At 72.5% G+C, this 110,098-nt stretch carries 109 protein-coding genes (2 of these 109 running past the window's edge); 61 read left to right on the plus strand and 48 right to left on the minus strand.

The window, feature by feature from the left end; translation table 11 throughout:
* Both ACPYO4_RS00815 and ACPYO4_RS00820 read right to left on the minus strand, forming a co-directional pair.
* Positions 1–1,035 carry the 5' portion of a Mu transposase C-terminal domain-containing protein gene (locus ACPYO4_RS00815; protein WP_095797975.1) on the minus strand. It extends 363 nt beyond the left edge of the window, so only the first 1,035 of its 1,398 coding nucleotides appear in the window; the start codon lies at positions 1,033–1,035; its stop codon lies beyond the left edge, outside the window.
* Positions 1,036–1,042: 7 nt separating this feature from the next.
* A complete protein-coding gene (locus ACPYO4_RS00820) occupies positions 1,043–1,639 on the minus strand; it encodes a recombinase family protein (RefSeq protein WP_006590953.1) in 597 nt (198 codons plus the stop codon).
* Positions 1,640–1,832: 193 nt separating this feature from the next.
* Here ACPYO4_RS00820 and cmtR point away from each other — a divergent pair, with 193 nt between their 5' ends.
* Together cmtR and ACPYO4_RS00830 are read left to right on the plus strand one after the other, a co-directional pair.
* Positions 1,833–2,192, plus strand: a complete 360-nt coding sequence (gene cmtR, locus ACPYO4_RS00825) for a Cd(II)/Pb(II)-sensing metalloregulatory transcriptional regulator CmtR (RefSeq protein WP_082157299.1) — start codon at positions 1,833–1,835, stop codon at positions 2,190–2,192.
* Positions 2,189–2,791: a cadmium resistance transporter gene (locus ACPYO4_RS00830; protein WP_038992391.1), complete on the plus strand. Its 603-nt coding sequence runs from the start codon at positions 2,189–2,191 to the stop codon at positions 2,789–2,791. Before cmtR ends, ACPYO4_RS00830 begins: the two co-directional genes overlap by 4 nt.
* A gap of 166 nt (positions 2,792–2,957) precedes the next feature.
* Here ACPYO4_RS00830 and ACPYO4_RS00835 read toward each other — a convergent pair whose 3' ends face one another.
* Positions 2,958–3,821 (minus strand): GNAT family N-acetyltransferase, encoded by an 864-nt coding sequence (locus tag ACPYO4_RS00835; RefSeq protein WP_425707300.1) that lies wholly within the window; start codon positions 3,819–3,821, stop codon positions 2,958–2,960.
* 429 nt (positions 3,822–4,250) lie between these two features.
* On the opposite strand from ACPYO4_RS00835, the gene ACPYO4_RS00840 reads away from it, so the two are divergent.
* Both ACPYO4_RS00840 and ACPYO4_RS00845 read left to right on the plus strand, forming a co-directional pair.
* Entirely contained in the window at positions 4,251–4,532 is a 282-nt protein-coding gene (locus tag ACPYO4_RS00840) for a ribbon-helix-helix protein, CopG family (RefSeq protein WP_425707301.1), read from the plus strand.
* Positions 4,529–4,906, plus strand: a complete 378-nt coding sequence (locus tag ACPYO4_RS00845) for a type II toxin-antitoxin system death-on-curing family toxin (protein WP_425707302.1) — start codon at positions 4,529–4,531, stop codon at positions 4,904–4,906. Before ACPYO4_RS00840 ends, ACPYO4_RS00845 begins: the two co-directional genes overlap by 4 nt.
* 228 nt (positions 4,907–5,134) lie before the next feature.
* Here ACPYO4_RS00845 and ACPYO4_RS00850 read toward each other — a convergent pair whose 3' ends face one another.
* Both ACPYO4_RS00850 and ACPYO4_RS00855 read right to left on the minus strand, forming a co-directional pair.
* Complete coding sequence (locus ACPYO4_RS00850; RefSeq protein WP_425707303.1) at positions 5,135–6,259, minus strand: sigma-70 family RNA polymerase sigma factor; 1,125 nt, start codon at positions 6,257–6,259, stop codon at positions 5,135–5,137.
* Between the two features lie 10 nt (positions 6,260–6,269).
* A complete protein-coding gene (locus ACPYO4_RS00855; protein ID WP_425707304.1) occupies positions 6,270–6,863 on the minus strand; it encodes a maleylpyruvate isomerase family mycothiol-dependent enzyme in 594 nt (197 codons plus the stop codon).
* A gap of 190 nt (positions 6,864–7,053) precedes the next feature.
* Here ACPYO4_RS00855 and ACPYO4_RS00860 point away from each other — a divergent pair, with 190 nt between their 5' ends.
* Positions 7,054–8,061: an MsnO8 family LLM class oxidoreductase gene (locus ACPYO4_RS00860; RefSeq protein WP_425707305.1), complete on the plus strand. Its 1,008-nt coding sequence runs from the start codon at positions 7,054–7,056 to the stop codon at positions 8,059–8,061.
* A gap of 97 nt (positions 8,062–8,158) precedes the next feature.
* Here ACPYO4_RS00860 and ACPYO4_RS00865 read toward each other — a convergent pair whose 3' ends face one another.
* Genes ACPYO4_RS00865 through ACPYO4_RS00875 form a run of 3 tightly spaced genes read right to left on the minus strand, consistent with a single transcriptional unit; the run spans position 8,159 to position 10,976 of the window.
* Positions 8,159–9,115 carry an ABC transporter permease gene (locus ACPYO4_RS00865; protein WP_425707306.1) on the minus strand — a complete coding sequence of 319 codons (957 nt, stop codon included), beginning with the start codon at positions 9,113–9,115 and terminating at the stop codon, positions 8,159–8,161.
* Positions 9,112–10,092, minus strand: a complete 981-nt coding sequence (locus ACPYO4_RS00870; RefSeq protein ID WP_425707307.1) for an ABC transporter ATP-binding protein — start codon at positions 10,090–10,092, stop codon at positions 9,112–9,114. The genes ACPYO4_RS00865 and ACPYO4_RS00870 overlap by 4 nt, the downstream gene beginning before the upstream one ends.
* Positions 10,089–10,976: an alpha/beta hydrolase gene (locus ACPYO4_RS00875; protein WP_425707308.1), complete on the minus strand. Its 888-nt coding sequence runs from the start codon at positions 10,974–10,976 to the stop codon at positions 10,089–10,091. The genes ACPYO4_RS00870 and ACPYO4_RS00875 overlap by 4 nt, the downstream gene beginning before the upstream one ends.
* A gap of 261 nt (positions 10,977–11,237) precedes the next feature.
* On the opposite strand from ACPYO4_RS00875, the gene ACPYO4_RS00880 reads away from it, so the two are divergent.
* From ACPYO4_RS00880 to ACPYO4_RS00890, 3 genes are all read left to right on the plus strand, one after another.
* Positions 11,238–12,779 (plus strand): serine hydrolase, encoded by a 1,542-nt coding sequence (locus tag ACPYO4_RS00880; RefSeq protein ID WP_425707309.1) that lies wholly within the window; start codon positions 11,238–11,240, stop codon positions 12,777–12,779.
* Between the two features lie 66 nt (positions 12,780–12,845).
* A complete protein-coding gene (locus ACPYO4_RS00885) occupies positions 12,846–13,121 on the plus strand; it encodes a type II toxin-antitoxin system VapB family antitoxin (protein ID WP_425707310.1) in 276 nt (91 codons plus the stop codon).
* On the plus strand, positions 13,118–13,504 hold the full coding sequence (locus tag ACPYO4_RS00890; protein ID WP_425707311.1) for a type II toxin-antitoxin system VapC family toxin: 387 nt from the start codon (positions 13,118–13,120) through the stop codon (positions 13,502–13,504). The genes ACPYO4_RS00885 and ACPYO4_RS00890 overlap by 4 nt, the downstream gene beginning before the upstream one ends.
* A gap of 44 nt (positions 13,505–13,548) precedes the next feature.
* Here ACPYO4_RS00890 and ACPYO4_RS00895 read toward each other — a convergent pair whose 3' ends face one another.
* On the minus strand, positions 13,549–14,730 hold the full coding sequence (locus ACPYO4_RS00895) for a serine hydrolase domain-containing protein (RefSeq protein ID WP_425707312.1): 1,182 nt from the start codon (positions 14,728–14,730) through the stop codon (positions 13,549–13,551).
* 756 nt (positions 14,731–15,486) lie between these two features.
* Between ACPYO4_RS00895 and ACPYO4_RS00900 the strand changes: the two genes are divergently transcribed.
* From ACPYO4_RS00900 to ACPYO4_RS00920, 5 genes are all read left to right on the plus strand, one after another.
* Positions 15,487–16,332: an FUSC family protein gene (locus tag ACPYO4_RS00900; RefSeq protein ID WP_425707313.1), complete on the plus strand. Its 846-nt coding sequence runs from the start codon at positions 15,487–15,489 to the stop codon at positions 16,330–16,332.
* A 96-nt stretch (positions 16,333–16,428) separates the two neighbouring features.
* Positions 16,429–16,773, plus strand: a complete 345-nt coding sequence (locus ACPYO4_RS00905) for an ArsR/SmtB family transcription factor (RefSeq protein WP_425707624.1) — start codon at positions 16,429–16,431, stop codon at positions 16,771–16,773.
* A 1-nt stretch (position 16,774) separates the two neighbouring features.
* Positions 16,775–17,263: an SRPBCC family protein gene (locus ACPYO4_RS00910; protein ID WP_425707314.1), complete on the plus strand. Its 489-nt coding sequence runs from the start codon at positions 16,775–16,777 to the stop codon at positions 17,261–17,263.
* Positions 17,264–17,373: 110 nt separating this feature from the next.
* Positions 17,374–17,973: a hypothetical protein gene (locus tag ACPYO4_RS00915; protein ID WP_425707315.1), complete on the plus strand. Its 600-nt coding sequence runs from the start codon at positions 17,374–17,376 to the stop codon at positions 17,971–17,973.
* A 44-nt stretch (positions 17,974–18,017) separates the two neighbouring features.
* Complete coding sequence (locus tag ACPYO4_RS00920) at positions 18,018–18,602, plus strand: dihydrofolate reductase family protein (protein ID WP_425707316.1); 585 nt, start codon at positions 18,018–18,020, stop codon at positions 18,600–18,602.
* Positions 18,603–18,667: 65 nt separating this feature from the next.
* On the opposite strand, the gene ACPYO4_RS00925 is transcribed toward ACPYO4_RS00920, so the two are convergent.
* The gene (locus ACPYO4_RS00925; protein WP_425707317.1) at positions 18,668–19,198 is read right to left on the minus strand and encodes a MarR family winged helix-turn-helix transcriptional regulator; all 531 of its coding nucleotides are present in this window, start codon (positions 19,196–19,198) and stop codon (positions 18,668–18,670) included.
* A 225-nt stretch (positions 19,199–19,423) separates the two neighbouring features.
* On the opposite strand from ACPYO4_RS00925, the gene ACPYO4_RS00930 reads away from it, so the two are divergent.
* The 3 genes from ACPYO4_RS00930 (at position 19,424) to ACPYO4_RS00940 (ending at position 20,752) form a co-directional block, all read left to right on the plus strand.
* Positions 19,424–19,762, plus strand: coding sequence for a hypothetical protein (locus ACPYO4_RS00930; RefSeq protein ID WP_425707318.1), 339 nt, complete (start codon positions 19,424–19,426; stop codon positions 19,760–19,762).
* 118 nt (positions 19,763–19,880) lie between these two features.
* Positions 19,881–20,576: a DsbA family oxidoreductase gene (locus ACPYO4_RS00935; protein WP_425707319.1), complete on the plus strand. Its 696-nt coding sequence runs from the start codon at positions 19,881–19,883 to the stop codon at positions 20,574–20,576.
* The gene (locus ACPYO4_RS00940) at positions 20,573–20,752 is read left to right on the plus strand and encodes a hypothetical protein (RefSeq protein ID WP_425707320.1); all 180 of its coding nucleotides are present in this window, start codon (positions 20,573–20,575) and stop codon (positions 20,750–20,752) included. Before ACPYO4_RS00935 ends, ACPYO4_RS00940 begins: the two co-directional genes overlap by 4 nt.
* A gap of 3 nt (positions 20,753–20,755) precedes the next feature.
* On the opposite strand, the gene ACPYO4_RS00945 is transcribed toward ACPYO4_RS00940, so the two are convergent.
* From ACPYO4_RS00945 to ACPYO4_RS00955, 3 genes are read right to left on the minus strand one after another with little or no spacing between them, the layout of a single operon-like run.
* Positions 20,756–21,484, minus strand: a complete 729-nt coding sequence (locus ACPYO4_RS00945) for a hypothetical protein (RefSeq protein WP_425707321.1) — start codon at positions 21,482–21,484, stop codon at positions 20,756–20,758.
* Positions 21,485–21,540: 56 nt separating this feature from the next.
* The gene (locus ACPYO4_RS00950) at positions 21,541–22,614 is read right to left on the minus strand and encodes a hypothetical protein (protein ID WP_425707322.1); all 1,074 of its coding nucleotides are present in this window, start codon (positions 22,612–22,614) and stop codon (positions 21,541–21,543) included.
* Positions 22,611–23,234, minus strand: coding sequence for a CDP-alcohol phosphatidyltransferase family protein (locus ACPYO4_RS00955; RefSeq protein ID WP_425707323.1), 624 nt, complete (start codon positions 23,232–23,234; stop codon positions 22,611–22,613). Before ACPYO4_RS00955 ends, ACPYO4_RS00950 begins: the two co-directional genes overlap by 4 nt.
* Before the next feature lie 74 nt (positions 23,235–23,308).
* Between ACPYO4_RS00955 and ACPYO4_RS00960 the strand changes: the two genes are divergently transcribed.
* A complete protein-coding gene (locus ACPYO4_RS00960) occupies positions 23,309–23,986 on the plus strand; it encodes a GNAT family N-acetyltransferase (protein ID WP_425707324.1) in 678 nt (225 codons plus the stop codon).
* A 58-nt stretch (positions 23,987–24,044) separates the two neighbouring features.
* On the opposite strand, the gene ACPYO4_RS00965 is transcribed toward ACPYO4_RS00960, so the two are convergent.
* On the minus strand, positions 24,045–25,580 hold the full coding sequence (locus ACPYO4_RS00965) for a DHA2 family efflux MFS transporter permease subunit (protein ID WP_425707325.1): 1,536 nt from the start codon (positions 25,578–25,580) through the stop codon (positions 24,045–24,047).
* Positions 25,581–25,700: 120 nt separating this feature from the next.
* On the opposite strand from ACPYO4_RS00965, the gene ACPYO4_RS00970 reads away from it, so the two are divergent.
* The 4 genes from ACPYO4_RS00970 to ACPYO4_RS00985 all read left to right on the plus strand — a co-directional run bounded on the left by ACPYO4_RS00970 (position 25,701) and on the right by ACPYO4_RS00985 (position 28,077).
* Positions 25,701–26,750 (plus strand): pirin family protein, encoded by a 1,050-nt coding sequence (locus tag ACPYO4_RS00970; RefSeq protein ID WP_425707326.1) that lies wholly within the window; start codon positions 25,701–25,703, stop codon positions 26,748–26,750.
* Positions 26,747–27,292 carry a carboxymuconolactone decarboxylase family protein gene (locus ACPYO4_RS00975; RefSeq protein WP_425707327.1) on the plus strand — a complete coding sequence of 182 codons (546 nt, stop codon included), beginning with the start codon at positions 26,747–26,749 and terminating at the stop codon, positions 27,290–27,292. The genes ACPYO4_RS00970 and ACPYO4_RS00975 overlap by 4 nt, the downstream gene beginning before the upstream one ends.
* Positions 27,289–27,627 (plus strand): GNAT family N-acetyltransferase, encoded by a 339-nt coding sequence (locus ACPYO4_RS00980; protein ID WP_425707328.1) that lies wholly within the window; start codon positions 27,289–27,291, stop codon positions 27,625–27,627. The genes ACPYO4_RS00975 and ACPYO4_RS00980 overlap by 4 nt, the downstream gene beginning before the upstream one ends.
* Before the next feature lie 90 nt (positions 27,628–27,717).
* Positions 27,718–28,077, plus strand: a complete 360-nt coding sequence (locus ACPYO4_RS00985) for a GNAT family N-acetyltransferase (protein WP_425707329.1) — start codon at positions 27,718–27,720, stop codon at positions 28,075–28,077.
* A 37-nt stretch (positions 28,078–28,114) separates the two neighbouring features.
* Here ACPYO4_RS00985 and ACPYO4_RS00990 read toward each other — a convergent pair whose 3' ends face one another.
* From ACPYO4_RS00990 to ectA, 4 genes are all read right to left on the minus strand, one after another.
* Positions 28,115–28,909: a methyltransferase domain-containing protein gene (locus ACPYO4_RS00990; protein ID WP_425707330.1), complete on the minus strand. Its 795-nt coding sequence runs from the start codon at positions 28,907–28,909 to the stop codon at positions 28,115–28,117.
* A 170-nt stretch (positions 28,910–29,079) separates the two neighbouring features.
* The gene (locus ACPYO4_RS00995; protein ID WP_425707331.1) at positions 29,080–29,475 is read right to left on the minus strand and encodes an ectoine synthase; all 396 of its coding nucleotides are present in this window, start codon (positions 29,473–29,475) and stop codon (positions 29,080–29,082) included.
* Positions 29,476–29,529: 54 nt separating this feature from the next.
* The gene (gene ectB / locus ACPYO4_RS01000; protein ID WP_425707332.1) at positions 29,530–30,786 is read right to left on the minus strand and encodes a diaminobutyrate--2-oxoglutarate transaminase; all 1,257 of its coding nucleotides are present in this window, start codon (positions 30,784–30,786) and stop codon (positions 29,530–29,532) included.
* A gap of 152 nt (positions 30,787–30,938) precedes the next feature.
* The gene (gene ectA / locus ACPYO4_RS01005) at positions 30,939–31,466 is read right to left on the minus strand and encodes a diaminobutyrate acetyltransferase (RefSeq protein ID WP_425707333.1); all 528 of its coding nucleotides are present in this window, start codon (positions 31,464–31,466) and stop codon (positions 30,939–30,941) included.
* 126 nt (positions 31,467–31,592) lie between these two features.
* Between ectA and ACPYO4_RS01010 the strand changes: the two genes are divergently transcribed.
* Positions 31,593–32,081 (plus strand): DUF2975 domain-containing protein, encoded by a 489-nt coding sequence (locus tag ACPYO4_RS01010; protein ID WP_425707334.1) that lies wholly within the window; start codon positions 31,593–31,595, stop codon positions 32,079–32,081.
* Entirely contained in the window at positions 32,081–32,332 is a 252-nt protein-coding gene (locus ACPYO4_RS01015) for a helix-turn-helix domain-containing protein (protein WP_425707335.1), read from the plus strand. Before ACPYO4_RS01010 ends, ACPYO4_RS01015 begins: the two co-directional genes overlap by 1 nt.
* A 12-nt stretch (positions 32,333–32,344) precedes the next feature.
* On the opposite strand, the gene ACPYO4_RS01020 is transcribed toward ACPYO4_RS01015, so the two are convergent.
* A complete protein-coding gene (locus ACPYO4_RS01020; protein ID WP_425707336.1) occupies positions 32,345–33,352 on the minus strand; it encodes an aldo/keto reductase family protein in 1,008 nt (335 codons plus the stop codon).
* Between the two features lie 59 nt (positions 33,353–33,411).
* On the opposite strand from ACPYO4_RS01020, the gene ACPYO4_RS01025 reads away from it, so the two are divergent.
* On the plus strand, positions 33,412–34,107 hold the full coding sequence (locus ACPYO4_RS01025; RefSeq protein WP_425707337.1) for a hypothetical protein: 696 nt from the start codon (positions 33,412–33,414) through the stop codon (positions 34,105–34,107).
* A 55-nt stretch (positions 34,108–34,162) separates the two neighbouring features.
* Here ACPYO4_RS01025 and ACPYO4_RS01030 read toward each other — a convergent pair whose 3' ends face one another.
* The 6 genes from ACPYO4_RS01030 to ACPYO4_RS01055 all read right to left on the minus strand — a co-directional run bounded on the left by ACPYO4_RS01030 (position 34,163) and on the right by ACPYO4_RS01055 (position 38,162).
* The gene (locus ACPYO4_RS01030) at positions 34,163–34,681 is read right to left on the minus strand and encodes a ferritin (protein ID WP_425707338.1); all 519 of its coding nucleotides are present in this window, start codon (positions 34,679–34,681) and stop codon (positions 34,163–34,165) included.
* Between the two features lie 60 nt (positions 34,682–34,741).
* Positions 34,742–35,278 carry a DUF6328 family protein gene (locus ACPYO4_RS01035; protein WP_425707339.1) on the minus strand — a complete coding sequence of 179 codons (537 nt, stop codon included), beginning with the start codon at positions 35,276–35,278 and terminating at the stop codon, positions 34,742–34,744.
* Positions 35,279–35,339: 61 nt separating this feature from the next.
* The gene (locus ACPYO4_RS01040; RefSeq protein ID WP_425707340.1) at positions 35,340–36,242 is read right to left on the minus strand and encodes an HAD-IIA family hydrolase; all 903 of its coding nucleotides are present in this window, start codon (positions 36,240–36,242) and stop codon (positions 35,340–35,342) included.
* A gap of 103 nt (positions 36,243–36,345) precedes the next feature.
* Complete coding sequence (locus ACPYO4_RS01045; protein ID WP_425707341.1) at positions 36,346–36,750, minus strand: thiol-disulfide oxidoreductase DCC family protein; 405 nt, start codon at positions 36,748–36,750, stop codon at positions 36,346–36,348.
* Between the two features lie 121 nt (positions 36,751–36,871).
* Entirely contained in the window at positions 36,872–37,660 is a 789-nt protein-coding gene (locus tag ACPYO4_RS01050) for a cyclase family protein (protein ID WP_425707342.1), read from the minus strand.
* Between the two features lie 103 nt (positions 37,661–37,763).
* Positions 37,764–38,162, minus strand: coding sequence for a RidA family protein (locus ACPYO4_RS01055; RefSeq protein ID WP_425707343.1), 399 nt, complete (start codon positions 38,160–38,162; stop codon positions 37,764–37,766).
* Positions 38,163–38,334: 172 nt separating this feature from the next.
* Between ACPYO4_RS01055 and ACPYO4_RS01060 the strand changes: the two genes are divergently transcribed.
* Entirely contained in the window at positions 38,335–40,110 is a 1,776-nt protein-coding gene (locus ACPYO4_RS01060) for a thiamine pyrophosphate-binding protein (protein ID WP_425707344.1), read from the plus strand.
* A gap of 39 nt (positions 40,111–40,149) precedes the next feature.
* Complete coding sequence (locus ACPYO4_RS01065; protein WP_425707345.1) at positions 40,150–40,953, plus strand: sulfite exporter TauE/SafE family protein; 804 nt, start codon at positions 40,150–40,152, stop codon at positions 40,951–40,953.
* Positions 40,954–41,123: 170 nt separating this feature from the next.
* Here ACPYO4_RS01065 and ACPYO4_RS01070 read toward each other — a convergent pair whose 3' ends face one another.
* The 4 genes from ACPYO4_RS01070 to ACPYO4_RS01085 all read right to left on the minus strand — a co-directional run bounded on the left by ACPYO4_RS01070 (position 41,124) and on the right by ACPYO4_RS01085 (position 46,290).
* Positions 41,124–42,956 carry a BCCT family transporter gene (locus ACPYO4_RS01070; RefSeq protein WP_425707346.1) on the minus strand — a complete coding sequence of 611 codons (1,833 nt, stop codon included), beginning with the start codon at positions 42,954–42,956 and terminating at the stop codon, positions 41,124–41,126.
* Between the two features lie 231 nt (positions 42,957–43,187).
* Complete coding sequence (locus tag ACPYO4_RS01075) at positions 43,188–44,033, minus strand: IclR family transcriptional regulator domain-containing protein (protein WP_425707347.1); 846 nt, start codon at positions 44,031–44,033, stop codon at positions 43,188–43,190.
* A 113-nt stretch (positions 44,034–44,146) separates the two neighbouring features.
* Positions 44,147–45,100 carry an ABC transporter substrate-binding protein gene (locus ACPYO4_RS01080; protein WP_425707348.1) on the minus strand — a complete coding sequence of 318 codons (954 nt, stop codon included), beginning with the start codon at positions 45,098–45,100 and terminating at the stop codon, positions 44,147–44,149.
* Positions 45,097–46,290, minus strand: a complete 1,194-nt coding sequence (locus ACPYO4_RS01085; protein WP_425707349.1) for an FAD-dependent monooxygenase — start codon at positions 46,288–46,290, stop codon at positions 45,097–45,099. Before ACPYO4_RS01085 ends, ACPYO4_RS01080 begins: the two co-directional genes overlap by 4 nt.
* 120 nt (positions 46,291–46,410) lie before the next feature.
* Here ACPYO4_RS01085 and ACPYO4_RS01090 point away from each other — a divergent pair, with 120 nt between their 5' ends.
* From ACPYO4_RS01090 to ACPYO4_RS01110, 5 genes are all read left to right on the plus strand, one after another.
* On the plus strand, positions 46,411–47,298 hold the full coding sequence (locus tag ACPYO4_RS01090; RefSeq protein WP_425707350.1) for an IclR family transcriptional regulator: 888 nt from the start codon (positions 46,411–46,413) through the stop codon (positions 47,296–47,298).
* A 108-nt stretch (positions 47,299–47,406) separates the two neighbouring features.
* Positions 47,407–48,621 carry a 4-hydroxybenzoate 3-monooxygenase gene (locus ACPYO4_RS01095; RefSeq protein ID WP_425707351.1) on the plus strand — a complete coding sequence of 405 codons (1,215 nt, stop codon included), beginning with the start codon at positions 47,407–47,409 and terminating at the stop codon, positions 48,619–48,621.
* 53 nt (positions 48,622–48,674) lie between these two features.
* Positions 48,675–49,505: a protocatechuate 3,4-dioxygenase subunit beta gene (gene pcaH / locus ACPYO4_RS01100; RefSeq protein ID WP_425707352.1), complete on the plus strand. Its 831-nt coding sequence runs from the start codon at positions 48,675–48,677 to the stop codon at positions 49,503–49,505.
* Positions 49,495–50,151, plus strand: a complete 657-nt coding sequence (gene pcaG, locus ACPYO4_RS01105; protein ID WP_425707353.1) for a protocatechuate 3,4-dioxygenase subunit alpha — start codon at positions 49,495–49,497, stop codon at positions 50,149–50,151. The genes pcaH and pcaG overlap by 11 nt, the downstream gene beginning before the upstream one ends.
* Positions 50,148–50,954: an alpha/beta fold hydrolase gene (locus tag ACPYO4_RS01110; RefSeq protein ID WP_425707354.1), complete on the plus strand. Its 807-nt coding sequence runs from the start codon at positions 50,148–50,150 to the stop codon at positions 50,952–50,954. The genes pcaG and ACPYO4_RS01110 overlap by 4 nt, the downstream gene beginning before the upstream one ends.
* An 86-nt stretch (positions 50,955–51,040) precedes the next feature.
* Here the strand turns inward: ACPYO4_RS01110 and ACPYO4_RS01115 are convergent, their stop codons facing one another.
* Positions 51,041–52,255 carry an FAD-dependent monooxygenase gene (locus ACPYO4_RS01115; protein WP_425707355.1) on the minus strand — a complete coding sequence of 405 codons (1,215 nt, stop codon included), beginning with the start codon at positions 52,253–52,255 and terminating at the stop codon, positions 51,041–51,043.
* Positions 52,256–52,398: 143 nt separating this feature from the next.
* Between ACPYO4_RS01115 and ACPYO4_RS01120 the strand changes: the two genes are divergently transcribed.
* The 3 genes from ACPYO4_RS01120 (at position 52,399) to ACPYO4_RS01130 (ending at position 55,402) form a co-directional block, all read left to right on the plus strand.
* Positions 52,399–53,178, plus strand: a complete 780-nt coding sequence (locus ACPYO4_RS01120; RefSeq protein ID WP_425707356.1) for an IclR family transcriptional regulator — start codon at positions 52,399–52,401, stop codon at positions 53,176–53,178.
* A gap of 195 nt (positions 53,179–53,373) precedes the next feature.
* The gene (locus ACPYO4_RS01125; RefSeq protein WP_425707357.1) at positions 53,374–54,966 is read left to right on the plus strand and encodes an FAD-dependent monooxygenase; all 1,593 of its coding nucleotides are present in this window, start codon (positions 53,374–53,376) and stop codon (positions 54,964–54,966) included.
* A 34-nt stretch (positions 54,967–55,000) separates the two neighbouring features.
* Entirely contained in the window at positions 55,001–55,402 is a 402-nt protein-coding gene (locus ACPYO4_RS01130) for an acyl-CoA thioesterase (protein WP_425707358.1), read from the plus strand.
* Between the two features lie 66 nt (positions 55,403–55,468).
* Here the strand turns inward: ACPYO4_RS01130 and ACPYO4_RS01135 are convergent, their stop codons facing one another.
* From ACPYO4_RS01135 to ACPYO4_RS01150, 4 genes are all read right to left on the minus strand, one after another.
* The gene (locus ACPYO4_RS01135) at positions 55,469–56,698 is read right to left on the minus strand and encodes an acetyl-CoA C-acyltransferase (RefSeq protein WP_425707359.1); all 1,230 of its coding nucleotides are present in this window, start codon (positions 56,696–56,698) and stop codon (positions 55,469–55,471) included.
* Positions 56,695–57,351 carry a 3-oxoacid CoA-transferase subunit B gene (locus tag ACPYO4_RS01140; protein WP_425707360.1) on the minus strand — a complete coding sequence of 219 codons (657 nt, stop codon included), beginning with the start codon at positions 57,349–57,351 and terminating at the stop codon, positions 56,695–56,697. Before ACPYO4_RS01140 ends, ACPYO4_RS01135 begins: the two co-directional genes overlap by 4 nt.
* A 5-nt stretch (positions 57,352–57,356) precedes the next feature.
* A complete protein-coding gene (locus ACPYO4_RS01145) occupies positions 57,357–58,172 on the minus strand; it encodes a CoA transferase subunit A (RefSeq protein ID WP_425707361.1) in 816 nt (271 codons plus the stop codon).
* Positions 58,173–58,351: 179 nt separating this feature from the next.
* Positions 58,352–59,344, minus strand: a complete 993-nt coding sequence (locus ACPYO4_RS01150) for an ABC transporter substrate-binding protein (RefSeq protein ID WP_425707362.1) — start codon at positions 59,342–59,344, stop codon at positions 58,352–58,354.
* 345 nt (positions 59,345–59,689) lie between these two features.
* On the opposite strand from ACPYO4_RS01150, the gene ACPYO4_RS01155 reads away from it, so the two are divergent.
* From ACPYO4_RS01155 to ACPYO4_RS01195, 9 genes are all read left to right on the plus strand, one after another.
* Positions 59,690–60,625: a 3-keto-5-aminohexanoate cleavage protein gene (locus ACPYO4_RS01155; RefSeq protein ID WP_425707363.1), complete on the plus strand. Its 936-nt coding sequence runs from the start codon at positions 59,690–59,692 to the stop codon at positions 60,623–60,625.
* Positions 60,622–61,167, plus strand: coding sequence for a cupin domain-containing protein (locus ACPYO4_RS01160; protein ID WP_425707364.1), 546 nt, complete (start codon positions 60,622–60,624; stop codon positions 61,165–61,167). The genes ACPYO4_RS01155 and ACPYO4_RS01160 overlap by 4 nt, the downstream gene beginning before the upstream one ends.
* 130 nt (positions 61,168–61,297) lie before the next feature.
* Positions 61,298–62,158, plus strand: coding sequence for a PaaX family transcriptional regulator C-terminal domain-containing protein (locus ACPYO4_RS01165; protein WP_425707365.1), 861 nt, complete (start codon positions 61,298–61,300; stop codon positions 62,156–62,158).
* Between the two features lie 826 nt (positions 62,159–62,984).
* A complete protein-coding gene (locus tag ACPYO4_RS01170; RefSeq protein ID WP_425707366.1) occupies positions 62,985–63,965 on the plus strand; it encodes an ABC transporter substrate-binding protein in 981 nt (326 codons plus the stop codon).
* 3 nt (positions 63,966–63,968) lie between these two features.
* Positions 63,969–65,930 (plus strand): flavin-containing monooxygenase, encoded by a 1,962-nt coding sequence (locus ACPYO4_RS01175; RefSeq protein WP_425707367.1) that lies wholly within the window; start codon positions 63,969–63,971, stop codon positions 65,928–65,930.
* Positions 65,931–65,998: 68 nt separating this feature from the next.
* The gene (locus tag ACPYO4_RS01180; protein WP_425707368.1) at positions 65,999–67,663 is read left to right on the plus strand and encodes an FAD-dependent monooxygenase; all 1,665 of its coding nucleotides are present in this window, start codon (positions 65,999–66,001) and stop codon (positions 67,661–67,663) included.
* Positions 67,663–69,465: an FAD-dependent monooxygenase gene (locus tag ACPYO4_RS01185; protein ID WP_425707369.1), complete on the plus strand. Its 1,803-nt coding sequence runs from the start codon at positions 67,663–67,665 to the stop codon at positions 69,463–69,465. The genes ACPYO4_RS01180 and ACPYO4_RS01185 overlap by 1 nt, the downstream gene beginning before the upstream one ends.
* A complete protein-coding gene (locus ACPYO4_RS01190) occupies positions 69,462–70,367 on the plus strand; it encodes an alpha/beta fold hydrolase (RefSeq protein WP_425707370.1) in 906 nt (301 codons plus the stop codon). Before ACPYO4_RS01185 ends, ACPYO4_RS01190 begins: the two co-directional genes overlap by 4 nt.
* 56 nt (positions 70,368–70,423) lie before the next feature.
* Entirely contained in the window at positions 70,424–71,521 is a 1,098-nt protein-coding gene (locus ACPYO4_RS01195) for an LLM class flavin-dependent oxidoreductase (RefSeq protein ID WP_425707371.1), read from the plus strand.
* Positions 71,522–71,625: 104 nt separating this feature from the next.
* Here ACPYO4_RS01195 and ACPYO4_RS01200 read toward each other — a convergent pair whose 3' ends face one another.
* Positions 71,626–72,339: an IclR family transcriptional regulator gene (locus ACPYO4_RS01200; protein ID WP_425707372.1), complete on the minus strand. Its 714-nt coding sequence runs from the start codon at positions 72,337–72,339 to the stop codon at positions 71,626–71,628.
* A 138-nt stretch (positions 72,340–72,477) separates the two neighbouring features.
* Positions 72,478–73,521 (minus strand): 2-hydroxyacid dehydrogenase, encoded by a 1,044-nt coding sequence (locus ACPYO4_RS01205; RefSeq protein WP_425707373.1) that lies wholly within the window; start codon positions 73,519–73,521, stop codon positions 72,478–72,480.
* Between the two features lie 215 nt (positions 73,522–73,736).
* Here ACPYO4_RS01205 and ACPYO4_RS01210 point away from each other — a divergent pair, with 215 nt between their 5' ends.
* From ACPYO4_RS01210 to ACPYO4_RS01255, 10 genes are all read left to right on the plus strand, one after another.
* Positions 73,737–75,395 (plus strand): FAD-dependent oxidoreductase, encoded by a 1,659-nt coding sequence (locus ACPYO4_RS01210; protein WP_425707374.1) that lies wholly within the window; start codon positions 73,737–73,739, stop codon positions 75,393–75,395.
* Between the two features lie 114 nt (positions 75,396–75,509).
* Positions 75,510–76,688 carry an acyl-CoA dehydrogenase family protein gene (locus ACPYO4_RS01215; protein ID WP_425707375.1) on the plus strand — a complete coding sequence of 393 codons (1,179 nt, stop codon included), beginning with the start codon at positions 75,510–75,512 and terminating at the stop codon, positions 76,686–76,688.
* 105 nt (positions 76,689–76,793) lie between these two features.
* A complete protein-coding gene (locus ACPYO4_RS01220; RefSeq protein WP_425707376.1) occupies positions 76,794–77,462 on the plus strand; it encodes a flavin reductase family protein in 669 nt (222 codons plus the stop codon).
* Positions 77,463–77,741: 279 nt separating this feature from the next.
* The gene (locus ACPYO4_RS01225) at positions 77,742–78,620 is read left to right on the plus strand and encodes a VOC family protein (protein ID WP_425707377.1); all 879 of its coding nucleotides are present in this window, start codon (positions 77,742–77,744) and stop codon (positions 78,618–78,620) included.
* 50 nt (positions 78,621–78,670) lie between these two features.
* Positions 78,671–79,546 carry a fumarylacetoacetate hydrolase family protein gene (locus ACPYO4_RS01230; RefSeq protein WP_425707378.1) on the plus strand — a complete coding sequence of 292 codons (876 nt, stop codon included), beginning with the start codon at positions 78,671–78,673 and terminating at the stop codon, positions 79,544–79,546.
* A 101-nt stretch (positions 79,547–79,647) separates the two neighbouring features.
* Complete coding sequence (locus tag ACPYO4_RS01235; RefSeq protein WP_425707379.1) at positions 79,648–80,478, plus strand: VOC family protein; 831 nt, start codon at positions 79,648–79,650, stop codon at positions 80,476–80,478.
* Between the two features lie 243 nt (positions 80,479–80,721).
* The gene (locus ACPYO4_RS01240; RefSeq protein ID WP_425707380.1) at positions 80,722–82,341 is read left to right on the plus strand and encodes a DEAD/DEAH box helicase; all 1,620 of its coding nucleotides are present in this window, start codon (positions 80,722–80,724) and stop codon (positions 82,339–82,341) included.
* 227 nt (positions 82,342–82,568) lie between these two features.
* On the plus strand, positions 82,569–85,349 hold the full coding sequence (locus ACPYO4_RS01245) for an alpha-amylase family glycosyl hydrolase (RefSeq protein ID WP_425707381.1): 2,781 nt from the start codon (positions 82,569–82,571) through the stop codon (positions 85,347–85,349).
* A 108-nt stretch (positions 85,350–85,457) separates the two neighbouring features.
* Positions 85,458–86,021, plus strand: a complete 564-nt coding sequence (locus ACPYO4_RS01250; RefSeq protein ID WP_425707382.1) for an L-2-amino-thiazoline-4-carboxylic acid hydrolase — start codon at positions 85,458–85,460, stop codon at positions 86,019–86,021.
* A complete protein-coding gene (locus ACPYO4_RS01255) occupies positions 86,018–87,469 on the plus strand; it encodes a Zn-dependent hydrolase (protein ID WP_425707383.1) in 1,452 nt (483 codons plus the stop codon). Before ACPYO4_RS01250 ends, ACPYO4_RS01255 begins: the two co-directional genes overlap by 4 nt.
* 124 nt (positions 87,470–87,593) lie before the next feature.
* On the opposite strand, the gene ACPYO4_RS01260 is transcribed toward ACPYO4_RS01255, so the two are convergent.
* Positions 87,594–87,986, minus strand: coding sequence for an ectoine synthase (locus ACPYO4_RS01260; protein ID WP_425707384.1), 393 nt, complete (start codon positions 87,984–87,986; stop codon positions 87,594–87,596).
* A gap of 242 nt (positions 87,987–88,228) precedes the next feature.
* Between ACPYO4_RS01260 and ACPYO4_RS01265 the strand changes: the two genes are divergently transcribed.
* The 3 genes from ACPYO4_RS01265 to ACPYO4_RS01275 all read left to right on the plus strand — a co-directional run bounded on the left by ACPYO4_RS01265 (position 88,229) and on the right by ACPYO4_RS01275 (position 91,688).
* On the plus strand, positions 88,229–89,644 hold the full coding sequence (locus tag ACPYO4_RS01265) for an Nramp family divalent metal transporter (protein WP_425707385.1): 1,416 nt from the start codon (positions 88,229–88,231) through the stop codon (positions 89,642–89,644).
* A gap of 31 nt (positions 89,645–89,675) precedes the next feature.
* Positions 89,676–90,311 carry an HdeD family acid-resistance protein gene (locus ACPYO4_RS01270; RefSeq protein WP_425707386.1) on the plus strand — a complete coding sequence of 212 codons (636 nt, stop codon included), beginning with the start codon at positions 89,676–89,678 and terminating at the stop codon, positions 90,309–90,311.
* Between the two features lie 150 nt (positions 90,312–90,461).
* Positions 90,462–91,688, plus strand: coding sequence for an MFS transporter (locus ACPYO4_RS01275; protein ID WP_425707387.1), 1,227 nt, complete (start codon positions 90,462–90,464; stop codon positions 91,686–91,688).
* 40 nt (positions 91,689–91,728) lie between these two features.
* On the opposite strand, the gene ACPYO4_RS01280 is transcribed toward ACPYO4_RS01275, so the two are convergent.
* Positions 91,729–95,118 carry an SNF2-related protein gene (locus tag ACPYO4_RS01280; protein ID WP_425707388.1) on the minus strand — a complete coding sequence of 1,130 codons (3,390 nt, stop codon included), beginning with the start codon at positions 95,116–95,118 and terminating at the stop codon, positions 91,729–91,731.
* A gap of 268 nt (positions 95,119–95,386) precedes the next feature.
* On the opposite strand from ACPYO4_RS01280, the gene ACPYO4_RS01285 reads away from it, so the two are divergent.
* Entirely contained in the window at positions 95,387–95,605 is a 219-nt protein-coding gene (locus ACPYO4_RS01285) for a hypothetical protein (protein ID WP_425707389.1), read from the plus strand.
* A gap of 114 nt (positions 95,606–95,719) precedes the next feature.
* On the opposite strand, the gene ACPYO4_RS01290 is transcribed toward ACPYO4_RS01285, so the two are convergent.
* From ACPYO4_RS01290 to ACPYO4_RS01300, 3 genes are all read right to left on the minus strand, one after another.
* Positions 95,720–96,523: a hydroxymethylpyrimidine/phosphomethylpyrimidine kinase gene (locus tag ACPYO4_RS01290; RefSeq protein ID WP_425707390.1), complete on the minus strand. Its 804-nt coding sequence runs from the start codon at positions 96,521–96,523 to the stop codon at positions 95,720–95,722.
* A 230-nt stretch (positions 96,524–96,753) separates the two neighbouring features.
* Positions 96,754–97,602 carry an aldo/keto reductase gene (locus ACPYO4_RS01295; RefSeq protein WP_425707391.1) on the minus strand — a complete coding sequence of 283 codons (849 nt, stop codon included), beginning with the start codon at positions 97,600–97,602 and terminating at the stop codon, positions 96,754–96,756.
* A 94-nt stretch (positions 97,603–97,696) separates the two neighbouring features.
* On the minus strand, positions 97,697–99,310 hold the full coding sequence (locus ACPYO4_RS01300; protein WP_425707392.1) for an AI-2E family transporter: 1,614 nt from the start codon (positions 99,308–99,310) through the stop codon (positions 97,697–97,699).
* Positions 99,311–99,432: 122 nt separating this feature from the next.
* Between ACPYO4_RS01300 and ACPYO4_RS01305 the strand changes: the two genes are divergently transcribed.
* On the plus strand, positions 99,433–100,818 hold the full coding sequence (locus ACPYO4_RS01305) for a UTP--glucose-1-phosphate uridylyltransferase (RefSeq protein WP_425707393.1): 1,386 nt from the start codon (positions 99,433–99,435) through the stop codon (positions 100,816–100,818).
* 198 nt (positions 100,819–101,016) lie between these two features.
* On the opposite strand, the gene ACPYO4_RS01310 is transcribed toward ACPYO4_RS01305, so the two are convergent.
* Positions 101,017–101,286, minus strand: a complete 270-nt coding sequence (locus tag ACPYO4_RS01310; protein ID WP_425707394.1) for a WhiB family transcriptional regulator — start codon at positions 101,284–101,286, stop codon at positions 101,017–101,019.
* Positions 101,287–101,476: 190 nt separating this feature from the next.
* On the opposite strand from ACPYO4_RS01310, the gene ACPYO4_RS01315 reads away from it, so the two are divergent.
* Positions 101,477–102,088, plus strand: a complete 612-nt coding sequence (locus tag ACPYO4_RS01315; RefSeq protein WP_425707395.1) for a hypothetical protein — start codon at positions 101,477–101,479, stop codon at positions 102,086–102,088.
* Between the two features lie 3 nt (positions 102,089–102,091).
* On the opposite strand, the gene ACPYO4_RS01320 is transcribed toward ACPYO4_RS01315, so the two are convergent.
* Positions 102,092–103,585, minus strand: a complete 1,494-nt coding sequence (locus tag ACPYO4_RS01320; RefSeq protein WP_425707396.1) for a gluconokinase — start codon at positions 103,583–103,585, stop codon at positions 102,092–102,094.
* A 186-nt stretch (positions 103,586–103,771) separates the two neighbouring features.
* Between ACPYO4_RS01320 and ACPYO4_RS01325 the strand changes: the two genes are divergently transcribed.
* The gene (locus ACPYO4_RS01325) at positions 103,772–104,536 is read left to right on the plus strand and encodes a dihydrofolate reductase family protein (protein ID WP_425707397.1); all 765 of its coding nucleotides are present in this window, start codon (positions 103,772–103,774) and stop codon (positions 104,534–104,536) included.
* Between the two features lie 21 nt (positions 104,537–104,557).
* Here ACPYO4_RS01325 and ACPYO4_RS01330 read toward each other — a convergent pair whose 3' ends face one another.
* Together ACPYO4_RS01330 and ACPYO4_RS01335 are read right to left on the minus strand one after the other, a co-directional pair.
* Positions 104,558–105,391 carry an SDR family NAD(P)-dependent oxidoreductase gene (locus tag ACPYO4_RS01330; RefSeq protein WP_425707398.1) on the minus strand — a complete coding sequence of 278 codons (834 nt, stop codon included), beginning with the start codon at positions 105,389–105,391 and terminating at the stop codon, positions 104,558–104,560.
* A 23-nt stretch (positions 105,392–105,414) separates the two neighbouring features.
* Entirely contained in the window at positions 105,415–106,029 is a 615-nt protein-coding gene (locus tag ACPYO4_RS01335) for a 1-acyl-sn-glycerol-3-phosphate acyltransferase (protein ID WP_425707399.1), read from the minus strand.
* A gap of 61 nt (positions 106,030–106,090) precedes the next feature.
* On the opposite strand from ACPYO4_RS01335, the gene ACPYO4_RS01340 reads away from it, so the two are divergent.
* Complete coding sequence (locus ACPYO4_RS01340) at positions 106,091–106,729, plus strand: hypothetical protein (protein ID WP_425707400.1); 639 nt, start codon at positions 106,091–106,093, stop codon at positions 106,727–106,729.
* Positions 106,730–106,772: 43 nt separating this feature from the next.
* On the opposite strand, the gene ACPYO4_RS01345 is transcribed toward ACPYO4_RS01340, so the two are convergent.
* The 3 genes in view from ACPYO4_RS01345 to ACPYO4_RS01355 are tightly spaced (at most 44 nt apart) and all read right to left on the minus strand, a layout consistent with a single transcriptional unit that may run on beyond the window.
* Positions 106,773–107,834, minus strand: a complete 1,062-nt coding sequence (locus tag ACPYO4_RS01345) for a zinc-binding dehydrogenase (protein ID WP_425707401.1) — start codon at positions 107,832–107,834, stop codon at positions 106,773–106,775.
* 42 nt (positions 107,835–107,876) lie between these two features.
* Positions 107,877–109,574, minus strand: a complete 1,698-nt coding sequence (locus tag ACPYO4_RS01350) for a patatin-like phospholipase family protein (RefSeq protein ID WP_425707402.1) — start codon at positions 109,572–109,574, stop codon at positions 107,877–107,879.
* A gap of 44 nt (positions 109,575–109,618) precedes the next feature.
* Positions 109,619–110,098, minus strand: the 3' portion of a protein-coding gene (locus tag ACPYO4_RS01355; protein WP_425707403.1) for a TetR/AcrR family transcriptional regulator. 105 nt of this gene lie beyond the right edge of the window; 480 of the gene's 585 nt are visible here — the last part of the coding sequence; its start codon lies off the right edge, out of view — the gene reads right to left on this strand; its stop codon occupies positions 109,619–109,621.

Raw genomic sequence — 110,098 nt, forward strand, 5'->3', positions numbered from 1 at the left:
GGCGACGGTTAACAGCAGTCTGTCGAGGTCTTCCAGGCTCTCGGGCATTCGGGGCAGCCAGCCATCGGCGATCCACGCGCTGCGCGGGGAGGTTCCGAGCTCGCTGTGCGTGCGGTCGTTGTAGGTGGCCACGAACGCCTCCAGGGCGCTATCGAGGGCGGCCAGGGACAGTTTCGGTGTCGGCCAGGGGTGCCCTTCGGTGATGAGTCCGGGCAGGGTGGCGAGTAGCTCGGTGTTGATGGTGCCGAAGAACCGCTCGATCTTGCCCCGTCCCTGGGGTCGGGCGACGGTGGAGTGGATCAGTCGGATGTGGAGGTCGACGGCGGTGTGGGCGAGCTGGTCACTGGTGAAGTCGCTGCCGTGGTCGACGTAGAGCACGTCGGGCAGGCCGCACATCGGCCAGGCCGGGTCGGTCTTGTGCCAGATCGCTTGGCGCAGCGCCAGGGCGGTGTTCATCGCCGACGGTGCGCCCAGGAAGACTGTGTAGCCGCAGACCGCCCGCGAGCAGTCGTCGAGGATCGTTGTCAGCCATGGCCGTGCGGGCTTGCCGTCGGTGCCCACCACCAGGATGTCGAGCATGGTGTGATCGGATTGCCACATCGCGTTGGGCAGCTCTGCTTGCCGGCGTAGCACCAGCTCGTGCTTGTCGCGGTAGGACGCTGCGCCCTCCAGGGCGAGGGTGACCATGCCGGGATCCAGGGTCCGCACGATGTCCCACACCACCGAGTAGGAGGGGACCGGCCACCTCCGGGCGGCGCAGATGCCCGTGACTTTGCGATGGATCGTGGCGATGGCCGGCCGCGGCTTGCTCAGTGCCAGGCCCTCGATCAGGTCGACGAGGTCGGGCGGAAGGCGGCGGGAGCCGGCGTCCGCCCGTGAGGCCGTCTCCAGTCCGGCGTAGCCGTCGGCGCGGTAGCGGGCGTGCCAGCGCTCCAGGGTCCGCAGCCCTACATCGGTCTCGCGAGCTAAGCGCGCGAGGGGCACCTGGTCCTCGACGTGGAGCCTGAGGATTCGCCACCGCGCTCGAGCGTCCACGACGCACCTACTGCACGACGTTCTCGCGCCCGCGCTCGGCGCGCTGAAGGGCGCGGTAGACCGTGGAGCGGCCCACGCTGAACAGCTCGGCCAGCTCGCCCACGGTGTGCTCGTCGGCAGCATGTAGCTGGACGAGGTGAGCTTCTTGCCGGGGGGTGAGTTTCGGTGACTTCCCGCGCAGCCGGCCCTTGGCCTTGGCGACCTTCATCCCCTCGCGGGTGCGGGCACGGATGAGGTCGGCTTCGAACTCGGCGACCATCGCCAGCACGTTGAACAACAGTTTCCCCATCGGGTCGGTCGGGTCGTACACCGATCCGGCGATGCTCAGCTTCACTTCCCGCGCCGCGAGGTCGTCGGCGATCTGGTGGGCATCACGGACTGAACGCGCCAGCCGATCGAGCTTGGTGACCACGAACGTATCGCCGTCCCGACAGGCAGCCAGCGCCTGCCGCAGGCCCTCACGGTCGGCGTTGCGGCCCGTGAGCCCGTGATCGACGTAGATGCGCTTGGGATCGACGCCGAACGCCGCGAGTCCGTCACGCTGCGCGGTCAGGTCCTGCTCGTCGGTGGAGACTCGGGCATAGCCGACCTTCAAGGGGGACATGCTCCCCAGTGTGTCATATAGCCTCCCTTCACCGGACAGTTCACCGGACGGGTCTTACGGGACAACCCGCCAGGCGTGCCGCCGTTCCTCTCGATCAGTAGCGGTGGTGTCCGGTGAGGGTTCCCCATGCGGGCATGCGATCTGGGCTGACGCCTGTGACCGAGTATTCAGTTCGCGCTGTACAGTTCAGTCCATGCTGACTATTGCTTCGCGTCTCGACGTGATGAACCGCCTGGGTCGTGCACTGGCCGACCCCACTCGATCCCGGATCATCTTGACCCTGCTCGACCATCCCGCTTACCCGGCGGAACTGGCCCGAGATCTGGACCTGACACGCCCGAACGTGTCCAACCACCTGGCATGCCTGCGCGATTGCGGGATCGTCGCCTCCGAGCCCGAGGGTCGTCGGACACGATATGAGATCGCCGATTCGCACCTGGCGCAGGCGCTGACGGCACTGGTCGATGCCACCCTGGCAGTGGACGAAGACGCCCCGTGCATCGATCCCGCCTGCTCGCTTCCCGGATGCGACGCAGCTGGGGAGGGCGCATGATCCTCACCTCGGTCTTGCAGGCGATGGGCCTGTTCGCAGCGACCAACATCGACGACATCATCGTGCTCTCCCTCTTCTTCGCGCGAGGGGCAGGCCAGCGCGGCACTACCGCCCGCATTCTGGCCGGCCAGTACCTCGGATTCGCCGGCATCCTCGGTGCCGCGGTCCTGGTGACCATCGGCGCCGGAACATTCCTGCCCTCGGCAGCCATCCCGTACTTCGGTCTCATCCCTCTGGGCCTCGGCCTCTGGGCCGCATGGCAGGCCTGGCGCGGAGACGATGACGACGATGACGACGAGGCCAAGGTTGCCGGCAAGAAGGTCGGCGTGTGGACAGTCGCAGGCGTCACCCTTGCCAACGGCGGCGACAACATCGGCGTCTACACCCCTGTCTTCCTCAGCGTGGAACCTCTCGCAGTAGTCGCCTACTGCATCGTCTTCCTCGCGCTCGTCGCGGTCCTGGTGGCCCTGGCAAAGTTCGTCGCCACCCGCCCCCCGATCGCCGAAGTGCTCGAACGCTGGGAGCACATCCTCTTCCCCATCGTTCTCATCGGCCTCGGCATCGTGATCCTCGTCAGCGGCGGAGCCTTCGGACTCTGACGTAGCGGCAGCGATCCAAACGGCCCCGACCGGGCGCACCCCTCTCGGTTCAGACCGCGACACCTACCTGCAGCCAGTCCTGCGTGATCGCGGCAACAAGACCGCCACGGAGCGCTGCAAAAACCCCGCCACCAAGCGAACGAAGCCACAGCCACGCTCCGCCGCCCTACCCCCGCACGAGGTCCGGCGCGGGCGGGTCGAGCGTGAGCCCGGCGGAGCGGTAGGCGCCGATCCCGGCCGCGTTGTGCCCTTCCGTCTTCACCAGGACGCTCGAGGCGCCCATCCCGCGGAGGTGCGCCGCGGCGGCGAGCGTGATCGCGCGCCCGTACCCACGGCCGCGGTGGTCCCGGTGCGCGCCGAGCGGCTCGATGAGCCCGGGCCGGCCGGGCCCCGCCGACCACACGCTCGCCGCGGCGACCGCGGTGCCGGCGTCGTCGCGGACCAGCAGGCAGGCGGCGTCGGCGTAGGGCGGGGACGCGGCGAGCGTGCGCCACTGGTCGATCGTGAACCGCGAGGAGTCGAACGCGGCGTGCTGGAGCCCGACGCGCTCCGTCGCGGTGGCCGCGTCGACCACCTCGACCCGGACCCCGGGGTCCTCGACCGGTTCCGTGAGGTCACGGCGCAGCGCAGCCCAGGTCTCGCCCGCGCGCCAGCCAGAGCCGAGCAGCGCGTCCGACAGGGCCGTCCCGGCCGGTACCTCGACGGCGGCCGCGCCGTCGGCGAGGAGGCCTCGGGCGGGGTCGGCGACGTCGTCGGCGACGGCCCGTGCCAGGGCCCCGTCCGACGCGAGAGCGGGGTCGATCCCCATCCGCACGAGCCCGGGACCGTCGAGGAAGCCGACGGCGACCAGCCGACCGTCGCGGTGCCACGTCCGCAGGGCGGTCGCGGCGGTCTCGGCGCCGAGGCGCCAGTGCCACGCGACGTCGCCGGGGTGCAGCTGGGTCGGCGCCCCGTCGAGCTGCCACGGTCGCAGGCTCCCGACGACGCCGGGCAGTTCTTCCACGGTCGGCGTGGACAGCGTGATCGTCATGTGGTGATCACAGCGCACGGCGAATGGGTGGGTCGACCGGAAATCGGCGGAGCCGCTGTCGTTGCCGGCGCGGGGCGTCGGCACGTTGATCGGTGATCGGTGATCGCAGCCGCGCCCCCGTGACAGCAGATGCCGTCGTCGCGCCATGGACGATCTGGCCGCGCTGGCGAGGTCCAGCGACGAGGCTGTCGCTCGAGCGCGGCGGGTACTCGTGGCAGGTGTCCGCCGGGCGGCCGCCCGGGGCATGTCGCAGCGCACTGTCGCGCGCGAGATCGGCCGGAGCCAGCCGGAGGTGTCGAGGCTGCTGCGGTTCCACTCCGGCAGCCCTCTCGGTCGCAGACTGCGTGCGGTCCGGGACGACGTGCGTCGGACGGTGGCGGCTGCCGGAGGAAGCAATGTTCGCGTGTTCGGCTCGGTCGCCATGGGGTGATGACAGCGCAGGAGCCCGTGGCGGTCGATGGTTCGCCCTGGCGTGGTATCGCGGTTGATACCTTCGGAGCCATGGCCATGGCCATGGCCTTGCGCCTCACCGATGCAGAGACCGACGCACTGCGCCGTCGTGCCGAGCTCGAGTCGCGTTCGATGCAGGACGTTGCACGGCAGGCCGTCCGTGAGTACGTGGACAACCACAGTCGGGCGGAGCTGCTGGACCGGGTGCTGGACCACGAGCTGCCGAGGTACCGGGAGGCGCTGGATCGGCTCAGTCGGTGATCTATCTGAGTCCGGCTGATCTCCTGCACGTCGCCGAGAGGGCGATCGGCGCGGTGCCGGTGGTCCGCGACCACGGGCTCCTGGCTTCCGCGTCAGCCCGGCCGCAGGCGACGGCCTTCGGAGCCGACGCCTATCAGGAGCTCGAGGACAAGGTTGCCGCGCTCCTGCACTCACTGGCCTGCAACCATGCGCTGGTCGATGGCAACGAGCGCCTCGCGCTGGGTGCGACGATCGCCTTCCTCGGGGTCAACGGGCGGCGACTCACCCTCACCAACGATGAGGCGTACCACCAGGTGATGACGGTCGCCGAGGGTGCGCAGGAGGACATCGCGGGACTCGCGGCACGGATCCGGTCCGGTTCCCGTCCGTGGTGATCGACGGCTCCGCCTGATCCACTGCCCATGCGTGTGCGCGGGATCGAAACGGCGCCGAGGGCGCGGTATGTCGCCGAGGGCGCGGGTTCTCGCCGAGTGGGAGGCCGCTGGGCGTCCGTTCGGTACGCTGACCGTGTCCTCGGCGTCGGCCGGCCGACGCAGGAGCACCCGCAGGTGTCTGTCGCTGCCGTCGACGTCACGTCGGCAGCCCACCGACGCCGGCCGACCTCAGGACCGAGGCCCGAGCCGCTCCGGCAGGCCCAGCTCGGCGAACCGGTCCGCGGCGTCCAGCCAGGTGGTGGCGCGCCGGACCCGGCCCGCGTCCGTCTCCAGACCGAGGACGGCGAACGGCACCCAGCCGGCGCCCTCGGGCCGGTACTGGCCGAACATCGTCGTGCCGTTCGCCGCGAACGGCACGAGCCGGTGCCCCTGACATCCTCCCGGCGTCGCGAACGCCTCGAGCACGTGCGCGCGCCCGTCGAGCCACCAGGAGAACGGGGGCATCGACGTACGCACGTCCTCGTGGAGGACCGCGCGCATGAGGTCGACGTCGTGCGCCTCGAACGCCGCCTGGTAGCGGGCGAGCAGCGCCTCGTCGACGGGAGCGGCGTCCGCTCCGGCTCCCGACGGGAGACGTGCTGCGGCTCCCGGTGCGGCGCCCGCCCCAACTCCCGGTGCGTGGCCCGCCCCAGTTCCCGGTGCGTGGCCCGCCCCAGTTCCCGGTGCGGCGCCCGCCCCGTCGCCCGGGCCGGCGTCGGCGCCCGCCCCGTCGCCCGCCTCGGCCCCGGCGTCGGCCCGGAGCGCCTGCCGTGCCCGCCGGAGGGTGGAGTGCGTGGCGCTCGCCGAGAGCCCGAGCGCCTCCCCGGTCTCCGCCGCGCTCATCCGGTACACGTCCCGCAGCAGGAGGACGGCACGCTGCTGGGCGGAGAGTCGCTGCAGGGCGAGCACGAACGCCACCCGGAGGCTTTCCCGGCCCACAGCGCGCTCGGCGGGGTCCACGCTGCGCGAGTCGGCGATCGGGGTCACCCAGCGCTCGGGCTCCGGCTCGGCGAGCGGCGTCTCCGGCGAGCTCGGCCCGGTGAGGTCCATCGGCAGCGCGCGCCGCTGGACGCGGCGGTGCAGGTCGATGCACACGCGCGACGCCGCGGCATAGGCCCAGCTGCGCAGCGAGCCCCGGGCCGGGTCGAAGCTGCCGGCGGACCGCCACAGCCGGACGAGGGTCTCCTGGACCGCGTCCTCCGCCTCGTGCGCGTCGCCCAGCATCCGGTAGCAGAGCCCCGTCAGCCCCTGGCGCAGTCCGTCCAGCTCCTCCGCGCTCACCGCGGGTGCGGGGTGCGCCTCGCTCGTCACCACGCCCATGACGCTACGGCGCGACCGCTCCGGGCAGTGGCCGCCTGGCCGTGAGCATGGCCAGGAGCTCGGTGGCCGGCGCCTCGACGATGCGGTCGCCCCCGCCGACGCTCACGTTTGCGTCCGTCGCGACGAGCCGGTAGTTCTTGAGCCCGACGCCGAAGAACCCCCAGTTCTCCGGCCCGCCGCCGGAGATCGCGCGGGCGACGGTCCCGGCCGGTGGGCCCGGCAGCCCGAGCGGCACGGTGATGTCGAGGCCGTGGATGACGTCGTGTGCGAGAGCGCCCTCGAAGCCGTCGCCGTCGGGGGACCACCGACTCTCGATGCCGGACCGGTAGAGGTCGAGCAGCTCGGCGTCGGTGCGGGCGGCCGCGTCCTCGCGGGCCCAGCGGTCGAGCATGGCGTTCATGTCCTCGATCGAGCTGATCTCGGCCGAGCCGTACTCCTCGTCGGCGTGGGTGAGGTGCGCGGTCATGTGGGCCACCACCTCCCGGACCGTCCAGTGCTCGCACAGGCTGCTCGCCCGCCACTGCTGCGCCGTCAGCTCGGCGAGGAGGTCGGCCAGCCGGGTGCGCTCGGTGACCAGGATGTCGAAGGTCGGTGTCATGGGAGCTCTCCTGTCGATGCGGGACGGCGGTCGCCGGCCCCACCGGTGGATACGCAGCGGCGTCCCGAGATTCGTCGCGGCCGCTCCGGGACCCGTCGCCGTCGTCGCTGCCGGCCCGACGGTCCGGCGGCCGGTCGCGCCGCTGCCGGTGCCCGTCGCGACCCCGGCCCGGGCTACTGTCAGGAGCACCATGGCCACGCCGACCGCCGATGCCCCCACCCGGCTTCAGGTCCCGATCTCGCTGCTCGACCGCTCCCGCACCCGGGAGGGCGAGCCGGCAGGCGCCGCCCTCGCCAGCACGGTCGAGCGCGCCGTCCGCGCGGAACGGCTCGGCCTGGGCCGCGTCTGGGTCGCCGAGCACCACGCGGTGCCGGGCATCGCGAGCGGCGCGCCGCCCCTGCTCATGGCCGCGATCGCCGCCCGCACCGAGCGCATCCGCGTCGCCTCCGCGGGCGTCATGCTGCCCAACCACGCGCCGCTCGTCGTCGCCGAGCAGGCCCGGATGCTCGAGGCCCTGCACCCGGGCCGGATCGACCTCGGTGTGGGCCGCTCGCTCGGCTTCACCGCGCCGGTGCGCGAGGCCCTCGGCGTCACGCGGTACCCGCCGGCCGAGTTCTCCGCCGACATCGAAGCCCTCGCCGCGTTCTTCGCCGACGACGGCCCGGTCACCGCGATGCCCCGCGGAGTCGCCCCGCCGCCCGTCTACGTGCTCGCCGGCCGGTCGGGCCTCGCGGTGGCGGCCGAGCGCGGGCTGCCCGTCGTCGTCGGGGGCCCGATCCTGTGGGGCGACCTCGCTGCCCTGGACGGCTACCGTCGCGACTTCCGCCCCTCGCCCGCGAACCCCGAGCCGCGGCTCCTCGTCAGCGTCGACGTGCTGATCGCCGAGACCGCCGACCGCGCCCGGGCGCTCGCGCTGCACGAGGCGTGGGCGATGGTCGAGTCCACCGCCCTTGGCGCGTTCCCACCCCTGCGGACGGCGCCGCACGCGCGGTTGACCGACAAGCAGGAGGCTGCCGTCCAGCAGCACCTCGACCTGGGGATCTCCGGGACCCGGGACGAGGTCGCCGCCCGGCTGGCGGACCTCGTGGCGCGCACGGGGGCGAGCGAGGTCGTGGCGTTCTCGTCCACCGCCGACCGCACGGCGCTCGCCGCCTCGGACGCTGCGCTCGCCGAGCTGTCCGGTCCGGCCGGCGGGTAGCGGCCCGGCGAACCCGGTGCGGGCACGCACCGGGGCGCGGCCCCGAACCCGGTGCGGGTCCGCGCCCCGATGCGTGCCCGCACTCCGGGACACCGCCCTACCGGCCCAGGCGGCGCAGCAGGACCAGGGCGAGCGGGACGCAGACGGCGATGATCGCCAGCGGCCACGCCACCGCCATGAGCTGGCCGTTCTCGGCCACCCACGACGACGCCGGCCCACCGCCCGCGCCGAACAGCTCGCGCGCGGCCACCACCGTGGACGACAGCGGGTTCCACGCCGCGACCCCCGCCAGCCAGCCCGGCATGAGGGTGGTCGGCACGATCGTCTCGGCCACCATCGCCAACGGGAACACGAGCGCAAAGTACTTCATCGCCGCCTCCGGCCCGCTGACGAGCAGCCCGAGCACGACCCCGATCCACGAGAACGCGAGCCGCAGCAGCAGGAGCAGGCCGAGCGCGCCGACCGCGGCCGCCGGCCCCGCGTGCCACTGCCAGCCGAGCAGGGCACCCATCCCGAGCAGGATCGTCAGCTCGACGACGGCGGTCGCCAGGTCCGCGAGCGCCCGCCCGGCGAGGATCGCGGTGGGCGACGTCGGCATCGACCGCATCCGGTCCACGACGCTGTCCCGCACGTCGGCGGCGACCGACACGGTGGTGGCCCCGATGCCGAAGGCCATCGTGAGGACGAGGACCCCGGGCAGGAGGAACTCCCGGTAGTCCCCGCCCGGGGCGGACATCGCCGCGCCGAACGCGTCGCCGAGGACGAGCCCGAACATCGCCATCGCCATGACGGGCAGGAGCAGCGTGCTGAGCAGCTCGTCGGGGCGGCGGTGGAGCCGGCGCAGGTGACGGCCGGCGATCACCCACGTGTCCGAGGCCGCCTTTCCGAGCCGCACGAGCGCCGGCGACGCGGCACCGCCGAGGCCGCGGCGGGTCGGCGGGGCCGACGCGCTGACGGCGTCGGCGGTGAGCTGCCGCGCCGGCGCGGGGCCCCGGCGGGTGAGGGACGCCGTCGGGGACGGGAGGGCGGGCGAGGAGACGAGGTGCGCGGTCATGGGCGCGGTCCTTCCGTGGCGTCGGGCGCGGTCAGCTGGAGGAAGACGTCGTCGAGGTCGGGCCTGCGCAGCGCGAGGTCCTCCGCGGGCACGCCGACGTCGGCGAGAGCGCGTGCGGCGCGGGCCAGGGCGTCGGTCGTCCCCGTCAGGGGGACCGTGACCCGGCGGCTGCCGGGGTCGACGTCCGGCACGGCGCCGAGCGCCGCGGCGAGCGCGGCCACGACCGGCGCCAGGGGCGCCCCCGGCGGGACCATGACCTCGAGCCGGCTGCCGCCGGTCGACGCCTTGAGCTCCTCGGGCGAGCCCTCGACCGCGATCCGCCCCCCGCGCACGAGCGAGATCCGGTGGCAGAGGCGGTCGGCCTCCTCCAGGTACTGGGTGGTGAGCAGCACCGTGGTCCCGCCGGCGGCGAGCTCGCGCACGGCGTCCCAGACCTCGCTGCGGCTGCGTGGGTCGAGGCCGGTGGTCGGCTCGTCGAGGAACAGGACGAGCGGGCTGCGGATGAGGCTGACCGCGAGGTCGAGCCGCCGTCGCATGCCTCCCGAGTAGTGCCCGACGGGCCGGTCCGCGGCGCCCGCGAGGTCGAACCGGTCGAGCAGCTCGTCCGCGCGGGCGCGTGCCGCGCGGGGCCGCAGCCGGTGCAGGCGGGCGAACATCCGCAGGTTCTCGCGGCCGGTGAGGACCTGGTCGAGGGCGGCGTGCTGGCCGGCGACCCCGATGCGCTCCCGGACGGCCGCCGGGTCGCGCGCGACGTCGTGCCCCGCCACCCGGACCTGCCCCGAGTCGAAGCGCTGGAGCGTGGCGAGGATGCGCACCGTGGTGGTCTTGCCCGCGCCGTTCGGGCCGAGCAGCCCGTGCACGGTGCCCGGGGCGACGGCGAGGTCGAGCCCGTCGAGGACGGGCGGCCGACCCGGGTAGGACGTGCGCAGACCGACGGCGAGGACGGCGGGCGTCTCGGTGCCCCCGGCCGCGCTCATGCGGCCCTCACGAGGGTGAACGCCTCGGCGGAGGGGGTCGGGACGACGGCCCTCCCCATGTGGGCGGTGGAACCCGCCGGCGGCGCGGCGGGTGCCCCGACGACGGGCAGCGCGGCGGCCGGGACCCGGCCGTGGCCGCCGCTGTGCACGGTCACCTCGGCGAACCTGCCCAGGGCGATGCGCGCGGTGTTGAGCAGCGACTCGCTGCCCTCGTCGTAGTAGGCGAGGTGGCCGGTGATGTCGCCCGTGCCGATGCGCACGGCCCCGAACGCGGGGTGCAGCGGCGAGCGCCCCAGCCCGAGCGGGCCGAGCCGGACGCGCGGGAAGTGGCGGATCCAGTCCGTCGGCGCCTGCGCGGCCCAGATGCGAGCGCCCCGGGCGGCGTCCGCTCGGCGCAGCACACCCATGCCGGGGCTGCCGAGCGCCACGACGTCGTCGATCCTGGCGTCGGCCAGGGCGAGCCCGGTGACCGTGGTGCCGTAGGAGTGGCCGACCACGGTGAGGTGCGCCGAGCGCGGCAGGTAGTGGGTGAACCGGGCGAGGTCCCTCGCACCGTCTCGGGCGTACCGGATCGAGAAGGAGGCGCGCAGGTCCGGCGCGGTGCGGTAGCCGACCCACGCGACCACCGCGGTGCGGGCCGCGGGGTCGATGCCGGCCATGGTCGCGAGCATGAGCCGGGCCCGCGAGCGCAGGGCGAGCGGGCCCCGGGCGCGGAAGTAGTTGCCCTGGTGGTGGCCGTTGCCCGGGACCATCACCACGACGTGGTCGGCGGTGGCGAGGTCGCCGAACACCTCGACGACCCGCGGGCCGCCCGGAGGGTCGATCGCGAGGAGCTGGTGGCCGTCGACCGTGCGAGGTCCGTAGTGGAGCGGTGTCGTCGTCATGCCGGGAACGCTAGGAACGCGCTTCGGGGCTCCGCGTCACCCGCTGGAGCCATTCGTCCCCCCTACCGGGGTAGTGCCTGCCGCCCCCCGCACGCGACCCCCGGTAGGCCCCCGGAGGGCCCCGGGGCGATTCCCGGCGCACACGTGGACGTGCGCCGCGAGACCGCGGTCCGCCGCAGCACGACCGCGAGCACACCGACGGCCCCGTGCCCGGTGCGCCCCCGGGGTTCCGCGCGGCCGACCCTGACAGACTGAGCGGCGATGACCTCCGTGAGCCGCACCCGCCGGACCAGCCGCCCGCTCTCCGCCCGCCGCACCGCGCCCACCGCCGTGGCGGCGCTCGCCCTCGTCCTGGCCGGGTGCTCCGGCGCCGGGGACGACGAGACCGGCGGCGAGCAGACCGACTCCTCCTCTCAGAACGGCTCCGCCACGGACGGGCCCGAGTCCTCGTCCGGCGAGACCCCGTCCGGCGGCGAGACGGCCACGGACGGCGAGGCCCCCTCCGACGGCACCGCCGAGGCGGTCGATCCCGCGGACCACCTCACCGACCCCGAGCTCCTCGAGCAGGTCGAGTGGGCGCTCGCCAACCTCGAGGAGGACGCGGAGGGGCCGGAGGCCGCAGACGTCGAGGAGCGCTTCTCCGACGAGATGCTCGCCCAGATCCCCGCCGAGCAGTTCACCCAGGTCTTCGCCCAGCTGCGCTCCGGCGCCCCCTACACCGTCACCGCCGTCGCCGAGTCGCGCGAAGCCATGCCTACCGCCGAGCTGCGCCTGGACTCCGACGCGCAGCCGCTGATCATGACGGCGGTCATGGGCGACGACGGACGGCTCGGCGGGCTGTCCTTCGTGCCCGACACCGCCGGCGAGGCTCCCGATCTCGGTGCCTGGGAGGACCTCGACGAGAGCCTGACGGAGGTCGGCGGCGAGAGCCAGGTCGTGGTGGGCAGCGTCTCCGGCGGGGAGTGCACGATCGAGTACACGACCGAGGGCGTCGAGGACGGCGGAGTCCCGGCGCCCAGCGGGTCGGTGTTCAAGCTCGTCGTGCTCGCCGCGCTGGTCGACGCCGTCGAGGCCGGCGAGATCGCCTGGGAGGACGAGCTGACGATCACCGACGAGCTGCGCTCCCTGCCGTCCGGCATCCTCCAGGAGCGCGAGGCCGGGTCCACGGTCACCGTGACCGAGGCGGCCGAGCTGATGATCTCGATCAGCGACAACACGGCCACCGACCTCCTGCTCGACGCCGTCGGGCAGGACCGGGTCGCCGGCGCCGCCGAGGCCGCGGGCCTCGACACCGACCGCCTCCTGCCGCTGGCGAGCACGCGCGACTTCTTCCAGCTCGGCTGGCAGGTCGACGACTCCGTGCGCGCGGAGTTCGAGGCAGCCACGTCCCCCGAGGAGCGTCAGGCCGTCCTCGACGCCCTGCCGGTCGAGCTCGACATCGACCCCGCGGCCGTCACCGAGCCGCGCTGGCAGGAGGGGGTGGGCTGGAATCTCACCGGGGCAGAGATCTGTTCGGTGCACGCGCTGCTCCAGGAGCAGGCCGGGTCCGAGGCCGGCGGGCCGGTCCGCGACATCCTCTCCGAGAACCCCGGCGTGGGCGTGCCCGACGCCGCCACGTACCAGGGGTTCAAGGGGGGCTCGGCCCCGGGTGTGCTCGCCTTCTCCTTCTACCTCGAGGCGGACGGCGACGACGAGGGGGCCGGCCGGGTGCTCGTCGTCCAGACGCGCAGCGACCAGGCGATCGACCAGATGCGGGCCACGACGATCGTCGGCGCCGGCGTCGGGCTCCTCGCCGAGCAGTAGGGGCCGGCGGCCGGGCCCACGGCGCCAGGGTAGACGGGTAGATGGCGGGAGAGGTAGATTCTACCCATGGGGCTCAACATCAAGAACGAGCGGGTGCACGCGCTCGCACGCGAGGCGGCGCGCGTGACGGGCAAGACGCAGACGAGCGCGATCGAGGAGGCGCTCGAACGCCTGTTGACCGCGCACGGCGAGGACCCGGCCCGCGCTCGCGCGCAGGAGCGCATGCGTCGGGTCCGGTCGATCGTCGCCGAGTACGCCGAGCTCCCGGTGGCGCCGGCTCGGGAGGGACGCGTGACCGAGGTCGACGACCTGTACGACGAGGTCACGGGACTGCCGCGGTGATCGTCGACTCGTCGGCGCTCATCGCCGTCCTCCGCGGCGAGCCGGGCTGGGAGCAGGTCGCCCAGGTGGCTGTCGACGGCAGCTGCCGGATGTCGACAGCCACCTGGCTCGAGGCGTCCGTCGTGGCGGACCAGCGTGCTCCGGGGGGCGGGGAGCGACTCGACGACCTCGTCGACGCCCTCGGGATCGAGCTCGTCCCGCTCAGCGTGCGGGACGCCCAGGTGGCCCGGCTCGCCTACCGGCGGTTCGGACGAGGGTCGGGATCGCAGGCGATGCTCAACCTGGGTGACTGCTTCTCGTACGCGCTCGCGGCGACCTCCGGGGAGCCCTTGCTGTACGTCGGTGACTACTTCTCCGCGACGGACATCGCCTCCGCGATGTGACCGCGCCCGGGTCGGCGGGCCCGCGGATGACGTCGGGCGCGCGCTCAGCCCCAGGGCTCGGCGAGCACCGCGTCCCAGAAGTCGGCCATGTACGCGGGTCGGTCGGACGAGCCCATGCCCCGCCAGGTGAGCAGCACGGCGGTGACGTCCCGCTCCGGGTAGACCCACAGGCTCGTGCCGGTCCCGCCGTCCCAGCCGAACCCGCCCTGGTCGTCGATGCCGACGCCGAGGCCCCAGGCCCAGCCGGTCTCGAGGAACCCCTCGGCCCAGGGCCGCGTGGCGTCGGTCAGGGAGTCGGTCCGCATCGCGCGCACCGAGTCGGCGCCGAGCAGGCGCGCTCCCGCATCCGCACCGTGCTGCTTCTCGGGCGGCGCCAGGCCCTCGTCGAGGAGCATCTGGCCGAGCCGCAGGAGGTCCGCCGCAGTGGAGACCAGACCGGCGGCGCCCGAGCAGAAGACGGGCCGCCGGGTCAACGCCGGGGCCGCGGCGGGCGCGAGCTCGGAGGAGGTGCCGTCCTCGCCGACCCACGCGAACGCCGGCACGCGGTGCAGCGCCGCGGCCGGCACCGTGTACCCCGTCTCCGTCATGCCCAGGGGTGCGAGCAGCCGGTCGCGCAGGATGTCGTCGAACCCTCGGCCGGTGGCTGCCTCGACGATCACCGTCAGCGCGTCGAACGACGACTGGTACAGCCACCCCTGCCCGGGCTGGTGCGCCATCGGCAGCCCGGCGACCTGCTCGGACCACTCCTCGGGTGCGATCGCCGGACCGGTCCAGCCCGAGAGGATCCCGCCGTCCTGCGACGCAGCGGTCAGCGGCTCGTCCGCGGCGGCGTCGAGGTCGTAGCCGAGACCGAGCCCCATGAGCAGCAGGTCCCGCACCGTGAGCTCGCGCGCGGCCGGGACCGTGTCGTCGAGCCCCCCGTGGCGCTCGCGCAGCACGGCGCGGTCGCGCCACGCCGGCACCCACCGGGACAGCGGGTCCTCGAGGGAGAGGACCTCGTCCTCGGTCAGGGCGAGCACCAGCGCGGACGTCGCGGGCTTGGTCAGCGACGCCACGCGCACCAGGGCGTCCTCGGCGAGACCGCCGGCGGCCGCCACGGTCACGCGTCGGCCGTGCCGCGGCCCGGAGGCGATGCCCCACACGGCGCCGGGCGCGGGACCTTCCTCAGCGTGGGCGCGCATGACCTGCGCGACCGCGGCCGCCCGGACGTCGTGCCTCGTCGCCATGCCCGCGACACTAGCGGCGGCGGGCCCGACGCGTGGACCTACCATCGGGGGCGTGAGGGCCCCGTCGTCCGTCGATCTGCGCAGCCTGGTGACGATTGCGCCGAGCCCGCCGAGGCTCGCCGTCGCCCTGCGGGCGCCCGTGGCGATCGGTCTGCCGCTGGTGGTGGCGACCGCGTTCGACCAGACATCGGTGGGTTTCCTCGCGAGCCTCGGCGCGACCGGTGGCACCGACCCGTGGCTCATCCTCTCGGCGGCTGCGGTAGGAGCCGTGAGTGCCGTCGTCGTCGGCACCTCCGACATCTGGCTGCGCCGGCACGGCATCGAGGAGGCGGCCGTCGCCCACGCCGAGCGCACCGTCGCGCGCTTCGAGCAGGCCGCCCGGTCCGGTGACCCGGGGGACCTGGACCGGCTGCGTCCCGAGGCGTCGACCGCGCTGCACGCCGCCTGGACCGCCGTCACCGACGGCGGGTCCGCCGCAGGCTTCGAGTCGCGCCTCCAGCTGGTCCACGAGCGCTACGCCGCGACGTCGGCCCACGTGTCCGGGCGGCTGACCGGCGTCGACCCGCGACCGTGGGAGAACGCGGTGGACCGCGCCGACGAGCCCGCCCGGGACACCACGGAGCTCGCCGGCGCCGACCTCGGGCGGTCGGACGCCGAGCAGCGGCACATCGAGCGCACCCAGGTCCGCTACTCCTCGCTCGGTCGGCCGGGCGCCGGAACCTCCTGCGGCAGGCCGCCTGGTGGCCCTCGGAGAGCATGCTCGTGGCCCTGCGCGTGCTGCTCGCCACCGGCGTCGCAGGCACGATCGCCACCCTCATCGGCAACGACCACGTCTACTGGGCGGTGGTGTTCGCCGCCCTCGTCGTGCAGACGGGCGGCACGCGCTACGCCCAGGCCACCAAGGCGCTGCAGCGGGTGCTGGGCACCGCGCTCGGGCTCGGGGTCTTCGCCGTCGTGCTCGCTGCCGACCCGCGGTCGTGGTGGCTCGTGGCCACGGTCATCCTCCTGCAGGGCACGGTCGAGCTGCTCGTGACCCGGAACTACATGCTCGCGGTCGCCGTCATCACGCCGCTGGCGATGACCATCTCGGTGACGGTGACCGGCATGAGCACGGAGACGGTGGTCGGGGACCGCGCCCTTGACACGGTCATCGGCGTCGGCACGGCGGTTCTCGTGCTCGTCCTCAGCGGCCTGGGCGGGAAGGAGGTCGTCCTGCGCGCGCACGCCTGCCGCGTGGCGATCGCCCTCGACGCCGTGCTCGCCGACCTCGTCGCGGGCGAGGACGACACGCCCGACGTCGTCCGGCGCAGGCAGCACCTCTACGTCGAGCTCCTCGAGTCGGACACCGTCGCGCGGCGGGCGCTCGCCGACGCTCCGCGTCAGGTCGCGCCCTTCCGGGACATGGAGCGCGTCCTGTCCGACGTGGGCTACCTCGTCCTCGGTGCCGCGTGGCACCAGCACCTGTGGGGGCGCCGGGAGCGGTTCGTCCGCGCGCGCGAGCGCCTGGCGCTCACGCTCGGCCGACGGGTGACCGAGCGGCGGCCCGCGGCGGAGCTCACCGCGGAGCTGCGCGCCGTCGAGGCTGCCCTGACCGGCGCGTGAGCGGGCGCGCGGTCGGAGCGCGACCGGCGTACATCCGGCGAGGCGGAGCCGTCCCCCTTGCAACATACAACCCGATGGTTGTACGTTGGTGGTGTGATCGAGGCGGGGGACGAGGACCGGGCGGACGCCCTGTTCCACGCCCTCGCCGACCGGACCCGGCGAGACATCCTGCGCCGGGTCCTGGCCGGGGAGCACTCGGTCTCGGCGCTCGCGGCGAGCTACGACATGAGCTTCGCCGCGGTGCAGAAGCACGTCCGCGTCCTCGAGACGGCCGGCCTGCTCACCAAGCGGCGCAGCGGTCGCGAGCAGCTGGCCTCGGGGGACGTCTCGGCGGTCCGTTCGGTGGCCTCCCTGCTCGGCGAGCTGGAGGGCGTCTGGAGGGGCCGCGTCGAACGGATCGACGCGCTGCTCGCGCGCGAGCTGACACCCGAGGAGGACTGACATGCCCGTCATCGACTTCACCACCGACGTTCCCGGCAGGACCATCACCATCACGGCGCGGTTCGACGCGCCCGTCGAGCGGATCTGGGCGCTGTACACGGATCCGCGCCAGCTCGAGCAGGTCTGGGGCCCGCCCGGCTACCCGGCCACGTTCGTCGAGCACGACGTCCGGGTGGGCGGACGCAGCAGCTACTACATGACCGGGCCCGACGGCGAGCGCTACGGCGGCTGGTGGCAGATCACCGCCGTGGACGAGCCGCACACCCTGGAGTTCGACGACGGGTTCGCCGACGCCGACCTCAACCCGACGACGACCATGCCCGTCTCGCACAACGTGTACCGGTTCGGGCCCGACGGCGAGGGGACGACACTCGTCGCGACCTCGACCTTCGAGTCGGAGGAGGGGATCCGCACGGTCGTCGAGATGGGGGTCGAGGAGGGCACGCGGGACGCGATGAACCAGATCGACGGGTTCCTCGCGGCCCACTGATCGACGCACGGCGACCGGGGCGGGGGCCGGCGCGGAGCGCCTCCGCCCCGGTCCACCGCGACGCGCCGGGGCGATCTGTGCGCGCGGGCGTCGCGTGCCAGCATGAGGAGATGATCGTTCCGACCAGGTCGGCCGCCGCCGTCGGATGCCTGCTCGTCGCCCTCGGTGCCTCGGGCTGCTCGGGGGACCAGCGATCCGTCCCGTCGATGGTCGTGGCCTGGCCGCAGGAGCCGACCTCCACCAGCGAGCCCGCGACCGGCGCCGCGGCGTCCGGCACGGACGGTGACGCCGGGGACCCCGGCGCGGACGCGAGCGCACCGGTCGACCTCGAGGCGCTCGACGCCGCCCGCACGGACACCGTCGAGGACGCCGGCGCGCTCCGCGCCCTCCTCGACGCGGTCGGCCTGGACGACCTGGGCGAGTACAGCGTATCCGTCGACCCCGGGGCCTCTCCGGTCGTGCTCGAGATCGGCTGGGACGAGCCCGCGCCGTCCGCCGCGCGGTGGCCGGACACGGTGGAGGAGCGCGGCGTGCTGCTGCTCGCGACGATCGCCGACCTCGACGAGATCCGCTTCCACCTGGAGGGCGGCACCGGTACGGACGGTCACGTCGACCGGGCCTCGGCCGACCGCCTGCTGGAGGAGCCGGTCGACGAGCTCGGCGCCACGACCGAGGGGCTGCGCGAGATCCTCGACCGCGTCGATCCCTGACCGGGTCCGCGACCGGTGTCGGCGGTCGGTGCCACCCTCACGGCATGACGCGCACGATCTACTACACGGCGACGACGCTGGACGGCTACCTCGCGGACGAGGACGACTCGCTCGCGTGGCTGTTCGCGCAGCGGCAGGACCCGGCGGTGACGTCGGACTACGAGGACTTCGTCGGCGACGTCGGAGCGATCCTCATGGGACGCACCACCTACGAGTGGGTGCTGCGCGAGCTCGGCGACGGCGCGGCCTGGCCGTACGACCTCCCGACCGTCGTCGCCACGCACGCGGATCTCACGGCGCCGGCCGGGGCGGACGTGCGGTTCGCCCGCGGCGACGTGCGGCAGATCCACCGCGATCTCGTCAGCGCCGCGCGGGGAAAGGACGTCTGGGTCGTCGGCGGGGGCGACCTCGCCGGTCAGCTGGCCGACGCCGGTCTCCTCGACGAGCTGCGGCTCTCGGTCGCCGCCGCGACCCTCGGCGCCGGTCGGCCGCTGCTCCCGCGCCGGCTGGCGCTCGGCCTGCGCTCCGTCGTGCGGACCGGTGACTTCGTCTCGGTCGTGTACGACGTCCTCGGGCCGGGCGACCCGGTCTGGGTGGACGCCCCGACGCCGGACGGCCCGGTGCCGTAGCCGGTCGGCCCGGTGCCGTAGCCGGCGAGCGGCCGGCGCACCGGCGGAGTCTGCGGTCGGGCCGCTCAGCGGTCCCGGGCGTCCCCCGCACCGTCCTCGCGCTGCGACGCGTCCCCCAGTCCGGCGAGGAGCTTCTCGAGCAGGCCGGCGAGCTCTGCCAGCTCCGTGTCGTCCAGGGCGCCGAGCAGCTCCCCCTCCGCCGCGGCGTGCAGGGGGGCCACGTGCTCGATCACCGACAGGCCGTCGTCGGTGAGGCTGACGAGGACGCTTCGCCGGTTGTTCGGGTCCGTGGTGCGGGCGACGAGCCCCTTGTCCTCGAGGCGGCCGAGCCGGTTCGTCATGGCCGCCGCCGTCACCATCATGGAGGCGGTGAGGGCACCGGGCGTCAACGTGTACGGCGCTCCGGCGCGCCGCAGGGCCGCGAGCACGTCGTGCTCGCCCGGCTGGAGGTCGTGCTCGGCGAAGAACCCGCGCATCCCCTGCCCGATGAGGTCGGAGGCGCGCGAGACCCGGCCCGTCACGCTCATCGGGGCCCGCGGGAGCTCGGGGCGCTGCTCGCGCCACTGCTCGAGGTAGTCGCTCACTCGGTCACGCATCGACCAACAATAGTTCAATCTCGAAAAGTTTGACGAGCGAACCGCGTCCCGCTAGACTCTTTTACGTCGAAGCGTTCGGCGTCGAACGGTGTGGTCCTCTCGTTCACGTGCGGGCGGGGGAGACGGCGCCGTGCCTCACCGGTGCATCGACGGCCCTGACGACGCGGCCGCGCGTGAGGCGCGGCCAGGAGCGGCGCCCGTCCAGCGCCGAGAAGAGAGACCAGCATGACCGCCACCCCCCTCACCGGCGACACCCGTGCCGTCCGCAGCCGCGACGCCGGGCTCACCGGTCCCGCGACCCGCGCCGAGATGGACGCCCGGATCGACCGCTACGCCATCGCCCCCGGACGCGTGACCGCCCTCGACATCGTCGCCCCCACGACGCCCGCGGACCCGGCCACCCGGCCCGATCGCCACAGCATCCCCCCGGGGCGCGTGGCCGTCCTCGACCTCGCCCGGCGTCGTGACACCGAGGCGGTGTCCGGCGCCGACCGTGCCGTCGCCGTCGGCGCGATCGTCACCGGGATCGCCGCCGCCGTCGGGATCGCCGTCGGGATCGGCTGACGCCCCCGCGCCTGCGCGCCGAGTCCCCGTACCCCCCGTACCCCCCGCGCCGCGCCCCGGGAATGTCCGGGCCGCGGCGCGCCTTGCACCTCGCAGGACCCCCACCCCGAGGAGCAACGTGACCACCGAGACCCCCATCGCCGTCGACGTCTGGTCGGACATCGCCTGCCCCTGGTGCTACATCGGCAAGCGCAAGTTCGAGGCAGGCCTCGCGACGTTCCGCGAGGAGCACCCCGACGCCCCCGCGGTCGAGGTCACGTACCACTCGTTCGAGCTCTCCCCGGACACGCCGGTCGACTTCGCGGGCTCGACCGTCGAGTTCCTCGCCGAGCGCAAGGGCATGCCGGCCGACCAGGTCGAGGAGATGCTCGACCGCGTCACCGGGATCGCCGGATCGGTCGGCCTCGACTACGACTTCGACGCCGTGCAGCACGTCAACACGCTGCGCGCGCACCAGGTCATCCACCACGCCAGGGCCCACGGCCGGCAGGCCGAGGCCAAGGAGCGCCTCCTGCGGGCCTACTTCGTCGAGGGGAAGAACCTCTCCGACGTCGACGTCCTCGCGGGGCTGGCCGCCGAGATCGGGCTCGACGCCGAGCAGGTCGCCACCGACCTGCGCGCGGACCGCTGGGCCGACGACGTCCAGCAGGACATCGCCCAGGCTCGCGCCTACGGGATCCAGGGAGTGCCGTTCTTCGTCCTGGACGAGCGGTACGGCATCTCCGGCGCACAGGAGTCCGCGGCGTTCGCTCAGGCCCTCGCCCAGGTCGCCGCCGAGCGCCGGCAGACCGGGACGGCCCGGGTCGGCGCATGAGCGCCCACGACATCCGCGCCGCCGACGCACCCGCCGTGGACGGGGTTGCCGCCGACGCACCGACGTCCGAGGTTCCGCCGACCGCCCGGCCGACCCTGCTGATGCCGCTCGCGGGACTCGACCTGCCCGGCGTCGATCTCGGCACGGGACCTGCCTGCGGCCCCGCGGGCTGCTGAGGCTCAGCGCCCTCCGCGCGCCCGGGCGAGCAGGTCCCGGACGGGCCCGGCGAGCTGCTCGTCCCCGCTGGTGACGAGGACCGCCATCCTGCCGGCGTCGAGCGGGATCCCGGGGTTGTCGGCGAGGCCGGCGCCCGGACCGGTGTACTCGGTGCCGGAGTACCGCCAGTCGCCGTCGGCCCCGATCGTGCGCCGTTCCGGCTCCAACCAGCCGACGTGCCCGAGCGCGGTCCTGCCCTCGTCGCCGAGACGGAGCGGCGCGATCGGCGGCGTCGCCTCGATCCGGTAGTCGGGCGTCATGTAGGCCACGGCGAACGAGCCGCGGTCGACGACGACCATGCGGAACCGCGCGTCGCCCGTCCCCAGGTCCGACGCGTCGATCTCGTTCAGCAGGCGCTCGGTCATGTGGGGCCTGGGCCGGCGCGTCGCCCCCTCGCGCCGCGGCGGCCGTACGCGCCGGCGCAGGTAGAGGTGCAGCCGCGCGGAGCGGTAGATCCCGACGGCCGCGACGAGCAGCACGAGGGCACCGAGCACGCCGCCGACCCAGAGCGCGACCGACGGCAGGTCGCCGGGGTCCACTGAGAAGGTGCGGCGCACGCCCATCGTGATGCCGACGACGAGCAGGATCGCGAGCAGCGCCGACACAACGGCCGCCGCGAGGAGCTGGCGCAGCGCCGCCGCCACCGGGTGGGGCAGCGCGCGGGCCGAGCCCCGGTTCGTCGATCTCGCCATGGCGGAAGTCTTCCAGGTCCCGGCGGGAGTCTCGGCCGGATCGCCCGCGGAACGCGCTACGGGAGGTGCCGCAGGTCGGGTTCGATCCGCTCACGCACCTCGAGCTGGACCCCACCGGGTGCCCCGCGGACGCCCCTGCGCTCGACCTCGCCGCGCTCGCGGTCGTGAATCTGCCCGTCGCGACGCACGGCGAGACCGATGACGACGGCCCCGACGACGAGAAGCACCGCCGAGGGCAGCAGCACCCACCATCCGGACCGGTCCTGCGTGAGCGCGAACAGGAGGAACGCCCCGACGGCCCCGTAGATCCCCACCTGGAGCCGGCCGCCGATCCGGTACCGGCTCGCCGCGGCGGAGGCCGCCTCGACCACGGCGCGGTTCGGGGTGCGCAGCTGGGCCGCCGCGAGGGCGCGCCACCGCGAGCGCATCCCGAGCCAGGCCAGCACCGCGGTCACCACCACCGCGAGGCCGAGACAGCCGGCGAGCACCGCGGTCGCCGTCGTGCCCGGCCCGGTGAACATCATCCCCACGAGCAGGCCGACGGCGACGAGCCCGGTCAGGCCGGGGAGCCGGTCCAGCGGACCGAGGCGGGCGGAGCGGCGCCCGGGCCCGGCGCGTCGACGATCGGCACCCTCCGGGGCCGGGGCGTTCGACTGCCGTGCGGCTGCCTCGTGCGCGGCCACCTCCTCCTCGGCCGCGCGGGCCGCGTGCTCGCGGCGGCCGACGTCGAGCAGGAAGATCCCCACCGGCCCGGCGAGCGCGTCCGGCCCGTTGACGAGGACCTGCAGGTCCTCGCGCGAGAGGGACAGGCCCCGGCGTCGGAGGCGCTCCGTCCCGTGCGGATCGAGCCCGACCTTCGCGAGGGTGGCGTGCGCCGCCTCGGGCAGCTCGTCGAGGACGAGCGGCTCGGTGGTGGCGTGCTCGGTGCCGCGCCGCCAGGTGAGTCGCACGGCGTCGGGCCGGTCGCCCCCACCGCTGGGCACGAGGCGCATGCGCTCGGCGGAGGCCATCGCCAGCTCGCCGGCCCGTAGGTCGTCGACGCCGCCGGGAGCGCGGCCTTGAGCGCCGGGGGCTCGCCCCGGGTACCTCTCGTCCCCGGGGGCACCGCCGGGCGCGCCCGGGCCGGTCACGCCTGCCCTTCGCCGTCCGTCGGTCGGCGCACGGCGGGGCCGGTCCCCAGCCGGGCCGCCCGGATGTAGAGGGTCGCGGAGTAGATGTGCAGCGCGGCGCCGACCCAGACGAGCACGCGACCGACGTCGAGCACCTGCGGCCATACCGAGATGCCGAGGACGATGGCGCAGATGCCGAAGAAGAGCACCGCGGTGCGGGCCTTGCCCACGTGGGTGACGCGCATGCGGCCCTCCTGGGCGGCGCGGCCGGCAAGGAGGACCACGAGGAGGTCGACGAGCACGATGACGGCGACGGGCTCCCAGCGCAGGGCGTCCGCCAGGCCGAGGGCGACGACGACGAGCGCGATACCGATGCGGTCCGCCACGGGGTCGAGGATCTCGCCGGTGCGCGACTGCTGGTTCAGCGCCCGGGCGAGAAGGCCGTCCACCCAGTCCGTCACGGCCCACACCCCCACGAGGACCGGCGGCAGCCAGCTCCCCTCGGGGTCGTCGACGATCACCCAGCAGGCGGGGCCCAGCAGGAGGAAGCGCAGGAGCGTGACGACGTTGGGGATCGTCGCCCAGTCCGGCCGGCCCGACGCCTGACGAGCACGGCCGTCCGGCGTCGGATCGGTTGGCATGTCCCGAGCCTACGCGGGGCGCGCGCGGGGGTGAGAGGGGATTTCACGTTGACCGCGCCGCCTACCGTGACCGGATGAGCGACTCGCCACCCACCCTCGCCACCGATCGGCTCGTGCTGCGGGCGTGGGAGGCCGCGGACGCGGACGACGTGCTGGCCCTCTACTCGCGCCCGGAGACCGTCCGGTGGTCCGGCGGGCCGGGGACCGAGCTCGCCACGCGTGCCGACGCGCTCGAGCGCCTGGCGCGCTGGGAGGTGCGAGCCGCGCGCGGGGGACCGCGCGGGATCTGGCTCGTCACCGACCCGGCCGCCCCCACCGACCCGGCCGCCCCCACCGACCCGGCAGGGCGCTCCGACCCGGCGGTGCGGGCCGGCGGCACCGACTCCTCGGGCGCGGGTGAGGAGTCACGCCCCGTGGTCGTCGGTGACGTCCTGCTCGTCGACCTGCCCGCCAGCTCGCCGGACGGGTCCCGGCCTCCCTCGGGGGATCTCGAGATCGGCTGGCACCTGCACCCGGACCGGTGGGGGCGCGGCTATGCGACCGAGGCCGCCCGGGCGGTGCTCGCCCACGCCTGGTCCCACGGGGTCGAGAGGGTGCTCGCGGTGACCCACCCCGACAACGTGGCCTCGCAGGCCGTGGCACGGCGGATCGGCATGCGGCACGCGGGCCGGACGACGGCCTACTACGACACGGAGTGCGAGCTGTTCGTCGTCGAGGCCCCGGCTGCACGGAGATCGGTCCCGTCGGTCTGACCCGGCGGCTCGTTCGTCTGACGCGGCGGCCTGACCCGGCGGCGCGCCCCGGCCCGCGCTACCTCGCCCCGCGCTGTCTCGGCCCGGACGCCGCGCCGGCGCCCCGGCCGAGCAGGCCGCGCCCCGCGCTGTCCGGGCCGACGAGCAGGAAGGCGGCGACCATCCCGACCACGGACACGGCGGCGGGCAGCAGCATCGCCTCCCCCAGGGCGCGGGTGTACGCGTCGGCGGAGGCGCCGGTGAGGGTGCCGTCGGTCGTCCGGTCGAGCCCGCCCGGCAGGTGGACCGAGACCCGCCAGTCCATGGCCCAGGCGATCCCCGCGCTGCCGAGCACGGAGCCGACCTGACGCATCGTGTTGTAGACGCCGGAGCCCGCCCCCGCCCGCTGGAGCGGGAGCCGGCGCGTCGCCGACGTCGACATCGGCCCCCACACGTGGACCGACCCCAGTCCGTACAGGAACGACGGGACCACCAGGAGCCAGACCGGCGTCGTCGGACCCATGACGAACCAGAACGCCACGAGCGAGCAGGCGACGAGGACGAAGCCCGGACCGGCCAGCAGCCGGTTCTGCACGAGGTTGATGCGCCGGCCCACCCACCGGGCGAGCAGGATCGACACCAGTGCCTGGGGGACGAGCAGCAGGGCGGACTCCGTCGGGGACCAGCCGCGCACCGTCTGCGCGTAGATGACGAGCGGGAACATCGCCGAGGACATCGAGAACCCGATGGCCGAGACCCCGATCGACGACGCCGTGAAGTTCCGGTCCCGGAACAGCCCCAGCGGGACGAGCGGTGCGGAGGCGCCCCATGCCTGCCACGCGACGAACGCGAGGAGGACCGCGACGCCGACGCCGAGCAGCAGCGGGATCGACACCCACCCCCACACCTGCCCCCACCCGAAGCGCTCGCCCTCCTGGATGGCGAACACCGCGCAGAACGTCCCGAGCGCCGACAGGGCGACGCCGATCGGGTCGAACGTGCGGGCGTGCGGTCGCAGCCGGGGCACGAGCCGAGCGGCGAGAACGAGCCCGACGAGGCCGACCGGTACGTTGATGAGGAAGATCCATCGCCAGCCGGCCGTGTCGAGCAGGACCCCGCCGAGCACCGGCCCCACGAGCATGGCCACGCCCGCCGTCGCGCCCCACAGCGACATCGCGACGCCGCGGACCTCGGGCGCGAACGTGCGGGTGACGACGGTCATCGTCTGCGGCGTCATCAGGGCCGCGCCGAGCCCCTGCGCGACCCGCGCCGCCACGAGCATCTCGACCGTGCCGGCCAGCGCGCACCACAGCGAGGCGCCGGTGAAGACCGCGAGCCCGGTCATGTAGACGTTCTTGGGCCCGACCAGGTCGCCGAGCCGCCCGGTGACCAGCAGCGGGACCGCGTAGGCGAGCAGGTAGGCGCTCGTCACCCACATGACGGTGGTGACGTCGGAGTCGAACGCCTCCACGAGCGCGGGCGTCGCCACGGACACGATCGTCGTGTCGACGAGGATCATGAAGAACCCGAGCACGAGGGCCCACAGGGCCTTCCAGGGCGGATCGTCGGGGAGGTCGGACACGGCGCCGTCGCGCGTCCCGGTCGGTCGGGTCACCGGCCGAGCGTAGGCCGGGTGCCGACCGGGACGGTTGCCGGGCCATCGCCCGGCGTCCACGATGGTCACCACGACAGACACCGCGGCGACCCGCCGTCGCGGCGGGACGGGAGGCGCGCCGTGAGCAACCTGGAGACCCGACCGGCGGAGATGGTGCTGTCCTGCCCGGACGAGGACGGGCCGGGCATCGAGGTCGTCACCTCGCGCGTGGTCCCGCTCGGCGGGCCGCGCGCGATGCCCGTCCGGCGCACGCTGCCCAGCCGGGAGCGCAGCTTCGTCGGCGCCTGGTGCTTCGCCGACCACTACGGCCCCGACGACGTGGCCGCCACCGGCGGCATGGACGTCGCCCCCCACCCGCACACCGGCCTGCAGACCGTGTCGTGGTTGTTCACCGGGGAGGTCGAGCACCGCGACTCGGCCGGCGTCCACGCCATGGTGCGGCCCGGCGAGCTCAACCTCATGTCCTCCGGCGTGGGGATCTGCCACTCCGAGGTGTCGACCCCGCAGACCACGGTCCTGCACGGCGTGCAGCTGTGGCTCGTCCTGCCGCGCGAGGCGCGGGGCGGGCCGCGCGGCTTCCAGCACCACGCCCCGGCGCCCGTGGAGCTGCCCGGCGGCGCGGGGACGGCGTCCGTGTTCATCGGCGAGCTGCTGGGCGAGACCTCGCCGGTCGGCACCGCCACCCCGCTGCTCGGCGCCGAGATCACGCTCGAGCCGGGCGGCGTCGTCGATCTCCCGGTCCGGCCGGACTTCGAGCACGGGGTCCTGCTGGACACCGGCACGGTCGAGGTCGACGACGTGGCGATCGACCGGGCGGAGCTGGCCTTCCGGGCGCCGTGCGGCGAGACGCTGCGGATCGCGAGCACGGGGGAGGGCCCGGCGCGCGTCATCCTCCTGGGCGGCGAGCCGTTCCGCGAGGAGATCGTCATGTGGTGGAACTTCATCGGGTCCGACCACGAGGAGGTCGTCGCGGCCCGCGACGCCTGGAACGCCGGCGGCGACCCCGCGGGCGCGTACGCCGGGAGCGAGCGCTTCGGCCGCGTCGAGGGGTACGTGGGCGAACGCGCCTGGCTGCCGGCGCCCGACCTCCCGCACGTCCGGCTCCGGCCGCGGCGGAACCCGAACGCCGTGACGGACGTCGTCGCGACGTACGAGGGCGAGGAGCGATGACCGTGCCCGAGATCCCGGCGGCCGTCGACATCACGGAGGCGCACCGCCCGGCGTACCGCGCCGCCAACGGGCTGGCGACGGCCGCCCGGGAGGCGGCGGAGGCGGCCGGGATCGGCTCCGACGTCGTCGAGCTGGTCGACGTCCGGGTCTCGCAGATCAACGGGTGCGCGCGCTGCCTGAGCGTGCATGTCCCCAGGGCGAGGCGGGCAGGCGTGACTCAGCACCGCCTCGACCTGCTGACCACCTGGCGGGAGGCCTCGGTCTTCACGCGCGTCGAGCGGGCCGCGCTCGAGATCGCCGAGCTGACGACCGCCCTCCCGCACGGCGCGGCGCTCGCGGCGACCGGGGGCGCCGGCCGTCGCGGGGGCCTCACCGAGGAGCAGGTCGCGGCGATCGTCTGGGTGGCGATCACGATCGGGGCGTTCAACCGGATCTCCGTCATGTCCGGCCACGACGCGCTGCCACCGCGTGACGAGGCGGCCGCCGGACCGGCGAGGAACGGCGGGACCGACCGCAGGACCGACGAGAGGAGCGAGCGATGAGCGACGAGGTGCTGGTGGACGGGCAGGTGCCCACGATCCGCAACGACGCCGACAACCACAGGTACGTCATCGAGGTCGACGGCGACGTGCTGGGCCGGATCGACTACCGGGTGCGCGGCACGGACGTCGCGCTCACGCACACCGAGGTCGACCAGGCCCGGTCGGTCCCGGGTCTCGCGCGCAGGCTCGTCGACGAGGTGCTCGCCGACCTGCGATCCCGCGGCGCCGGCGTGCTGCCGTACTGCCCGTACGTGAAGAAGCTGATCGACGAGAACCGCGCCGAGTACATCGACCTCGTGCCCGAGGACCGGCGCGGGGAGTTCGACCTCGGGTAGCCGCGGGCGGACCGCCCCGGCGCCGTGGGGGCCGTCGCGGTGGGGTGTGATGTCCGCTACGGTCGAGGTGGGCGAGGGAAGGGGTCAGCGATGACGAACCACGTGCTGGTGGCCGGCCAGGTGCCGACCGTGCGGGACGACCCGGACCACGGCAGGTACGTGGTCGAGGTCAGCCACGTGCGGATCGGCCGGATCGACTACCACCTCCACGGCCGCATGATGGCGATGGTCCGCACCGAGGTGCACCCGGACCGCGAGACCCCGGGCCTGACGGAGCTGCTCGTCGACGGGGCGCTGGACGACGTCCGTGCGCGCGATCTGCGTGTGCTCCCGTACTGCCCGGTCGTCCGCGGGATCATCGACGCCGAGCGGGAGCGCCGTCTCGACCTCGTCCCCCGGGCGATCCGGGGCGAGTTCTTCGACGTCGAGGACGAGGCACGTCTCGCCTGAGAGCCGTGACCCGGTCCGCCGGACGGGATCGGGGCGGTCACGACCCGGTGGGCCGGTGCGCGACGACGAAGGCCCGACGAAAAGGCATGACCACGCCGATGTCGGTGGGCGGGTAGGCCTGGCGCAGGCGCTCGCGGTACTCACCCACGAACCTGTCGCGCAGCGGCTGAGGGAGCGCCTGCAGCGTGGGTCGCGCCCCGGTCCCGCTCGCCCAGGTCAGCACCGGGTCCTCGCCGGTGAGCACGTGCAGGTAGGTGGTCGACCACGCGTCGACGACGCAACCCAGGTCCGTCAGTGCCCGCAGGTACTCGACCGGCTCGCGGGACGCAGGGCCGGCTATGCCGGCCGTGTGCTCCGCGTAGGGCACCCGTGCGGCCAGCTCGCGCCTGATCGTGTGCATCGCGGTGTCGAGGTTGGCGGGCACCTGGAAGGCCAGGCACCCGCCGGGCCGGACGGCCGCGACCAGGCTCGGCAGCAGGTCGAGGTGGTCCGGGACCCACTGGAGGGTGGCGTTGGAGACGAGGACGTCGACCGGGTCGGCGGTCGCGAGCCAGTCGCGCAGGTCGGCCTGCTCGAAGCGCAGCGCGGGGCCCGCGTGGCGCGCGGCCGTGACGAGCATGGCCGCGCTCGAGTCCACCCCCACCACCTGTGCGGACGGCCATCGACGTGTGAGCCCGTGCGTCAGCTCGCCGGGGCCGCACCCCAGGTCGACGACGGAGCGCACCTCGGCGTCCGGGCCGGCCGTGCGCACGCGCGCGAGGAGGTCGACGAACGGCCGGGACCGTTCGTCGGCGTAGACGTCGTAGAGCTCGGGGTCCCAGGTGTGCGTCATCGGTGCCTCCGGTCGGTGGACCGTCAGCACACCACCACAACTATCTCGACGTCAAGATAAATCGCGCGGTGGGTGGGCGCGCGGCGTGCTGGCGCGCGGGGGCGGACACGCCGACGCCGGCCCCACCGTGCGGTGGGACCGGCGTCGGCGCTGCTACGGGTGCGGCTCGGTCAGCCGGCGTCCTCGACGATCAGGGGGTAGACGCCGTGCTCGTCGTGGACCTCGCGTCCGGTGACCGGCGGGTTGAACACGCACACGGTCTTCATCTCCGTGCGCGGGCGCACGATGTGCTTGTCGTGGTCGTTGAGCAGGTAGAGCGAGCCCGGTGCGAGCTGGTGGACCTCACCCGTGGCGAGGTCCTCGATCTCGCCCTCGCCGGAGGTGATGAACACGGCCTCGATGTGGTTCGCGTACCAGAACTCGTTGACGGTCCCCGCGTACAGCGTGGTCTCGTGCACCGAGAAGCCGACCCCCTCCTTGGCGAGGATGATGCGCTTGCTGCGCCAGTTCGGCGTCTTGATGTCGGCGTCGGTGTCGGTGATCTGGTCGAGCGTGCGGACGAGCATGGGGACCTCCCGTGAGCAGATGTCAGATGGACGGTGGCGCGCCGGGCGCCGCGATCAGGCGGAGAGGACGGAGTCCACGGCCGACTCGATGATGTCGAGGCCGCGGGCGAGCTCGTCCTCGGTGATCGTCAGGGCGGGCAGGAACTTCATGACCTCGCTGAGCGGGCCCGAGGTCTCGACGAGCAGGCCGCGCTCGAACGCCAGGGTGCACGCCTCGCCGGCCTTGTCGGCGTCGGCGAACTGCAGGCCGCGCGCCAGGCCGCGGCCCTTCGGCGTGAGGCCGTGGGCCTCGTGCTTGGCGGCGATCTGGTTGAGGCGGCTCTCCATGTACATGCCCTTGGCCGTCGTGGCCTTCTCGAGGGTGTCGTCGCTCCAGTACTCCTCGATGGCCTTGGTGGCGGTGGCGAAGGCCGGGCCGATGCCGCGGAAGGTGCCGTTGTGCTCGCCGGGCTCCCAGATGTCGAGCTCGGGACGGATGAGCGTGAGCGCCATCGGCAGGCCGTAGCCGCTGATCGACTTCGACAGGGTGATGATGTCCGGGACGATCCCGGCCTCCTCGAAGCTGAAGAAGCCGCCGGTGCGACCGCAGCCCATCTGGATGTCGTCGAGGATGAGCAGGATGCCGTGCTCCTTGCACAGGTCGGCGAGCTTGCGGAGCCACTCGGCGCGCGCGGCGTTCATGCCGCCCTCGCCCTGGACGCTCTCGACGATGACGGCGGCCGGCTCGTTGAGCCCGCTGCCGAGGTCCTGGAGCAGGCGCTCGAAGTAGAGGAAGTCGGGGTACTCGTCGTCGAAGTAGTCGTCGTACGGCATCGGGGTGGCGTGGACGAGGGGGATACCCGCGCCGCCGCGCTTCATCGAGTTGCCGGTGACCGACAGGGCGCCGAGCGTCATGCCGTGGAAGCCGTTGGTGAAGTTGACGACCGACTCCCGTCCGGTGACCTTGCGGGCGAGCTTGAGCGCCGCCTCGACCGCGTTGGCCCCGCCCGGGCCGGGGAAGACGAGCCGGTGGTCCAGGCCGCGCGGCTCGAGGATCTTGTCGTGGAACGTCTGCAGGAAGTCGTTGCGCACGTCGGTGAACATGTCCAGACCGTGGACGACCTTGTCCGCGGTGAGGTGGTCGATGAGCACCTGCTTGAGCGCGGGGTTGTTGTGCCCGTAGTTGAGGGCGCCGGCGCCGGCGAAGAAGTCGAGGTACTCGCGGCCCGTGTCGTCGGTCATCGTGCTGCCGGTCGCCGTCGTGAACGTCGTCGGCCAGCTGCGGGAGTAGCTGCGGACCTCGGACTCGAGCTCGGTGGTGGGGGGCGTCATGGTCGTCATCATCGCTCCTGTGTCGGTGTCGAGTACATCTGGTGGGCGTGCAGGCGGTGCGGTCGTGCTCGCGCGTCGGACGCGCTCGGACGCGGGGTGCCGGTGGTCGTCGACGCGTGCGCGGCGGCCCTCGGCGGGGGAGTGGGGAGGGATCAGCTCTCGGCGGGGTGCAGCGGGGTGATCACGTGGAGCACCTCGGCGTCGTGCCCGTCGGGGAAGTCGCCGGCCTCGAAGCCCGGCTCGGTGGCCAGGCCCGCGCCGTGCCGCTCCGCGAAGGAGGCGAACAGGCGCCGGGAGGCGGCGTTGTCCTCGGTGATGGTGGTCTCGAGGGTCGTGACCCCGGGGTTCCCGGCGAGCAGGTCGTCGAGGAGCCTCGCGGCGACGCCCTGCCCGCGCAGACGCTCGTCCACGGCGACCTGCCAGACGAAGAGCCGCTCCGGCGCGTCCGGACGGAGGTAGCCGGACACGAATCCGGCCACGTCACCACCGGTGACGGCCACGCGGGTGGTCGCAGCGAAGTCGCGCGCCCAGAGCAGGTACGCGTAGGAGGTGTTGAGCTCGAGGGCGCCGGAGTCGCGCGCCACGCGCCACATGCCTGCGCCGTGCGCGCGGGCCGGGCGGAGAATCTCGACGGGCCCCGTCGAGGGTGGGATGTCGATCGTCGATGTCGATGGCCTCATAAGGGACCTCCACGATATCGATCCTGATGACGTTATGCCGTGCTGTGGTGAGAGGTGCCCCACGTTCGATCGGATCCGCGCCCCAGAAATATTGCTTATCGATAGATCGCGATCGATACTCGGTGCATGCTGCGCACCCCGTGGATCGTCACCCTCCTCCGGGTCGGCCTCGTCGCCGCCACCGTCTGGCTCACCGTCCTCCAGGTGTTCTCCCTGCCGGGCTGGTTCGCGCACGACGCGGGCCCGGAGGACGCGCACGTGCGGATCCCCGCACAGGTGGTCGCCGTCGTCGTCCTGGTGTGCATCCAGGTCGTCGTCGTGTGCATCTGGCGACTGCTCACGCTCGTCCGCCGGGACCAGATCTTCGGCCACGAGTCCCGCCGCTGGGTCGATGCCGTCGTCGTCGCGCTCGCGGTGGCATGGGTGCTCGTCGCCTCGCTCGCGCTCTACCTCTGCGTGCTCGTCTATCTCGGTCCCGAGCGCGACCCGGGGTTCCCGATGCTGATGACCGGCGTGGTCGTGCTCTCCGCGCTCCCGGTCCTGCTCATGGTCGTCATGCGCGGCCTGCTCAGGCAGGCCTCGGACTACCGGGCAGAGCTCGCCGAGGTGATCTGATGGCGATCGTCGTGCGCCTCGACGTCGAGCTCGCGCGCCGCAAGCTCGGCGTGGGTGAGTTCGCGGACCTCGTCGGGCTCACGCCCGCGAACGTCGCGGTGCTGAAGAACGGGCGGGCGCGGGCGATCCGGTTCAGCACCCTCGAGGCCATCTGCCGGGTGCTCGAGTGCCAGCCGGGAGACATCCTCGAGCACGTGCCCGACGAGCCCGGCGAGCCCAGCGGCTCGGCTGGGCCCGACGAGCCCGCCTGACGAACACCCGGCTCAGCTGGGCCGCTGGGCCGGCATCCTCTCGGCGGTCCGTGCGGGGTCCCGCTCGACGACGTCGCCGAGCGCCTCGTCGATGCGAGCCATGTGCTCCGGCTCGAGCCGCACGCCGGACGCGCGGACGTTCTCCGTGACCTGCTCGGGCCGGGAGGCGCCGACGATCGCGGCCGCCACGTTCTCGTTCTGCAGGACCCAGGCCAGCGCCAGCTGCGACATCGTCAGTCCGACCGCGTCGGCGACCGGGCGCAGCTCCTGGACGCGGCCGAGCAGCTCGGGGGTCATCCACCGCGAGATGGCGTTCCTCGTCGACTCGTGCGCCGCGCGGGAGCCCGCCGGCGCGTCGGCGTCGGGCAGGTACTTGCCCGACAGGACGCCCTGGGCCATCGGGCTCCACACGATCTGCGAGACGCCGAGCTCCGCAGACGTGGGAACGACCTCGCCCTCGATGACCCGCCAGAGCATCGAGTACTCGGGCTGCGAGGAGATGAGCTGGAAGCCGAGCTGGTGGGCCAGCGAGACGCCGTCGCGGATCTGCTCGGCCGTCCACTCGCTGACACCGATGTAGAGAGCCTTGCCCTGCCGCACGACGTCGGCGAACGCCTGCATCGTCTCCTCGAGCGGCGTCTCCACGTCGAAGCGGTGCGCCTGGTAGAGGTCGACGTGGTCGGTGCGCAGGCGCCGCAGCGAGGCGTCGATCGACTCCATGATGTGCTTGCGGGACAGCCCGGAGTCGTTGGGCCCCTTGGGGCCGGTGGCGTTGTAGACCTTGGTGAAGATCTCCAGCGACTCGCGCCGCTCCCCGGCCAGGGCGTCGCCCAGGACCGACTCCGCCGCGGTGTTCGCGTAGCTGTCGGAGGTGTCGAAGCTCGTGATGCCTGCGTCCAGCGCGGCGCGGACGCAGGCGGTGGCCACGTCGTTCTCGACCTGCGAGCCGTGGGTGAGCCAGTTGCCGTAGGTGATCTCGGAGATCTTCAGGCCGGATCGGCCGAGGTAGCGGTGCTCCATGGGTCGAGCGTATGCGGCTGCGCAAGCGCAGGACGCGCGTTCGTCGCTAGCGTGAGGTCATGTCCCACGACGCCGAGGGCGAGGGCCCCGCGAGCGGCCACGGTCAGCACGCGCACGACGACGAGCACGCCCACGCCGACGGTCACGGTCACGAGGGGCACGCGCACGGCGCCCCGCTCGCGCCCGACGACCCCCGGCTGCTCCGGGTCCAGCAGCGCCTGGACGAGGCGCGCGCCGCCGTGCGGCCCTCGGGCCTGCCGGCGCCGCGTGCCACGGGCACGGTCACCCCGGGTACGACGCCGGGCCGGGTCCACGTCGTCATCACTCGCCGGCTCCCGGTCCCGCAGTCCGTGGCCTGGTACAACCTGGCGACCAGCGCCGGCCTGGCCCGCTGGTTCGGGCCCTTCGACGGCGACCCCCGTTCCGGCCGCGTCGACGTCACGATGCTCGCCGAGGAGGGCCACCCGACGATGCCGATCGACGTCGTCGAGTGCCGGGCGCCCGAGCGGCTCGTCGTGCGGTCGGTGGGCGAGGGGGCCTGGGACCTCGCCGTCGACCTGCAGCCCGACGTCGAGGCGTGCTTCGCCACGCTCACCCACCTGGACGTGGACCCGGCGATCGTCGGCGACGTCGGACCGGGCTGGGAGTTCTACATGGACCGGCTGCTCGCCGCGGAGAGCGGCGGGGACCCCACGGCCGTCGACTTCTCCGAGTACCACCCGGCGATGGCGGAGCACTTCACCGAGCAGCTCTGAGGCATGCGCCCGGACCGACCGGTCCAGGCCGGCCCGACGAGCAGCGAGCGTGCCGTCAGTCCACGTTCTCCGTGCCGCCGCCCTGGCGACGGCTCAGCTCGTCGTCGAGGCGCAACAGTCCGGGCCCGTCGTCGCCGACGAGCTCGATCCGGGCGAGGATCTCGCCCACGGTCGACTCCTCCTCGATCTGCTCGTCGACGAACCAGTTCAGCAGCGGGCGGGCGTCGATGTCGCCCTCGGCGTCGGCGGCGCGGTACAGGTTGCGGATCGACTCGGAGACGATCTGCTCGTGCTCGAGCGCGGCGGCGAACGCCTCGGCGGGGGAGAGGCCCGTCTTCACCGCCGGCGCGTCGACGGCCCCGATCGAGGGGCTGTTGCCCCGGTCGATCACGTGGTCGATGAACTTGTTGGCGTGGACGATCTCCTCGTCCGCCTGGTGCCTCAGCCAGAGCGCCATGCCCGGCAGGTCCTGGACGTCCATCTCGATCGCGAGCTGGCGGTAGGCCTGGGACGAGGCGAACTCGAGCGTGATCTGGTCGTCGAACGCGGGCATCAGCGACTCGGAGATCTTCATGGTGTCGAACCTATGACCATGGGGCCGTCGGCTCAAGAGGGCGACCGTGCCGGACGAGGCTCAGGTTCCGGTGCGCGCGGAGCGGCGGGGGTTCGGCCCCGCGAGCCGGTGCGTCATGACGACGAACACCGCCGCGGCCACGAGCACGGTCGCCCCCGCCGCGACCGCCGGGATCGTGCCCAGCACGAGATCGAAGATGAGCACGGCGGTCCCGGCGAGCATGAGCACCACACCTGCGAGCACCACGCGCAGGATCGTGTGCCCCAGCGCCACGGTCTGCTCCTTCATCCGACGACGGAAGAGAGTGCGATGGAGGGCGACAGGCGCCAGCCCCAGCGCGGTAGTGGTCACGCCGAGGAGCACCAGGGACAGGTAGACGGTGCGCTGGAAGTCCGTGAGGTCGGCGATGCGGTCCTGGAACGCCGCTGCCAGGAGGAAGCCCGTCATGATCTGGGTGCCCATCTGGGACACGCGGATCTCCTGCAGGAGCTCGGCCCAGTTGCGGTCGAAGCGCTCCGGCGCCGTCTCGTGCCGGCCCGGGTTGCTCGCGTCGCCTGCTTCGCCGTCGAGCGCGCCTCCGGTCGGGACCTCGCTCACGTGCCCTCCTGGGGTCTCCGGCGGGGGCGGCCGGTGCGCCGTGCGATCGGAGGCGCTCGCCTCAGTCGGCGGTCTGCTCGTCGGCGGTGCGGTTCCTGCGCAGGCGGTCGGTGAGCGAGGCCGGGCGCGGGGCGGACTCGGCCGCCAGGCGGGCGTGCTCCTTGACCAGGGGGACCACGTCGGCGATCGAGTCGAGCACCCGGGTCGCCTGGTAGGGGAAGCGGTCGACCATGTTCGGCTTCGTCGAACCGGTGAGGACGAGGATCGTGCGCATGCCCGCCTCGAGGCCCGACTTCACGTCGGTGTCCATGCGGTCGCCGACCATCACCGAGGTCTCGGAGTGGGCGTCGAGCCGGTTGAGCGCGCTGCGCATCATCAGGGCGTTCGGCTTCCCGATGAAGTACGGCACCTGGCCGGTGGCGGCGGTGACGAGGGCAGCGACGGAGCCGGTGGCCGGCAGGGTGCCCGACGGCGAGGGGCCCGAGACGTCCGGGTTCGTCGCGATGAAGCGGGCACCGTTCTCGATGAGGCGGATGCCGCGCGTGATGGCGGAGAAGGAGTAGGTGCGGGTCTCGCCGAGGACCACGTAGTCCGGGTCGCGCTCGGTGATCGTGTACCCGGCCTCGTGCAGGGCGGTGGTCAGGCCGGCCTCGCCGATGACGTAGGCGCTGCCGCCGGGGCGCTGGGTGCGCAGGAACTCGGCGGTGGCCAGGGCGGAGGTCCAGATGGACTCCTCCGGGATGTCGATGCCGGAGGCGAGAAGCCGGGCGCGCAGGTCGCGCGGCGTGTAGATCGAGTTGTTGGTGAGGACCGCGAAGGGCAGGTCGGCACTCTTCAGTGCGTCGATGAAGTCGACAGCGCCGGGCAGGGCGCTCTCCTCGTGAACGAGAACGCCGTCCATGTCGGTGAGCCAGCTGTCGACGGGCTTGAGCTCGTCGAACGAGGGCAGGTGGGGCGTGTTCATGGCTCCAGTGTCCCGGGTCCTGCCGTCCGGGGTAAGGACCCAGGGCACCATGGGGCCGTGAACCGGGTCACCGGGACGGGGGTCGGTAAATTCGCCGGGTCGATCACGTTTCGTACGTGCGTCGAGCGGGTGACCCGTGCGTCGCGGCGGGCAGCGCGCACGCGGCCGAGCCGCCCGGCAGCGCGAAGCGGTTCCGGGCGACGACGCCGTACGCGCGGGCGGCGAGCGGGCGAAGCGGACGTGCGTCGAGCAGGGCGCCCGCGACGCGCAGCCAGGCGGGACCGGTCCTCAGTGCGGCGGCGATCCCGCGAGCGCCGTAGCGCACCTCGCCGCCCGGCAGCACGAACGGGATCTCGCGGGTCGCCCGGTCGGCGTCCACGCCGAGCTCGGCGAGCCGTCCCGGGGTGATGGGTTCGATCGAGCAACCCATCTCGCGCCGGCCGAGCCAGCCGGCCGCCCGCGTGCAGGCCCCGCAGTCGGGGTCGTAGAGCAGGTGCCCGGCGGTCATGGCTCCACCGTAGTCCCGGGGGTGTCCGGGTCACCGGGCCGCCGACCCCTGGGCGCGGGCGGCCCAGGGGTCGGCCCAGGGTCCCCCGGCTCCACGAGCGGCTGCGGCTCCCCGGTGGCGGTCAGTGCTCGACGAGGGCGAGCGCCCGCGTCGGGGACCCGGAACCGCCCACGATCTTCAGCGGCGAGGTGAGGACGACGGCGCCGGTCTCCGGGAGCCGGTCGAGGTTGCGGAGCTGGGAGAGCCCGTACTTCCCGTTGCCCAGGAAGAAGTGGTGGCACGGGAACAGCGGGTCGAAGCCTCCGGCCGCCCCCGCGTCCGTGCCGACCGTCTCGACGCCGAGCCCCTGGAGCTCGGTGTCCTCGGCCACCCACCGGGCCGCCTCGACGGACAGCCCCGGCGAGGTGGGGCCGTCCGCCGTGCGGTTGATCATCTCCTCCTGGGTGGTGCGCGAGGACCAGCCGGAGCGCACGAGCAGCCAGCCACCGCGGGGCAGGCCGCCGATCTCCTCGGCGAACGCCTCGACCCGCTCGCGCTCGACGATGTAACCGGGCTCGTCCGCGACCTCGGCGGTGACGTCGAGGACGACCGCCGGGGCCACGAGCGCGCCGACGGGCACGGAGGCGATGTCCTGCCCGTCCCTGCCGCTCGCCCAGTGGTTCGGGGCGTCGAAGTGCGTGCCCGTGTGCTCGCCCGTGCGGAAGTTGTTCCAGTACCAGGCGGGCCCGCGGTCGTCGTACCGGCTGATCTCCTCGAGCTCGAAGCGCGCCGTCTGCCCGAACTGCTCGGGCAGCTCGAGGATCGGCGTCGTGTCGGCCAGCGGCGCGGTGAGGTCGACGATCTCCACCGCGCCGGAGGTCAGCGCCTCGGTGAGCGCGGTCAGGACGGAGGGACGGGACGGTGCGGTCATGTGTCGAGCTCCTTGACGGTCGGTCGGGCGGGTGGTGGGTCTGGGAGAGCTGCGGGTCCCCGGGCGACGGCGCCGTCGGGGGCCGTGGCCGCGACGACGGACGTCACGGCACGACGGCGGTGGCCTCGATCTCGATGAGCATGCCCGGGACGGCCAGCCCCGTCACCCCCACGATCGACTGGGCCGGATGCTCGGTGGAGCCCTGGACCTCCTCGACGGCCTCGGTGATCGTGGCGAACTCCGTGGGCCGGGTCGTGTAGACGGTGCGTCGGACGACGTGCTCGAAGCCGCCACCGACGGAGGCGAGGGCGATCTCGAGGTTGCGCATCGCGGCCACCGTCTGCTCGCGCAGGTCGTCGCCGCCGAGGATCGAGAAGTCGGGCGCCAGGGCGCCCTGACCGGCCACATGGACGGTGCGGCCGGCGGGCGCGACGGTCACGTGGCTGAAGCCGGGGGTGGGATGGAGCTCGGTCGGACTGACGAGCTCGCGCTGCTCGGACATGGGACGCCTCCGGGGGGTGAGGTGAGTCCGCCCCGCAGACGCGGGCACGGCACTGTGCGGCACACGTCACCATAGAGGTGGACGGGGCCCGTGGCTCCCTCGTCTCAGCGGCCGGGTCCTCCGGCCGCAGCCCAGGACACCGAGCCACCTCGACGACGAGAGGCGGCACGCGATGGACGCCCCCGGTACACCGGACGCACCGACCGCGACGGACGTGGCCGCAGCTGCGCGCCACGACCCCCCGCTGCCCGACGCGGGGCCCGACGGCACGCTTCCGGCAGTCGCCACGGTGGCCGACCTCGTCGGCTGGGCGCTCGCGCGGCTGGGCGCCGGGCACTGCTTCGGCGTCGTCGGCTCGGGAAACTTCCGGGTGACGAACGCCCTGCGCGCCCACGGGGTGCCGTTCACCGCCACCCGCCACGAGGGCGGCGCCGCGGTCATGGCCGACGCGTACGCGCGCATGTCCGGCACGGTCTCGCTCGTCTCGGTCCACCAGGGCTGCGGGCTGACCAACGCGGTGACCGGCATCGTCGAGGCGGCGAAGTCCCGCACGCCGATGATCGTCCTGGCCGCCGAGACCGCGCCCGCGGCCGTGCGCTCGAACTTCGCCATGGACCAGCCCGGTCTCGCCCGCTGCGGCGGTGCCGTGGCCGAGCGCGTCCACTCCGCCGCGAGCGCGCTGACCGACGTCGTCCGTGCCTTCCGCACCGCGAAGAACCAGCGCCGCACCGTGGTGCTCAACCTGCCCCTCGACGTCCAGGCCATGCCCGCCCCGCGGGCGGACCCCGCGGCGCTCGATCTCGCCCCGCCGCAGGCCGTCCGCCCGGGCAGCGACGCCGTCGAGCGGCTGGCCGACCTCCTCGCCGGTGCGGAGCGGCCCGTGCTCGTCGCCGGCCGCGGCGCCCGTGCGGCCGGCCGCGAGCTGCGGCGGCTCGCCGAACGGGTGGGTGCGCTCCTGGCCACCTCGGCCGTCGCGAAGGGCCTGTTCGAGGGCGACCCGTTCGACCTGGGGATCTCCGGCGGCTTCTCCTCCCCGACGACGGCGGAGCTGATCGCGGGCGCCGACCTCGTCGTCGGCGTGGGCTGCACCCTCAACATGTGGACGATGCGCCACGGGCGGCTGATCTCGGAGGGGACCACGGTGGTCCAGGTCGACCTCGAGGACGAGGCGCTGGGCGCCAACCGGCCGATCGATCTCGGGGTGCTGGGCGACAGCGCCGAGACCGCGACGGCCGTGACCGACGAGCTCGAGCGCCGCGGGGTCGCCCGCACCGGGTACCGCACGGACGAGGTGCGCGCCCGGATCGCGTTCGGCTCGCGGTGGAGGGACGTGCCGTTCGAGGACGCCTCGAGCGGCGTCCGGATCGATCCGCGGACCCTGACCCGCGCCCTCGACGACCTGCTCCCCGCCGAACGGATCGTGTCGATCGACTCCGGGAACTTCATGGGCTACCCGAGCCAGTACCTCGCCGTGCCCGACGAGAACGGCTTCTGCTTCACCCAGGCCTTCCAGTCGATCGGCCTCGGCCTCGGCACCGCGATCGGCGCCGCGCTCGCCCGGCCCGATCGACTCCCGGTCCTCGGCACCGGGGACGGAGGGCTCCTCATGGCGGTCGCCGAGCTGGAGACCGCCGTGCGGCTGCGGATCCCGCTCGTCGTCGTGGTCTACGACGACGCCGCCTACGGCGCCGAGGTCCACCACTTCGGCGTCGGCGCGGACGGCCGGTCGACCGGGGCCGACCTGTCGACGGTGACCTTCCCCGACGTCGACGTCGCGGCGATCGCCCGCGGCTTCGGGGCCGAGGGCGTCGTCGTGCGGGGCGAGGCGGACCTCGAGGCGGTGCGCGAGTGGGTGGCCGGTGAGCGCGACCGGCCGATCGTGATCGACGCGAAGATCGTGTCCGACGGCGGGGCCTGGTGGCTGCAGGAGGCCTTCCGTGGGCACTGACGCGGCTACGGTGTCGGTCGACGACGACCCGGAGGATCGATGGAGCTGACCGAGCTGGCGCTGCTCGCCGTGGTGGCGGTGGCGGCCGGAGCCGTCAACGGCGCCGTGGGCTCGGGCTCCCTCATCACCCTGCCCGCCCTGCTCTCGCTCGGTTTCTCGCCGGCGTCGGCCCTCGTGACGAACACGATCGGGATCCTGTTCTCGGCGGTCGGCGGGACCCTGCGCTACCGGGAGGACCTCGCCGCCGAGGGCACGGCCCTACGGTCGCTCATGGTGATGTCGGGCCTGGGCGCGGCCGTCGGGGCCTCGGCCCTGCTCGTCTCCCCGCCCGGAGCGCTGCAGGTCGTCGTCCCGTTCCTCATCGTGCTGGCGATCCTGCTCGTGGTGCTGCAGCCGATGATCGTGCGCGCGCTGGCCCGACGGCGCGAGCGGCGCGCCGCCGTGGGCGAGACCCGGCCGGGGGCCGACCGCGGGCCGTACGGCTCACGGGGTCTGCAGGCCTCGATGTTCGGCGCGTCGATCTACGGGGGCTACTTCACGGCCGCCCAGGGCATCCTCTACATGGGGGTCCTCGGGTCGTTCACCGGGCGTCCGCTCGGCGAGGTCAACGGGCCGAAGAACCTGCTGAGCGCGATCGTCAACCTCGTCGCGGCGGTGTTCTACACGGTCGCGTTCTTCCTCGGGCACGCCGACGTCGTGTGGGTGGCGTCGGCGGCGATCGGGCTCGGCGCGGTCGTCGGCGGGTATCTCGGCGCGGACATCGCCAAGCGGCTGCCGTCCGTGGTGCTGCGCGGGGTCATCGTCGTCGTCGCCCTGTTCGCGCTCGTGCGCGAGCTCACCTGAGTCACATCGTCCGGGACCGGAGGAGGGGGCCGCACCCGGCACAGGCACGGCTCCCGGCGGCCGGGTGCGGCCCGCAGGGGGCGCCCGGCCTGCCCGCTCGTGCGCGGCACCGGCACGTCCCGCCCGAGGAGGCCGACCACCTCGGGCGGGACGTCCCGGGTCGCAGGGCGCTACGAGTCGTCGTCCTTGTTCCGTCGGGCGCGCTCCGCGCGGTTCTCCGAGCGGCTGAACAGCCCGCGGCTGCGGGAGAGCCGGTAGTCGATCCGGGTGTCGACGTACTGCTCGACCTCCGGGTACCGCTCGAGGGACGAGGCCGTCATCTCGCCGGCGACCTTCATCCGCTGGAGGAGCTCCTCCCGCTCGAGGATCATGGAGTCGATCCGCAGGGCGCGGATGTTCGCCCACGCCATGAGCAGCAGGACGACGCTGAACGGCAGGGCCGTGATCAGGGACCCGGCCTGTACCGCGTTCAGTCCGCCGGCGACCAGCAGCGCCGCTGCGATGACGCCCTCGAGGACGGCCCACAGCACCCTCGACCACACCGGCGGGTTCGGGTGCCCGCCGGACGAGAGCATGTCGACGACGAGAGAGCCGGAGTCGGACGACGTGATGAAGAAGATGGCGATGAGGATGATGCCGGCGATCGAGAAGATCTCCCCGAGCGGCAGGTCGCCCAGGACCTGGAAGAGTGCCGCCTCGACGTTGACGTCGCCGTCCTCCACGAGATCGCCCTCCCCGAAGAACTGTCGGAACAGCCCCGTGCCGCCGAGGACCGAGAACCAGAGGAAGCCGACGACTGTCGGGACGAGCAGCACACCGGCGATGAACTGACGGACGGTGCGGCCGCGGGAGATGCGGGCGATGAACACACCGACGAACGGCGACCACGCGATCCACCAGCCCCAGTAGAACAGCGTCCAGTCGCCGAACCACGTGGACGCGCCCTCCCCGCGGTAGTAGGCGCCGACGTCGAACGTCATGCCGACGACACCCGCGAGGTAGGCCCCCAGCGACTCGACGAAGTTCTGCAGGAGGAAGACGGTCGGACCGAGCAGCAGCAGGCTGATGAGGAGGATGCCGGCGAGCGAGAGGTTGACGTTGGACAGGATCTTGATGCCTGCGCCGAGCCCACTGACCACCGAGATCGTGGCCAGCAGCGTGATGCCGATGATGAGGCCGACCAGCAGGACGTTGTCGACCTCGTCGACGATACCGATCTCCGCCATGCCGGCGGAGATCTGGCCGACGCCGAGCCCGAGCGAGGTGGCGACGCCTGCGATGGTGCCCACGACCGCGAGGACGTCGATGACATCGCCGACCCAGCCCTTGACGCGCTCACCGAGGATCGGTTCGAGCGCCCAGCGGATCGAGACCGGCCGCCCGCGACGGTGGATCGCGTAGGCCAGGGCGAGTCCGATGACCGCGTATACCGACCACGGGTGCAGCCCCCAGTGCAGGAACGTCTGGGCCATCGCCAGGGCGGACATCTCCGCCTCGTTGCCGCCCCAGGACGGCTTCGGCTCCGTCGTGGCGAACGTCAACGGCTCACCGACGCCGTAGAAGACGAGCCCGATGCCCATGCCGGCGGCGAAGAGCATCGCGAACCAGGACAGGACACCGAACTCCGGTTCCTCGCCGTCGCGGCCGAGCGTGATGCGACCGTACTTCGAGAGTCCGATACCGATGGCGACGACCACGAACGCGCCGACGACGAACATGTAGTACCAGTCGAGGTTGGAGTTGATCCATCCCTGAGCGCCCAGGAACATGTCGTCCGTGAAGTCGGGGAAGGCGATCGCGACGACGCACACGGCCAGGATGATGCTCAGCGCGGGCCAGAACACCCGTGGGGCGATGAGGCCCTTGCCGAGACGCACGCCGTGAGCACGCAGCTTGTCGGCGATCTGCGCGTCGGAGTCGGAGTCCTCGATCTGGAAGTTGCGGGGGAGACGCATCGTCTCCGGGAGATCGGCGGGGAGACCGGGGACCTTGACCTGCGTCATGGGTCGGGAGCGCGACTCGCCGGTCGACGTCGCATCTTCGGGCCCGGTGGACGGTGGCGGAGCCGACCCGCCCTCCGAGGTGGTCGGCCCATGCTCGTTCGTGGTCACGTCTGCTCCGTTCGTTACCGGCGATGAGGATTCACCAGGTTGTCCACTTAATCCCGCTTGTGCAAGTACGACCCCAGCGAGGGGGCGCCCCGCGGGTGGTCGGATCGCTCGGCGGGTCAGGGTTCAGAGCGCCCGGCCCAGCCGCGCGGCCTCCTCCTGCAGCACGGGCAGGTGCCGGGTGCGAAGCTCCTCGACGGTCGCGCGCGAGGCGAACACGGCCACGCTCATGGCTGCGCGGGTGGCACCGGTGGAGTCGACGACCGGCACCGACATCGTTCGCATGCCGGCCTCGAGCTCTTCGTCCGTGATCGCGTAACCGTCACGTCGTGCCTCCGAGACTCGTTCCCGGACCTGTTCGGGCGTGCGGAGCGTGCGCGGCGTGGTGGGGTGCGGAGACCACCGGGAGAGCAGGTCGTCGGTGACGGAGTCCGGCTCCGCCGCGAGCAGGACCCGTCCCGAGGCCGAGGCGAGGACGGGGAGGCGGGCGCCGAGGCGCACTCCGGCCGAGACGATCCGGCGGACCTCTGCTCGCGCGACGAACACGACGTAGGTGTCGTCCCGCAGGGCGACGGACACCGACTCCTCCAGCTCGTCGCGCGCGCGATCGACGCACGGTGTGGCCAGCGACGCCAGGGGCGAGGTCTCGATGTAGGAGGACCCGAGCCGGACGATCCGCGGGGTCGGCCGATAGAACTTTCCGTCGAAGGAGACGTATCCGGACTCCTCGAGGGTGATGAGGCAGCGCCTGGCGCTCGCGGGGCTCAGCTGAGCCCCGCGAGCGGCCTCGGCCACCGTCACTCGCGGCAGGTCCGGGCCGAAGAGCTCCAGGATCGCCAGCCCCTTCGCGAGCCCGCCCATCGTCTCCCGCCGCGGCGCCGCGGCCCGGCTTCCGGCGGCGGGAGCGTGCGGCGTCGGGAGGACCGGGGCGGACGGCGCGGCGCCGCCGTCGTCCGGACTCGTCTGGGGCATGCCTCATGGTCCCGTCGCTGGTCGTGAAGGGGCAACCGGGGCTCGGACCACCACCGACGGCGGGGTTGCGCGAAGCCGGCAGCGGGATAGTGCGGAACCGGCGATGGTCGGTGTCAGGGCGTGTACATCAGCGCGTCGACATCGAGCTCCTCGTCCAGGAGTCCGTACTCGAGCATGAGGTCGCGCAGCACGTCGAAGTCGGTGAGGTCCGACGTTGGTGTCAGGGCCGGGGGAGACAGCTCGGAGGCCAGCTGGGGGTCGATCTCCGTGTACCCGGGTATGGCCTCGGCGATGACGCCGGGGTCGTCCTCCGCCTCGGCCATCGCCTGGTCCATGACGGCGATGAAGGAGTCGACGACATCGGCGTTCTCGGCGAGGTACTCCTCGGTCGTCAGCCAGCCGGCGACCGGCAGATTCTCGGTCGGCCCCTCGAACGCGGAGGCGACCTCGCGATGACCGGCCTGAACGCCGCGCGTGAGGAACGGTTCGACGAGCCAGGCGGCGTCGACGTGCCCCTGCTCGAGGGCGGCGCCCATGTCGGGCGGCGGCATCTCGACGAACTCCACGGTCGCAAGGTCCACGCCGTGCGACTCCAGCACGGCACGCGACGTGAGCTCCTGGATGTTGCCCAGGCTGTTGATGGCCACCGAGGCCCCGGACAGGTCTGCCGGATCCTCGATGGGGGAGTCCGCCGGTACGTAGATGCCCTGCGGGCCGGACCGGTTGTTCTCCCGAACGATCCGCAGCGGCAGACCCTCCTGGGCGCCCTGGAGCACCGAGACGAAGTTCGAGTAGGTGATGTGGACGTCGCCGGACATCATCGCTGCGATCTGAGCCGCTCCCGCCGACGACGAGACGAACTCGACGTCGAGGCCCGCCTCCTCGAAGAGCCCCGTGTCCAGCGCGTGATGGAAGGGGGCCAGGTCGGCGAGCGGCATCGTGCCGACGACGATCGATGGAGCGCTCTCCTCGTCGGTGCTCGCCTCCTCCTCCCCGGAGCCGCAGGCGGTGAGGACGAGGACGGCGGCGGTGCCGGCGACGGCGGCGCGCAGGTGGGTGGTGGTCATGTGGTGCTCCCCTGGGTGGATGGGTGGCTCGTGGCCACGAGATCTGCCACGACGTCGATGTCGTAGAGCCAGCGACGGAACTCCTTGGACTCCTCGAGCTCGGCGTCGCGCCGGTCGAGGTCGGAGAACTGCGAGTCGTACCGGCGGCCGGAACGCCGCGACCCGGCCTGGACGGACGACGTGCGGCCGAGGCGGATGTCCGAGTAGCGCTGGAGCGCGGCCGGCGCGGACTCCGCGTCCGCTCCAGCGAGCAGCTCGGCGAGGACCGCAGCGTCCTCGATCGCCTGGTTCGCTCCCTGCCCGACGTGCGGCAGCATCGGGTGCGCGGCGTCGCCGAGGAGGGTCACGTGCCCCGTGGTCCAGCGTGAGAGCGGCTCGCGGTCGTACATGCCCCACCGGTTCGTCGAGTCGATCTGCGACAGGAGGCGCGTGGTGCGCTCGTCCCAGCCGGAGAACTCGGCGATCAGCTGGCGTGGGTCGCCCGGGGCGGACCACGACTCGCGCATCTCGTCGTCGGCGGGGACGAAGCCCACGACGTTGATGAGGTCGCCGCCGCGGACAGGGAAGACGAGGAGGTGCCGCCCGCCGCCCATCCAGACCTCGAACGCGTCGGCCGGCCAGTCCGGTACGCGGCTCCGTGGGACCAGGCCGCGGTACGCCACCTGCCCGGAGAACTGCGGTGCAGAGGGGGCGGTGACCGCCTCGCGCACCCGGGAATGGATGCCGTCGGCGCCGACGACGACGTCGGCACGGCGCACACGGCCGTCCGTGAGTCGGATCTCCGCGCCGTGCTCGAGCGTGACGACGTCGGCGACCGTGTGCCCCGTGTGGAGACTGTCCGAGGGGAGCGGGGCGAGCAGCGCGTCGAGGAGGTCGGCGCGGTGGACGCCCGCCACCGGGTAGGCGCCGTCGCTCGAGCCGACGACGACGGACGTGACGGGTGAACCGTCCTCGCGCCGGTACGTCGATCCGGGCCCGAAGGGCACGACGACCTCTCGTACGGCAGGCCCGACACCGATCCGGTCGAGCTGGCGCAGCCCGTTCGGTGCCAGCTGGACGCCCGCCCCGATCTCCCCGATCGCCGGCGCCTGCTCGAGCACGTCGACCGCGATCCCTTTCGCGCGTAGAGCGTTGGCGGCAGCCAGGCCGCCGATCCCCGCGCCGACGACCGCCACGCTGAGGTCCGTCACGGCGCATCACCTCTCTTCGTCGAGTTCGATATACGAATAAGATTCGCTTGTCGAACTACGCTATCGAGGTCGGCAGGCTCGGTCAATCGCTGCGAGCCCGGCGCGACCTACTCTCGAGCGATGGGTGCGCGCGGGGCGGGAGGAGCTGCGGGTGGGGGGCGTCCCGCCGGGGACACCACGCTGGACCGACTGATCCGCATCCTCGACGCCTTCGACGCCGGCCGGACCACGCTGACCGTGGCCGCGCTCGCGAGGCGAGCCGCGATCCCGCTCCCGACCGCCTACCGCTGGGTCGAACGGCTGACGGCGGCCGGCCTGCTCGAACGGGGGACCGGCGGCGCCGTCGGCCCCGGCATGAAGCTGTGGGAGCTGGCGTCACGGTCCGCCCCGAGCACCTCGCTGCGCAACGCGGCGATGCCGTTCATGGACGACGTCCAGGCGGTGCTGCGCCAGCACACGCAGATCGCGGTGCTCGACGAGGCCGGCGTCCTGGTGCTCGAGCGGCTCTCCGCCCGCGGCGCGGTGCCCAACCAGGCCACGGTCGCCGGCCGGCTGCCGACGTCGACGACCTCGCTGGGTCTGGTGCTGCTCGCGTACTCCCCGTCCGGCGTCACCGAGGATTTTCTCGCCCGGCACGCCGAGGAGCTCGGTGCCCCGCAGGTGCCCGCGGACCTCGCCGCCGGACGGACGCCGGTCCGCGGCACCGCCCGGGGCGTCGTCAACCCCACCGAGATCGAGCTGCGGCGGCAGCTGGCGGCGGTACGCAGCCAGGGTTGGGCGGCGGTGGACGGCCAGGTCGACTCCGAGGCCACCGGGGTGGCGGTCCCGGTGCTCACGGCCCGGGGCCGGGTCCTGGCCGCCCTCGGCGTCGTCGTGCCGAGGTCCTCCGAGCTGCGCCCGGGGCTGGCCCCGATGCTCATGGCGGCGGCGCGGGGCATCAGCCGTGCGGTGGGGGAGCGGCAGGTGGCGTCGCAGGGCGCTTCGCCTCCCCACGTACCTGCGCCGTGACGTTCTCACCCAGTGAGAATGGACGTTCTGGCGACCCGTCATCTCCTCCAGACTGACCGGCACCGGGCGGCGTCACGGCGGACGCGCCCTCGCGACGAAGGAGCTGGAGTGGCAGACCCCGCACCCGTGACCCGCACGAAGGTCGGCATCGTCGGCGGCGGGCCGGCCGGGCTTCTGCTCTCGCACCTGCTGGCGCAGCAGGGCATCGACAACGTGGTGCTCGAGTCCCGCGACCACGAGACCATCTCCCACACCCATCGCGCCGGCATCCTCGAGCAGCAGGCCGTGGAGATGCTCACCGGCTCCGGCGTCGACGGGCGAGTCCTCACCCACGGGGACGAGCACGCCGGGATCGCCCTGCGCTTCAACGGCGAGTCGCACCCGCTGAACTTCCCGGACCTGGTGGGGGCCACCGTCACCCTCTACGCGCAGAACGAGGTGTTCGTCGACCTCGCCGCGGCCCGCGCCCGCGACGGCGGGGACGTCCGCTACCTCCGCGAGGTCGTCGGCCTGGACGGCGCGACGTCGGACACCCCGACGGTCCGGTACCGGGACACCTCCCCCGGTGCCGACCCGGACGCGATCCACGAGCTCAGGTGCGACGTCGTCGTCGGGGCGGACGGCTCGCGGTCCTTCTGCCGGCGTGCCCTCGGCGACGACGCGGAGCATCGCGACCACCGGGTCGAGTACCCGTTCGCCTGGTTCGGGATCCTCACCGAGGCGCCGAAGTCGTCGCCCGAGCTCATCTACGCCAACTCCCCGCACGGCTTCGCGCTCATCTCGCAGCGCTCGGAGACCGTGCAGCGCATGTACTTCCAGTGCGACCCCGACGAGCGGGTCGAGGACTGGTCCGACGACCGGATCTGGTCCGAGCTCCAGCGGCGCGTCGCCGGCCCGGACGGGTTCGAGCTGCGGACCGGCCCCATCTTCGACCGCACGGTGCTCGGCTTCCGCTCCTTCGTCCGCGAGCCCATGAGCCACGGCAACGTCTTCCTCGCCGGCGACGCCGCGCACACCGTCCCGCCGACCGGCGCCAAGGGACTCAACCTGGCCTTCGCCGACGTCAAGGTCCTCTTCGAGGCGCTCGACTCCTACTTCGGCACCGGCTCGCGCGACCTGCTCAACGCCTACAGCGACACCGCGCTGCGGCGGGTGTGGAAGGCGCAGAACTTCTCGTACTGGATGACGTCGATGCTGCACACCCACCCCGACGCGGACCCGTTCGAGACGAAGCGTGCGCTGGGCGAGCTGGACACCGTGACGTCCTCGCGCTACGGCCAGCAGTACCTCGCCGAGTCCTACACCGGCTGGCCGCACGCATGACCGGCACACGAGACACGACACGACCGGCACACGACACACGAAAGGAGGGTCCCGTGAGCACCCAGGCTCCCAGGCGGGCCGACGCCGCTGACGACGACGAGACGTTCGACAGCGCCCACGTCCTCGACCCCGCCGCGACGCAGGACTCCCAGGCGACCATCAGCGCGGAGATCAGCTCGATCCACGCCGGTGCCTCGGGCGAGACGCAGCCGCGCGTCGACTTCCCGCCGTACCGCAGCTCCCTGCTGCGCCACCCGACGAAGGCGATGCAGCACGCCGACCCGGAGACCATCGAGCTGTGGTCGCCGGCCTTCGGCCACCGCGACGTGCATGCCGTGGAGTCCGACCTGACGATCCAGGGCTCGGGGGAGCCGCTCGGCGAGCGCATCGTCGTGCGCGGCCGGATCCTCGACGGCGACGGCCGCCCCGTGCGCGGCCAGCTCGTCGAGATCTGGCAGGCGAACGCCTCGGGGCGCTACGTGCACAAGCGGGACCAGCACCCGGCGCCCCTGGACCCGAACTTCAACGGCATCGGCCGCACGATCACCGACGACTCCGGTACGTACTCGTTCACCACCATCAAGCCCGCCCCCTACCCGTGGAAGAACCACCACAACGCCTGGCGGCCGGCGCACATCCACTTCTCCCTGTTCGGGACCGACTTCACGCAGCGGATGATCACCCAGATGTACTTCCCGGGCGACCCGCTGTTCGCGCTGGACCCGATCTTCCAGTCGATCACCGACCAGGCCGCCCGCGACCGCCTGGTCGCCACGTACGACCACGACGTGTCCAGCCACGAGTGGAACACCGGGTACACGTTCGACATCGTGCTCACCGGCAGCAACCGGACCTGGATGGAGGAGGACCCCGATGCGCATTGACGCCGAGCAGCTGCGCGCGGCCCAGGAGGGGCGCGAGCGACTTGCGCCCACGCCGGGGCAGACGATCGGACCGTTCTTCGGCTACGTCGACGCCTACGGGCCGGTCTACCTGCCCTTCCCCGACGGCCAGCACCTCGTCGCGCCGGGCAGCCCGCGTGCGGTGCGCCTGACGGGCACCGTCTACGACGGGAACGGCACCCCGGTCCCCGACGCACTGATCGAGATCTGGCAGGCCGACGAGGAGGGCCGCATCGTCCAGGAGACGGGGTCGCTCGTGCGTGACGGCTGGACCTTCACCGGCTGGGGGCGCGCGGCCGTGGACAACGTCGGCACCTTCACGTTCTCCACCGTGGAGCCGGGACCCGTCGAGCCGGGTGCGGCCGCCTTCATCCACATGGTGGTGTTCGCCCGCGGCCTGCCGAACAAGCTGCACACCCGGATCTACCTGCCCGAGGACACGGAGGCGCTGGCCGCGGACCCGCTGCTGTCGTCGGTGGAGGAGTCGCGCCGGCACACGCTCGTCGCCGACCGCCTGCCGGACGGATCGCTGCACTTCGACGTCCGGCTCCAGGGCCTGGGCGAGCACGCGGCCGACGAGACGGTGTTCCTCCAGTTCCCCGGCATCGAGTACCCGGCGGTCACGTGAGCGCCCCCACCGTCACGGCGACCCGGCTGACCCCGGGCACCGAGGCGCCGCCCGGTGCGGACGTGCTCGTCGTCGGCGCGGGCCTCGGCACCGGCGTGCAGGCCCTGTGGGCCGGGTGCGCCGCCGAGCTCGCCGACAGGTTCGTCGTCGTCGGCTGGGACATGCCCGGGCACGGCAGCTCCCCGGCACGGGACGAGCCGACGTCGGTCGCGGACCTGGCCGACGCCCTCGCCGCCCTCGTCGGGGACCTGCGGGAGTCCGGCGTCGCGACGGAGGGCGCGCGGATCGCGTACGCCGGGGTGTCCCTCGGCGGCGCCGTCGCCCTGCAGCTCGCCCTGGACCACCCGCGGCTGTTCGACGGTATCGCCGTGGTCTGCTCGGCGGCCCGGATCGGCGAGCCGGACGCCTGGCGCGAGCGGGCGGCGTTCGTCGCGGCGTCGGGCACGCCGTCCCAGGTGACCGGCTCCGCCGAGCGCTGGTTCGCCCCGGGCTTCATCGAGCGTCACCCCGACCGGGCCGCCGCACTGCTGCACACCCTCCAGGACGCCGACCGCCACGCCTACGCCCGGCTCTGCGAGGCGCTCGCGGAGTTCGACGTCCGCGACCGGCTCGGCGAGGTCGCCACCCCGCTGCTCACCGTCCACGGCGCCGACGACGCCGTGTGCCCGCCCCCGCGCGGGGAGGAGATCGTCGGTGCCGTGCAGGCCGGTACGGCCGTCGTCCTCGAGGGCGTGGCGCACCAGGCGCCCGCCGAGGACCCGGTGGGCACGGCACGCGCGCTCGCCGCGCATCTGCTCCCGTGAGTCGCCGCCGAGCACCTGCCCGGTGAGCGTCCCTCCCTGCGGGCGGGCGACCGGGCGGGCGACCGGGCGGTGGCCCTCGGCAGCGGTCATGTGCGCCCTTCGGCAGCGAGGGCGACGGCCTCGGCGTCGTGGCCGTAGATCCATCCGTTGGCGACCAACGGGTCCCCGTCCGCGAGGCGGGCGTCGCGCTCGCGCTGGGCCGCGCCGTCGGGCAGGTGGTTGGCGTGCACGCGACCGTGGCTGATGCGCTGGATCTCGGCCGTGCGCGCACGTCGCAGCTCCTCGTAGCGGAGCAGTGCGGCGTGCGGGTCGTCGGGGGTGGTCGACAGCGTGACGGCCAGCGTGGCGGCGTCCTCGACCGCCTGCGCCGCCCCCTGGGCGTAGAACGGGAACTGGGGGTGCGCGGCGTCGCCGAGCAGGGTGACGCCGCCGAAGGTCCAGCGTGGCAGCGGCGGTCGGTCGAGGAGCGCCCAGCGGCCGACCCGCCCGGAGGCCGCGACGAGGTCGGTGACCCGGCGGTCCCAGCCGGCGAACTCGGCGCGGAACTGCTCCACGGTCGTCTCGGCCGTCCACGAGTCGTCCCGGTCGTCGCCGGCCGGGCCGAACGCGACGACGTTGACCAGCCGTCCCGCGCTCACGGGGTAGTGGACGAGGTGATGGTCCGGACCGAGCCAGAGCGTGTGGACCGGCTCCCTCGCGCCGGGCGGGGCGTGCTCCGCGGGGACCAGGGCGCGGTAGGCGACGATCCCGGACGGCTCGGGCTCCTCCGGGGCAGCGAGCTGCTGACGGAGCACGCTGTGCACGCCGTCGGCGGCGACCACCACGTCCGCCTCGTGGCTCGAGCCGTCGGCGAGGTCGATGCGGTAGTGGTCGCCGACCTCAGTCACCCCGACCGCCCGCACGCCGAGCGAGACCTGCTCGGCGGGGACCGCGCCGCGCACGGTCGCCAGCAGGTCGGCCCGGTGCGCCGTGTACGTCCGCTCGCCGTACAGCTGCTCGCACGCCGGGTCGAGCCGCTCGGTGGAGAGCACGCGGCCGTCCTCCCAGCGCTGGAACTGCCAGGCCGCGCGCAGCGGGACGGCCGAACGGGAGAAGTCCTCGTAGCGACCCAGGCGGCGCAGGAGCCGGACGATGTTCGGTGCGGCGACCACGCCCGCACCGACCTCCCTGAGCTCCGCCGCCTGCTCGAGCACGTGGGCGGTCAGGCCGTGACGCGCGAGGAACGCGGCGGTGGCGAGGCCACCGATCCCCCCGCCGACGACGGTGATCCGTGGCTGGGTGCGGGACGTGGGCGTCGTCATGGGTCCTCCGGGGTGCGGGCGTCGGCGCCTGGGCGGGCCGGTCGTGGTGTCCGCCGACCCGGATCGTGCGCGAGGGCGGGGCAGCTGAGGTACCCCGAGGTCCGATCAACGGATACGTTCGGCGTGGACGGGAGGAGAAGCCGATGCCACGAACGAACGAGCCCGGCGCCGGCGTGCTCGAGCGGGCCGTGCGGATCCTCGATGCGTTCGACGCGGACCACCTCACGCTCGGTCTCGGCGAGCTCGTCGCCCGTTCGGGGCTCGCCCACGCGACGACGAGCCGCATCGCGACCGACCTCGTCCGCGCTCGGCTCCTCGCGCGCGGTCCGGATGGCCGCTACGCGATCGGCGCCCGGACCAGGGACCTGGCACTGCTCGTGCCCTCGTCGGCGAGCGTGCGCGCCGTGGCGCTGCCCTACATGCACGACCTGCACGCGGCTCTGCGGGAGCACGTCCAGCTCGCCGTCCTCGGCACGCGCGAGGCGGTGATCGTCGACCGGATCTCGGCGCCGGAGGCGGTGGTCGTGGTCTCCGACGTCGGTGGGGACCTCCCGCTGCACGCGTCGGCGGCCGGGAAGGTCCTGCTCGCGCACGCCCCGACCGTCCTGGTCGAGGAGGTGCTCGCCGGCCCGCTCGAGCGCCTGACTCCGCGGACCGTGACTGAGCCCGAGAGGTTGCGGGCCGAGCTGGCGCGGTGCCGGCGCACCGGGCTCGCGGTGGTGCGCGAGGAGGTCAACGAGCGCGCCTCGTCGGTCGCCGCGCGGGTGGTCGACGGCACCGGCGAGGTGGTGGCGGCCGTGTCGGTGGTCGTCCGGGCCGGCACCCCGGCCCTGCGCACGTCGGTGCCGGCCGTCGCGACGACGGCGCTCGCGATCTCGCGGCGGCTCGGCTGGGCTGGCGTCGTTGCCGGCCTGGACGGGTGACGCACGGACGGCGCGACGTGCGGGACCTGATGTCGACGACGACACTGCGAAGTATCACGGGTTCGCGGCCAGATCATGCGCTTCTTCAGTGAGCAACGGACGAGGCTGTTGCTTGACATGTGTCATCCGATTGACGACCGACGTTGAAATGCCACATACTGTGCGGAGGAGAACTCGTCATGAAGGAGCAGGCAGATGCCACGGAAGATCGCCGTCGTGGGCGGAGGCCCGGGTGGCCTCCTGTTCGCGCTGCTCCATCGGCGCCGCCACCCCGAGGACACCGTCGTCGTGCACGAGCGCAACCGCGCGGACGACACCTTCGGGTTCGGGGTCGTCTTCTCCGACGCGACGCTCCGTGGGATCAACGCCGTCGACCCGGTGCTCCAGGACGCGCTTGACGCCCACGGGAGGCGGTGGGACCGGATCGAGGTCCGGGCCAAGGGTGAACGGCACCATGTCCCGGGCAACGGGATGTCGGCGATCGCGCGTCGCCAGCTGCTGCTCACCCTGCAGGAGCGGGCGCGTGCCGCCGGCGCCGACCTCCGCTTCGAGTCGCCGGTCGGCTCGCTCTCCGAGCTCTCGGACTACGACGTCGTCGTCGCGGCCGACGGCGCCAACTCCCGGCTGCGTACGGAGCTCGAGGACGAGATCGGTCCGACGTACGAGGAGGCCACCGCGAAGTTCATCTGGTTCGGCACCACGTACGAGTTCAACGGACTGACGTTCGTCCACGAACCCACCGAGCACGGGCTGTTCGCGGTGCACGCCTACCCCGTCGGGGACAACCTCTCGACCTTCCTCGTCGAGACCGACGGCGAGACCTGGCGCCGGGCAGGCCTGGACGAGTTCGACACCACCAGCCCGCCCGGGCCGAGCGACGAGAAGTCGCGGGAGTTCCTCGAGCAGCTCTTCGCGAAGCAGATCGACGGCCACCCGCTCGTCGTCAACAACTCGCGCTGGTCCAGCTTCCGCACCCGGCGCGCCCGCAGGTGGTCGTCCGGCAACGTCGCGCTGATCGGCGACGCCGTGCACACCGCGCACTTCTCCGTCGGCTCCGGGACGAAGATGGCGATGGAGGACGCCATCGCACTCGTGGACGCGCTCGACGAGCACCCCGACGACGTCAGCGCGGCCTTCGCCGCGTACGAGGACGTCGCGAGACCGCCGGTCGAGAAGATCCAGGCGTCCGCCCGTCCGTCGTTGTCCTGGTGGGAGCGGTTCGGGATGTACCACGACCAGCTCGAGCCGGCTCAGCTGACGTTCCACTTCATGGCTCGAGCGATGTCGGCCCAGCGGATGCGCAGGCGCGCGGACACGTTCGTGGAGGACACGCTCGCCGACTGGCGCGCCAGGCACGACGGGACCGACCCGCTCGAGACCCCCCTGCGGATCGGGACGACGGTCCTGCCGGGGCGCACCCTGGAGATGTCCGCAGACGGCGGCGCCCTCCGGTCCGGTGATCACACGGTCCCGGTGCTGACGACACCTCCGACGGCGGACGGCTCGGCCGACGCGGTCTGGGTGCTGGCGGTGGACGCGCCCACCGAGGAGGCGGCCGTGCCCGCCGTCGTCGCCGAGGCGCGGCAAGCGGTGCGCGCGGACGGATCGAACGGGCCGGCGGCCGTCGTCGTCCGGGGGGAGGCGACGCTGCCGGTACGGCTGGTCGCAGAGGACCTTCGGTTCGACGGCGCGGTTCCCGTCCTCGTCGCGGACGTCCCCGACGAGGACGCCGCCCTCACCCACGTCCTGGCCGGCCGCGCCGACGCGGTCGCCATGACCGTCGCCTGACCAGGCGCCCACCATCCAACGCTCCGGGAGAATCATGCGCACGCACAGGTACCGCACCGCCGTGAAGTGGGTCGACACGGACGCCAGCGGCCGGATCCACAACACGGCCGCCTTCCGCTGGGCCGAGGCCGCCGAGCATTCCCTCTACGAGATCGTCTGCCCGGAGCTCGGCGCGACCCCCTTCCCTCGTCGCACCGTGGCGGCCACCTACCACCGCGCGCTCGTGTTCCGCGACGCGATCGAGGTCGAGCTGAGGGTCGTGCGCCTGGGACGCTCCTCGATCGGCTACGAGTGGACGGTCGTCGCCGACGACCAGCCGGCGATCGAGGGCAACCACGTCGCGATCTACGTGGACGAGTCCGGACGTCCTGCCCCCCTGCCGGAGACCCTGCGTGCCGGTCTCGAGGCCGCCACAGTGGGTGTCACCCAGGACTGAGCCGACCGCGCAGTGGCCCCCGGACCGTGAGGACCGGGGGCCGCTGCGTCGTGCCCGGGGGTGTGGTCAGGTCTCGATGAGGAGGGCGTCGCCTTGTCCGCCGCCTCCGCACAGCGCGACGGCGGCACGGCCGGTGCCGGCCGCGCGGAGCTGGTGGATGGCGTGGGTGGCCAGGCGTGCGCCGGAGGCACCGATGGGGTGTCCGAGGGCGATGGCGCCGCCACTGGGGTTGAGTCGTTCGTCGCCCGGGTCGATCCCCAGGACGGCTGCGCTGGCGATGCTCACGGCGGCGAAGGCCTCGTTGATCTCGATGTGCGCGAGCTCGCCGACGTTCCACCCCTGCCGGACCAGGGCCGCGGCGATGGCGTTGCCGGGCTGGTTGTGCAGGGAGGTGTCGGGGCCGGCGACCTGTCCGGAGGCTCGGACGGTGGCGAGCACCTCCCACCCGTTCTCCTCGGCCACGGACCGGCGGGTCAGGACCAGGGCGGCGGCGCCGTCGCTGATCTGGGAGGCGTTGCCCGCGGTGACCGACCCGTCCTTGCGGAACGCGGGACGCAGCTTGGCCAGGGACTCGGGCGTGGTGTCGGTCCGGAGCCCGTCATCGGCATCGACGACCGTCTCGCCCTTGCGGCTCTTGACGGTCACCGGTGCGATCTCGGCGTCGAACCGGCCGGCCCCCTGTGCGGCGGCGGCCCGCTGGTGGGAGGCCGCGGCCACGGCGTCCTGCTGATCGCGGGTGATGCCGGGGTGGTCGGCGGTGGTGTAGTTGTCGGTGTCCAGGCCCATCGCGTGGCCGGAGGTGGCGTCGGTCAGGCCGTCGTGCGCGAGATGGTCGACCGCGGTGCGGTCCCCGTACGCCCACCCCTTCCGGGTCCCGCCCAGCAGGTGGGGGGCCTGGGACATGGACTCCTGACCGCCGGCGACGACGACCTCGGCCTCGCCCAGGCGGATGAGGCGGGCACCGTCGATGATCGCCGCCAGTGAGGACAGGCAGACCTTGTTGATCGTCGTCGCGTGCGCACCGGGGTGGACACCGGCCGCGAGCGCGGCCTGCCGGGCCGGGTTCTGACCCGCTCCGGCCTGCAGGACCTGCCCCATGAGGACCACGTCGACGGCCTCGCCGCACACGCCGGACCGCTCCAGCGCGGCGCCGATCGCGTGAGCACCGAGCTCGACCGCGGACAGGGTCGCGAGCTGACCGTTGAACCGGACGAACGGGGTGCGAGCGGCCCCGACGACGACCACGTCGTCGGCACCCACCGCGGTCGCGGGCCCCGTCGCGGCGTCGGCCGTCATGACCCGGCCCCGGCGAGCGTCTCGGCGACCGTGAGATTCGCGCCGGTGGCGGCGACGACCTCGTCCGGGGTGACGCCGGCGGCGACCTCGACCAGGACCAGACCGTCGTCGATGACGTCGATGACGCCCAGGTCGGTGATCACCCGGTCCACCACGGCCGTGCCGGTCAGCGGCAGGTCGCAGGTGTCCAGAATCTTCGGCTCCCCGGCCTTGTTCGTGTGCTGCATGAGCACCACGACCCGCTTCGCGCCCTGGACCAGGTCCATCCCGCCGCCGGGGCCCTTGACCATCTTGCCCGGGATCATCCAGTTCGCCAGGTCACCGCCGGCAGAGACCTGCATGCCGCCCAGGATCGCGACGTCGATCTTCTCCCCGCGGATCATCGAGAACGACATCGCCGAGTCGAAGAACGCCGCACCCGGCAGCGTGGTCACCGTCTGCTTGCCGGCGTTGATCAGGTCCGGGTCCACCTGGTGCTCGTAGGGGAACGGGCCCACCCCTAGGATCCCGTTCTCGGACTGGAAGCTCAGCTCCACCCCACCCGGCAGGTAGTTCGGCACCAGCGTCGGCAGCCCGATCCCCAGGTTGACGTAGTCGCCGTCGCTCAGCTCGCTGGCCGCGCGCGCGGCCATCTGCTCCTTGGTCCACGCCATCTCGCTCAGGCCTCCTCGTTCTCGGTACGCACGGTGCGCTTCTCGATCGGCTTCGACGCCTCGGTCGCCGGGGCGTGCACCAGGCGGTGCACGAACACGCCCGGCAGGTCGACCTCGTCCGGGTCGATGTCGCCCGGCTCGACCAGCTCCTCGACCTCCACGATCGCGACCTTCGCCGACATCGCGGCCAACGGGTTGAAGTTCCGCGCCGACTTGTTGAACACCAGGTTCCCGTGCCGATCGCCCGCGATCGCGTGCACCAGAGCGAAGTCCGCCCGGATCGCCTCCTCCAGCACGTACGAGCGCGGCTCGCCGTCCACGACGAACGTCCGCGTCTCCTTCGGGGCAGAGGCCTTCGCGACCGTCCCGTCCGGGTTGTACACCTGCGGCAGACCGCCCAGCGCGAACTGCGTCCCCACCCCGGTGGGGGTGTAGAAGGCCGCGATCCCGGACCCGCCGGCACGCAGCCGCTCCGCGAGCGTGCCCTGCGGGTTGAGCTCGACCTCCAGCTCACCGGACAGGTACTGGCGCTCGAAGGACTTGTTCTCCCCCACGTAGCTCGCGATCATCTTCCGCAGCCGACCCGCACCCAGCAGCACGCCCAGGCCGAAGTCGTCCACACCGCAGTTGTTCGACGCCACCGTCAGGTCGTCCGCACCCTGCTCCAGCAGCGCATCGATCAACGCCACCGGATTGCCCGACAGGCCGAAACCACCCACCGCCAGCAGCGCACCCGAGGGGATGTCCGCTACCGCTTCCGCGGCAGAACCCACCACCTTGTCCAGACCCCGGGCTGTCCCGGGAGCAGACGTCACCGTCATGAAAAGACTCCTTCGTCATCGTCGTCGGCCGGGCGCGCCTTCCCGGTCCGACGAGATGTGGCGCGGCTGCCGGAAAAGGTGAACCGGTTGTCAGGTTATCGGTTTCGCGCGCGAGGGACGAGGGTCCCGACCACGCACGTGGGGTCGTCCGGTCGAACGACCCGTTGGCGGCAGCCGAGCTACTCCGCCGTGAACATCATGTCCTCCGCCGGGAAGGACTCGGGCACGACCCCCTGCTCGGCGAGCATGTCGATGACGGTCTGGATCTCCTCGGCGGTCACGTCGTCGTGGAACGCGGGGAGCGTGACCTCCGCTCGTACGTCCTCGTCGATCTCCGTGTACGTCCCCATGACGTCCCGGACCTCGTCCGGGTTGTCCTGGGCGTAGGCCTGCGCCTCGTGCATCGCGTCGGCGAAGGCCTGGACGAGCTCCGGGTTCTCGTCCGCGAGCTGCTGGGACGTGAAGTAGACGGCGATGTTGAGGTTCGGGTCGGCGCCCACGTACGGCGACGTGAGGTAGGTGAGGCCGGCGTTGCGGGCGATCGTCACGAACGGTTCGACGACCCACGCCGCGTCGACGTCACCGTTGAGCACGGCGTTCGGCGCGTCGGGGAACGCGAGCTCGACGAACTCGATGGTCGATCCGTCCCCGCCGTCGCCGTTGACCGTCGCGCGGACCGAGGTGTCGCCGATCGAGTTGAGGGTGTTGACGGCGACGCTGCGGCCCGCGAGGTCCGCCGGCGAGGTGATGTCGCTGTCCGGGGGCACGATGATGCCGGCGGTGTCGCCGTCCGGGTCGCCGTTGGAGCTGGACGCGTTCGCGACGATCGTCAGCGGGAGCCCGTTCGAGACGCCCGTGATGAGTGCGGGGGAGTTCGAGAAGCCGAAGTCGTAGTCGCCGCTCGTCACGCCGGGGATCGTCACGGCGCCGCCCTGGTTGGTGGAGTCGAACGTGATGTCGAGCCCGTGCTCCTCGAAGATGCCCTGCTCGAGCCCGAGGTGGAAGGGCGCGGTGTCGACGATGGGCATGACCTGGACGGTGATGTCCGTGAGTCCGTCGGCGCCCTCGGTGGGTGACTCGCTGGTGGAGCTGGCCTCGCCGTCGCCACCGCACGCGGCGAGTACGGCCGCGGTGACTGCCGCGAGAGAGATGACGCTCAGGTGCCTGCGCATGTGGTCCTCCTTGGGGGACTGCGCGCCGTCGTCGGCACGCGCGTGGAGACAGTATGTGCAAGTTGACAGAAGTGCGTCAAGCATCTGTCACAGGTGTTCGTCCGACGTGCCCCTTCGGCGGCTCGGACCGCCCACGCGCCGCGCCGCGCATATCAGTGATGGAGGCACGGCTGTACGTCGATGGGGGCGGGACGTGGTCGCGAGGATGTGGCGTGTGACGTTGACTTGACGCAGCACTTCCACGTGGTACACGATGACGAGTGGGCGGAGCCGCCATCGTTGCGGGCCGCGCGACTGCCGCACCAGCAGCGGACATCGACGTCCCACGTAGGAGGACCCGGAACCATGGCAACGACGATGAAGGGCGATTTCAAGCCCCGGAAGATCATCCTCACGGTCGCGCCGACCGGCGGGATGGCCGGCAAGGAGCAGAGCGAGCATCTGCCCATCACTCCCGACGAGATCGCGGACGACGTCGCGGCGTGCACCGAGGCGGGCGCCTCGATCGTCGCGGTCCACGCGCGCCGGGAGGACGGGCTCGCCACCTGCAACCCGGACATCTACAGCACGATCAACGCCAAGATCCGTGAGCGCGGGTCGGACATCATCATCAACAACTCCACCGGCGGCGGGATCTCGGGCGACATGCCGATCTGGTCCGACACCGGCATGTACCGCCTCGACCTCGAGGAGCGCTACCGGGGGCTCGAGGCGCAGGGCGTCGAGATGGCCACCTTCGACGCGTGGACGATGATCGCCCAGTCCGGCGGAAACGAGTACCTCTCCCACACCTCGGCCTCGCAGAACGACGAGCTCGCCTCGCGGATGAAGGACCGCGGGATCAAGCCCGAGTGGGAGGTCTTCAACCACGGGCAGATCCTGGGCGACACGATGCGGCTCATCCGGTCGGGCTTCGACGCCGAGCCCTTCTGGATCAACATCGTGACCGGCGGCGACAAGGGCTTCCAGAGCGCGATGCCCTACACGCCCACCGCCCTCAACCAGATGGTCGACCTGCTTCCCGAGGGCCACGAGCTCTGCGTCTCCGGCATCGGCCCGAGCCAGCTGCCGTCGCTGGCCCACTCGCTGATCCTCGGTGGCCACGCCCGCGTCGGCCTCGAGGACAACCTCTACTACAGCCGCGGGGTCAAGGCGACCAACCTGCAGCTCGTCGAGCGCGCGGTGCGCATCATCCGTGAGCTCGGTCACGAGCCGGCCACGCCGACCGAGGCGCGCGAGATCCTCGGCCTGCCCGCCGACGGCCGTGGAGCGAACTGGTGAGCCGCGTCGAGACCGAGGACGTCCCCTACGGCGACGTACCCGTCGAGCCGGGTCCCGGCACGATCCGGTTCCGCCGGCTCGTCACGGGCCTCGACGAGCAGGGGCGCTCCGTCGTCCTCGAGGACGGCCCCAGCCCGCACCGGCAGACGGTGGCCGGCGTCCCGTCGTTCGTCCAGACCGAGTTCTGGCGCCATGACGAGGTCCCGGTGGACAACTCCGGGGCGCCCGACGACAAGGTGTCGAGCCCGATCGCGATCACGCCGCCTGCTGGCGGCTCGGTCTTCCGCGTCCTCGAGATTCCGCCGGACTCCGACTGGGACCACCAGGAGGGCTACAAGGAGCGGATGACGCACGCGACGCCGTCGCTCGACTACGCGATCGTCACCGAGGGCGAGGTGTGGTCCGTCATGGACGGGAACGAGGTCCTCATGAAGGCCGGCGACGTCCTCGTCCAGCGGGGGACGAACCACGCCTGGTCGAACCGGTCGGCGGGGCGTGCGGTCGTCTACTTCATCCTCATCGGTGGGACGCTCGCGTCGTGACCCCGGGGAGCGCGTGAGTGAGCCGGTCGACCCCGGGCGTCCGGGGCCGACCGGCTCCTCGGAGCGTGTCCCGTGCCGTCCGCACGGTCGAGCGCGCGAACGGCCGGTCGGGAGATTCTAGGATCGAGCGATGAGTGTCCGCTCCGCCATCCTCGACGTCGTCGGCTACTACGTGCGGTTCTCCGGAGGCTCGATCGGACTCACTCCGCTCTCCGAGCTCCTGGGGGCACTCGGCATCCAGGGCGACGCCGTCCGCGCCACGATGACCAGGCTCCGCGCCGAGGGGTGGTTCACCTCCGCGAAGGAGGGGCGGCAGGTCACCTACTCGATGACACCGCACCTGTACGCGATCGTCGACGAGGGGCGCGAGCGCATCTTCTCGCGCCGTTCGGGGCCGTGGGACGGAGAGTGGCACATGGTGCTGTTCGTCGTCCCGGAGTCGAAGCGGGCGGTTCGTGAGTCGCTGCGCAAGCGCCTGAGCTTCCAGGGCTTCGGCTCGCCCGCCCCGTCGACCTGGATGTCGACCACGGACCGCCGCGCCGAGGTGGACGCGATGGCCATCGACCTCGGCATCGACTCCTCCGACGACGTGCGGCTCATCCAGATGATGTCGCGCACCGACTCGGTCGCGCTCGACCGGCAGATCGCCCGGCAGTGCTGGGACCTCGAGCGTCTCAACGACGGATATCGGGAGTGGCTGCGGGAGTGGCGGCCGCGGGTCGCCACCCAGAGAGCTCATGCACCGGACGGACCCGCAGCGCTGGCCGAGCTCGTCGACCTCGTCAGCACCTTTCGGAAGTTCCCGTTCGACGATCCCGACCTGCCCGGCGAGCTGCTCCCCGCCACCTGGCACGGCACGGCGGCCTTCGCCGTGTTTCACGAGGGCCTGCGGGCGCTGGTCGGCGCGGCCGACCGGTACGTCACCGACGTGACCGGGCAGGTCGCCGAGCGGCCCGCTACCATGTGGGGGACCGCGTCCGAGACCGCCTGACGCCGGGGACTAGCGGGCACGCCGCGAGAGGGCCGGCCGCGTGTACTCGTCGAGATTCAAGGTCGCCCTCGCGGAATCCTGAACCGCTGGGAAGTGCGAGTACGGCGACCCCCCGGCTCTCGCGTCCGACGACGCGAACACGCAGTCACGAGTCTCCACGCTCTCGCGGTGGTCTGACGACCGAGATTCACCCAGCGGTCGACGGTTGGGAGCACCGGTGGCGAAAGGTGCTCGCCGACGGGCGGCGCAACTGCGGCGTGACGCTGGCCGAGGGCCTCGCCGACATCCACGTGCCGCGGCTGAGGCCGGCACGTCCTTGCATTCGGCCCGATGCCGTTGTCCCCGACGAGACCTGCACCACCGGCGTGATCCGCACCGAACTCCGCCGCCGTGGGGTCAGGACGGTATGCACGGCAAGGAACTTTCCGATCACCGTGTGTCAACGACGCCACCCCGGGAGCGCCATCACTGTCAGGCGCACACACCCCGTCGCTGGCAAGAGTCGCAACGCCGTCGAACGGCTCCTCGGCTAGGCCAAGAAGTGGTGCGGCCCGCCTACGCGATACCAGGAGTTCGGCGATGCCTACCGCGCTGCATTCACCCTCGGGGCGTTCCCCACCTGGCTGCGTACAGAGGAGCAACGCGACCTTGATCGGGACCCGGGCGCTCCTCGTGGGCAAGCACGCGAATCCGTCTTCGCCGCAGATGTATCGCAGATAGTGAAGAGGATGTGTCGGCATATGGTTGACGAGGGGCGCCGGGGTGAGTAGCGTTTTGCACCAGCGGCCGTACGAAGAGGCCGTAACCATTGGCAAGGAGGCCAACGATGGCGAGTCGAGTCTTTCGAGCAGGAGCCGTGGCGGTCGGCGTCGCGCTGCTCGTCACAGCCTGCGGTGCCGGCGGCGGGGAGACCGACGGCGGCGGCGAGTCGGCGTCCGGCGAGGGACTCGACGTCGTGCGCCTGGGAATCTTCCCGGGCGCGACCTTCGCATCCGTGGAGATGGGCATCGACGAGGGCTCCTTCGCCGACCGCGGCATCGAGCTTGAGCTCAACATGGGTCAGGGCGGCGCGGAGCTACTCCCGGCGCTGACATCGGGTTCGCTCGACGTTGCCGTGGGTAACCCGGTCTCCGTCATTCAGGCGCACCATCAGGGCCTGCCGATCACCCTCATCTCCGGTTATGCCGCAGACGGCCCAGGTGAAGATGACACGACATCGGTCGTCGCCATGCCGGATGCCGGCATCGAGTCAGCGAGCGATCTTGAGGGGATGTCCGTCGCGGTGAACTCGCTCAACGGGGCGCTCGAGCTAGGCATCCGGGAGTCGATCAGGCTCGACGGCGGGGACCCGGACAACGTGGAGTTCGTCGAGGTCGGGTTCCCCGACATGCCGTCCGTGCTCGAGAACGGTGACGTCGATGCAGTCACCGTGGGTCAGCCGTTCATGGGGTCGATCCTCGCAAACGGGGGAGAGATCGTCCTGGACAGTCAGAATGAATCGGGAACTGAGTCGACGATCTTGGTGACGTTCGCCTCGGACGAGTGGGTGGATGAGGACGCCGAGCTGGTCGACCGGTTCCTGGAGGCGTGGGCCGAGACGCTCGACCACGCACGGGAGAACCCGGACCTCGTCCGGGAACGCTTGCCGGAGTTCATCGGCATGGAGCCGGAGATCGCCGAGGACCTCCCGCTCGAGGTTGTATCTGCCGAGCTCGACCGCGGCGGCCTGGAGACCTACGCCCGGCTGATGGTCGAGTACGACGTCATCGCCGACGACCCCGATCTCGACGCGCTCATCCGGGAGTAATCCATGACAGTGCAGACCGATGGCCAGACCGCAGTGAATGCCGACGAGCTCGACGACGTAACGCTGGCCACGATCGACCGGCACCTGCTCGAACGCATCGTGCGCGGCGCCCACCTGCCCTCGCTGCTCGCGGCGCTCGCGCACGTCACCGGCGATACGTCGATCCTCGAGCCCGGTGTGCGTCCGCGCCTCGCGTCCGAGACGCTCGCGATGGACCAGACGGGTGGGCTCGACGCCGCGGCTCGGGACCGCGCCATCGAGCTGGTCGTCGAGACGATCCTCGCGCACCGTGAGCGGCTGGCCGAGTCGGTCGCCGACACGGTGACGGATGACCTCAGTGAGATCTTCACGTTCCTCACCGGCTCCGACGACCCGGCCTACCGCGACGTCATCCTGCATGAGCTCGGGATCTCCCCGGAGCGTCCGGAGGCGACGTGGACCAAAGCGGGAACCGCAGCGAACCGCGACTTCCGTGTGATCGTCGTCGGGGCAGGCATGTCGGGGATCGCCATGGTGCACGAGCTGGTGCGGGCCGGCGTGGACGTCCTGGTTCTCGAGCGGGCGGACGACGTCGGGGGCGTGTGGCTCGCAAACGACTACCCCGGCGCCAAGCTGGACACGTCGAACTTCACCTACAGCTACTCGTTCGCCCAGCGAGCTGACTGGGCCGACCAGTACTCCAGCCGCGACGAGGTGTTGAACTACCTCCGACACGTGGCGGACCAGTTCGACCTGCGCCGACACATGCGGTTCGGCGTGCGCGTCGAGAAGGCATCGTTCGACCGCGAGAGCGGCACATGGACCATTGAGGTTGTGGGGCCCGGCGGGCCCGAGATCCTGACGTCGAACGTGTTCGTCAGTGCGGTGGGGCAGCTGAGCGAGCCGAACATCCCGCCGATCGCCGGCGCCGAGACGTTTGCCGGGCCGGCGTTTCACACGGCTGAGTGGCGGCATGACGTCGATCTCGAGGGGCGCAACGTGGCGCTCATCGGTACCGGGGCGAGCGCGTTCCAGGTGGTCCCTCCGGTCGCGAAGGTCGCGAGCCACCTGACAGTCTTCCAACGCACCCCGGCCTGGGTCATCCCCACCGCGGACTACAATGCGCCCCTGGCGCCGGCGGCCCGTTGGCTCTTCGAGCAGATCCCGACCTCCGGCCGCTGGTATCGCTTCAACCAGTTCTGGACGAACGTGGACGGCATCCGTCGGCTCGCGGAGGTCGATCCGGACTGGGACATCGACGGCTCCGTCTCGGCGGAGAACGCCCGCATGAGGGAGGCGCTCGCCGATGGGTTCCGAGCGGCGTTCGAAGGTCGTCCCGATCTCGTCGAGCAGCTGATCCCGACCTACCCGCCGTACGCCAAGCGCACGGTCCGGGACGACGGTACGTGGTCCTCCGCGCTCCAGCGAGACAACGTCACGCTCACGTCCGCCGGCATCGCACGCATCAGCGAGCACGCGGTGCATACGAAGGACGGCGCCGAGCACCCGGCCGATGTCGTCATCTACGGCACGGGCTTCCGCGCCTCGGAGTTCCTCGCGAGCATCGCGGTCGAGAACTCCGACGGGGTCACGCTCGAGGACTTCTGGGCCGGTGACTCTCGTGCCTTCTACGGAGTGATGGTGCCGACCTTCCCGAACTTCTTCATGCTGTACGGCCCAAACACCAACCTCAACGTCAACTCCAGCGTCGTGCTCTTCTCCGAGGCCGGCGCGGAGCTCGTCTCGCAGTGCATTCGCCAACTTCTCGTCCGGGAGGCGTCGAGCATCGAGGTGCGTGAGGAGCCTTTCCGCGAGCTCAACGAGAAGATCGACCGCGACAGCCAGGGCCTCGCGATCGGCGTCTCCACAGTCAACACCTGGTACAAGAACCGGTTCGGCCGCAATTCGCAGAACTGGGCCGGATCGACGCTCGAGTACTGGCGCGGGACGCACGACTTCGACCCGGAAAACTTCCGCATCTCCTAGGCGCGCTGACGTGCGGCCCACCGAACGCCGCTCTACCGCCGAACCACCCACGAAAGAAAGGTTGACCTGTGACCACATCGAGCGACGTGAGCGTGCTGATCGTCGGCGGCGGTCCCGTTGGGATGTTCCTCGCCGCGGACCTGGGCAGGCGAGGGGTCCGCACCGTCGTGGTGGATCGCGAGGAGCGTGGCAGCGACCAGGCCAAGGTCATGCAGGTCAGCGTCCGGACGCTGGAGTTCGCGCGCCAGCTGGGCATCGCCAAGGCCATGAGCACCTGGGGCTTCCCTGAGGACTACCCGCTGCACAACCTGTTCGTCACCTCGTTGGACGGCTACGAGCTCGGTCGCGCGCCCGGGGCGCCGATGGGGCAGCCGGGCTCTCCCGGTTACACCGAGCTCAGCCCCGAGTTCCAGGTGCATTGCCCGCAGCCCTGGCTTGAGCCGATCATCGAGGGTGCCGCACAGTCGAAGGACAGCGTGACGATCCTGCGGCGGCATGAGTTCGAGAGCTTGACCGAGTCGGCGGACGGCGTGACCTCGCTGGTGACCGACCTCAAGACCGGTGAGCAGCAGACCATCCGCGCCGACTACCTCATCTCCTGCGAGGGGTTCGGCGGCAAGGTCGGTGAAGCCCTAAACATCCCGGTCGACGAGCTCACCGTGGACTACTCCGTCGACATCGAGTTCGAGTGCGACGACCTGTTGGCCGAGCACGCCTTGGGTCCGGCGGTCCGCTATTCGCTGGTGGGCCCGCAGGGGACCTGGGCAACGATCGTCGCCGTCGACGGCGTACGCCGCTGGCGTCTGTCGGTGTACGCTGTCGGCCGGGAGGCCGCGAACACGTTCGACCCGCACCCCGCCATCCGGCGCGCGATCGGACACGACTTCACCTACGAGGTCGTGCGGCAGGGGCGCTGGAAGCGGCGGGCGGCGATGGCGGCGACCTTCGGACGCGGTCGCGTCCTGATCGCCGGCGACGCGGCGCACTGCAGCCCCCCGAACGGCGGCTTCGGCATGAACACCGGCATCGCCGACGTCATGAACCTCGGCTGGAAGATCGAGGCCGCCCTGGCCGGGTGGGCCGGCGAGGACCTGCTGGACTCCTACGGCGCCGAGCGACGCCCCATCGCGCAGATCACCCTCGCGGAGTCGCTGCGCGACTACGACCGGCTCGTCGGCAGCACCGCATACGCCGACATCGCGGCCGATACGGACGAGGCCGGCCGGAAGCGCCGCGAGATCGGCGACCGCCTCGTCGAGGGCAGTCTCAAGGCCTGGCGGCCGCTCGGCATCCACCTTGGTTACAGCTACGCCTCGTCCGGCATCGTTTGCACCACGCCGGGCACCTACCCCGAGTTCGATGCCCAGGACTACGAGCCGAAGGTGACCCCGGGCGCCCGCGCTCCGCACGTGTGGCTCTCCGAGGGCCGGTCCACGCTCGATCTGTTCGGTGAGTCGTTCGTGCTCCTCCGCGTCGGCGCACCGGCGGACGACGGCGGCTCCCTGGTGGAGGCCGCAGCGGCGGTCGGCATGCCGGTCGAGGTCGTGGACCTCGATGGCGACGAGGTCGCGTCGGTCTACGGCCGCTCCCTGGTGCTCGTCCGACCGGACGGACACGTCGCCTGGAGCGCCTCCGAGGTGCCCGGGGACCCCCGGCGAATTGTCGACACCGTTCGCGGCCAGCTGTCTGTCCGCAATCAGCTGCACGACCGGGACACCGTAGGGGCGATCTGATGTTCTTTGGACTTCGCCCGCCCGCTGCTCCGCCGGCTGCGGAGCCGGAGATCGACGTGCTCGTCGTCGGTGCCGGTCCTGCCGGGCTGACCGCCGCACTCACGCTGGCCTCCTACGGGCTGCGGGTGCACGCGCTCACGCAATTCCCGTGGCTCGCCAACTCGCCGCGGGCGCACATCACGAACCAGCGGACGATGGAGGTCCTGCGGGACCTCGGCGTCGACGACGAGGTGATGACGTACGGGTCCCCGTGGGATCAGATGGGGGACACGCTGTTCACCACCTCCCTGGCGGGGCCCGAGATCGCGCGCATCCGCGCTTGGGGCAGCGGCGACGACGAGCACGGACGGTACGTACGCTCGAGCCCCTCCGAGATGGTCGACGTCCCACAGCCCTACCTCGAGTCCGTGCTCGTTCGGAACGCGGGCGAGCGCGGTGCGCGCGTGCGTTTCAACACGGAGTACCTCGGGCACACACAGCACAGCGGCGGCGTCGATGTGCGGGTGCGCGAGACGCTCAGCGGCACCGAGTCCGTCGTGCGGGCGAAGTACCTCGTGGGGGCCGACGGCGCGCGCTCGGCCGTAGCTCGAGACATCAACCTCGAGTTCGAGGGCGACATGGGCCGGGGTTCCACGGTCTACGTCCGCTTCGAGGCCGACCTCACGCACCTCGTCGCTCATCGGCCGAGCATCCTCTACTGGATCGTCTCGGACGGAGGTGCTTACGGCGAGATCGGTCTCGGTCTGCTGCGCGCGGTGCGCCAGTGGGGGGAGTGGATCGCCGGGTGGGGGTTCGACCCCGCGGACGGCGAAGCGGACCTGTCGACCGAGACCGTCACCCGCAGGATCCGCGAGTTCATCGGCGACCCGGACATCGACGTCGAGGTGCTCGGTACCTCCGTCTGGCAGGTCAACGAGGCCTACGCGACGACATTCGGCAAGGGGCGCGTCTTCTGTGCCGGAGACGCCGTGCACCGCCACCCGCCGTCCGGCGGTCTCGGGTCGAACACGAGCGTCCAGGACTCGGCAAACCTCGCCTGGAAGCTGGCTTACGTCCTCAAGGGCTGGGCGGGGCCCGAGCTGCTGGAGACGTACGAGGCGGAGCGAGTGCCTGTCGGGCGCCATGTCGTCGGCCGTGCCAATCAGTCCCGACGCGACTACGTAGAGCTCCACGCGGCACTCGGGCAGGTGCCCGGCAGCGCCAAGGACTCGGTGCTCCGACGCGTGTCCGACCCGTCCGATGAGGGGGTTCGGGCCCGGGACGCGCTCGGTCAGGCGCTCGCCGTCAAGCAATACGAGTTCAACGCTCTCGGAGTCGAGCACAACCAGCGCTACTCGTCCGCTGCCGTCATCAGCGACGGCAACGACGACGAGCAGTGGTCCGAGGACCCGGAGCTGTACGCCACACCGACCACCCGACCGGGTGCCAAGCTCCCGCACACATGGCTGGTGGGCCCCGACGGTCGCCGCGTGTCGACCCTGGACGTCGTCGGCGCCGGGTGCTTCACGCTCGTCACCGGCTGCTCGGGGACCGACTGGCCCGAGGTGGTCGGCGAACTGGATCTTCCCTACCTTCGCTGCGTCGTCGTCGACGGTCCCGAGGTCGCGGACCTCTACCGCAGCTGGCAGGAGGCCCGGCAGATCGATGAGGCCGGCGCCCTCCTAGTACGCCCGGACGGGTACATCGCCTGGCGACACGCGGTCTCACCCGACGACCGCGACGCGGCGCGGCACGCGCTGACGGCCGCGCTCGAGCACGTGCTGTCGCTGTCCATCCGCACGAGCGAAGGAGTTGCGCCGTGAGTGCTCATTCCGTTGAGCTGCACGAGTCCATCACCGAGACGCAACTGGAATGCGGCGGGTACTCGACACGCATCCTGCTCGCCGGCCCGGCCGACGCCGAGCCGGTCCTCCTCCTGCATGACGGGGCCTGGGGCGGGAGCGCGGACGTGTCTTGGGAGTACGTCATCCCCGAGCTCGCCCGCGACCGGCGTGTCATCGCCCCTGACCTGCTCGGGTTCGGGGGAAGCGACAAGATCGTGTTCCTCGACCGCTCGCCGCACTCCTTCCGGATCAAGCACATCGCGAGCGTTCTTGCCGAGCTCGGGGTGCGCGCTCCAGTGGACGTGGTAGGCAACTCCTTCGGCGGCGCCACGGGGCTACGTGCGCTGGCCGGGCCCGACACGTTCCCGATCCGTTCGCTGGTCAGTATCGCCGGTACGGGTGGTGGTTGGCGGACGGAGAAGTCGCTGGGTGAGCTCGGCGAGTGGGACGGCACCCGCGAGGACCTGGCGCGGATTGCGGCCCTGCTGGTCGACACGGATACCGCCCACTTCGAGTCCTACCTGGATCGGCGACTCCACTGGGCGTCCCAGTCGGGTCATGCACGATCGGTACTCGCACCGGCGATCAAGATCCCTCACCATCTCCGGTCCAAGGTCGAGGACTCGTGGCCGGACCAGCTCCGGGGCATCACGACGCCGACGCTCCTCGTGCGCTGCGCACGTGACGTCCTGCTGTTCCCCGAGTGGGCGGACCGTGTGGCAGAGGCACTCGTCGACGCGCGCATCGTCGAGGTCGACCATCTGCATGCGCCGAACCTCGATCGACCAGACGAGGTCGTGTCCGTCGTCCGCGACTTCTGGCGTGAGGTGGCGGACGGTCGTCCGGCATCCTCACCGGCTGACCCGGCAAGAGCTTCCTGACCCACCGACTGGCACTCGCACCACCTACGCACGATCAACGACGAAGGAGTCACCACATGGACCTCGGATACTTCCTCATGCCGCTTCACCCCCCGGGCACGCCGGTCGAAGACTGGCTGCACGGCGACCTCGACCAGGTCGTGCAGCTCGACCGGCTCGGCTTCGAGGAGGCGTGGTTCGGCGAGCACTTCTCCAACGAGTGGGAGCCGCTCGTCTCGCCCGAACTGTTCATCGCCAATGCGCTGGGCCGCACCGATCGGATCCGCCTCGGCACCGGCGTCAACTCCCTCAGCTACCACCACCCGGTCCATCTGGCCAGCCGTATCGCGCTCCTCGACCACATGGCACAGGGCCGGTTCATGTGGGGTGTCGGGAACGGCGCACTACCGACCGACGGCGCACTGTTCGACGTCGACTTCTTCAAGAAGGAGCAGCGCACCGGCTCACGCGAGGTGCTCTCAGCCGTCCTCGACCTCTGGGACGACCCGAAGCCCGGACTCCACGAGAGCGAGTTCTTCCGCTACACGGTCCCGGAGCCGAACGAGGCTGCCGGCGTGCGTCTGCACATGCGGCCGTTCACCAAGCCGCATCCGCCCATCGCAGCCGCGGGTTCGGGCCCCAAGTCGGACATGCTCGGGTACGCAGGGGCGAACGGCTGGATCCCCATGAGCGTCAACTTCGTCGTTGCCGATACGGTGAAGAAGCAGTGGGAGGTGTACGAGGCCGCGGCGAAGGAGGCGGGCCGCGTGGCCGACCGGCGTCAGTGGCGGGTCAGCCGAGAGGTCGTCGTCGCACGAACCGATGAGGAGGCCCAGGAGCTCGCACTGAACAGCGCGCTCGGGCGCGACTGGATGAGCTACCTCGTGCCACTGTTCAAGATGCTGGGCGAGATGATCAACTTCAAGGACGACCCCTCGATCCCCGACGACGTCATTGACGAGCAGTTCTTCCTCGACAACATCTGGATCGTCGGCAGCCCCGAGACCGTCACCCAGAAGCTGCGTGACCTGTACGACTTCACGGGCGGCTTCGGCGTCCTCGCGGTGGCCGGTCACGAGTGGGACGCCGAGGGGCGCTCGCTCGAGTCGATGCGGCTCCTCGCCGAGGAGGTCCGGCCGAACCTCCCGACACCGCCGGCCCCTGAGGGCGCTTGACCTCATCGAGCGGCCGGCCCCGGAGCATCGCCAGATGCTCCGGGGCCGACTGTCGAACGAGCCGACGATGCGACACTTTAGGTGGTCTTCGCAGGCGGCCGACCTCAGCTCCCGGCCGGGTCAGGCCTGCGTTCGACGAGGTCCTTGATGTCCTGCACCGCCTGGAGGAGCAGCGGGACGGCAGCCCTGATGGCGTCCTCGTTCGGGCTGGAGATGTTGAGGCAGACGCGTGCGGCGACGAGCGTCGGGTCGAGCGGGGCCGCTAGCGCCCAGAAGCCGTGCTGGACCTCGGCGTGGGTGAGGGCGTAGCCCTGATCGCGTGCCTCGGTGACCTTGGTGGGTTCGTCAGGGTGTGGCTGGCGGAGCGAGAGAAGCGCGTACCCGCTCGCCCCGCGGTCGAGCGGGTGGCGACTGCCCTCGCCCAACCGGTTGACGTAGGCGAAGGTGCCGGGTTCGACGACGAGGGCGGCGACCGCCTCATCGTTCTCCTCGACGTAGAGCGCCACGGTCGAAGTTGTGGCCTCGCTCAGGTGCTTGAGGGTGGAAAGGAGCAACGACCGGAAGCCCGACCGGGCCGACTGCGCCAACCGCAGCACGCTGAGGCCGACCCGGTGCCGCCCGTCGAGGTCACGGCGGACGATCTGGTACTGCACAAGTGTCTGCAGGACCCGGTAGGCGATCGACTGATGGACGTCGAGCGCTCGAGCAACCTCGGCCCCCGTGAGACCGTCCGGTGAGTCGGAGATCAGCTGCAGCGCGGACAGCCCACGTGCAAGAGTCTGTGAACCCTGTACCGGTCGATTCTTGTCGGTCGCCATGTGAAGACCCCTCACTATCCGCTGCTCCAGAGTCCGTGCCCATGGTCCGTGCTGCGGAGGAAGGGCGACGCCTGTTGCGTATACGTAGATATAGTACTGGAACTGTCAATAAATGAGAATTTCGGTGGGTGCCGCCTGCTAGTGGTCGCTGAACCAGTCGTCGGCCGTGGCCACGCCCTGTGGTTGTTCTCCGCGCAGGTAGCGAGCCACGTTGGTTGCGGCTCGCTGGGCACCTGCCCGCCGGGCGCCCGTCACGGACGCCGAGTTGTGTGGCGAACCGAGGACGTTGGGTAGCTCGAAGAACGGATGGTCGAGCTCGAAGCGGCCGTGGCGAAACGGCTCGACCCACCACGCGTCGATGCCGGCAAGAAACCGGGGTTCGGCGACCAGGCGCGCATAGAGCGCCTGCTGGTCGACGATCTCGCCTCGTGCAACGTTGACACGGATCGCGTCGTCGCGCATCGACGCCAGCGCTTCCGCATCTATCAGGCCTGCGGTCCGGCGCGTGAGCGGCAGCGTCAACACAAGGATGTCGGCATGCGGGAGCGTCCGGGCGAGCTCGTGGACGTCGACCACGTCGTCGGCGGTCCCGTCGTTCGTCCCGCTCCGGCTGATCCCGATCACCCGCACTCCGAACGGCCGGAGCAGCTTGGCGACGGCCCGGCCGATCCCGCCGTACCCGAGGATGACGGCTGTCTGCCCGACTAGGCTGCGTCCGGTCGTGGTCTGGTCGAAGACACCCGTCGCCAGTTCACTGTGAGCGCCGAGCAGGCGCTTGGCCAGCGCGAGGATCATTGCGATGGCGTGCTCGGCCATGGGTTCGGCGTAGGCGCCGGCGTTCGTGGCCACCGTGACGCCAGGCGGTATCCGACGGGCGCTGACGTGATCCAGGCCGGCCGATACGGTCTGCAGGAGCCGGACGTGCACAGCGGAGTGCCAGTCCTCCTCTGTCACCTCCCGATCGGGATGCCAGCTGATCAACGCGGACGCGCGCTCGAAGGCCCCCGCGCGCTCCTGCTCACCGACCTCGGCGAGTGGGGCAACGTCAGCGATGCCGTCGAGCGCCGCCGTGATCGCTGACAGTTCACCGGAGTCCATCGCCGACGTGACCGCGACGGCCGGCGCAACAGCGGGTCTCGACACGTGCTCGTCGTGTCGACGAGTCCGGTGCTGCCCTTGCATCCCACCACCTCCCGGTCGGCGCGACCTGTCATGCATGTGTCAACAGGGAACTGACCCGCTCCCCGCGCCTTGACGCTAGCAAGCGGAGTGCCTGTTGACTGGACCAACTGTGTGCGCTTAGATCAGATATAGGCGCTAATGCCGCGATAAATGAGAAAGGTGACAACGTGGTCCCGATCGAGACTTCGAGCAGACCTCTTCAGCCGAGCCGTGCCGTGACGCCGAACGAGGTGTTCGCCGCCGAGGCCGACGTCATCGTCGTCGGATCGGGGGGTGCGGCCTTCGCTGCGGCTCTGAACGCCTCGTGGGAGGGCGCGGACGTCCTCATGCTCGAGAAGGGGTCGCGTGTGGGCGGGACCACCTTCAAGTCGCACGGGTGGACCTGGTGGCCCAACAACAGCTACCTCCGATCCGCCGGACTGACCGACGAGAGGACGGACGCCCTCCGGTACATGGCGAAGCTCGCCCGTCCCCACCGCTATCAGCCCGATGCGCCGACGTTGGGACTGGACCGGTGGGAGTACGACTGGCTGGCGACCTTCTACGACGAGGCCGGCGGTGTGCTCGACAACCTCGTCGAGCGTGGCGCGCTCCGCGTGATGCACGGCGCCGAGGTGCCCGACTACTTCGCCAACCTCCCCGAGGACAAGGCGCCGCGCGGCCGCGTGATGATGATGTCGACGGAGGACGGCGAGCTCGGATACGGCGACGAGCTCGTGGCGCAGCTCGTCCGCGCGGGCGAGGAGGCCGGCATCCCGTTGCACACCGAGCACGAGGTGGTCCAACTACTCGTGAACGACGCGCGGGCCGTCACGGGTGTGACTGCCAGAACCTCCGAGGGGCTCAGGTCATTCCGCGCCCGCCAGGCGGTGGTCTTCGGAACTGGCGGGTTCGGTCGGAACGAGGAGTACCTCAGCAACTTCCTCGCCCACCCCACGTTCGGGTCATGCGCGGCGGTCACCAACACGGGCGACTTCATCCCGCTCGCGACGAGCCTAGGTGCCCAGCTGCGCAACATGAACAACGCGTGGTTCGCGCCGACCACCTTCGAGAAGTGGATCAATTGCCAGGACGACCCGGACTACGCGAGCCTGTTCGCCCCGCCCGGCGACAGCATGGTCTTCGTCAACAGGTACGGCCGACGGGTGATGAACGAGCATGCGGTGTACAACGAGCTCGCCCAGGGATTCTTCGGGTGGGACGGTGCGCGCTCAGAGTTCCCCAACCTGTTCCAGCTGATGATCTGGGACGACGACTGCCAGCGGATCTTCAACGGCTACCCGAACCGGAACGACAACCCGATCCCTCCGGCAGGCGAGGACGACTCCCACGTCATCAAGGGCGCCACCTGGCCCGAGCTTGTCGCGAACATTCGCGAGCGGTTCGGCTCGCTCGCTGAGCAGACCGGCGGATACGAGCTAGACGACCACTTCGAGGAGACGCTCGCCGCGACGGTCGAGCGGTTCAACAAGCTGGCCCGCCAGGGCCGCGACGACGACTTCGGCCGGGGCGACAACCCGATCGAGATCGTGCTCCAGATGCACAACACCCCGGCTCTGCGCGAGAGCGACCTGCCGTCGAAGCAGCTCCACCCCATCAGCGACACCGGCCCGTTCTACGCCACCATCGCGACGGCCGGCACGCTCGACACCAAGGGCGGTCCGCTGACGAACACAGACTCCCAGGTGCTGGACGCGATGGGCCTCCCGATCCCCGGCCTCTACGGCGCGGGCAACTGCGTCGCCTCCGGGAGCGGCAAGGGGTACTTCGCGGCGGGGGCGACGCTCGCGCCCGCCCTGACCTTCGGAGCGATTGCCGGACGCCGTGCCGCCGCCGAGCCGGTCAAGGAGCTGCAGACCGTGCTCTCCGCATAGATGGACGACGCGTGCATAAGGATCCACGTCCCGACGCGCTCACGTCTACGACCCGACGCTCGCCCGCGGTAGGTGACGAGCACCCAGACCGACCACATCCGAAAGGACCACCCGATGGCACAGACCACTACCCCCCGGGCCGTCACCGCCGAGGGCCTCGCCGAGGGCGCTCGCGCTCTCGCCCCGAAGCTCGCCGAGCGCGCCCAGACCTTCGACGAGCTCCGCCGGCTCACCCCCGAGACCGCGCAGGAGATCCGTGACCTCGGGATCATCGGGGCGATGGTCCCCACCCAGCTCGGTGGGAGCGACCTCGGACCGGTCGCCGTCTTCGACGCGTGCGTCGAGCTGGCCAGGGGGAACGCCTCGGCCGCGTGGGTCGCGGGCAACTGGACCGTGCACGGCACGCTCGGGGCGATGTTCCCGGTCGAGACACACGAGGAGCTGTTCGGCGACGGGCTGCCGACGATCGCGACGGGGTTCAGCCCGTGGAGGGGCAAGACGAAGGCGGCCGACGGCGGCACCGTCCTCAGCGGTGACTGGGACTTCTCCAGTGGGATCAACCACTCGGACTGGGTGGTCCTCCAGGCCCTCGGCGAGCGTGGCCCCATCGCCCACCTCGTGCCCACGAGCGAGGTCCAGGTGCTCGACAACTGGAACACGAACGGCCTTCGCGGCACCGGCAGTCACGACGTTCACATCGACGAGCTCTTCGTCCCGGAGCGTCGGACCATCAACATGGGCGAGTCCAGCGACGGCGACTCGCACGGTTCGCGCGCGTATGGCACGGAGACCCTGCGCGTCCCGCTGGCGCAGCTCTTCGGCACGGGTGTCATCGCCACCGTGGTCGGCGCTGCGTTCGCTGCGGTCGATGCCTTCACGGGCGGGACGGCCAACGTCATCGGAGGGCTCGGCGGCGTCAAGCGCTCGAGCCGGCCCGAGGTGCACCTCGTCCTCGGCAAGGCGTCGGCCGACATCGGCGCCGCGCACACGGTCGTCCGGGACACGCTCCAGACCGCCATCGACACGGTCGACATCGAGGGCGGGTTCTCGCACGAGCAGCGCGTCCGGTGGCGCCGTGACATCGCCTGGGCAGGCCAGACGGCGGCGGGTGCGCTCTCGAGCATCTACGAGATCTCCGGAGCCCGCTCGCTCTTCCGCGGCGACGCACTCGACCAGGCTTACCGCGACGGGATCGCCGCATCGCACCACTTCAGCCTCTCGTGGGACCGCCTCTACGTCGGCTATGGCGAACTCATGACGGGCACGACCGAGACCGACCTCGCCATGGTCTGACGGCTCGTGCGCCATGCGAGAGACGACGCCCACCCGTCGGCCCAGCGAGCTCCGACACGTGCGAGCGCGGCGGCCAGGTCCACCGACCAGACGAAGGAGACCGTGATGAGTCAGCAGACCAGACAGATCGACAGACGCACCGATGTGGAGGATGCCGATGTCGGTGTGCATTTCGAGAAGGGCGACGACCTCCGTGAGGGGGCACCGGGGGAGGCCATTGCGACGAAGGCGCTGGCGTCGGTCGAGCGGCGGGGAGAAAAGTTCGACGACCCACGTGCGCTCCGCCACACCTTTGGGCAGTTCGCAACGGGTGTCACCGTCGTGACCTACGAGGTCGACGGGGAGTACTTCGGCGCGACCGTCAACTCGTTCACCTCGGTGTCGATCGATCCGCCACTCCTCCTCGTGTCGTTCACGCGCAAGAGCCAGGCCGCGCAACGGCTCATGGATCAACCATTCACGATCAATGTTCTGGCGGGTGACCAGAAGTCCACGGCGCTGCAGTTTGCCGGGAGCCCGCAGGAGGGCCACGAGATCGAGTGGGACTTCCAGTTCGGCTCGCCGCGCATCGCGGGCAGCCTGGCGCACTTCTCATGCACACCCTGGCGCGAGTACGACGGCGGCGACCACGTCCTCTTCCTCGGCGAGGTCGTCGACTTCGGTCACTCCGAGAACAAGGACTCCCTCGTGTTCTACCGCGGGCAGTGGCACAACGTCGCCCACCTCCCGCCGCAGGTCTGGCTGGAGTGGGACCTGCACGGCCCCCACGCGTAGTCGGTAGCCGCCCGCAGTGCTCCGGCCGCCCCGCCGTGGGGTCCGAGCGGGCCGCATCCGCGGGCCCCTTACAGTTGCGCGTCCTGCCGCTGGCCCGGCCCGAGCTGTACGTCGCAGGCGCTCTCGACCCGCGCGGGCTCGCGGCTGCCGTCACCAAGCTGTTCCGTCACGTCCGCGTGCGCTCGGCCGCCTTGACAGCCGCTGTCTTTCCTCGGGCCCGATGCCGATCCCGGCCGCCGTCTTGCCCCTCACCAGAACCGACCAGGAGAAGGACCACCTGTGAACCTCACGCGCGCCGTCAGCGAGATGGGCTACCTCGCCATCCGCACCACCGACCTCGAGTACAGCGTGCAGATCGCGGTCGAGGTTCTCGGCCTGCATGTCACCGCACGAGAGGTGGATCGCGTCTATCTGGCTGCCGCGCCGGTGAGCCACGAGATCGTCTACATCGCCGCCGACCACAACGCGGTCGACCACATCGGGCTGAAGGTCCGCGACGCCGCCGCGCTCGCCGAGCTGCGCGCGTCCCTGACGGCGGCCGGTCGCGAGATCGTCGCCGAGGGGCCGCTGACGCCGGGCGTCGAGGGCGGCTTCGCCGTCGTCGGGCCGGACGGGTTCGTGTTCTCCCTGTACCTCTCGATGTCCGGCGAGGCGACCCGTCACGCGCCGGCGGTCACCAAGCGGTTCGGTCACGTCAATCTCCACGTCACCGACCTCGCCGACGCCCGCGCCTTCTTCGCCGACGACCTCGGGTTCATGACGTCAGACGTCATCGGGAACATGGGCTACTTCCTGCGGTGCAACTCCGAGCACCACGGGATCGCGCTCCTGGCCGGGCCGGGCAAGCTCCACCACCACGCGTGGGAGATGCGCGGGGTCGGGGACATCACTGAGGTCCTCGACCGCCTCGACCGGCTCGGGGAGCAGCGCGCCGTGTGGGGGCCGGTCCGGCACGGCGCGGGCCGTAACATCGCCGGCTACTACGTCGAGCCGCCGGGCGACGTCGTCGAGGTCTACACCGACATGGACCAGATCTACGACGACTTCCGTCCGCCGATCGTGTGGGAGGACGGCGACGACAGCTGGATCAACCGGTGGGGCACCTACCGTGGCGACAACTTCCGCAGCCATGGGCTCCCCGCCACCCCGCGCGCCTGACCTGGCACGATCCTTCCTGTAGACGTTCGAACCTTCCCTGGAGGCACTGCATGCGATTTACCACCTTCACCACCGCCGAGCTCGCCCCGACGTGGGGCGCGGTCGACGGTGACGACGTCGTCGTCCTCGGTCCTGGGGGAGCCGACGTCGCCACGAGCCTTGCCGACGCCATCACCGCGGGCACCCTGCCGGCCGATGCCGCGGCCCTGCCCGCCGGCGCCCCGCGCGTGGCGCTCGCCGACGTCACCTACCTGCCGGTGATCCCCGCCCCCGGCAAGATCATCTGCGTCGGCGTCAACTACGAGGCGCACGCCAAGGAGGCCGGCCGCGAGCGCCCGCCTGCCCCGACCCTGTTCATCCGAACGATCGAGTCCCAGATCGGTGCGCGCGCCGACGCGATCTATCCGACCGAGAGCTCCAAGTTCGACTACGAGGGCGAGCTGGCGGTCATCATCGGCACCCAGGCCTACCGGGTCGGCACCGAGAACGCGCTGGACCACGTCGCCGGCTACGCGCCGTACAACGACTTCACGGCCCGCGACTGGCAGCGCGCCACGCCGCAGTGGACGGCCGGCAAGAACTTCGTGGGCACCGGTGGGTTCGGCCCGACCATGGTCACCCCGGACGAGGTGCCGAACCTGCTGGAGTCCACGCTGACGACCCGGGTCAACGGCGACGTCCGGCAGCAGGCGAAGATCGCCCAGCTGACGTTCGACATCCCCGAGCTCATCGCCCACATCTCGACCGTCACCCCGCTCAACCCGGGCGACGTCATCGTCTCCGGCACGCCTGGCGGCGTCGGGTTCTTCATGGAGCCCCAGGGACTGCTCGAGGACGGCGACGTCGTCGAGGTCGAGATCGAGGGCGTCGGCGTCCTCACCAACACCGTGCGCCAGCGGGTCGCCGAGCTGCCGTCCTGGCTCTGAGGCACCCGGGGCGCCCCATGGGCCGGGGCGGGGGAGTCGTACGCTGGTAGTGACCGCGACCGCTCGCGCCCACCCGTGGGCGCGCCGTCAGGAGGTACGTCTTGGCCACGTCACGTACGACCGGAACGACGCCCGACGAGAAGGAACGAGCGACCCCTGCGCGTCCGCGCAGCTACGGGCGCGGCGAGCCCGCCTGGATCGAGCTGTCGGTCCGGGACACGGAGCGCGCGGCCGGCTTCTACCGGCGGCTGTTCGGATGGGAGCACAACCGCCCGGCCGGTGAGCGGATGTCCTTCGGCGTCCTCGAGGGCGAGCGCGTGGCGGGGTTCCGCCCCATGTCCGACGACGACCGTGGCTCGGCCAGGTGGTCGGTCTACCTCGCGACCCAGGACCTCGAGGGCACCGTGACGGCCGCCGAGTCGGCCGGGGCCACGGTGCTCGTGGCCCCGCGGTCGGCGTCGTCGTGGGGGCGTCTCGCGATCGTGTCGGACCCGACCGACGGCGAGGTGGGCCTCTGGGAGGCGGAGATCCTCAAGGGCGTCCAGGCCGCGCCCGGGAACGGGACGCCGGTGTGGTTCGAGCTCGCGTCCGCGGACCACGACGCGGCGGTCGACTTCTACACCGACGTGCTCGACTGGGAGTGCCGCGAGCTCGAGCGGGACGAGGCCGGGGACGGCGACGGCACGTACACCGTGCTCGGCGACGCGCCCGACGGCGGAGCCGGCATCACGGGCCTTCCCACCGGGTCCGAGGACCGCTCGCACTGGTCGGTGTACTTCGGCACCCCGGACACCGACGCCTCGGTCCGGCGGGTCGTCGAGATCGGGGGCGCCGTGGTGTCGGAGCCGCGGGACACCCCGCACGGGCGGCTCGCCGCCGTGGCCGACGACCAGGGCGGCGTCTTCCACCTCATGGGCCCGACCTCCGACTGACGGGCGCCTGCGCGCCCGGCGTGCGCGACGCCGTCGGGCGCCTGCGCGCATCGCCCGTCAGGGAGACCTCGGTCTCCCTGACGGCGCGGTGGACCGGGTGTGGCGTACTCTGACCAGGCAGTCCGCACGTTCCTCGTCCCGGGCTGCCGGTGCCGCGGGAGAACCCGCCACCAGCGCCCCCGCCGCGACCCGCGCGGGCCGAGCGCCCGGACGAGGTCGACGACGGACGGACTTCACCCCGCCATGACCACTGCCTTCGCACGCCTGGGCGTGCCCCCGACCCTGCTCCCCGTGCTCGAGCGCGCCGGGATCACCACCCCCACCCCGATCCAGTCCGCCACGCTGGCCGACTCCTTCGCCGGCCGCGACGTGCTCGGCCGCGGCCGCACCGGTTCGGGCAAGACCTACGCGTTCTGCCTGCCGCTCGTCGGGCGGCTCGCGGCTGCGGAGCGCCCGCGGCGCACCTCCGGCGGTCGCCCTCGTGCGTTGATCCTCGCCCCGACCCGCGAGCTCGTCCTGCAGATCACCGAGACCCTCGACCCGCTGGCACGCGCCGCGGGCCTGACCACCCGCACCGTGTTCGGCGGCGTCGGACAGAACCCGCAGGTCACCGCGCTGCGTTCCGGCGTCGACATCCTCGTCGCGTGCCCGGGCCGCTTGCTCGACCTCATGGGCCAGGGCGAGGCGCGCCTCGACGGGATCGAGATCGTCGTCCTCGACGAGGCCGACCACATGGCCGACATGGGCTTCCTGCCGATGGTCCGCCGCATCCTCGACACCGTCCCGCGCTCGGCCCAGCACCAGCTGTTCTCCGCCACGCTCGACGCCGGTGTCGACGTCGTCGTGAAGAAGTACCTCACCGACCCGGTCGTGCACGAGGCCGACTCCGCCACCGCGCCGCCGCCGACCTCTGCGCACCACGTGCTGCAGGTCCGCGACGACGAGCGGATCGACGTGGTCGCCGAGCTCGCCGGCAAGGCCGAGCGCGCCATCGTGTTCACTCGCACGAAGCACGGGGCCAAGCGGCTGACCAAGCAGCTCGGATCGCGCGGTCACCAGGCCGTCGAGCTCCACGGCAACCTCGGGCAGGGCGCCCGGCAGCGCAACCTCGAGGCGTTCCACTCGGGCTCGGCGCCCACGCTGGTCGCCACCGACATCGCGGCCCGCGGCATCCACGTCGACGACGTCGCGCTCGTCGTGCACGCCGACCCGCCCACCGAGCACAAGGCCTACCTGCACCGGTCCGGGCGGACCGCGCGCGCCGGCGCCTCCGGCACGGTCGTCACGCTGTCGACCGATGCCCAGACGTCCGACGTGCGCAGCCTCATGCGCGCCGCCGGCATCCGGCCCACGCTGCACCGCGTCCGCCCCGGGGACGGCGTCCTCGCCGACATCGCCGACGGCAGCGCGAAGGAGAACCCGGTCGCAGCAGAGCCCGCAGCCGGTGGGCGTGGTGGTGGCGCGCGTTCCGGTGGTCGTCCGGGTGGCGGCTCCGGCAACGGCGGCGAGCGTGGTGGCGCCGGATCTGGCGACGCGCGTCGTGACGGTCGGGGCGGAGGCTCGCCGGCGGGTGGCGGCTCCGGGCGCCGACGCGGTGGGCGCGGCCGCGGACGAGGTCGTTCGGGCGGAGGCGCGCCGTTCGTCGAGCACGGCGTCCGGTCCTCCGGCGGTCAGGGCGGTCAGCCCGGCGGACGCTCGGGCGGTGCGCCCGGTGGTGAGCGCGGTGGTCGCCCCGGCGGTGGCGCCGGCGGGCAGAAGGGTGGCGCGGCTGCGCACCGTCCTGGCTCGTCCGGTGCATCGAGCTCGGGCTCGGGCCGTCGAGGTCCGCGCCGCGCGACCCGTCCGGCGACCGATCAGGGCTGACTCGCGTCCCTTCCCTGGACGAGATCAGAGGAAACTGTGCGAGTGCAGGGGTTGTTTCCTCTGATCTCGCCGATTACCTCTGATCTGGTGGGAGAGCCGGGCGGCTCGCCCTGATCCGATGACGAACGGCCCTCGGTCTCACCGAGCCTTACTCTCCCGCGCCCGTCGCGCAGGCGCTGCGCATGCGCCGCCGGGCACACGATCTCCTGTGCCGCCACAATGGACGCATGGCACGAACCAACGGGATCCCCGACGGCGTGGGCAAGGCGCTCGTGGCCCTGGCCGCCGCCGGCGCGGGAGTCGTCACGGTCGTCTCGGCGCGCAGGTTGCGGCCCCTGACGAACCTCCGGGCCAGGCGTCCGCGTGGACCGCGCGTCCTCGGGCCGGGGCCGGAGCGTGCGCAGATCGGGTCCGGTCGGAGCGCCGGCCCGGACGTCGAGCAGGAGGTGCCCATGGCCGGAACGCCGACCGATGATCAGCCCGGGTCGTCCCCGGCCCCGTCACCGCGGAGCGGCCGGGCCCCGGGGGGCAACAACGGGCTCGCGGCAGACGACCGGCCGACTGCGAGCGACGACGCTCCGGCCACGATCCGTCCCGTCGACGAGGGTGAGTGGGCCACCGCCTCCTACCCGCTCGGCGCCCACGCCGTCGCTGCCGGCACCAGCGCGTCCGGCTCCAGCGCCGCCGGCGCCAGCGCGTCCGGTAGCAGCACGTCGGGCAGCAGCACCTCGCGCACCAGCCCCACCACCTTCGCGGTCCACGCACCGGCGGCCACCCGCGTGCTGCTCGAGATCTACCCGTCGGCCACCGGCACCGACGCCTCCGTCGAGGTCGACACCCACCGCGGGCACGACGGCATCTGGCGCGCCCGCGTCGAGGGCGCCGGCCACGGCACCCTGTACGGCTATCGCGTCTGGGGGCCAGGCTTCGAGCCCCACGAGGACTGGTCCCGCGGCGGCTCGGCGGCAGGCTTCTCCGCGGACCACGACGAGGTCGGCAACCGCTTCAACCCGAACAAGGTCCTCCTGGACCCCTACGCCCGCGAGATCACGCACAACCTCTCCTCCTCGCTCATCGAGGCCGAGGGCGGGACCCCCGAGGACTTCGCCGGCGGCCCGGACACCCACGCGCAGCACGGCAGGCCCCGACGCGAGGTCGACACTGGCCGGATCGCGCCGAAGGGGATCGTCGTCGTCGACGAGACGTCCTTCGGGACGCACCCGCACCTGCTGTCCGAGGGGACGAGCATCTACGAGGGGCACACGCACGCGATGACCGCGCACCCGTCGGTGACCACGCTCGGCGACGACCTCGCCGGGCGCCGTGGTTTCTCCGGCGTGCGCAACGTCGACGACGAGGCGCGCGGCACGTACAAGGGGGTCGGGCAGCTCGCGCCGTACCTCAAGGGTCTCGGCCTCACCACCCTCGAGCTCCTCCCGGTGCAGGCCACGGACACGACCGCCCGCCCGGGCGACGACGGCACGTCGAACTACTGGGGCTACATGACGCTGGCGTTCTTCGCGCCGAACCGCGACCTGGCCTGCGACACGAGCCCCGGCGGCCCCACCCGGGAGTTCAAGGAGATGGCCCGCGCCCTGCACGAGCAGGGGATCGAGCTGTACATCGACGTCGTCTACAACCACACGGGCGAGGGCGGCAGCTGGGGTGGCGACCCCGCCACGTCGGCCTTCGTCTCCCTCGGCGGGTTCGCGACGGCGGAGTACTACGTCCAGACAGACGACCACGTTCTCGTCGACGGCGCGACCGGCACCGGCAACCAGGTGAACTTCTCCTCGGAGGCCTCGCAGCGGCTCGTGCTCGACTCGCTGGCCTACTGGACGGACGTCATGGGCGTCGACGGGTTCCGGTTCGACCTGGCACCGGTGCTGGGGCGCGCGCCCGAGGACTCGGCCCGCGAGGACTGGGAGGGGCAGAAGGAGTTCTACCCCCTGCACCCGCTGCTCACCTCGATCCGCGACCTCGCGGCCGACCGCCGGATCGAGGTGATCGCCGAGGCGTGGGACCTGTGGGGCTACGAGGTCGGCAACTTCCCCGCCGGCTGGGGCGAGTGGAACGGCCGGTTCCGGGACGCGGTGCGCGACTTCCTGCGCGGCGAGGGCTCGACGATGGCGTTCGTCGAGCAGGTCAACGGCGACTGGCCGCACTTCCACGACCAGGGCGGCCCCGCGCGCTCGATCAACTTCGTCACGGCGCACGACGGCTTCACCATGCTCGACCTCGTCTCCTACAACGACAAGGTCAACGACGGCGAACCGCCGTTCGGTCCGTCCGACGGCGGTTCCGACGACAACAGGTCGTGGGACTCCGGCGGCGACCAGGCGCTGCGGCGGGCCCGGCTGCGCTCGTTCCTCACGGTGCTGTTCCTCGCGCGCGGCGTGCCGATGATCGTGGCCGGCGACGAGCTCGGACGCACCCAGAACGGCAACAACAACCCCTGGTCGCTCAACTCGGTGGGCATGTGGACGAACTACGGTTTCGCCACCTCCAACCGCCCGACGCAGCTGCCGGTCGACCCGACCGGCCAGGTCGAGGCCGCCTATCACGACAACGTGGGCGAGGCGGCGACGCCCGAGGGCACCAGCCCGTTCCTGCCGTTCGCGCAGGCGCTCGCCCACCTGCGTCGTGTGGAGCCCGCGCTCCGGCAGCGCGAGTGGGGCGGCGTCCACCTCGACGACGGCGACGTCAGCTACCTCTTCGGCTCCCCTGATGCGTCGCGCGGCACCCAGGCGGGCGACCGTGCGGTGCGTGTGCACATCGACGGTTCACCGGTCGGCGGCCACGACTACCTCATGTGCGTCAACATGACGACCGACGTGGTCGACTTCGCCCTCGGCCAGGAGCACGACGGCCTGCGCTGGCACCGGGTGGTCGATACCGCGCCGTGGGCGGAGGAGCAGGGCAACGTGTGGCCCACCGCGGTGGCGGAGGTCGTCGAGGGCGACTACGCCGTGCAGCCGTGGACGGTGGCGGTCCTCCAGCTCGCCTGACCGTCCCACCCCTGGCGAGTGAGCGGACTTCTGCCCCCGAAACGGCCAGTGAGCGCGCCCCACGATCGACGACTGTTGCGCGTGGGCCGGGTGGCGGACACTGGATCCATGACCACCCCGACGAGCGACGACGACCTCCCCATCCTCACGCGCCGGCGGATCGAGGCGGCGATCCTCGCTCCCGTGCACCGGATCCTCGTCCGCGAGCTGGGCGAGGAGCGGGCCAGGGAGATCCTCACCGAGGCGATCCGCGAGGACGCCCGCGCCCAGGGCGCCCGCCTCGCGCAGCGCGAGCCGGGCGGCTCGAACCTGCGGACGTTCATCGACCTCCAGGACCTGTGGAAGGCCGACGACGCCCTGCAGACGGAGACCCTGGAGGCCACCGAGGAGGTCTACTCCTACGACGTCCACCGCTGCCGGTACGCCGAGACCTACCACGAGATGGGTCTGGGGGACATCGGCGAGCTGCTGTCCTGCACGCGGGACTTCGAGTTCCCCTTCGGCTACGACCCGAGCATCACCCTGGAGCGGACGCAGACGATCATGTCCGGCGCCTCCCACTGCGACTTCCGCTACCGCAGGCCCGCCGGCGCCCCGAACGCCCACACCGGAGCCGCGCACCAGGACTCCGGCGAGGTCGCCCACGTGGCCGCCGAGGAGCGGGACCGGTGAACGCCCCCGACGGCGGGGCTCACCCGGGGAGAGCGGCGTCCCCCGACGGCGGCCCTCACCCGGGGAAGGCGGCGTCTCCCGACGGCGGTGCTCGCCCGGGCGACGACACGTCGCCCCACCGCGAGGTGATGATCGACGGCGAGCGCCTGTGGGCCGACCTCGAGCGCGTGAGCACGTTCGGGGCGACCCCCGCCGGCGGTCTCCACCGGCTCGCTGCAGGTCCCGACGACGCCGATGCCCGCGCCTGGCTCCGCGAGCGCGCGTCCGAGGCCGGAGCCGGCGCGCGCGTGGACCGGGTGGGCAACATGTTCCTCCGACGCCCCGGCGGTGGGAGCGACGTCGGCGCGACCACGGGACGCGACCCCACCGCGGGGACCGGGCCCGCAGCGGGACGTGACGTGGCGGACCCCCGAGCGATCCTCGTCGGTTCCCACCTGGACTCGCAGCCGTCCGCGGGGCGGTACGACGGGGTGTACGGCGTCGTCGCGGGTCTGGCCGTCCTCGACGCGCTCGAGCGGGCCGGCCACGTGACGCGGCACCCGGTCGAGCTCGTCGACTGGACGAACGAGGAGGGCGCCCGGTTCGCGCCGATGATGGGTGGCAGCTCGGTGTACGCGGGGCGTCTCGACGCGGGCGCGGCGCTGGCGTCCCGTTCACGCGACGGTCTGGACGTGCCCGGCGCGCCCGAGGGGCAGACGCTGGCGGAGGCGCTCGCCGTCACGGGCTGGGCGGGGTCCGACGTCGTGACCCCGGACGAGCACGCCGCCTACCTCGAGGCGCACATCGAGCAGGGCCCGCTCCTCGAGGCCGAGGGGCTCAGGGTCGCGACGGTCACCGGCGTGCAGGCGATGTGCTGGCTGGAGGTCGAGCTCACCGGCTCGCCGGCGCACGCCGGGACGTTCCCCATGGAGTCCCGCAGGGACGCGCTCGTGGCCGCGGCGCAGGTCGTCACCGACGTCCACCGGATCGGCCTCGCCCGTCCCGGGGTGGGGCGGGCGACGGTGGGGCGCCTCGTCGTCGGACCGGGGTCTCCGAACGTGGTGCCCGGCAGCGCGTCGCTGACAGTGGAGCTCCGCCACCCGGACCGGACCGAGCTGGAGGCGATGGTCGCCGAGGTGCGGGAGGCGGTCGACCGGGCCACCCGCGGCGGCGTCGTCGCCGAGGTCCGCGAGATCTCCCGGGCGGAGCCCGTCACGTTCGACCCGCTCGTCACCGGAGCGGTGGCGCGTGCGGCGGCAGAGCTCGGTCACCCGCCGCGCGAGCTGGTGTCCGGCGCGGGGCACGACGCGGTGCAGGTCGCCTCGCGGGTGCCGACCGGGATGCTGTTCATCCCGTGCGTCGGGGGCGTGTCGCACGCGGAGGAGGAGGCGATCACGCCGGAGTGGGCGCTTGTGGGCGCCGAGGTGCTGCTGCGCGTGGTCCTCGACCTCGACGCCCGCCTCCCCTGACGAGCGCGGGGATATTTCGGCACGAGTGAGGGGACGTGTCGACCGACATGCGGAGATCCGCCCGGGTCGGAGCGAAAGTCCCCTCACTCGTCGCGAAGGTTCCCCTCACTCGTCGGCCGTGGGGTCAGTCCGTCGTCGCGGCGTACGAGGAGAAGCCGCCGTCGACGAGCTCGTGCGCCTCGTCGCCGTTGATCGGCGGGTTGAAGATCGACACGAGGATGAGGTCCTCCTCCTCGCCGCCCTGGAGGTAGTGGGCGTCGTGCTCGTCGAGCACGTAGATGACGCCGGGCGTGATCTCGTACCGCGTCTGGCGGTCCTCGCTGACGACGTACCCCTTGCCGCCGATGCAGTAGCAGGCCTCGAGGTGGTTCCGGTACTGCAGCGCCGCCTCGGTGCCCTTGCGGACGACCGTGTGCGCCACGGCGAAGCCCATGCCGTCCTTCTTCGTCAGGACCCGCTGGCTCGTGCCCTGGCCCCACTCGACCTTGGGCACCTCGTCGATCGACCGGATGAACATGCAGACCTCCTCGTGTCGGTGGGCGCCCGCTCCTGCCGCACGGTCCAAGGACAGTCCGGGGCGCCCCATCGATACTAGGTCCGTCCGGATCCGGCGGCAGCACCCGCCGTCCGAGGACCGGGACACGCCGCGGGGTGTCATGACAGTGTGGTGCCCGGGGCATAGGGTCTCGCGCATACCGACCGATCGTCGCCGACGGCCGCGGGCCGTACCCGGTGACGCAGTCTCGTGAGGAGCCCCCCATGTCCACCGACGACGGAACGCACGCAGGCGGAGCCCACGCCGCCGGTGCCGGCGGGCCCGGCGGGCCCGCCGGAAAGCCTGCGCCGAGTCCCCACGGCTCCGGATCCCACGCCGCCCGTCCGGAGGGCTCGGCCTCGGAGCCGCTGACCGCCGGCGAGGCCGCCACCCAGTCGCCCGGCGCTTCGGTGTCCGGCCGCCGTGCCGGTTCGAGGTTCGGTCCCGGCCTCATCATCGCGGCATCGTTCATCGGTCCCGGCACGATCACCACGTCGATCGTCACGGGCGCCGACTACGGGCACGCGCTGGCCTGGACGATCGTCTTCTCCATCGTCGCGACGATCATCCTCCAGGAGATGACGGCCCGGCTCGGCCTGGGCACCCGGCGCGGCCTCGGCGAGGCGATGCGCGAGGTCTTCCACTCCCCGGTGGCCCGCCTGCTCATGGCGGTCCTCGTCGTCGCCGCGATCGGCATCGGCGGGGCCTCCTACGCGGGCGGCGACACCTCGGGCACGGCCCTCGCCGTGACGAACGTCGTCGACGTCGACACGCGCATCGTCGTCGTCGTCCTCATCGCCCTGATCTTCGCCCTGCTGTGGACCGGGAGCTACAAGCTCATCGAGAAGGTGCTGATGGCGATGGTGGCGGTCCTCGTCGTCATCTTCGTCGTCACCGCGGTCATCGTGAGGCCGAACCTCGGCGACCTCCTCGGGGGCATGTTCGTCCCCTCGATCCCGCCGGGCGCGATCCTCACGGCGATCGCGCTCATCGGCACCACCGTGGTGCCCTACAACCTTTTCCTGCAGGCCCAGCTCGTCAAGGAGAACTGGGGCCAGGTCCCGGTCGACCGGGCGATGAAGGAGGCGCGGACCGACACGGCCGTCTCGATCGGCATCGGCGGCCTCATCACGCTCGCCGTCATGGTCACCGCCGTCGGGTCGATGTTCGTGCGCGGCATCGCCGCCGAGGAGGGCACGGACCTCGCCGAGGCGCTGACCCCGCTGCTCGGCGACGCCGCTCCGTGGGTGTTCGCGCTCGGCCTCTTCGCCGCCGGCTTCACCTCGGCGATCGCCGGCCCGCTCGGTGCCGCCTACGCGATCACCGGCGTGCTCGGGCTCTCGAGCGACCTTCGCTCGACACCGGCGCGCATCGTCTGGGTCGCGATCCTCGTCGTCGGCGGGGCCATCGCCCTCACCGGGTTCAACCCGATCCAGATCATCGTCATCGCCCAGGCCGCGAACGGGCTGCTGCTGCCGATCGTCGCGATCTTCCTCATGAGCGTCATGAACAACCGCAAGCTCATGGGCAAGTACCGCAACGGCCCCGTGGCCAACGTGCTGGGCTGGCTCATCGTCGCCGTCGTCGTGTTCCTCGCCGGCTACCAGTTCGCCGACATCTTCGGCCTGCTGCCCCAGTGACCCCGGGCCCGGAAGGGTGTTGACTGGCGCCGTGGTGGACCGACGCGACCCCGTCCGGCAGATCTTCCGGACCTCGTGGCTCACCACGGCGGGCCGCGGGATCGCCGCGGTCGCCGTGGGCGTCGCCGTCATCCTGTGGCCGGGCACGATGATCGACGCCGTCATCCAGCTCTTCTCGATCTTCCTGCTCGTCGACGGGCTGCTCAACGTCCTGGGCGGCATCGGGCTCGGGGTCGACGCCAGGAACCAGGAGCCGGACCGGCCCACGCAGAAGATCCTCACGATCGTGCTCGGCGTCGTCGAGATCGCCGCGGGCATCTTCGGGCTCGTCCGGCCCGGCAACGTCGCCACGCTGATGATCACCGTCATCGGCGTGTGGGCGATCGTCATGGGGCTGTGGGAGCTCATCACGGCCCTCCGCGCCCGCAGGTACGTCCACGGTGTGCGGCCCCTCGTCGTCGCCGGCACGTTCTTCGTGGTCGTGGGGGCGTTCGTGGTCTGGCGCCCCTGGGTCTCCCTCGACGTCGTCGCCTGGACCGTCGCGATCGCCGCGCTCCTCTGGGGGGTCATGCAGATCGTCGTCGCCCTCTCCGTGCGGCGCTGGATCAGGAACATCGACGACCGCCTCGAGGTGGACCGCGAGCCGCCCCGCATGCTCGGGGGCTGACGGGATCGAGCGCTCCGTCACAACCGGCATAACGGGACCTGGCGCGCTGTTGCACGGCGGGTGACCACCCCCGGTCACGCGGCCCCGACCGCAGGCGCGTCACGAGCGCGCCGCGGGTCCCGGCCGTCCCGACTCCCGGAGCACCAGTCGATGCCGAGTACCGCACGCCGCAACCTCGCCCTCTTCACGCTCGCCCTGGGGGGCTTCGGCATCGGGACGACCGAGTTCGTCACCATGGGCCTGCTCCCGCAGATCGCCGAGGAGCTCGTCCCCGGGTTCGGGTCCGACCCGACGGGCGGGATCGCGCAGGCCGGCTGGTTCGTCACGGCCTACGCGCTGGGCGTCGTGGTGGGCGCCCCGGTCACGGCGGTGATCACGGCACGCCTCTCGCAGCGCCGTCTCGTGCTCATCCTCGCGGCCGCGCTCGCCCTGGCGAACCTGGCCAGCGCCCTCATGCCGGACTTCGCCCTCACCGCGCTCGCCCGGTTCGTCGCGGGCCTCCCGCACGGCGCGTACTTCGGCGTGGCCTCGTTGCTCGCCGCGCGCCTCATGGGGCCGGGCCGCCAGGGTGCGGGCGTCGCCATCGCCCTGTCCGGCCTCACCGTGGCGAACGTCGTGGGCGTCCCGCTGGGGACCTGGCTGGGCCAGGAGGCCGGTTGGCGCTGGGCCTACGCGGCCGTCGCCGCCATCTTCGTGGTCACCCTCGTGCTCGCGCTGCGCACGATCCCGGCCGTCCCCGGCAATCCCGACCGCCACCCGATGAAGGAGCTCTCCGCGTTCCGCAACCCGCGGCTGTGGCTCATGCTCGCCGTCGGCGCGATCGGCTTCGGAGGCTTCTTCGCCGTGTACTCCTACATCGCCGAGGTGGCGACGCGGACGGCGGGGCTGTCCGAGCCCGTCGTGCCGTGGGTGCTCGCCACGCTCGGCGTCGGCATGGTGATCGGGAACGTGCTCGGCGGCTGGGCCAGCGACCGGGACCTGGCCCGGACCGTGATCATCGGTTTCACGAGCATGTCGACGGCGATGGCGCTCTACGCCCTCCTCGGCGGCAGCGGGCTGCTGCTGTTCCCGCTCGTGTTCGCCATCGGCATCACCTCCTCCTCGCTCATCCCCTCGATCCAGGCGCGCATCATCGACATCGCCGGGGAGGCAGAGCTGCTCGGCGCCGCGCTCAACCACGCCGCCTTCAACGTGGGCAACTCCCTGGGCGCCTGGCTCGGCGGTCTCGTCATCGCCGGTGGCCTTGGCTACCTCGCGCCCGGCTGGGTCGGCGTCGCGCTCGCCCTCGCCGGTGGCGTCCTCGCGCTGGTGAGCATCCGCCTGGACCGGAGCCGCCCGGGGGCGACCGAGCCGGAGGCGCAGGCCGTCCGGGCCTGACGAGCGCCTGGGCGCCCGGGCGCCCGGGCGCACGGCCTGCTCAGTGCTCGAGGAGGTCGCGCACGTCGTCGGGCGAGAGCGGGGCGGACAGGGCGCCCCCGTCGCCGACCACGCGCGAGACCAGGTCGCGCTTGCGGTCCTGCAGCGCGAGCACCTTCTCCTCGATCGTGCCCGCCGAGACGAGCCGGTAGACGTTGACCCGGCGGTCCTGGCCGATGCGGTGCGTCCGGTCCACGGCCTGGTTCTCCGCCGCCGGGTTCCACCAGGGGTCGAGCAGGTAGACGTAGTCGGCCTCGGTGAGCGTGAGACCGAACCCGCCGGCCTTGAGCGAGATGAGGAAGACAGGGGCCTCGCCGTCGCGGAACGCCTGGACGACTCCCTCGCGGTCGCGCGTGGAGCCGTCGAGGTAGAGGTGCTCGATGCCCGCGTCCGCCAGCCGGCCGCGGACCGCGGACAGGAACGACGTGAACTGGCTGAACACGAGCACCCGGTGCCCCTCGGCGAGGACGGCGCCCAGGTGGTCGAGCAGGGTGTCGATCTTCGTCGACCGCTCGCCGGCGGTGCCGTCGCGGTCGGCCAGCGCGGGGTCCAGGGCCGCGAGCCGGAGCGTCGTCAGCGAGGACAGCACGCTGACCCGGTTGCGCCCGATGTCGTCGAGCAGACCGAGGATCCGCTGGCGCTCGCGCTGGAGGTGGCGGTCGTAGCTGCGGCGGTGCGCGGCCGAGAGCTCGACGTAGACGACCTGCTCCTGCTTGGGCGGCAGGTCCCGCTCGACGAGCTCCTTGGTCCGCCGCAGCACGAACGGGCGCACCCGACGTCGGAGCTCCTCCAGCGGCCCGGGGTCGGTGCCGGCCTCGATGGGGCGGCGGAACGTCGTGGTGAAGACGTCGGCCCTGGGGAGGAGCCCGGGGGTGACGAGGGCGAGGATCGACCACAGGTCGGACACCGAGTTCTCCACCGGCGTGCCCGTCATCGCGAGCCGGCGCGGCGCGCGCAGGCGCGCGACCGCCCGGTGCGTGGCCGTGCGGGGGTTCTTGACGAACTGGGCCTCGTCGAGCACGAGCGCCGCCCACGGGATCGGGGCGAGCTCGTCTGCGTCGAGCCGGACGATCGCGTAGGAGGTGACGACGATGTCGGCGCGCGCGACCACGTCCCGCAGGTCCTCCTCGCGCCGGGCGCCGGTCGCGCGCAGCGCGACGACCGTGAGGTCGGGCGCGAACCGTTCCGCCTCGTGCACCCAGGTGCCGATGACCGAGGTGGGGCACACGACGAGGACGGGTCCGGCGTCGGCCGTGGTGTCACCCGCGTCGCTCGATGTGTCACCCGTGGCGGCCCCCGCCCCGTCCGCGGTCCTGCCGCGCCGGTCGCCGCCCCCTGCCCGCAGCCCGCCGACCTCGCCGCGCTCCTTCCCGCGCTGGACGGTCGCGAGGGTCTGCAGGGTCTTGCCGAGCCCCATGTCGTCCGCGAGGATCCCGCCGGCGCGCGCGTCCCACAGCAGCGAGAGCCACGAGTAGCCCTCCCGCTGGTAGGGCCGCAGGGTCGCGTCCAGGCCGGCGGGCGGCTCCGGGGTGGGACGGCCGGCGATGTCCGCGAGCGCGCGCAGCGAGTCGGTCCACGCGGCGACGTCCTCGTCGAGGAGGTCGAGGTGGGCGAGCTCCTCGAGCTGCTCGGAGCGGTACCGGGAGACCTGGACCGTGCCGGGCGGGGCGTCCGTGAGCGCGCGCGACTCGGTGACGAGACGGCGCAGCGCGGTGAGCTCGGGGGTGTCGAGCGGGAGGTAGGTGCCCGAGGGCAGGACGACGAGGTCGGCCCCGGTGGCGAGTGCCTGCAGGAGGTCGTCGACGGGGACCTCCTCGTCGCCGACGTGGACGCTGACCCGCAGGTCGAGCCAGTCCGTCGACGTGTCGAGGCCCTCGGCGGAGGCCACGCTGACGGTCGCCACCTCGGTGGCACGCCGGAAGTCGGCGGCGTCCCCGACGACCTCGACGGCGATGCCTGCCTCGCGCATCCGCGGCAGCACCCGGTCCACGAGCAGCGCGGTCTCGGCGGGACCCAGGTCGACGACGGCGACCTCCGGCGGGTGCAGCCCGGGCACCATGGCGATCTCTCGCGCCACCGCGGAGAGCAGGCCCGACTCCGTCGCGGCGTCGCGCGGCAGGTCGAGGTCCCCCCCGCGCAGCGGGACGTCGACGTGCCGCTCCCCGCCCACGTACCGGAACCCCAGCTCGGCCCGGCTGCGGTGGGCCGGCCCCATCGTCACGGTGATCAGGACGCCGGGCACGAGGGCGTCGGGCACGTCGACCGAACCGTCCGACGAGCGCACGTCGATCCGCTGGCGCAGTCGGGGCAGGTAGCCGTGGGTGAACCGCACGCGGTCCGCCGCGGGGACGACGACCGACGCGATGGTGAGGTCCCGCAGGTGGGGGTCGACGGGATGGTCGAACGGGGCGAGCACGTAGCTGCCGTCGGGGTCGCGCACCGACACCCCGTGGGCCGGGTCGCCCTCGAGCGTGACGCGGCTCCCCGGGCGGTCGGCCGGCGCGAAGGGGCCGACGAGGGAGGTGTGCCCGCCGTTGAGGTCGAGCTCGACGTAGGGGGTGACGCGGATGCCGTCGCCGGCGGCGGTGAGGTCCACGCCGAGCGCGGCCCCGGGGGCGAGGCGCAGCTGCTCGACGCCGGAGCCCCCGACGAGATCGACGCCCGCCACGTACGCCTGGACCAGCGCGTGCCACCCGTTGCCGTCGAGCTCGTCGAGGTAGACCTCCTCGGCCCGCTGCCACTCGGGACGCGTCCCGTGAGCGGCGGCCTTGAGCAGGGACAGGGCGCGGACGTGGTCGGGCACGTAGTCCTGCGCCGTGTAGCCGGTGGTCACCGAGGCCCAGGACCGGCCGCCGGTGAGCCACCGCCCGGTGCGCCCGCGCACGACCGGACGGAGCCGGAGCCGCGGGACGGCACCCCGCGGCGAGCCGATCGCCAGGCGCTGCGTGCGCAGGCCGGACGAGCGCTGGACCTCGCTGACCTGCAGGCCCAGGGGAGCGAGGTCGGGGGAGGCGGCGTGACCGTCGGCGACGATGGGGTCGAAGATGGACTCCCACCCGCGGCCGTCGGGCGTGCGGCGGGCGCGCTCGCGGAGCTCGATGAGGACGGCGCCGACGTGCTTGCACGAGCTGCCCACGGGGCACGTGCACGACCCGTGCCACACGACGGTCCCCGGGGCGGGGTCCGCGCGCACCACGACCGTGTAGCGGTCCCCGCGGCTGCCGACGACGGGCGCGATGATGACGGTGCCCTCGGGGTTCGTCGTCGGGTCGCCGACGTGGCCGGCACCGGCCAGCCCGCGGGCCCGTTCGAGGGCGGCGGCACCCAGGGCCGCCTCGATCTCGCCGTCGGTCAGCTCCGAGACCCACTCGAGCACGACGTCCTGAGGCACCCCGACACTCTAGGTCGCGGGGCCGACACCCGGGTCACCGCGGCCTCTCCGGTACCGGTGCACGGGGCGACGCCATACTCGTGGTCTGCTCGTGAGCGCCATGGGGAACTCTCCCCATGGCGCCGGGGCGCGGCCCGTGGGACGGTCCGCGCGTGGCGCGGGTCACGTTGAGCTGCGACCAGGTCCGATCGGTGCGGGTCCTGGTCGCGGTACTGCCGGACACCGAGACGATTCCCTCCCCCTTCCGCACGAGACCAGGAGCGAGCTCATGACCACGGAACCCAGCAGCACGGCCGCCGAGCAGCCGCAGGACACCATTCGCCTCGTCTCCGTCGTGGCGGTCGTCCTCACGATGGCGTGGGGCATCGGCTGGATCTGGGTGGGCGGCACCGGTGCCGAGCAGCTCTACCTGTGGATCGGCGCGCCGATCATCGCCCTCATGTGGGTGCTCATCGGCTGGTGGTCGACCCGCAACAACCGCCGCTGACGCGCGCGGCCCGGGTCGCCCCGAGTCGTGACGGGCCGGTGACCTCGACCGTGACGGACCGGCCGTGACGGGCCGGCCGGGGGGCTCCGCGCGACCCGGCGCGGCACCCGAGGGTCAGCGGGTGTAGGCGCCCTGCCACACGGTGTCGAACGGGGTGGCGGCCGACACGCGTGCGCGGATGCCGGTGGTGACCATGTCCTTGGCGACCTGCACGGCGTCGTGGATCTCGGTCCCCCGCGCGAGCTCGGCCGTGATCGCCGCGGCGACCGTGCAGCCGGCGCCGGACACGCGGTGCTCGCCGATCTTCGGCGCGGAGAAGACGTGGACGTCGGTGCCGTCCCACAGCACGTCGACGGCCTCGTCCCCGGGCAGCTCCGCCCCGCCCTTGGCGTAGACGTACTGCGGGCCGTGCGCGCCGATGACCTTGGCCGCCTCGACGAGCTCGTCGACGGTGCCGATCGAGTCGGCGCCGGACAGGATCGTCGACTCGAACACGTTCGGGGTGATGACCGTGGCGAACGGGAGGATCTGCTCGCGCAGCGCGTTGTCGGTGTCGAGCGCCGCGCCCGGCTCCTGCCCCTTGCAGATGAGGACCGGGTCGAGCACGACGTTGTCCCACTCCTGCGCGCCGAGGCCGGCGGCGACGGTGTCGATCGTCGCGGGCGTGCCGAGCATGCCGATCTTCACCGTGCGCAGATCGTGCGCGGAGGTCGCGGCCTCCATCTGGTCGGCGATGACCTGGGGCTCGACCGGGACGAACCGGTGGCCCCAGCCGTTGTTCGGGTCGAAGCTGACGATGCAGGTCAGGGTCCCGACGCCGTAGACGCCGAGCTGCTGGAACGTCTTGAGGTCGACCTGGATGCCGGCGCCGCCGGTCGCCTCGGAGCCGGCGACGACGTATGCGAGGGGGACAGACACGTGGGGAAACCCTCCGGGACGGTGAGTACCGGCACCGGTCGGTGCCGTGCTTGGCAGCCGAGAATACGCCGCACCGGGCCTTCCGTCATCGCCCACCGCGCGCGGACCACGATCCGGGATGCTGATGCCGCGGCAGGGACGGACGACGGCGGCAGAGGCGGACACGGACGACGGCGGGGGCGCGGTCGGGTGTGACCGCGCCCCCGCCGTCGTCGGGGTCCTGCCGGGCGTCAGGCCCGGATCTGGGACCGGTCGAAGGTGTACGGGTCCTGACCCACGCGCCCCTCGCCGTCCATGCGGTCGAGCACGGCCATCTCGTCGGCGCTCAGCTCGAACCGGAACAGGTCGAGGTTCGCCTCGATGCGCGCCGGGTTGACGGACTTCGGGATGACGATGTGGCCGTGCTGGACGTGCCACCGGAGCACGACCTGGCCGGGGGTGACGCCGTGGGCGTCCGCGAGCTCGGCGACCTCCTCGGACTGCAGGTCGGCGCCCTGGCCGAGCGGCGAGTAGGCCTCGACGGCGATGCCGGCCGACCGGGTGGCCTCGAGCGTGGCGTGCTGCTGGTAGGTCGGGTGGACCTCGATCTGGTTGACGTCGGGCAGGACCCCGGTCTCCTCGGCGAGCCGCTCGAGGTGCTCGGGCAGGAAGTTGGACACGCCGATGGATCGGACGGCTCCGCTCGAGAGGATCTCCGCGAGGGCCCGCCAGGTCTCGACGTAGAGGTCCTTGCTCGGGACCGGCCAGTGGATGAGGTAGAGGTCGATGACGTCGACGCCCAGGCGCTGGAGGCTGTCGTCGAAGGCGCGCAGCGCGGAGTCCCGCCCCTGCTCGCCGTTGCGCAGCTTGGTGGTGACGAAGATGTCGTCGCGTGCGAGCCCGGAGCCGCGCAGCGCCGCCCCGACGCCGGCCTCGTTGTTGTAGGCGGCGGCCGTGTCGATGTGCCGGTAGCCGTACCCGAGCGCGTGCTCGACGGCGGACTGGGTCTCCTCCGGCGGGATCTGGAACGTGCCGAACCCGACCTGCGGGATGGTCACGCCGGAGGCCAGTGTGACGTGGTGGTCGTCAGCAGGTGTCATGCGACAAGTGTGACGGGCCCGGCGCGTCGACGGCGACCTGGGACCACCTCTCGGGACGATCCCGGTGCCTCGCTACCGGGGATCGTCCGGTCCGCTACCGGGGATCGTCCGGTCCGGGCGCCGCAGTCCCGGCGTCGTCGGGTCGCGCCGGACCGGTGGTCCCCGTCCGTCGTGGCGGCGCCTGGCCGCCGGCCTGCGCGTCCGGGCGAGGCTGCTGCCCGGCCGGTCCGGGCGCCGCGGGCCGGTCGTCCGGGCCGCCCGACCGCGGTGCCTGGCGGACGGGCCGCGTGTCGGTCGGGGCGGGGGAGCGGCCGCCGCCGGCCGCGCGCCGCCCGCCGCCGGCCGCGCGCTCGCCGCTGCCGCCCTCGCGCTCGCCGTCGGGGGCCCAGGCCGTCGCACCGTCGGAGGTCGCGGCCCGGGTCGCTCCCGGGACGGCCGGCGTCGTCGGGGTGAGCGGGTGCCCGCCGGAGCCGGAGCCGGAGCCGGCACGGGCGCGCCGCAGCTCGCCGACGGTGATCTCGTCGGACTTGGACCGCACCCGGTCCCCGGCGCCACCGTTGGCCTCCTCGCGCCGGGCGTTGCGCCCGCGCCGCTCCGCCCGGAGCCTCTCGGAGGCGTCGAGCTCGGTCTGGGTGCCGGTGACCTTCTTGTCCCCGGACTGCAGGAACACGGCGAACACCTTGGTGCGCGGGTCGGAGTCGATGAGGACGGCCTTGGCGAACAGGGTGAGCGGGACGGCGAGGATCGAGCCGAGCGGGCCCACGATCGAGGTCCAGAAGACCAGCGAGAGGAACGTGACCGCGGAGTTGAGCCCGACGGCGTCGCCCGTCACCTTCGGCTGGATGAACGTCTGGAAGCCGTTGTTGATGACGGTGTAGATGACGATGATCCAGATCATCGTGCTCACCCCGCCGTCGAGGAGCCCGACGAGGGCCGGCGGGATCAGGCCGATGAAGAACCCGATGTTGGGGATGTAGTTGGTGACGAACGCGAACAGCGCGAACGTCCAGGCCAGCGGCACGTCCATGACGGTCAGCGCGATGCCGTCGCCGATCGCGACGATCGCGCCGAAAACCGTGGAGACGATCCAGTACTTGCGCACCTGCGAGGAGAAGCCGGTCAGGGCGTCGGTGAGGTAGGGGGCCGCCTCCCGCAGGGACTCGGTGCGACCGCGGACGTTGATCGTGTCGAACGCCATGAACGCCGTGACGACGACGAACAGCACCGCCTGCGAGGTGCCGGAGGTGAGCATGTTGGCGGCGCCGCTGACCACGCCGAGGATCTGGTTGAAGTCGATGCCGGAGAGGTACTGCTCGAAGTTCGAGACGTCCAGGCCGAGGCTCGTCAGCCAGGCGAAGGAGTCCTCGTACATCTGCTGGTACGTCTCGCGGTACTCCTGCCGAGCCAGCAGCTGGCCCGTCTCCGCCACCCCGTAGGCGATGCCACCGATGATCGAGAGCAGGATGAGGTAGATCGCCAGGAGCATGATCAGCGTCGCCAGCCACCCGGGCAGGTGGAGGTACTTGCGCAGCCACACGATCAGCGGGCGCGCGGTGACGATCATCGTCAGGCCGAAGAACGCCGGCGCGATGATCGAGCTGATCGTCTGGACACCGGCCATCGCGATGACCGTGACGGCGGCGACGCCGAGCATCACCAGCCCTACGGGGAAGGACCGGCGGTGGTCGCTCATGTCGCTGGTGCTCATCGATCCTCCACGGATGCACTCGCCCGTCGCCGCGGTGGTCGGCGGGCGAGGCACATCCTGCCAGGCCGGGGCGGCGGTCGTGCCGCCGGGCGGGGGGCAGGGTGCGGCGGTAGCGTGCGGGGATGACTGACTCCGGTCTCGACGCCGCGCTCCGGAAGATGGCCGACGCCGGCACCTCCGCCACCGCCCGTCGTGTCTTCGCCGCCCACTACGAGGATCTCGGGCGGGGGGCGTCGGGCACGGTGCCCGAGTCGACGCTCAGCCCGCTCGACGACGTCCCGCGCCTCGCGGACGTCGAGGTCGACGAGGAGGCGGCCGACGCCGCGCTGCGGGCCACCGCGCTCGTGCGGCTCAACGGGGGGCTCGGCACGTCGATGGGGATGACGGGGCCGAAGTCGCTGCTGCCGGTCCGGGACGGGCGCTCGTTCCTCGACCTCGTGATCGAGCAGGTCCGCAGCGCCCGAGCCTCCTCCGGCGCCACGCTCCCGCTCATCCTCATGCAGTCCTTCCGGACCCAGGAGCCGACGCGCGAGGCGCTCGCCGCCCATCCGGACGTCGCCGTCGAGGGGCTCCCGGCCGACTTCGTGCAGAACCGGGTGCCGCGCCTGCGGGAGGACGACCTCGCGCCCGTCGAGTGGCCGGAGGACCCGGACCTGGAGTGGGCGCCACCCGGCCACGGCGACCTCTACACCGTGCTGCACGACGTCGGGCTGCCACGCACGCTCCTCGACGCCGGGTACCGCTACCTGTCGGTGTCCAACATCGACAACCTCGGGGCGACGCCGGACGGCCGCCTCGCGGGCTGGTTCGCCGCGAGCGGCGCCCCGTTCGCCATGGAGGTGTGCCGCCGCACGCGGGCCGACCGCAAGGGCGGGCACCTGGCCGTCCGTACCGACGACGACCGGCTGGTCCTGCGCGAGATCGCCCAGACCGACGAGGAGGACCTGGCGGCCTTCCGCGACGTCGACCGGCACCGGTACTTCAACACGAACTCGCTGTGGTTCGACCTCGAGGCGCTCGACGCGGCGCTCACCGAGCGCGACGGCGTGCTCGCCCTGCCGCTCATCCGCAACGTCAAGTCCGTCGACCCGGCCGACAAGACCTCGACCCGGGTCGTCCAGGTCGAGACCGCGATGGGTGCCGCGATCGAGCTGTTCGACGGCGCCGTCGCCCTGGAGGTGGGCCGCGACCGCTTCCTGCCGGTGAAGACGACCGACGACCTGCTGCTGGTGCGCTCCGACGCCTACGACCTCGACGACGACGCACGGCTGGTCGCCCGCGCCGACCCGGCTCCCGACATCGACCTCGACCGCGACGTCTACGCGCTCGTCGCCGCGCTCGAGGAGCGGTTCCCGGCCGGCCCGCCGTCGCTGCGCGGCGCCCGGTCCTTCGCCGTCGAGGGGGACGTGACGTTCGGTGCGGACGTCGTCGTCACCGGCGACGTCGTGGTGCGCGCCGACGACGTCGACGGCCGCGTGGTCGACGGAACGCGGCTCGGCGAGGTGTAGCCGCCCCACGTCGGCAGGGGTCCCGGTCCTCAGGACGCACGAAAGGGCCGGTGGCGGTCTGTCGACCGCCACCGGCCCCGGTGATCTCACCACTCCCCCCGGGGTGATGGATCCCCTTCTTCGTGAGAGCCGTGGGTCCGTGTACCAAGCGTCCCTGTGGCTCTCATCCCCCGTCCCCTGCGGGGCGGCCCACCCGCCCTACGCAGCGACGATGCGACGCTCCTTCCGGATCGCCCGACGCTCCGACGGCGTCGTGCCGCCGAAGATGCCGAAGGGCTGATTCGTCCGGAGCGAGAACTCGAGGCACGTCTGCGCCACCGGGCAGCTCGCGCAGACGGCCTTGGCCCGGGCCACCTGTGCGTCCACGGCCTTGCCCTGACCCTCGGGGAAGAAGTCGTCGGTGGGCAGGTCGGTGCACGCGCCCTGAACGCGCCAGTTCGGGTCGGTGTCCTCCGGGAAGCTGTTCATGTGTAGACCACACCGGGCGAACCTGGACGGACCCTGGGAATGGCCGCACAATCGTCTGCGAATCCTCGGCGGCGACGGTCCGCGGTCCGTCCACGCGCCTCCCACCACGCTCGCGGCGGCGCCGACCGCGCTAGGTTTCCGGTGGCCGGAGCACCCCGGCCCGTCGTACGCCCACCGTCGAGGAGAACCCATGTCGAACGCCAAGCTCGTCGCCAAGGTCGCGGAGGTGCTCGGGTACGCGCCCGAGGACGCCGTGCCCATGCTCCCCAGGGACGGTCAGAACTGGGTCGCGCAGAGCATGGACAAGGGGCCGAAGAAGTTCTCCGTGGGCTCGCTGGTCGCGGACGCGGTCATCAAGACCGAGGTCCGGCCCGGGGGGCACGTCCTGGGCATGCCGTTCCCGCCCGAGGGGCCGGTGGTGTGGGCGCTGACGCCGACGGCGGCGGTCTGCATCGTCGCGCGGGCCGGGTTCGGCAGGTGGATCCCGGAGCGGGTCTTCGCGTCGTTCGACTACTCCGCCCTCGACCGGATCTGGCACGAGCAGGCCGGCCGCTCGTTCTACGCCGTCCACGTGACGATGCGCGACGGCAACCACTGGGAGTTCACCGTCGCCAAGAAGGAGCTGCCGGCCTACCAGGCCATCGAGCAGCAGATCCTCGGCCGGATCCAGCGCGCCGGTGGCGGGCAGGCGCAGCCGCAGGGCGGCCGGCAGGGGGAGCCTGGTCAGTGGCAGCCGGGGGCGCCGCAGGGTCAGCCGGGCCAGTGGCAGCCGGGGGCGCCGCAGGGCCAGCCGGGCCTCTAGCGGTCAGAGCGGCGTGACCGCGGCGTAGGCGTCCTCGAGCTGGGCGAGGCGGCGGGCGTAGTGCGCGGTGCGGGCCGGGACCGGCTCGCACCGCTCGCCGAGCGGCCCCACGGCGCGGTCGACGTCGGGCGCGAGCTCCCGGAGCGCGAGGAGCGCCGTCCCGCGCATGGTCGTGCGCTTGTAGGTCACGGGGGTCACGGGAGCGCCGAGGACGTCGGCGAGGAGCTGGGCGAAGCCGGGCACCCCACCGATCACTCCGCCGCTCACGCGAATCTCCGACGGCATGCCGGCCACCTCGCGCAGCTGCTTCGCGACGCGCGCGTAGCTCAGCGCGACGCCCTCGAGCAGCCCGCGCGCGAGGTCCGTCGGCGTGTGCGCCGCCGAGATGCCGAGCACGGTGCCGAGCGCGCCCGCCGACCAGCCGGTCGACCGCTCGCCCGACAGGAAGGGCAGTACCAGCGGGGTCGAGGACACCGGCTCGGGCCCGAGCACGTCGTCGAGGTCGTCGTCGACCCGGATGTTCTCGCGCAGCCAGGTCACGGCGCTACCCACGTCGCTGAGCGCACCGCCGAGCAGGGAGTGCCCGTCGTCGACCCGGTAGCCCCACAGGCCCGGGGGGAGCGTCGCGGGGATCGTCTCGACGAGCAGTCGCATCGCGCCGGTCGTGGAGGCCGAGAGGACGGCCGTCGAGCTGCCCGTGCCGCCGGCGCCGAGGCTGGAGCCGAGACCGTCAGGGATGCCGGGGAACCACTGCGCGTCGGCCAGCGCGGGCCAGGTCCGGGCGACCGACGACGCGGCCCCGGGCGTGGGGGTGATCGCCACGGCCGGGTCCTGGACGGGGGAGAGCTGGGCGCGCCGGATCCCCGACAGCCGCAGCAGCTGCGTGTCCCACTCGCCGGTGCGCCGGTTGAGCAGCCCCGTCCACGAGGCCGCCGGTGTGCTCGCGACGGCGACGCCGAGCAGCCGCAGGTGGACGTACTCGGGCAGCGACATCCACCGGTCGACGGCGGCGAACAGCTCCGGCTCGGTGTCCCGCAGCCAGCGCAGGCGCGGCGCGAGGTAGCTCGTGTGCAGGCGCGTGCCGGTGCGCTGCTGGAGCTCGGACTCGCCCAGCTTGGTGCGCAGCTCGGCGACCCGGGGCGCGCAGCGGGAGTCGGCGTACGTGTAGCACGGCGTGACGGCCTTGCCGGTGGCGTCGACACCGACGAGCGACGCGGCGAACGAGTCCAGACCGACGCCCGCGATCCCACCCTCGGGGACGGCGTCGGTGACCGCGCCCACGACCTCGGAGACCTCGGCGACCACCTGGTCGGCGTCGATCGTCGAGGTGCCGTCGACGTCGGTCGTGAAGGTGTGCGACACCTTCTGTCGTGCGTCGCGCAGCGGGCGGCCCGCCGCGTCGTACAGCCCTGCCCGGCTGGCCGTCGACCCGATGTCGACCGAGAGGACGAGCGGGCGGTCGGCGTCGGCCAGCGTGGTGCGGAAGGCGTCGGACATGGGTCTCCCTGACGTGGGTCTCCCGGGCGTGGGTCTCCCGGGCGCGGGGGCGATGCCGCCACCGTAGTCGCCCCCGGCGCGCGTCGTGCCGGTGCCCGTCCTCCGGTCGGTCCGTCTCCGGCCGGCCGGCAGCGGCCACGTCCGGCGGTCACGGCCGGTGGTGGTGGCGCGGCTAGCCTCGTCGGTATGGACGACGAGCCCCGCGAGACGGTCCCCGGCGCACTCTTCGAGCGGATGTGGCCCGAGCCCGCCACGGTGACGGCCGACGACCTCGCGGCGACCTACCTCGAGCCCGGGGTGCGGTCGAACATGGTGACGTCGATCGACGGGTCGCTGACCATGGACGGCCGGGCGGGCGGTCTGTCCGACCCCGTCGACCAGGCCCACCTGCACCTGGCCCGCAGCGCCGCCGACGTCCTGCTCGTCGGGGCGGGCACCGTCCGCACCGAGGGGTACGGCCCGGTGCGCACCGACGAGGTCGGCGTCGCACGACGCCGGGCTGCCGGCCAGAGCGACCACCCCCGTCTCGCGGTCGTGTCGACGAGCCTCGACCTCGACCCGAGCTCCGCCATGCTCCGCGAGGCGCCCGAACGGCCCCTCGTCCTCACGGTCACCGGCGCCGAGCCGGAGGGCGTGGCGGCGCTCGAGGAGGCTGCCGAGGTCGTGCTGCTGCCGCCGGGCGAGGGAGGCGGCGTCCACGGCCGCGCCGTCGTCGACGCCCTGCGCGAGCGGGGGCACACGCGGATCCTCACCGAGGGCGGGCCCACCCTGCTGGGGGCCCTCGTCGCGGCGGACGCCCTGGACGAGATGCTCGTCAGCTACGCACCGGTCGTCGCCGGCGGCACGGGGCGGCGGATGGTGCTCGGCGCGCCCGAGGCCACGCGCGGCGCTGAGCTGGTCTCGCTGCTGCGGTCCGACTCGTTGCTCGTGGCCCGCTACCGGCTGCGGTAGCCGGGCCGGCCGGCGCCGGGCCTACGCGAGCGACCAGTCGACGTCGAGCATCTCGGCGGACAGCTCCCAGTGCCGGCGGACGATCGCGGGGTCCTTCGCCGCTCGGTTGAGGAGGCCGGGCCGGCGCCGGTCGTTGTAGTAGCGGCCCGAGCGCCAGGTGGTGCCCGGCGTGCCGTCGACGAAGTGCGCCAGCGTCGCGCCACCGCGCTCGGGCCGGGTGAGCAGCGGCCGGAGCGCACCGTGGTACATCCGGCGCATGTAGCCCACGGTCTCGGCGCCGAAGCTCGTCGCGACGACTCCGGGGTGGAAGGCGACCGACGAGATCCCTTGGCGGTGAAGTGCGGCGTGCAGCCCCCGCGTGAACAAGATGTTGGCGAGCTTCGCGTTGCCGTACGCGCGGTCGGCACGGAAGTCGGCCGTGCTCTCGAGGTCGTCGAGGTCGAGGCGGGCGTAGACGACGTTCGCGACACTGGCGGTCGCCACCACGCTCGCGCTGCTCGCGACCAGCTTCGTCCGCAGCAGGTTCGTCAGCAGGTACGGGGCGAGGTGGTTGACCTGGAACGTCTTCTCGAACCCGTCGGCGGTCCGGACGGGCCCGTCGAAGAAGCCGCCCGCGTTGTTGGCGAGCACGTCGATCCGGTCGAGGCTGCGGTCGAGGTCCTCGGCCAGGGCGCGGACCTCGTCGAGGCTGGTGAAGTTGGCGACGTGGTGCTCGGCGCCGACGCGCTCGGCCACGGCACAGGTCTTCTCGGGGGAGCGGCCCACGACGACGAGCCGCACGGAGTCTCCGGCGAGCCGTTCCGCGGCGGCCGCGCCGATCCCGTCGCTGGCGCCGGTGAGGACGATGGTGCGCATGGGGACCCTCCGGGGCCGGCTGGTCAGTCGGACGGCGCGGTCGTCGCGTACGTCGCCGTCTCCTCGTCCGCGAGGGACGGCGGCGTGCCGAGGTCGGGGTGGACGCCCACCTTGTCGGCGTAGAAGGCGCGGATCACGTCCATGTCGGCACGGACGTCGCCGGTGAGGCGAAGCCTGGGGCCGAGCCCGGTGGTGCGGGTGACCGAGTCGAGGAAGCCGAGGATGACCGGCAGGTCGGCCGCGCGCGCGATCCGGTAGAAGCCGGACTTCCAGTGCTCCCGGCGTCCGCGCGTGCCCTCCGGGGTGATGACGAGGTGGAACGCCTCGCCGCGAGCGGAGCGGGCCACCAGATCCGCCACCAGGCCCTCCGGGTTGCCCCGGTCCACGGGGATCCCGCCGAGCGCACGGAAGAACGGGCCCGCCACGCCGTCGAAATACTCCTTCTTCATCAGCACCTTCGGCGTGAGATCGCGCGACCACGCGATGCCGAGCATGAGGACGAAGTCCAGCTGGGCCGTGTGCGGCGCCCCGATGAAGATCGCCCGTGGCTCGGTGACGTCGGTGGCCACGAGGCGGTACCGCGCGGCGGCGAGCAGAGCCTTGCCGAGGGCGCGACGCAGGGGGCGGAGGGAGGGCACGTCCACACGCTATCCGCTGGGTCGTGGCCGCGCCCGGTGGTCGGGGCAGTAGGTTCGGGTCATGAGCGACACCGGCTACGGGGACTTCGAGTTCGAGCGCAAGTTCGTCTGCGCGGGCCTCCCGCAGATCGTGGCCGCCGAGGCGGACCCGGTGCTCATCGTCCAGGCCTACCTGCTCGCCGACGAGGGGTACGCGGTGCGGGTGCGCGTCCAGGGGCCGGGCGCCGGCTTGCACCCCGCCGACCTCGACGGGACCGAGGAGGTGCTCGACGAGCTGGCGCCGCGCGTGGAGTTCGCCGCGCTCACCGCCAAGGGACCGCACGTGGGCGGCACGCGCTACGAGGCGGAGCGCGAGCTGGACCCGGGCGTCGCCGTCGAGCTCGTCCGACGCGGGCGGCACCACGTGGTCAAGCTCCGGCACTCGGTCTGGCTCGGTGACGACGGCTGGGTGATCGACGAGTTCGCCGGCGCCAACGCGCCGCTGGTCGTCGCCGAGTGCGAGCGCGGCGGCCCCGTCGTCGACCTGGTGGTGCCCGACTTCTGCGTGACCGAGGTGACCGAGGACCCGAGGTTCGGCAACGAGCACCTGGCGGTCGAGCCGTACGGCACGTGGCGGGCGGCCTTCGAGCGCGAGCTCGCCGTCACCGGCCCCGCCTTCTCCCAGGAGTTCGGCCGGAACCGGCTGCCCAGCCAGGGGTGATCCGGGCCGGTCCCGCCCGGCCCCGACGCCCCCGTCCGTCCCGCTACGGCCGGACCATCACCTTGATCTCGCGGCGCTCGTCCATCGCGGCGTAGGCCTCGGCCACCCGGTCGAGCGGCTCGGTCGCGGTGAAGACGGCTCCGGGCTCGATGCGCCCGGCCCGCACGTCCGCCAGCAGCTCGGGGACGTAGGCGCGGGCGGGCGCGACGCCCCCGGCGAGTGCCACGTTGCGGCTGAACAGGGAGCGTGGCCGGATCCCGCGGGTGACGCCGTGGGGCACGCCGACGTACCCGACCGTGCCGCCCGGCCGTGCGCACGCGATGGCCTGGTCCATGGACTCGTCGGTCCCGACGGCCTCGAGCACGACGTCGGCGCCCGGCACGCCGAGCAGGTCGGTGAGCTCGTGGACGGCGTCGTCGCCGCGCGTGGTGAGGATGTCGGTCGCGCCGAACCGCCGCGCGAGCTCCTGGCGGTCGGGGTAGCGGGAGAACGCGACGACCCGGGACGCGCCGAGGTAGGCCGCCGCGAGGACGGCCGACAGCCCCACGGCGCCGTCGCCCACCACGGCGACCGTCGCACCCTCGCGCAGGCCGGCCGAGCGGGCGGCGTGCAGGCCCGTCGCCATGACGTCGGACAGCGTGAGGAGGTGGGCGAGGAGGTGATCGTCGACGTCGGCGGCGTCCAGGCCGGCGGCCACCAGGGTGCCGTCGGCGAGCGGGACGCGCACGGCCTCGGCCTGGAGGTGGCCGGTGGGCAGCCCGTCGCCGTCCTCGGCGCCCCAGAACCCGCCCCTCTCGCACGAGGTCTGGATGCCGTGGCGGCAGGCGAAGCACACGCCGCACGAGTACGCGAAGGGCACGACGACGAGATCGCCGGCGCGCACGGTGCGCACCTCGGCGCCGACCTCGTCGACGATGCCGACCGCCTCGTGGCCGATGGTGCGCGGCGCCTTCACGGGGACGACACCCCGGTAGTGCCACAGGTCGGAGCCGCAGACGCACGCCGCGGCGATGCGGACCACCGCGTCCGTCGGGGCCAGCAGGGCGGGGTCGGGTCGCTCCTCGACCCGGACGTCGTGGGCGGCGGCAAGGACGGTGGCTCGCATGAGCCCAGCGTCCCACCGGAGGGCGCGGCCGCGCGAGCGCGGTCAGGCGCCCCCGAGCTCGGTGGAGTCGTCCATCCGCCACATCGGCGGGGCGTCGATGTGCTCGCCGTGCGTCTCCCACGTGCGCCACCACGTGTCCGCGTGCGCCGGGACGTGGCCGGCCGGCAGCACCTCGAGCAGGTCGCGGACCTCGTTCTTCACCTCGGTGAGCTCGTCGACGAGGGCGGTGCGGGGCTCGCTCGCCGGCCCGCGGTGGAGCAGGCGGCGCAGCTCGGCGCGCAGGTCGGTCCGCTGCGCGGGGTGACGCCCGCCCGGGTCCGGCGTGGCCGGTGCGGCCCCGGGAGCCGACGGGCGGGACGTCGCCGGTCCCGCGCCCGGCCGTGCCGGCGGTCCCGCCGCGGTGCCGGGGCGGGCCAGGCCGGCGAGCCCGGAGGCGCCGTCGGACTGCTGGACGCGTCCGGAACCGTCCGGGGCGAGCAGCAGCTCCTCGATCTCCCAGGCCCGGCGCCGCGCGCGGATGAGGGCGGAACCGGCGTCCTCGTCGCCCTCGGTGGCCGACAGGTGGGTCTGGGCGGCGCGGATCCACCCGTGGTCGGCCATGAGTGCGGTGAGGCCCCGGTCGACCGTCATGGTGTCGTGGACGTCGACGGTCGCGTGGACGACCTTCGCGCCGGACTTGCGGGCGAAGACGACCTCGTCGCGCAGCTGCTCGTCGGACATGATCGAGGTGCCCGTGCGCATCATCACCGAGACGATGTCGGTGCCCACCCGGGCCTCGCCGGCGTCGGCGCCGGGCGGGTGGCAGACGACGGCCCAGACGTCGGAGACGCCGAGCTTGTCGATGACGACGTCGGCCGGCAGGTTCTCGCGCACGCCGCCGTCGATGTAGTGCTCGCCGGCGATCGGGATGGGCTCGAAGACCGCGGGGATCGCGCACGAGGCCCACACGGCGAGGGTGAGGTCGGTGGCGGTGACCGGCTCGCCGTCGTCGCCGAGCACCGGGACGTCGCCCCGGTCGCGCAGCACGCCGTCCTGGTCGGCGAACCGCAGCTCGCCGGACTGCAGGCCGACCATCGCGATGCGCAGGACGACGCCGGAGGCCCGGACCCGCGCGGGGTCGAAGGTCTCGGCGTCGATGAGGGAGTCGACCACGGGTCCGGGCGTGTACATCGAGCCGGCCTGCGCGGCGCCGCGCAGGATCGAGGCGAGCTCGCCGCCGGCCCGGCCGAGCGCCGGCAGGTTGCCGATCATCTGCACGATCTGGGCGGCGGTCCAGCCGCCGGGCTCCTCGGCGGCGGTCGACCGGCCGGCGCGGGCCTCCGCCGCGGTCTCCGGCACCGTGCCCGCGGGCGTGGTGGTGCGCTGGCCGGTGCCCCGGTTGATGGGGTCGAGGAGCTGGAGGTAGCTGGGCCCACGCTCGCTGAGCGTCTTCCACCACGGCTGGGGCACGAACATCGCATCGGGGGAGTCCATCGCCCGCCACAGCGTGTCGAGGTGGTCGAGCCAGGCGCGCTGCTCGTCCCGCGTCGATCCCTGAGCGATGATCGCCGCCACGATCGCGCCGGCGGAGGCCCCCGCCATCACGCGGGGCGCGATGCCGACCTCGTCGTAGAGGTAGCGGAGCGCGCCGAGGTGGAAGTCGGCGCGGGAGCCGCCTCCCGAGAGGACGAGGCCGGTGGTGCGGTTGCGTCGGCGTCGCGCGCTCGGCACCCATCGTCCGGGCGTCGGGCGGGGACTCATGGCCCCAGGGTAGGTGGCGTGCCCGACCGCGGGGTAGGCGGTCGTCAGGCGGGGGTGGGCGGGCCGATGACGGCATCGACCATCCGGCCGGCCTCGGCGCGGTCCGGCGGGGTGCGGCTGAGGACGCGCAGGACGACCGACCCGACGAGCGCCTCGGCGATCTCGTCGAGCGGCGCGCCGGGGTAGAGGTTGGCGCCCGTGCCGGTCGCGGCTCGCAGGCGCCCGACCATCGACTCCTCACCGGTCAGGCTCTGGCGGACGCGCAGGCCGATGTCCGCGCTCTCGATGCTCGCGGAGACCAGCGAGCGCAGGATGCCCTCGCCCTCCGGCCGTCCGATCGTGCGGAAGACGACGAGGACCCAGTCCGTGAGGTCCCGGCGCAGGTCGCCGGTGTCCGGCGCGGTCACGCTCTCGGGCAGAAGCATGCCCTCGACGAGGCACTCGGCCACCAGGTCGGCCTTCGAGCGCCACCACCGGTAGATCGTCTGCTTGCCCACCCCGGCCTCGGCCGCGATCCCGGCGAT

The organism is Georgenia sp. Z1491 (assembly GCF_049856175.1).
Taxonomy (GTDB): Bacteria; Actinomycetota; Actinomycetes; order Actinomycetales; family Actinomycetaceae; genus JB111.

Excerpts from the sequence above, each read along its gene's own strand:
- ACPYO4_RS00820 (WP_006590953.1), bottom strand. The coding sequence starts at position 1,639 with ATGTCCCCCTTGAAGGTCGGCTATGCCCGAGTCTCCACCGACGAGCAG.
- cmtR (WP_082157299.1), top strand. The coding sequence starts at position 1,833 with ATGCTGACTATTGCTTCGCGTCTCGACGTGATGAACCGCCTGGGTCGT.
- ACPYO4_RS00830 (WP_038992391.1), top strand. The coding sequence starts at position 2,189 with ATGATCCTCACCTCGGTCTTGCAGGCGATGGGCCTGTTCGCAGCGACC.
- ACPYO4_RS00835 (WP_425707300.1), bottom strand. The coding sequence starts at position 3,821 with ATGACGATCACGCTGTCCACGCCGACCGTGGAAGAACTGCCCGGCGTC.
- ACPYO4_RS00840 (WP_425707301.1), top strand. The coding sequence starts at position 4,251 with ATGACAGCGCAGGAGCCCGTGGCGGTCGATGGTTCGCCCTGGCGTGGT.
- ACPYO4_RS00855 (WP_425707304.1), bottom strand. The coding sequence starts at position 6,863 with ATGACACCGACCTTCGACATCCTGGTCACCGAGCGCACCCGGCTGGCC.
- ACPYO4_RS00860 (WP_425707305.1), top strand. The coding sequence starts at position 7,054 with ATGGCCACGCCGACCGCCGATGCCCCCACCCGGCTTCAGGTCCCGATC.
- ACPYO4_RS00865 (WP_425707306.1), bottom strand. The coding sequence starts at position 9,115 with ATGACCGCGCACCTCGTCTCCTCGCCCGCCCTCCCGTCCCCGACGGCG.
- ACPYO4_RS00870 (WP_425707307.1), bottom strand. The coding sequence starts at position 10,092 with ATGAGCGCGGCCGGGGGCACCGAGACGCCCGCCGTCCTCGCCGTCGGT.
- ACPYO4_RS00875 (WP_425707308.1), bottom strand. The coding sequence starts at position 10,976 with ATGACGACGACACCGCTCCACTACGGACCTCGCACGGTCGACGGCCAC.
- ACPYO4_RS00880 (WP_425707309.1), top strand. The coding sequence starts at position 11,238 with ATGACCTCCGTGAGCCGCACCCGCCGGACCAGCCGCCCGCTCTCCGCC.
- ACPYO4_RS00885 (WP_425707310.1), top strand. The coding sequence starts at position 12,846 with ATGGGGCTCAACATCAAGAACGAGCGGGTGCACGCGCTCGCACGCGAG.
- ACPYO4_RS00895 (WP_425707312.1), bottom strand. The coding sequence starts at position 14,730 with ATGGCGACGAGGCACGACGTCCGGGCGGCCGCGGTCGCGCAGGTCATG.
- ACPYO4_RS00900 (WP_425707313.1), top strand. The coding sequence starts at position 15,487 with ATGCTCGTGGCCCTGCGCGTGCTGCTCGCCACCGGCGTCGCAGGCACG.
- ACPYO4_RS00910 (WP_425707314.1), top strand. The coding sequence starts at position 16,775 with ATGCCCGTCATCGACTTCACCACCGACGTTCCCGGCAGGACCATCACC.
- ACPYO4_RS00915 (WP_425707315.1), top strand. The coding sequence starts at position 17,374 with ATGATCGTTCCGACCAGGTCGGCCGCCGCCGTCGGATGCCTGCTCGTC.
- ACPYO4_RS00920 (WP_425707316.1), top strand. The coding sequence starts at position 18,018 with ATGACGCGCACGATCTACTACACGGCGACGACGCTGGACGGCTACCTC.
- ACPYO4_RS00925 (WP_425707317.1), bottom strand. The coding sequence starts at position 19,198 with ATGCGTGACCGAGTGAGCGACTACCTCGAGCAGTGGCGCGAGCAGCGC.
- ACPYO4_RS00930 (WP_425707318.1), top strand. The coding sequence starts at position 19,424 with ATGACCGCCACCCCCCTCACCGGCGACACCCGTGCCGTCCGCAGCCGC.
- ACPYO4_RS00940 (WP_425707320.1), top strand. The coding sequence starts at position 20,573 with ATGAGCGCCCACGACATCCGCGCCGCCGACGCACCCGCCGTGGACGGG.
- ACPYO4_RS00945 (WP_425707321.1), bottom strand. The coding sequence starts at position 21,484 with ATGGCGAGATCGACGAACCGGGGCTCGGCCCGCGCGCTGCCCCACCCG.
- ACPYO4_RS00955 (WP_425707323.1), bottom strand. The coding sequence starts at position 23,234 with ATGCCAACCGATCCGACGCCGGACGGCCGTGCTCGTCAGGCGTCGGGC.
- ACPYO4_RS00960 (WP_425707324.1), top strand. The coding sequence starts at position 23,309 with ATGAGCGACTCGCCACCCACCCTCGCCACCGATCGGCTCGTGCTGCGG.
- ACPYO4_RS00975 (WP_425707327.1), top strand. The coding sequence starts at position 26,747 with ATGACCGTGCCCGAGATCCCGGCGGCCGTCGACATCACGGAGGCGCAC.
- ACPYO4_RS00980 (WP_425707328.1), top strand. The coding sequence starts at position 27,289 with ATGAGCGACGAGGTGCTGGTGGACGGGCAGGTGCCCACGATCCGCAAC.
- ACPYO4_RS00985 (WP_425707329.1), top strand. The coding sequence starts at position 27,718 with ATGACGAACCACGTGCTGGTGGCCGGCCAGGTGCCGACCGTGCGGGAC.
- ACPYO4_RS00990 (WP_425707330.1), bottom strand. The coding sequence starts at position 28,909 with ATGACGCACACCTGGGACCCCGAGCTCTACGACGTCTACGCCGACGAA.
- ACPYO4_RS00995 (WP_425707331.1), bottom strand. The coding sequence starts at position 29,475 with ATGCTCGTCCGCACGCTCGACCAGATCACCGACACCGACGCCGACATC.
- ectB (WP_425707332.1), bottom strand. The coding sequence starts at position 30,786 with ATGACGCCCCCCACCACCGAGCTCGAGTCCGAGGTCCGCAGCTACTCC.
- ectA (WP_425707333.1), bottom strand. The coding sequence starts at position 31,466 with ATGAGGCCATCGACATCGACGATCGACATCCCACCCTCGACGGGGCCC.
- ACPYO4_RS01010 (WP_425707334.1), top strand. The coding sequence starts at position 31,593 with ATGCTGCGCACCCCGTGGATCGTCACCCTCCTCCGGGTCGGCCTCGTC.
- ACPYO4_RS01015 (WP_425707335.1), top strand. The coding sequence starts at position 32,081 with ATGGCGATCGTCGTGCGCCTCGACGTCGAGCTCGCGCGCCGCAAGCTC.
- ACPYO4_RS01020 (WP_425707336.1), bottom strand. The coding sequence starts at position 33,352 with ATGGAGCACCGCTACCTCGGCCGATCCGGCCTGAAGATCTCCGAGATC.
- ACPYO4_RS01025 (WP_425707337.1), top strand. The coding sequence starts at position 33,412 with ATGTCCCACGACGCCGAGGGCGAGGGCCCCGCGAGCGGCCACGGTCAG.
- ACPYO4_RS01030 (WP_425707338.1), bottom strand. The coding sequence starts at position 34,681 with ATGAAGATCTCCGAGTCGCTGATGCCCGCGTTCGACGACCAGATCACG.
- ACPYO4_RS01040 (WP_425707340.1), bottom strand. The coding sequence starts at position 36,242 with ATGAACACGCCCCACCTGCCCTCGTTCGACGAGCTCAAGCCCGTCGAC.
- ACPYO4_RS01045 (WP_425707341.1), bottom strand. The coding sequence starts at position 36,750 with ATGACCGCCGGGCACCTGCTCTACGACCCCGACTGCGGGGCCTGCACG.
- ACPYO4_RS01050 (WP_425707342.1), bottom strand. The coding sequence starts at position 37,660 with ATGACCGCACCGTCCCGTCCCTCCGTCCTGACCGCGCTCACCGAGGCG.
- ACPYO4_RS01055 (WP_425707343.1), bottom strand. The coding sequence starts at position 38,162 with ATGTCCGAGCAGCGCGAGCTCGTCAGTCCGACCGAGCTCCATCCCACC.
- ACPYO4_RS01060 (WP_425707344.1), top strand. The coding sequence starts at position 38,335 with ATGGACGCCCCCGGTACACCGGACGCACCGACCGCGACGGACGTGGCC.
- ACPYO4_RS01065 (WP_425707345.1), top strand. The coding sequence starts at position 40,150 with ATGGAGCTGACCGAGCTGGCGCTGCTCGCCGTGGTGGCGGTGGCGGCC.
- ACPYO4_RS01070 (WP_425707346.1), bottom strand. The coding sequence starts at position 42,956 with ATGACGCAGGTCAAGGTCCCCGGTCTCCCCGCCGATCTCCCGGAGACG.
- ACPYO4_RS01075 (WP_425707347.1), bottom strand. The coding sequence starts at position 44,033 with ATGCCCCAGACGAGTCCGGACGACGGCGGCGCCGCGCCGTCCGCCCCG.
- ACPYO4_RS01080 (WP_425707348.1), bottom strand. The coding sequence starts at position 45,100 with ATGACCACCACCCACCTGCGCGCCGCCGTCGCCGGCACCGCCGCCGTC.
- ACPYO4_RS01090 (WP_425707350.1), top strand. The coding sequence starts at position 46,411 with ATGGGTGCGCGCGGGGCGGGAGGAGCTGCGGGTGGGGGGCGTCCCGCC.
- pcaG (WP_425707353.1), top strand. The coding sequence starts at position 49,495 with ATGCGCATTGACGCCGAGCAGCTGCGCGCGGCCCAGGAGGGGCGCGAG.
- ACPYO4_RS01115 (WP_425707355.1), bottom strand. The coding sequence starts at position 52,255 with ATGACGACGCCCACGTCCCGCACCCAGCCACGGATCACCGTCGTCGGC.
- ACPYO4_RS01120 (WP_425707356.1), top strand. The coding sequence starts at position 52,399 with ATGCCACGAACGAACGAGCCCGGCGCCGGCGTGCTCGAGCGGGCCGTG.
- ACPYO4_RS01125 (WP_425707357.1), top strand. The coding sequence starts at position 53,374 with ATGCCACGGAAGATCGCCGTCGTGGGCGGAGGCCCGGGTGGCCTCCTG.
- ACPYO4_RS01130 (WP_425707358.1), top strand. The coding sequence starts at position 55,001 with ATGCGCACGCACAGGTACCGCACCGCCGTGAAGTGGGTCGACACGGAC.
- ACPYO4_RS01135 (WP_425707359.1), bottom strand. The coding sequence starts at position 56,698 with ATGACGGCCGACGCCGCGACGGGGCCCGCGACCGCGGTGGGTGCCGAC.
- ACPYO4_RS01140 (WP_425707360.1), bottom strand. The coding sequence starts at position 57,351 with ATGGCGTGGACCAAGGAGCAGATGGCCGCGCGCGCGGCCAGCGAGCTG.
- ACPYO4_RS01145 (WP_425707361.1), bottom strand. The coding sequence starts at position 58,172 with ATGACGGTGACGTCTGCTCCCGGGACAGCCCGGGGTCTGGACAAGGTG.
- ACPYO4_RS01150 (WP_425707362.1), bottom strand. The coding sequence starts at position 59,344 with ATGCGCAGGCACCTGAGCGTCATCTCTCTCGCGGCAGTCACCGCGGCC.
- ACPYO4_RS01155 (WP_425707363.1), top strand. The coding sequence starts at position 59,690 with ATGGCAACGACGATGAAGGGCGATTTCAAGCCCCGGAAGATCATCCTC.
- ACPYO4_RS01165 (WP_425707365.1), top strand. The coding sequence starts at position 61,298 with ATGAGTGTCCGCTCCGCCATCCTCGACGTCGTCGGCTACTACGTGCGG.
- ACPYO4_RS01170 (WP_425707366.1), top strand. The coding sequence starts at position 62,985 with ATGGCGAGTCGAGTCTTTCGAGCAGGAGCCGTGGCGGTCGGCGTCGCG.
- ACPYO4_RS01175 (WP_425707367.1), top strand. The coding sequence starts at position 63,969 with ATGACAGTGCAGACCGATGGCCAGACCGCAGTGAATGCCGACGAGCTC.
- ACPYO4_RS01185 (WP_425707369.1), top strand. The coding sequence starts at position 67,663 with ATGTTCTTTGGACTTCGCCCGCCCGCTGCTCCGCCGGCTGCGGAGCCG.
- ACPYO4_RS01195 (WP_425707371.1), top strand. The coding sequence starts at position 70,424 with ATGGACCTCGGATACTTCCTCATGCCGCTTCACCCCCCGGGCACGCCG.
- ACPYO4_RS01200 (WP_425707372.1), bottom strand. The coding sequence starts at position 72,339 with ATGGCGACCGACAAGAATCGACCGGTACAGGGTTCACAGACTCTTGCA.
- ACPYO4_RS01205 (WP_425707373.1), bottom strand. The coding sequence starts at position 73,521 with ATGCAAGGGCAGCACCGGACTCGTCGACACGACGAGCACGTGTCGAGA.
- ACPYO4_RS01215 (WP_425707375.1), top strand. The coding sequence starts at position 75,510 with ATGGCACAGACCACTACCCCCCGGGCCGTCACCGCCGAGGGCCTCGCC.
- ACPYO4_RS01220 (WP_425707376.1), top strand. The coding sequence starts at position 76,794 with ATGAGTCAGCAGACCAGACAGATCGACAGACGCACCGATGTGGAGGAT.
- ACPYO4_RS01230 (WP_425707378.1), top strand. The coding sequence starts at position 78,671 with ATGCGATTTACCACCTTCACCACCGCCGAGCTCGCCCCGACGTGGGGC.
- ACPYO4_RS01240 (WP_425707380.1), top strand. The coding sequence starts at position 80,722 with ATGACCACTGCCTTCGCACGCCTGGGCGTGCCCCCGACCCTGCTCCCC.
- ACPYO4_RS01245 (WP_425707381.1), top strand. The coding sequence starts at position 82,569 with ATGGCACGAACCAACGGGATCCCCGACGGCGTGGGCAAGGCGCTCGTG.
- ACPYO4_RS01250 (WP_425707382.1), top strand. The coding sequence starts at position 85,458 with ATGACCACCCCGACGAGCGACGACGACCTCCCCATCCTCACGCGCCGG.
- ACPYO4_RS01260 (WP_425707384.1), bottom strand. The coding sequence starts at position 87,986 with ATGTTCATCCGGTCGATCGACGAGGTGCCCAAGGTCGAGTGGGGCCAG.
- ACPYO4_RS01265 (WP_425707385.1), top strand. The coding sequence starts at position 88,229 with ATGTCCACCGACGACGGAACGCACGCAGGCGGAGCCCACGCCGCCGGT.
- ACPYO4_RS01275 (WP_425707387.1), top strand. The coding sequence starts at position 90,462 with ATGCCGAGTACCGCACGCCGCAACCTCGCCCTCTTCACGCTCGCCCTG.
- ACPYO4_RS01285 (WP_425707389.1), top strand. The coding sequence starts at position 95,387 with ATGACCACGGAACCCAGCAGCACGGCCGCCGAGCAGCCGCAGGACACC.
- ACPYO4_RS01295 (WP_425707391.1), bottom strand. The coding sequence starts at position 97,602 with ATGACACCTGCTGACGACCACCACGTCACACTGGCCTCCGGCGTGACC.
- ACPYO4_RS01300 (WP_425707392.1), bottom strand. The coding sequence starts at position 99,310 with ATGAGCACCAGCGACATGAGCGACCACCGCCGGTCCTTCCCCGTAGGG.
- ACPYO4_RS01305 (WP_425707393.1), top strand. The coding sequence starts at position 99,433 with ATGACTGACTCCGGTCTCGACGCCGCGCTCCGGAAGATGGCCGACGCC.
- ACPYO4_RS01310 (WP_425707394.1), bottom strand. The coding sequence starts at position 101,286 with ATGAACAGCTTCCCGGAGGACACCGACCCGAACTGGCGCGTTCAGGGC.
- ACPYO4_RS01315 (WP_425707395.1), top strand. The coding sequence starts at position 101,477 with ATGTCGAACGCCAAGCTCGTCGCCAAGGTCGCGGAGGTGCTCGGGTAC.
- ACPYO4_RS01320 (WP_425707396.1), bottom strand. The coding sequence starts at position 103,585 with ATGTCCGACGCCTTCCGCACCACGCTGGCCGACGCCGACCGCCCGCTC.
- ACPYO4_RS01325 (WP_425707397.1), top strand. The coding sequence starts at position 103,772 with ATGGACGACGAGCCCCGCGAGACGGTCCCCGGCGCACTCTTCGAGCGG.
- ACPYO4_RS01330 (WP_425707398.1), bottom strand. The coding sequence starts at position 105,391 with ATGCGCACCATCGTCCTCACCGGCGCCAGCGACGGGATCGGCGCGGCC.
- ACPYO4_RS01340 (WP_425707400.1), top strand. The coding sequence starts at position 106,091 with ATGAGCGACACCGGCTACGGGGACTTCGAGTTCGAGCGCAAGTTCGTC.
- ACPYO4_RS01345 (WP_425707401.1), bottom strand. The coding sequence starts at position 107,834 with ATGCGAGCCACCGTCCTTGCCGCCGCCCACGACGTCCGGGTCGAGGAG.
- ACPYO4_RS01350 (WP_425707402.1), bottom strand. The coding sequence starts at position 109,574 with ATGAGTCCCCGCCCGACGCCCGGACGATGGGTGCCGAGCGCGCGACGC.